Source organism: Bacillus sp. GC_Bacil_1 (assembly GCF_026540675.1).
Classification (GTDB): Bacteria; Bacillota; Bacilli; order Bacillales; family Bacillaceae_G; genus Bacillus_A; species Bacillus_A cereus.
The window spans coordinates 1-115,343 of record NZ_JALNUG010000002.1; the positions used below are offsets into that span (position 1 = coordinate 1).

Genomic DNA, 115,343 nt, shown 5'->3' on the forward strand with positions numbered 1-115,343 from the left:
TATCAAGAATATAATCATCCAGATATTCCTTTACTTTTAAGACGAAAACGAGGCATGATATTGATTTCTACCTCAGAGTTTGCGTCAAATAATAAAAAAATACGGTTTGTAAAACTAAAAATACAACAAGCTACAACCGGCATGAAATGGATTAAGATATTTAGAAATTTAAAAGATGATTTTCAAATAGGGGGAGAGGTGGATTTAGACCATATTCTCCAATATCCGAAAGATTATATTGTAGGAGAAAATAAAAGGGTGTTATTTCCATACAATGAGAGAATTTATAAAGTTCAAGGTACTAAAATAGAACCGGGTATAACAGTAAAGGAAAGAGAGTATTTATTTAAAGAATTTCAGCGTAAATTCTCTTATTTCACAATACTTCCAGAATGTAAAAAGGTAGCTACAAATAACAAAAATGAATTATTTCCTTTATTTGCACCAAAAGGATTAGAGACATTAATATTAGAAGTTTGGTCTGAAAATATAGCGCTGGAAATAGAACAAGCATTACTTGATAGCGAAATTGTTTTGACTAAAGTTGGTGAAAATTCTTATGTATTGAATACAGATTTTCCAGTGTTATTAAAGATTGTGAGATACAATATTGAAAAGGTGTTACAAAATCCATATAAAATGCAATATTGCCAAAAATATAAAACAAATCTTGTAGATGATGTTAAGAAAGCTGTCTATGCTACCGCGGGTAAGCGCAGTGATGCGACATTAGCATTAATCGCGATGAAAAATTGTGATGGACGCGAAAAAATTGATCCAAAACAAATCATTAGAGAGGGATTTGCACGAACAAACCGTATTTCAACATTTATTAATTTATTTATAGGACAAAATGTATCTCGTAAAACAATTGTAAATAGTATTTTTAGTCTATTAGAACAAAAAGGATTTTTGAGGCGTAGTTGGAATAAGATAAATTTACCTTGTACATATGTTAGTTTATCAATTGAACGAATATCGAAATTCGATTTCTTACCTATTTTTTCAAAAATAAAAGGAAAAGAAATTTTTTATAAATTATATGGGAGTACAGAGTGGCAAACGATTGATTACGTATTATTAAATATAAATAAACATAATGCATTTTTACCACAACCATCAAAGAGAAATGATATGGGAGCTCTTTTTAAACAATATGTTTTCGAAACATTAATGGAAATTGTACAATATGCAAAAGAAAAAAATAAACAAGTTTACTTCATTGTAGATGCAAATTTGAGAAAATATTGGATAAAAGAGTTACAAAATAAAGAAATTAATATAGATATTTTACCTGATATTGTTCCAGAGGTGTTAAAGGTTCCAAATTTAAATATTATTAGAATAAATACAGGTTTTGATGTACCAAGTTACGGTGTAATAGAATCTGATGATGCTCTAGATAGCATTGGCTTATATGCAGATCAAAAAGGGATGTATTATAGCACTGGTGAATATTCACTTAATTGTAGTGGGATTTTTCAGCGATATATACTTGAAATTCTACCATTAGGTGTAAAACCTGTAGAAAGGGATTATATCGCTAAAATGATACATTACATGTGCTGTAATTCTAGTATGCTTTCGAAAAAGAATGTACACATGACATATTCCATGCATATGGAAAAGATAATAAAGAGTTATATTACTGACATAGATGCAAGAGAGTTTAAAGAATTTAATGATGAATTGGATGTAGATGTAGTAAAAGTAGAAAAGAAAGATTCAATTATTCTACTTTAAATACTTGTAAACAAATCCTGCTCGTTATATCGATCAGGATTTGTCATTTTTTTATGTAAATAAGGATATTCTTTGTCAAGTATCTTTTCGTTTACATATTTACTTTATGTGCAGACAGGATTAATATGTTTTTTAGAAATACAAAAACTATTTCATATGGAAAAACGATTTTTATTAATTGAAAAAATTTGAAAGGAATGGGGAATTGTGAAGAAATTAGATGTGCTCTTAATGCTACTGAGCGGCCTCTTTCCAATTGCAGGACTTACAAAGCAAATCCCTCTAGAACAATCTATATATATTGGAGGGCTTTTATTTTTTACTAGTTTCGGTAGTTATTTTGCTAAAAAGATGTATTCACGTATATGCAGCTGGATAGCGTATGCGCCATTTATAACATTACTGTTAGTTATTTGGCATCAGGATATTGCAACAAGCTCAATCATAGCAAATGCGAAAATTGCTGCATGTGTCGCGTTAATTCCATGTTTATTCCGTTTTCGTACATATGGACTTACTTTGGGCTTATTCTCATTATGGGCCGCTTTACTATGGGATATAAAAGAAGTACAGTCGTTAGTCATACTTGAACGCATAACGAGTTTAATGACAAGCCATTATGTATATATATTACTATTAATTGGAGGACTTGTAATAGGAGGATTACTCGCGATGTTCATTCACCGCAAAGAGAAAGATAATAATAAAGAAAATATAAATCTACTTGGACCAAAAAAGAAACACAAAAGATTATCATTTAAGATTCGTCTTCCAAGATTACCGAAATTAAGGATAAAACTATTTAAGTTTGGTGGAAAAGAATCTAAAAGTAAAATGCCAGAAAAAATCCATGAGTATAAGTACGAAGAACCAGTTGCAACATATGAAATGACAGAGCAAATAGATCCATACAAAGAAAATGCAGTTCAAGGTCAAACAAGGATGGAACGCCGAAGAAATAGGTATAATGCATAATGAAGTTTAATAACCCCGTAATGACTTATCTTAATATTGATGAATCATTACGGTTTTTTTATGTAATGAAATGAAGGTTGCTATTGCGGAGGGGAATAGCATATTTTATAGATAGGAACTAAAATAAGGGGAGGATAAAATGCTTATCATTACATATATATCTGTTTGTATATTATTCTTAGTTAGCTTTTTACATGTATATTGGGCTTTCGGAGGTAATTGGGGGACAAATAGTGTTATTCCAACTAAATCAGGGGAAAAGGCGTTTACACCTCGCGCCGGAATGACATTGTTCATTGCATTATTATTAAGTATGGCAGCAATAATTTTGTTGCAACAAGCAAAAATTTTTCATTTTGCAGTTCCTAATGTTATTATTCAAGTCGGTTCCTGGATTTGTATGATCGTCTTTTCTATTAGAGTAATTGGTGAGTTTAATTATTTTGGTATCTTTAAACGACAAAAAGATACACACTTTGCTAGAATGGATACCGGTTTATATATTCCACTTTGTGCATTTTTATCTTTATCTTTCTTATTAGCAATAATTTTGTGAGTAAATAATAGTAGCTGCTTTTCTCAAAATACATGTAAACGTGAGAAATCTAAGGGTAAATAAAAAGGATGTAAGCGCCTTCTTGTCGAAATGTAAATTATTATGAAAGGCGGTGACACTATGAAGTATGTAAAAGTTAGTATGAATGGTGGAAGTGAACATAAATTCTCAATGACTTTAGATCGGTTTGAAGAACTTATTACTGCAGAGAATGGGATATTAGAAAATAAATTAGTATGTATTGAAAATGTAATGATTAATCCTACTAATATATCTTCTGTAGTTGAAAAAATTGGTGTACCGGCTAAGTTTATGGAAGCTTAAAATGTTAGATAAAAAACATCCATTGGGGATGTTTTTTAATTTATAAATATGATAATCGTACAGTAAATATTTGAGTAGATTTTATAGCAATGATTATGCATATATTAAGTACCTGAACATGGTGCTTAATACATGCACGAAATAATAAGTACAAGCATATATTATGTAGTAGGACAAGATCTTCGTGTCCTACTTAATACTCAGAAAAAACCTCTAATCACATAAGAGCGGCCAATTGCAGGGTGCTCTTATTTTTTATGAAAATCTACTACGAGCCTTATTTTATAGTAGGATGCAATAATAAAGGGCTATTTTGAAATAGTGTTTTTAGCCTTTAATTTTAAATTTATCTTTAACGTTAATAAATATTAAAAATAATATGATAGCAGAAATTAAGTTAGATAAGTAGAAATCTTGATGAAACAGTAGTTCGAAGATGACATAGAAAGTAACGAATAAGGCGATAGTAGGTAGTATGCAAATAAATATAAATCTCCAATTTTTTAAGTAATGTTTATAATTTGTAAGTACTTTATCCATAAATATAGCTCCTATATTTTTGTTTTTATATAATTATACATTTAGATACAAAGATTTTCAAAGTAAAATATTTAGCAATTCAAAAATATAAGGAAAGCTTTTGTTGAAAATCCAGATTGCTGTAGCAATCTGGATTTGACTTTAAAGAACTATACTAAAATGATACACTATAATCTACGTTATTTTTGAAATGAATAGAGGGATTTGTGTGATAGATAAAATTAAAAATGCTGTAGAGGATATGTACGAAGATGAGGCTAAAGATTTACTTCAAAGTATTCTCATACAGTTAAACTTATTAGAAGAAAACTACAGTGAAGATACAATTAAAAATTTGATGGATATTCCGAAACAATTAACAAGTAATCCTACTTATAAAAGGAATGTAAAAGAAAGTACGCACATACATATTGCTTTTGATGATTCAACGGCTGGTTGCTTAAAATATATGTTAAGTCAAGAAGAATTATTTGAAGAGAGTGTTGTTGCTTTTTCGGAATTCTTTTCAATTGGACCGATATATAGGTTGCATACGAATGAGGGGCAACTAGCAAGACAGAAGTGGTTAATAAATAACTTAACTGCTTATGATAGTTATTTTGAAGAAGAATATTTATCAAGATTTATAGCAACTATAGAAGAACTACATACTATTCCTGTTGAAACGCCTATTACAATTTGGAAGGCTGATAATGCACATGAACATGTAGGCTTAAGTTTTGTAATGGCACAATTAAAGGATAAGAAAAACATTCGAGTTATTAATACGTCTGAAGCAAGTAGAGAAATATTAAAACAAGAGTATGATATTCGTGGAACGGGAGAATTACCACCTGAAAGTTTAGCTCTATTCCAAAAAAGTTTTATAAAGCTACCTTATTTAACTGAAGAGAAGCGCATGAAGTTTGAAAATGAGTGGGATAGATTATCGGAAAGCATAGAATGTTTAAGAGTTTGGAAAGAAAATGAAGTGCATTCTGTACAGGAAGATTATTTTGATCAATTTATAATTGAATGCGCCAAAAGTGTGGGTGCTGATCGAGAGTTCCTTAAAGCTCCTAGAGTAATTGGTGAAGCACTTGGTCTTGTTGAACAATTAGTTGGAGATACATTCTTAGAATATCGCTTGAAACAATTAATTAAACAAGAAGTATTTGAATTTGAAGGTTCGTTAGATGAAATGCGTTTTTATAGTGTGAAGTTAAGGAAATGATAAACACATTCTATTTTTGAAAAGCTCGTATTTTTAATAATACGAGCTTTTTAAGTTGAATTTGGGCTATACATAAGCTTCGCAGAGAGGGCATATCACATATGAATGGTAAAGGTAATGAATGAAAAGAAGGTGATTTGTTAATATGTATAACCAACAAAATTATCCATATGATCAAGCGATGTATTACAATCCACAAAACTACGGGTATGAACCTACAAATGAAGTGAGAGATATTGAACAAGAAGACTACAGACCAGATGATGCGGAGGATGCTCCAACGTCACCACCACCGTCACAAGCGCCATCGTTACCGTCTACATTTGCTTCTCCAGCACAACCAGGCAATATGAAATCATGGATGTGTAACTGTTTAGGAAGATGGGGCTATTTACGTTTACATCGTCCTGGACCTTTTGGAAGGGATTTATGGTTCTTTCCGACTGAAGTGAGAAGAAACGGAGTATCAGGTTACACTTGGCAAGGTGGTCGTCGTCGTAAAGTAAGTTATCGCTATCAACAAATTAGTAATTTTATGTGCTTCGCATAAAGAGAGGTGGGAGAGTAAAACGATTGTACTCTCTCACTTTTTTATTTTTCAATATACGAAGTAAGATTTTGATTAAAAATTTACAATTTTCACGTTTTTATTAGAGTATAATGCATATGTTGGTTGGTTTTCAAAAACAAATGAGAGTGAGGGAATACAATGTCAATGAAAAACAAAGTTGGGTTAAGCATAGAGGATGGCATTAATTTAGCTTCAGCTCAGTTTAAAGAAGATGCATATGAAATTTATAAAGAATCGCGAAAAAAACAACCTATATTATTTGTAAACCAAGTTGAAATCGGTAAAGAATGGCTCATTACTAGATATGAAGATGCTCTGCCACTTTTAAAAGATAATCGTTTAAAAAAAGATTGGACAAATGTGTTTTCTCAAGATATAAAGAACATGTATCTTTCCGTTGATGATAGTGACCACTTAACAACACATATGCTAAATTCAGATCCACCTAACCACAGTCGTTTACGATCTTTAGTTCAAAAAGCTTTTACACCGAAGATGATTGCACAATTAGACGGAAGAATTCAGAGAATAGCAGATGATTTGATAAGTGATATAGAGCGAAAAGGTACATTAAATCTTGTGGATGATTATTCATTTCCATTACCAATTATTGTAATAAGCGAGATGCTCGGTATTCCAAAAGAAGATCAAGCGAAATTTAGGATTTGGTCTCATGCTGTTATTGCATCACCAGAAACACCTGAAGAAATAAAAGAGACCGAAAAACAACTATCTGAGTTTATTACATATCTTCAATATTTAGTTGATATTAAAAGAAAAGAGCCAAAAGAAGACTTGGTGAGTGCTTTAATACTTGCAGAGAGTGAAGGGCGTAAACTTAGCGCTCGGGAACTATATTCAATGATAATGCTATTAATTGTCGCAGGACATGAGACGACAGTGAATTTAATTACAAATACGGTATTAGCACTTCTTGAAAATCCAAATCAATTACAGTTATTAAAAGATAATCCAAAACTAATTGATTCGGCTATTGAGGAAGGATTGCGTTATTATTCTCCAGTTGAGGTTACAACTGCAAGATGGGCAGCGGAACCTTTTCAAATTCACGACCGAACAATCGAAAAAGGAGATATGGTTGTCATTGCCTTAGCTTCTGCAAACCGTGATGAAACTGTATTTGAAAACCCAGAAGTATTCGATATTACTCGGGAAAATAATCGTCATATTGCCTTTGGTCATGGTAGCCATTTCTGTTTAGGCGCTCCACTTGCGAGGTTAGAAGCAAAGATTGCTATTACTACTTTGTTTAATCGAATGCCTGAACTACAAATAAAAGGGAATCGTGAAGAAATTAAATGGCAAGGTAACTATTTAATGCGTTCTTTAGAGGAATTACCTTTAACTTTCTAGAATAGTTAAAAGGAGACATGCATACATCGAAAATGATTTACATAGAGTATGTATGTGTTATTTAAATTCGAAACGGAAGGGTGAAGACATCCCAATGATCAACTAATTCTATTTGTAAGAGATCTTCGTTAAAAAACGAAATATTCTTCTGAATAGGGTTAGTCTGTACATTTATAGAAAAGGGATGTATTTCGCTCTGCGAATATATAGTCTTTTTATATGATTTGTGCTGCCTCCTGTTCAGAACATGAAATAGGAGGCTTTTTTATGTCGACAAATGTAGTAACGAAACAAAACAATGGGGTATCACAAGTATTAAAAAATCGGTTTGTACAAGGGATTTTAGCATCAGCATTATTTTTACAAATAGGAATATGGGTTCGAAACTTTGCGGTATTACTATATGTAATGGAAATGACAAAAGGTGATGCTTTTGCTATTTCCATGATTTCAGTTGCTGAATTCGCTCCAATTTTTATTTTTTCATTTATTGGCGGTACCTTTGCTGATAGGTGGAAGCCAAAGAAGACAATGATATGGTGTGAAACGTTAAGTTCCATTTCAGTATTCGCTGTCTTAATTACGCTTATGTTTGGAACGTGGAAAATTGTGTTTTTTGTGACACTCATCTCTGCAATCCTTTCACAGTTTTCACAACCATCTGGAATGAAGTTGTTTAAACAACATTTATCAACGGAACAAATTCAATTAGCGATGTCTATATATCAAACGATATTTGCAATATTTATGGTATTAGGACCAATTCTAGGGACATTTATCTTTCATAGTTTTGGAATTTATATTTCAATCATCATAACAGGTATCTCGTTTTTACTTGCGGCAGTTGTATTGTTATTTCTTCCGAAAGATCTTGAAAACGACGTAGAAAAGAAAGATATCACTCTGCTGCAGGAGATGAAGGATGGTATTAAGTATGTCAAAAAGAAAAAAGCATTAACTTTGCTAGGGCTTTGCTTTATGGCTGCAGGACTAGGTATAGGATTAATTCAACCATTAGGTATATTTATTGTGACTGAGCAGCTAGGATTATCAAAAGAGAGTTTACAGTGGCTACTAACAGTAAATGGTGCGGGAATGATTGTTGGCGGAGCATTAGCAATGGTATTTGCGAAAAACGTTGCTCCGCAAAAGATGTTAATTATCGGTATGCTTGGTCAAGCAATTGGTATTGGCATTATAGGATATTCTACAAATTTATGGGTGACACTTACAGCTCAGCTTTTTAGTGGCTTAGCTCTTCCTTGTATCCAAATTGGTATTAATACGCTTATTATTCAAAATAGCGATACCGATTTTATAGGTCGTGTAAATGGTATTTTAAGTCCGCTATTTACCGGTTCAATGGTAGTAACGATGAGTATAGCTGGCTCATTAAAAGAGATGTTTTCATTAAGTATGATGTATGAAGGGACGGCTTTACTTTTTATAATTGGATTATTGTTTATTTTACCTATATACAATTTAAAGCCAGTAATAGCGGTAGAAAGTGAAATAAGTGGTAAAGGAAGCGCTGTACAAAATGAATCCTAATCCAAATATTAAATACCCTATTGAAGGAAATCAAAACGTTCAATTTATAAAAAATACAATAACAAAACCTAATATACTTGTTGGTGACTATTCTTATTATGATGCGAAAGATGGAGAAACATTTGAAAATCGAGTATTACATCATTATGAATTTCTTGGGGATCGCCTTACTATTGGAAAGTTTTGTTGTATTGCATCTGGAGTTAACTTTATTATGAACGGAGCGAATCATCGGATGGATGGATTTTCGGCATATCCATTTAATATCTTTGGAAATGGGTGGGAGAAGTATACACCTAGTTTGTCTGATTTACCTTACAAAGGCGATACAGTTATAGGAAATGACGTTTGGATTGGTATGGACACAACTATTATGCCCGGAATAAAAATAGGAGATGGTGCAATCATTGCAGCTAAATCTGTTGTGACTAGAGACGTCGCACCATATACAATTGTTGGTGGAAATCCAGCAAATAAAATAAAAGAGAGATTTTCAAATGAAATAATAGAAGAATTATTACAAATTCAATGGTGGCATTTTGACATTGAAAAAATAACTGAAAATATAGATGTGATTGTACGAGGAGATATTGAACCATTAAGAAAGCTAAAAAGGGAATAAAAAATGCATGACAAAGAGTATCATACCTCCGAATTTTGTTAATGATAATAGAAAAAGGAGGTGTGATACTATGGCACAAGACGTTTTATGTGAAGTAAATAACTGTAAATTTTGGGCGAACGGTAATAAATGTAGTGCAGAGGCAATTTACGTAGTAAGTCATAAAGGTAAACATGCATCTACAACGGAAGAAACAGATTGCAAAACTTTCGATCCAGAAGTGTAAATGTTTGAAGGGTAGCCAAATCGTGGTTGCCCTTTTATTAATTATAGTATTGATAATAAATATCATTTTCATTCATTATTTTTAACTTTTCTTGTTATTTTTTCATATTTTTTTCATAAGTGATGTAATCCAACTCAATTCATGTTCAATTCGTGATTTACTAAATTCAATGACTTCAGTAATAAAAGATGAGGTAACATCTAGAGACTGAATAGCAGTAAGCTGATTATATAGTACGTTTTGACGTACAGTCAAAATCTCTTTTCTATCCTCATAGTCAAGTTTTTCAAATAGCGCAATACGAACAAGAAATTCTGTATTGTTTGTCGCAAGTTTTTCGGGAAACTCTCGTAACATTTCAGAAAAAATTTCTTCTCCTGTTTCTGTTATATCGTACATATTTCGGTTTGGTTTTCCGACTTGTTTATGTATTTTTTTCGTTATAGCACCCATATTTTCAAAGCGCCGAAGGGCAGGATAAAGCATGTTGTGATTTAATTCGAAATTTTCACCTAAACGATTTTGAACATTTTTTTTAATTTCATATCCATGTTTTGGTCCTGTCGTTAATTCTGCTAGTAGTAAAATGTCAACGTACATAAAAATCCCCCTTATATATTTCTCAAGTTCTCTAATGAAAAATCCCCTTTGGTATATGTTAAAATAACATATTATAGTTTATACAACTTTGGACTGCCGACCTATCACTTTTATTGTAAAAGAAAAGGGAGGAAAGAACTATGGCTTCACCTGAAAATGTTATTTTAGTTCATGAAATTTCAAAGCTGAAAACAAAAGAAGAATTATGGAATCCATATGAATGGTATCGTTTGATGAGGGATAATCACCCAGTTCATTATGATGAAGAGCAGGATGTATGGAATGTTTTTTTATATGATGATGTAAATCGTGTTTTATCAGATTATCGCTTATTTTCAAGTAGAAGGGAGCGCAGACAATTCTCAATCCCTCCTTTAGAAACTAGAATAAATATAAACTCTACAGATCCACCAGAACATCGCAATGTACGTTCCATTGTTTCTAAGGCATTTACTCCAAGAAGTTTAGAACAGTGGAAACCTCGAATACAGGCTATCGCAGATGAACTTGTACAACATATCGAAAAATGTAGTGAAGTTAATATCGTTGAACAGTTTGCTGCACCTTTACCTGTTACCGTTATTTCCGATTTATTAGGAGTCCCAACAACAGATCGTAAAAAAATTAAAGAATGGTCTGATATTTTATTTATGCCGTATAGTAAAGAAAAGTTTAATGATCTGGATGCTGAGAAAGGGATAGCATTACATGAATTCAAAGCATACCTTCTACCGATTGTTCAGGAAAAGAGATATCATTTAACCGATGATATCATTTCTGATTTAATTCGAGCTGAATATGAAGGGGAAAGATTAACCGATGAAGAAATTGTAACCTTTTCATTAGGTTTACTAGCGGCTGGGAATGAAACCACTACAAATTTAATTATTAATAGCTTTTATTGCTTTTTAGTAGATTCACCTGGAATTTATGAAGAGTTAAGAAAAGAACCTAGCTTAATTTTAAAAGCGATTGAGGAAGTATTACGCTATCGCTTTCCTGTTACATTGGCCCGGAGGATTACAGAGGATACAAATATATTTGGTCCTTTCATGAAAAAGAATCAGATGATTGTTGCGTGGGTTAGTGCAGCGAATTTAGATGAGAAAAAATTTTCACAAGCCTCTCAATTTAATGTACATCGAACAGGAAATGAAAAGCATTTAACCTTTGGGAAAGGTCCTCACTTTTGCTTAGGAGCACCACTTGCACGTTTAGAAGCTGAGATTGCATTAACTACCTTTATAAATGCTTTTGAAAAAATAGAGCTATCTCCATCTTTCTGTTTAGAAAAATGTATATTGGAAAATGAACAAACATTAAAATACTTACCTATTCGATTGAAAGCTAAATAAAAATCTTAACAAGGTGCATACATTTGCATCTTGTTTTTTTGTTTCTCAATTGTGAGTTTTCGGCAATTACCTTAATATGGAATTGTATAAAACGTAGAGGAGGATTCTTATGTTGACTTGTAATGGAAGTAAATCATTTCAAAAGTTTATTAAAGGTGTTACAGATCTTATGGAAAACGGTTTATTTGAAGAAGAAATAGTGTGTGGCATTGAAAAATTACTAGAAGAACTTTTAGAAAAGAAAACATGGCTTCCGTTAGAAAAACAGAAGGCCAATTTGACCCAATATGCAAGACATTTATTGTATGAAGATCCGCTCAAACGTTTTGAAGTACTAGCTCTCGTATGGAAAGATGGACAATCTACACCTTTACATGATCATGACGGCACATGGGGAGTAGAAGGCGTTTTTTCAGGAAGGATAATGGTGCAGAACTTTATACAAACGAAACAACTTGGAAATTCACTTGTTTATTTAACACATACAGGAAATCTTTATTTGGGAGAAGGAGAAACTGATAAAGTAATTCCACCAGCAGATTGTCATATTCTTGAAATTAGCAAAAATGAAAGCGTTATTACGATTCATGTCTATGGAAAACGATTAGAAAAGTTTAAAGTATATATCCCAACTGAAGAAAAAAACGTGTACATGTGTGAGACAAAATACATTAGTTATAATTCATAGTTTAAAATCCAAAGCTTTTTTAAAAAGAAAAGCTTTGGATTTTATTTTTAATTATTTCTTGACCTGAAACGCTTTTCATAAATTATAAATAAGAAGTACCTCACGAGGATTGTATGGAAACGATACCTAATAATTAATTAGAACTCGTGTATTTATAGAAAGTGGTGAAGAAATAATGAAATTAATCGCAATTGATTTAGATGGAACTCTTCTTTCGGGGAATAAAATGATAAGTAAAGAAAATGCAGAAGCAATTCGAACATGTCAAGAAGCTGGCCATGTTGTAGCAATTTGTACAGGACGTTCTATTGTTGACATTGAGCGATTATTGTTAGAAGTTAATTTAGAGTGTCCAATCATTGCGGAAAATGGGGCTCTTATATATAAAGATAAAAAAATGATGAAGAGATATCCAATTCAAAATATGCAGGCACTTGAAATTGTAGAATATCTTGAAGAGAATGGTTTATATTATCAGCTTTATACTGATAAAGGTGTGTACGTACCAGATTATGGAGTAGAGAGTGTACGTAATGAAATTGAGTATGTGAAGAATTCAAAAGAAAATTTCGACTTGAAAGAGTTAGAAACAATCGCAGCATTATATCTTGAGCATACAGCGTTTCATAGTACGGAAAGTTGTAAACCAATTGTAGAAACAGATATACATGTGCATAAACTATTACCATTTTCTTATGATATTGAGAAATTAAAAAAACTAAAAGAAACATTTCTTCATAATACAGATTTAGCAATTACATCTTCATATTGGCACAATTTAGAGATTAATCATCGAGATGCTCAAAAAGGGAATGGATTATATACTTTAGCAGAACATCTTAATATTCCGGTTGAAAACACTGTAGCGATAGGTGATGGACTAAACGATGTTTCTATGATGGAAAAAGCGAACATATCAATTGCAATGGGGAATGCAGTTGAAGAAATAAAAGCAATGTGTAAATACGAAACGTTATCAAATGAAGAACATGGTGTGGCACATGCTTTATATAAATATGTAATGTAATTAAAAAAAGAAAAAAGAATCCAAATGGATTCTTTTTTCTTTTTATTAGGGGTAAGGTATTCTATGAGATTCATAGAAGCCTTATTACATTTCATTATATAGAATATATTGGAATAAATGTGTATATTTTTCATAAAAATGTGAATATTTTATGAACTTTATACTTATTGCATGTTTATACCGCTATTAGTGACGCATATGACTCTCAAGTGAAAATTAAGTGAATGTAAGGAGGAATTCAAGTTACCTAGACAATAAATGAGGAATGAACGAAATATATTCTTTTCTTGTTTTAATTGAAAAATAAAATTTGATCGAATAATTATTCTACAGCTATATACCTACACTAGCTTTCTTCGTATAATGGAGAAGTATGAATTTTAGATTTGTATTAATTTTACATATTGAGGTGAACAAAGAATGAATTCGCGGCTAATGGAACTTATTGATGTGAGTACAATAGAAACCATGGCAGAACAATTTTATAAATTAACTAACATATCACATCAACTTCTTGATGCTGAAAAAGAGTGTGTTTTTTCATTCGGAATGAATGAGATAAAAAAGAGTAAACTTCCAAAGATTGAAATCCCCATTTTCTTATACAATCAACATTTAGGATCTTTTGTTGTATGGTCCAAAAAAAGTGAAATTTTCAGTTGTCAAAAATACTTTGAAATGCTCTCAAGTTTAATTTTAGATGGTGCAATAAAGGTATTTCAAAGTAAAAATACAACGTTGCTTTCTCGGAAAGAGGAGGAACTACATACGATTTTACAAAATATGCCTGTTATGGTCGATGCGCTTGATTATAATGGAGATTTTGTTTTGTGGAACCGAGAATGTGAAATCGTAACAGGTTATACCGCTGAAGAAATAATTGGAAATCCAAATGCACTGCAATTGTTGTATCCTGATCATAATTATCGCCAGCAAATACAAAAGAAATTTTTAACTTGTGGAAAAAATTTCAGAGATTGGGAAATGCACTTAACATGTAAAAATGGTGAAATCAAAACAATAATGTGGTCGAATATATCAGAACAGTTTCCTGTAACAGGATATAGTTATTGGGCTGTTGGTGTAGATATTACGCATTTAAAAGCGATAGAAGAGCAGTTAAAACAACAAACATCTGAACTTGAATTAATTTTTAAAGCTTTACCAGATTTATGTTTCTTAACAGAAGATGATGGCACGATTATTGATTACAAGGCAGGATCCCCTACAAAGTTTTACGTACCCGCAGAAGCTTTTATGGGAAAAAAGTTTTACGAAGTATTACCATCTTCAGTAGCGCAGCAGTTTCAGGAAGCCATTAATCAAGTGAAGGAAAAAGGAACGAATGTAATTGTAGAATATCCACTCACACTTAATGGAAGTATTGATTTCTTTGAAGCTAGGTGTTTACCATTATTACGTGATAAAATTATGATTATTATACGCGACATTACAGAGCGAAAAAAGACAGAAGAATTGTTAAACAAATCAGATACGCTTGCAGCAATTGGTCAATTAGCAGCTGGCGTAGCTCATGAAGTAAGAAATCCTTTAACTGTAATTAAAGGTTTTATACAGTTATTCCAAATTAATAAAGAAGATCAAGAAAGATATTTTGATCTTATGCTTTCTGAAATTGAAAGGATAGAAGCGATCCTGCAAGAATTTCTGTCAATTGCTAAAACAGATGAAATAAATACAGAAAAGAAAAATATTTATCAAATTTTTAAAAATGTCGTATCGTTAATGAATACAAAAGCAATTATGACAAATATTCAAGTTGAACTATTTACGGATGACAAAGATATAATTATTGAATGCTCAGAAAATCAATTGAAACAAGTATTTATTAATATTTTGCAAAATTCAATCGAAGCTATGCCAAATGGTGGGGAAATTTCAATTCACATAAAAGAAATAAATGATGATGGTGTCATTATTCATGTAATAGATGAAGGAATAGGAATACCTGAAGAAAGAATTAAGAGATTAGGTGAACCTTTTTATAGTACGAAAGAAAAAGGGACTGGTATTGGATTAATGTTAAGTTATAAAATTATTGAAAGTCATCAAGGGACAATTAGTATCATGAGTGAGGTTGGTGTCGGGACAACAGTAACTATTTACTTACCGAAAGTACTAAGTAAACAATCTCTTTCTAATTGTGACGACAAATGTATACCAATACGCACTAGTAGTAATTCTTAAATCAATTAATACCCAATAACAAAGCGATTAGTGAAAACTAAGCTTTTTGTTATTGGGTATTTTTTATATTTAATTTAGTAAACTTTACCTTTTCTTTACCTTTGTTTTAATTTCTATTAAGTTTTAAACATTATATTAATATTTGTACAAAGCAATGTATAGAAATTGTACATTACTTTTAATATAGAAATGTGATTATTATTTGAAATATTGTAAGGAGGAGATTATGACAAAGTGAAAAAGCAAGAGAAGAAAAGTGGTAGAGTAGTACCTCTCCGGTTAAATATTTTATTCCTTTGTGTATTTTTATTATTTTCTGGCATTATTATTCAGTTAGGGAAAGTGCAAATTTTTGATGGAGAAACATATAAAAATGAAGTAGAGAAGAGAGAAAATGCAACCGTGGGCCTTTCTGTACCACGTGGAAAAATATTTGATCGTGAAGGAAATCCAGTAGTTGATAATAAGTCTTTACGTACGATTACATATACAAAGGTGAAAGGTGTAAAACAAGAAGAAATATTAAAATCAGCAAGACAACTTGCAGATATTATTGAAATGCCACAAGAAGATATAGATAAGTTAACTGAGACTGATAAGAAAGACTTTTGGATGCAATTAAATCCAGAACTTGCTCAAGACTTAGTATCAAAAAAAGAAATAGATAAGTTCCGAGATAAGGATATTACCGGAAAAGAGCTAGACAAAAAAATAGAAGATTTAAAAAGGAAACGCGTTACAGATAAAAATCTTCAAGAACTAACGGCTAAAGATATAGAAGTGTTAGCTATTAAAAGTAAAATGACCTCAGGTTTTCAAATGGCACCTCAAATTATTAAAAAGGACGTTAGTGAACAGGAATATGCGGTGATTAGTGAAAATTTAGCGAACCTTCCAGGAGTAGACGCATCAGTTGATTGGGAGAGAATCTATGTAAATGATGGATTATTCCGTTCTGTCCTTGGTAACGTTTCAAATGCTGATGAAGGATTGCCACGTGAACGATTAGATTATTATTTAGTGCGTGATTATAGCCGAAATGATAGGGTCGGCAAAAGTTATATCGAACAGCAATACGAAGATGTACTTCATGGTACAAAAAAAGAAGTAAGAAGCATTGCTGATAAACAAGGAAATACTATTAGAACGGAAACGGTTTCGGAAGGAAAAAGCGGTAAAAATTTAACTTTAACAATAGATATGGAATTGCAAAAAAAAGTAGAGGAGAGCATAGAAAAAATATTAAAACAATATAAAGGATCAGAATCAATGTTAGACCGTGCTTTCGTAGTGATGATGAATCCTAAAAATGGCCAAGTATTATCAATGGCTGGGAAAAGGCTTGTAGAAAAAGATGGGAAAATGGAAGTAGAAGATTATGCTTTAGGCACGCTGACAAGTTCATATGAGCTTGGATCAACGGTTAAAGGTGCGACAGTGTTAACAGGGTTTGAAACAAATGCAATAACTCCTGGGACACATTTTTATGATGCACCTATGAAGTTTAAAGGAACTAAGGAAAAGAAGTCTTGGAAAAATTTTGGTGATATAGACGATCTAAGAGCGTTACAAGTTTCTTCAAACGTTTATATGTTTAATATAGCATTAAAAATTGCTGGTGTGGATTATGTGAAAAATAGTTCACTAGATATTAAACAAGAATATTTTGATAAAATGAGATATTATTTCAGGCAATTTGGACTAGGTGTACAAACTGGTATTGATTTACCGAATGAAACTGCAGGACAAATTGGAAGAAAAGATAATCAGCCTGGTTTCTTATTAGATTATTCTATTGGACAATATGATACATATACACCACTTCAGCTTGCACAATATATTTCGACTATCGCAAATGGAGGGTATCGAATGAAACCACAAATTGTTCAAGAGATTAGAGAACAAACCGTTCAAAAAGATGAGGTTGGTAAAGTAGTACAATCAATAGAACCCGTTGTTTTAAATAGAATCGATATGAAACAAGAATATATTAATCAAGTAAAAGAAGGATTTAGAAAAGTATTTCAAGAAGGAGATGGAACGGGAGTAAGAGCGTTCCAAAAAGCACCATATAAACCAGCTGGTAAAACAGGGACTGCACAAACTGTATATGGTGGAGAAAATGAAATTGGGCGAAATGCGAAAGGCGATCGTAGAGAATGTTATAACTTAACATTAGCTGGATATGCGCCATATGATGATCCAGAAGTAGCATTTTCTGTTGTAGTACCGTGGGTTGAAAATGATAAATCGGGCATTAACTCCGATATTGGAAAAGAAGTTTTAGATGCTTATTTTGATTTGAAAAATAAGCGATTAACTGGTGAAGCGCCAAAAACAGATGCCTCTAAAGAGAATTAAAATGGAAGAAACGTCTCTAGCATTCATGTGAACTAGAGGCGTTTTTATCTGGGAATAGATTAGAAATGAGGTATATATGAAGCTGTTTATTCTAAAATATTGGAGGAACATATGTAGCTACATCTTAATTATAATAGGGGTTATTTTTATTAATAAGTCCTTTTTATTTTGTATGGTAGAAGGAATTTCGATGCAACCTACTTTGAATGAAAAAGATTATATACTTGTTAATAAGGTAAACGTCTGTTTATCGTCTTTTCATCATGGAGATGTTGTCATTATAAAAAAATAAGACGAGCCTACTTACTATGTGAAACGAATTATTGGATTATCGGGGGATAATATACAACTAAAAAAGGATGAGGTATTTATTAACGGTAAAAAGCGTGATGAGTCGTATATAAATTTAGATATGTCACAAGTATCCAATCGTTTTTCAAATTTTAGAGAAATAAAAGTTCCTACGCATAAATTATTTGTGTTAGGTGATAATCGTAATCATAGTAAAGATAGTAGGAATACACTTGGACTTATTGATGAGTCAAATATAATAGGTAAAGTAGAAATGGTATTTTATCCATTTGATCATATAAAATGGATAAAATAATTCTATTAACTATTCACGTTTTATAAAATCAATCATATATTAATAGCATAGGACAAGCAGAAAAGCTTGTTCTAACCTCACAGAACACTCCTTATCACGGTTAGGCATCTACATAGGTAGATGCTTTTTTTATGGTGATGACTGAAAATTATTTATCAATATAATGTAGCAAGCATATTAGGACTATTAGGGGAAGATTACTTGTACAAATAACAGTATGCTTAATTAAAACAATGAAATGTAAGGAGTGAGGAATAAGTGCTAAATATTTTAGTGGTTAATTTTACAGCAGAGGGACATGTAAACCCTACATTAAATTTAGTAAAAGCTTTTACTAAACGAGGGGATAACGTACATTATATTACAACGGCAAACTTTAAGGATAGAATTGAAGATTTAGGAGCTACTGTACATATTCATCCGGATCTATTAAAAGAGATTTCTATTGATGCTGAAACCTCATCTGGGTTAAATGCTTTCTTTCATGTGCATGTTCAAACTTCTTTATATATATTAGAAATTACGAAACAATTATGTGAAAGTATAAATTTTGATTTCGTAATTTATGATATATTTGGCGCAGGAGAGTTAGTAAAGGAGTATTTACAAGTTCCAGGTGTAGTGTCCTCACCTATATTTTTAATTCCGCCAGAATTTTTGAAGACATTACCTTTTCATCCAAATGCAGATATGCCATTCCAACCAGAGGAAATCTCTGAAAAATTACTAAATCAGATGGAACATAAATTTGGAGTAAAACCAAAGAATAATCTTCAATTTATGAATAATAAGGGTGATGTTTGTCTCGTATACACAAGTCGTTATTTCCAACCTAATAACGAATCGTTCGGAGAAAATAACATTTTTATTGGACCGAGTATTTCAAAGCGTAAAACAAATATAAAGTTTCCACTGGAATCACTTAAAGAAAAGAAAGTTATTTATATTTCAATGGGAACACTGCTTGAAGGACTCGAACCATTCTTTAATACTTGTATTGATACTTTTTCAGATTTTGATGGGATAGTTGTAATGGCAATTGGTGATAGAAATGATATTTCTAAAATTAAGAAAGCACCAGATAATTTTATAATTGCTCCATACGTACCTCAATCAGAAATATTAAATGAAGCAGATGTTTTTATTACACATGGCGGTATGAATAGCGTACACGATGCCATTCATTATAATGTCCCATTTGTAATAATACCGCATGATAAAGACCAGCCTATGATAGCGCAAAGACTAACTGAGCTTGAAGCGGCACATAGACTATTGAAGGAACATGTTAATGTGCACACTTTAAAAGAGGCCGTAACAGATGTTCTTTCAAATGAAAAGTATAAACATGGTATAAGAAAACTTAATGATAGCTTTTTAGAATGTGGTGGTTCAAAAGAAGCAATTGCAGTTATTGAATCTCTTTTAAATAAAGTAAAACTTTAATCGGTAGGGATTTTACTACCCATAAATAGCGGGATAAATAGTCGTAACTGTATACAAGCATAGAGGTTCTCACCTTTATGCTTGTATATTCTTATCCAGCAAATTGCACAGCAGTATTTGCATGTAAAAAAGCAGTATCAAAAACGGGAACAGTAAGATCATTTTGGGAGATGAGTAAAGGTATTTCAGTACAGCCTAATAATATACCTTCAGCGCCGTTTTGAATTAATGATTTTGTAATTTGTAATAACTTTTCTTTAGATGTTTCTGAAATGATCCCTCTACTTAATTCATCTAATATGACATGGTGGATAAAGGTTCTTTCCTCTTCATTTGGGATAATTGTCTTAATGTTATATTTCGCTAATCGTGATTTATAGAAATCTTGCTCCATCGTTTGTTTTGTTCCTAATAGTCCGATACGTTTTATATTCTGTTCTACCATTTCTTTAGCACTTACATCACCAATGTGAAGAAGCGGGATAGATATTGCTTGTTCTACTTCCTCGGCAAATAGATGTACGGTATTTGAACACATTAATAAACATTCAGCCCCAGATTTTTCAACTTTCTTTGCAACTGTAACTAGTTCATTTTTCACTTCTTCATATTGATGGTTTTGTAATAAAGTAGTTACTTCACCAAAATCCATACTATATAAAACTAACTTTGCATTTTGATCGTATTGAGAGAGTGTAAGTGTATTAATATGTTTATAGTATAAGGATGTAGATTCCCAACTTAATCCTCCAATCAAACCAATAACTTTCATAATGCATTCCTCCCGAAACGATTTTGAATTTATTATTTCATAATTCCGATAAGAATACAATGATTTAAATGATCTATTTAACAAAAAATAAAAATAGTAAGAAAAGTGTTGAAATTTACATTCTTTAGTGCCATAATACGAATTACAAATTAATACTTATCCAGAGAGGTGGAGGGAACGGCCCTAAGAAACCTCAGCAACCCCTATGTAATTTTATAGGAAGGTGCTAATTCCGCAGAGGACACGATGTGTTTTTTGAAAGATAAGAGGATTCTTGAACGTGAAAGAAAATGACCTCTTATGTAAGAGGTCATTTTTTTGTTGTATAGAAAGGGAGTGTCGATGCATAATTCATTTTTAAATTAAATATAGAGTAATAAAAGTTGACTAATATGAGAGGGGAATTGTCATGAACAAATTATCAACAAAGTTAGTAGTAGCAATCGGTATTGGAGCAGCATTATACGGGATATTAGGACTTTGGGGATTTTCTATTGCACCGAATACATTTATTAAACCAGCATTAGCTATATTAACTGTTTTTGGAGCATTATTTGGTCCAGTGGCAGGACTGTTAATCGGACTTATCGGTCATACCGTAACAGATACGATTGCTGGATGGGGGATTTGGTGGGGCTGGGTTACTAGTTCAGGGATTATTGGTTTTTCGATGGGTCTTATTCAAAAAAGAGTTGGTTTTAGTGTGAAAAACGGGTCGTTTAACAAGGGGCATATTTCTTATTTAGCAATTACTGGGCTAGTTGGTATTGTCATTGCTATTATATTTGCTGGGGCATTCGATATTATTGTGATGGGAGAACCATTTGACAAAATTGTTATCCAAGTATTAGGAGCAACAATTTCCGATGTTATCGTTTTCTTAGTAGTTGGATTGCCACTTACAATTGGCTTGGCAAAATCTAATATGAAACATACACATTTAAAAATTGAAAAGTAGGGATGTTAACATGAAACCAATTATTTCGTTTGAACAATTCACCTTTCAATATGGGCATGCTGCGCAGCCTACTTTAAGTGATATTACCTTTCATATATACCCTGGGGAAAAAGTACTAATTGCTGGACGAAGTGGTTCAGGAAAGTCGACATTAGCTCATTGTATAAATGGGCTAATCCCATTTTCTTACGAAGGGACTAGTACAGGTAACGTTTTAATTGCCGGTAAAGACCCGAGGGAAGGAAGTATTTTTGAACAAAGTAAGCAGGTAGGAACAATTTTGCAAGATCAAGATGCTCAATTTATTGGTCTGACAGTAGAAGAAGATGTAGCTTTTTATTTAGAAAATGAATGTGTAAAGCAAGATGACATGAAAAAGATTGTTTCGGACTCATTAAGAAAGGTGAAGATGCATACGTTTCATAAACAAAGTCCACATGAATTATCAGGAGGTCAAAAGCAAACAGTTTCTCTAGCGGGTTTATTAACAACAAATGCGGATATATTATTGTTCGATGAACCGTTAGCTAATTTAGATCCACTAAGTGCCTTACATACGATAAAACTTATGAAAGATATACATGAACAATATAATAAAACGATTGTTATTATTGAACATAGAATAGAAGAAATTTTAAACCTGGATTTAGACAAAGTTATATTAATTGATGAAGGTAAAGTCATTGCGATAGGAACACCAAAAGAAATCTTAGCGTCAAATATATTACCACGTATCGGCTTAAGAGAGCCTATTTACATCGAAGCATTAAAGAGATTACATTTTGATAGTAATAATGACGTAATATATCCAATGGAAAACCTTCAAAAAGAAAAGGTAAGCAACGTTATAAAAGAGTGGATGGAGAAACAAGTCATATTAAAAGGGAATACTAAAAACAAGGAATTACTTAAAGTGGAGAATTTATCATTTTCATACTCTAATAAACAAAAAGTATTAGAAAATGTAAACCTTTCAATATATGAAGGAGAAATTGTGGCACTGTTAGGGCATAATGGAGCAGGGAAATCAACATTAGCTCATAGTCTTATAGGCATAAATAAAATGAAAAATGGGAAAATCTTGTTAAAAGGTGAAGATATTAGTTCTTGGTCTATTCGTAAACGTGGGGAAATCATATCTTACGTGATGCAAAATCCAAATCATATGATTACACAGCCTACTGTTTTTGAAGAAGTTTCATTTACATTAACATTACATAATTTTTCTAAGGAAGAAATTAAGAATAGAGTAGAAGGAACTTTAAAAATTTGTGGTTTATATCCATTTCGTAATTGGCCAATTCAAGCACTAAGCTATGGGCAAAAAAAGAGATTAACAATCGCATCTGTATTAACAACAAATCCTAAACTTATCATATTAGATGAACCAACAGCGGGACAAGATTATTATCACTATAAACAATTTATGTCTTTTATTAAAAACCTAGCTAAAAAGGGAATTTCATTTGTTTTTATCACTCACGATATGAATCTCGCGCTAGAATATACAGACCGTGCAGTAGTTCTACATGAAGGGAAAATTATTGCGGATAATACAGTGTCTAATGTATTTGGTGATCAAGAAACGTTACAAATAGCTAACTTAAGAGAGAGTTCTTTAACCAAGCTTGTTAAATTTAGTGGGATTGCATGTCCGGAAAAATTTATGGAACTTTATTTAGATAGTAATAGGAGGGAGGAAGGTGCATAGTACATATTTTCATCGTATGGATGGGGTAGTGAAATTGTTTTTATTTATTTTTTGTATGACGCTTACTTTTTTGTTTTTTGATTTTCGGGTGTTGCTAATATTATTTATTATTGGGTGTATCGGGCTCAGCATTGCTAAAATTCCATTTCGTAAAATTTTAATTGTTTTTAGTGTCATATTTACATTTAGTTTATTAAACTCTGTCATGATTTTATTGATTACACCAACTCATGGATCTGAATTAACTGAATCATATACCGCGTTTTTACATGTTGGATATGTAACGATTACATATGAAACATTATTTTATGCAGCTACACTTTCATTAAAGTATTTTACGTTGTTACCATTTACACTTCTTTTTATTTACACGACAGATCCAAGTGAATTTGTAAGTAACTTAAGTAAACTTGGTATTCATTATAAGATTACTTATGCAATAAATATTGCACTACGTTATATTCCTGACATCCAGTCTGAGTATAAAATTATTAAACACGCGCAAGAAGCGAGAGGAGTGGCTTTTGAAAAAGGAGAAGCAAGTTTATGGGTTCGTATGAAGAACCGTGTTTTAATTTTCTGGCCACTAATCATTCATTCTCTAGAAAGAATAGATACGGTTTCAAATGCAATGGATTTAAGAGGATTTGGAAAGAAGGATAAACGTACATGGTTTTATACAAGTAAGGCGAAACGTGAAGATTTCATCGCTTTATTTGCCGGTATTTTCATATTTATTGTTGCGGTATATTTAAAATTAAACGTATTTCAAAACTTTTGGTATCCATTTTAAAGCACTCTTTAAACGAGTGCTTTTACTTATTTTTATGTAGACATGCTCAAAAAAGGGATATACACATAATGTATAATACGAACCAGTTAAAATGATCAACTACCTATTAGTTTTCAAACCAAAAGGAGGAGAAAATATGAGTTACGGTGGTTCTTGTGGTTTTGGTGGAGGTTTCGCTTTATTAGTTGTGTTATTCATTCTATTAATAATTGTAGGATGCAGCTGCTGGGGCGGAGGATACTAATTTTTAATTAGTCTTCACAAATGTAAACTAAAAAAACATTGAAGATACTTATGTATCGAAACAAATAAAAAAGGAGCAACTATGCTCCTTTTTTATTTGTTTAAATGCGTATTCTTACTATATTTCGGGAACGTAATCGTTAAAGTCGTTCCTTTACTAATGATACTTCGGATTTTTAAACTTCCATGCATCGTCTCAATAATCTTAACAGCAACCATCGTACCTAAACCAGTTCCTTTTGTTTTTGTACTAAAATACGGTTCACCGAATCGATGTATTTGCTCCTGTGACATTCCAACTCCGCTATCTTCAATTCGTATTTCAACTTTACTATTATTGATAGATGAGGAAATATTTAAGGTACCACCATTAGGCATTGCTTCAATACTGTTTTTTATTAAGTTTAAAAAACATTGTTGAAAGTGCTGTTTATTACCAACAATGGTTGCCTCAGAAAAATCCTGTGTAATATGTATCGTATTCATATTACATAATGGCAATATCATATTAATAACTCGATTTAACTCTTGCTTTACTGAAATTTGATCTAATTTTTCTGGAGCAGGTTTGGCAAACGTTAAGTAATCATCGATAATTTCTTGGGCACGATTTAACTCTTCAAGTATATGTTTAATATATTCGTCTCTTGATTCAGGAGTTAAATTTGGTGTTTTTAAAAGCTGTGTAAATCCTTTTACAACCGTTAAAGGATTCCTTACTTCGTGCGATATACTTGCAGCGAGTTGGCTAACAATCTCCATTTTTTCCATTTTAATTAATTTTGAGCGCATTAATACAGCATCTTTTATAACTTCATTTATATAAACAATAAATAACATTAAAGTAGTCGGTAATATCATGAAATAAATAATATACAAATTATTCACTTCAAAATCTGATAAAGTTAATACAATTACAGTTGTAAATATTGCTAGGAAAAAGGTTAAAAACATGGAAAAAGCTACTTTAAGTTTTCTATTATATGTATTAAATTTTGAAGATGCGAGTGCTGTAACGATGAACATTATTCCGTAAACAACGACTGTCAGCATATTAAAGCCATAAAATATAAATCTTGTAATTAATAAAATTGTAAACAATATGATACCGACAGGGAATCCACCATAAAGCGTACCTATTATGACCGGAATTTGTCTTAAATCATGAATACAACTTTCATCCATATAGATAGGGTATCGCATACATAAAATAAGCGGGATACTAGAACAAAGGGTAATCAGTAATATTTTGTATTTTTTCAAATAATGCCTGCTATCATATATGAAATAAAAAACAAATATACTACATAAAATGTATAGAAGATTATTTAATACGTTTTGATTAATATAAACAAAGTCCATAATATTTGCCTCGTTATTCTGAATTTACTTAACATATGTATTATACATGATAACATATGTTAAAGTGAATAAACCTTGTTAATACAAGATTTGTTTGGCTTTTTGTTATAAAATACAAACAGTTTGCAAACGTTAACTATCCAATGATACTTTTACCAAAATTTTTTACTCCTTCTTCCTGTATGTTCGATAAAACATGAGAATAAATACTAAGAGTTAATGAAATGTCAGTATGACCTAATCTCTCACTGATAATTTTAGGGTTAACTCCTTGTTTCAATAGTATAGTTGCGTGTGTATGTCTTAAATTATGAGTTTTAATTTTTTTCACTGCTGCATTTTTTATTTCTTTATAAAAATTTCCCTGAAAGCATTTCTGTATAAACCCCCAACCGATTTATTACAATTAATTAAATCTAAATCTTGATAAGCAGAAACCATTCGTAATTAGAAACGTTTGGATGAGATTCTAAATAAATATAAAAATACTAAAGGAGAGTAAGCTATGAAAAAACAGGTGTTGCAAGAAAAGTGGACGAGCTAGGTCGTGTAGTAATTCCAGTAAGGGTTTATTTGGGAAGTGGCTTTAAAACTGATGTTGTTGAGTACATGCGGTAGTAAAAGGGAGATGGATATTTGAAAAAAGTAGAAATTGATGTTGGTAGCAACAAACTTTTAATAGTGAAGGGCGGAAATGTAACAGTAGTCAATCCACCAATGAGTGGATTTGGTGAGCAAGTCGCGGTTTGGATAAACGGTAAAGTTGATCGTGTAGATGTGAAGTGAAAATCGTAATAAAAAAGAGCCATGAGTGGAAAGGCTCATAGCTCTTTGTATAAGGGTAATGATTTTATAGGTAAATATTATCATGTAATTCCAAAAAAATCAATTTCAGTAAATTGATTGGTATTTGATTTGGATTTTATAGAAAGAGAGCAGCTAACAACAGCTAGCGGCTCGGCAGGTTCTGTAAGACAAAACAGAAAAGAATATTAACAGAATATAGAGGTTTATCCTGGTTGTTTGAACGTAGTTAAAGAAAGAATATCACATACTATCAATGTTAATAAAAACTATCTGTGGCTTTCATTTCTTTATTTTATTCACAAATAGTTCCAGTAGCTATTCCGGTTGGAGCGACACCTACTGGGATATTAGTGATAACAGTATTCGTAGCAATATCAATAACGGAAACAGTATTACTAGCTTGATTTGTAACATATGCTCGAGTGCCATCAGGTATGATAGTTACTTGATCAGGGGATAAACCAACAGAAATTGTATCAATCACAGTATTTGTCGCCACATTTATTACAGATACATTATTGCTAACTTTATTTACAACGTAAATAAGATTTCCACCCGGTGTAATATCTATACCAACAGGTTCGGTACTTACGTTAATTGTATTAATAACTGCATTGGTAGCGGTGTTAATAACAGAAACAGTATTGCTGTTTTGATTTGTGACATAAGCACGAGTACCATCTAGTGTGAAGACGATTATTCTAGGACGAATACCGACAGGAATGGTAGCGATAACTGCATTGGTAGCAGTATTAATAACAGAAATTGTGTTGCTTAATTCGTTTGCAACATATGCAAAGGTCCCATTTGGTGAAACAGTGATTCCTTGTGGAGCGAGGCCAACAGGAATGGTAGTGATAACTGCATTGGTAGCTGCATTAATAACAGAAACAGTATTATTACCATGATTTCCAACATAAACAGTTGTGTTATCTGGAGAAACAGCTACACCGATTGGATCAGTTCCAACGGGAATGGTAGCGATAACAGTATTCGTAGCAGTATCAATAACGGAAACGGTATCAGAAAAAATATTAGTAACATAGGCACGAGCTCCATTTGGTGAAACCGTTACTTCAAGTGGTGCATTACCTACAGTAATTGTATCAACTACTATATTTGTTCCGGTGTTAATTACAGATACTGTATCATTTGTAGGGTCATCTATGAGTCCTGCATTTGTAGCATATACTAGGAAATTACATGCAGGTCCGGTTGGCCCAGTAGGTCCGGTCGGTCCAGTAGGTCCCGGTGGACAATCACAATCTCCGGTAGGTCCCGGTGGTCCTTCCGGCCCTTGGATTCCTTGCACACCTTGAGGTCCAGTGGCTCCTGGTGGTCCTTCCGGCCCTTGAATTCCTGGCACACCCTGAAGTCCAGTGGCTCCTTCCGGTCCTTCCGGCCCTTGAATTCCTTGTACACCCTGAGGTCCAGTGGGCCCTTCCGGTCCTTCCGGTCCTTGAATCCCTTGGATACCCTGAGGCCCAGTAGGTCCCGGTGGTCCAGGAATTCCCATTCCGGTCCCTGAACCAGTAGGCCCAGGTGGTCCTGGTGGTCCTTGAATCCCTTGTACACCTTGAGGTCCTTCAGGTCCTTCTGGTCCTTCAGGCCCCTGAATTCCTTCTACACCTTGAGGTCCTTGAGGCCCTTCAGGCCCTTCCGGTCCCTGAATCCCTTGCACACCTTGAGGTCCTTCCGGTCCTTCTGGTCCTTCAGGCCCCTGAATTCCTTGCACACCTTGAGAACCCTGAGCGCCTCTAGGTCCAGGAAATCCTCTAGGTCCAGTGGCTCCAGTCGGCCCCGGTGTTCCGATGTTACTTAATAGCGAACTATTTAAGATTCCTTGTAAAATTAAGTTGAATGTTTGCTGTAATAAGGGGTCCGATATATTTGAACAACTTATAAGTGAAGACAAGCTTTGGAATAGAAATTGGAATAATGCTGAGATTTGAGTGAGAGATGCGGTAGGTAAAGAATTAATTAATTGATTTATAGTTCTTATAACTAAATTTCTATTTGGTGTATTTGGTTGTACTGCTATTAATAAATCATTTAATGCCTGTAATGCTGATTGGAGTATTTGTATAGTTGTTGGATTTGGTGTTGTGAAAAAAGAAAGGATGGCTTGATTTAATTGATTTATTATTTGCAATAATTCTTGTTGTTGAGCATTCGAGAAAAAAACAGGTGTACAGCAATTACTTTGATCACAAGGGGATATAGAAACAAAGCAGGGTTGCTGAAATTTATCACACGAATTTGATTTTCGATTATATCTCATAAATACCTCCTTTAAAAAATTAAATGTTAAGTAATTTTTGGTAAATTATTAGCAACTGAATTTGTAGGTATATGTTTAATTGAAATGTTTTTTCCTTCAAAGTATATGCCAATAAAATTGAGGTGTTCATATGGGGGGGATAGCCAATACTTGGTTGCTAGTAGGAAATTGTAATCATAGGAAAGGAAATGAAGGTTACAAAGTTTATAGAAAAACGATTGTATTTTAAAAAAGCGTTATTGTAATAAAAGTTGAAGTTTATTAAAAAGAAGGAATGAAGGAAGATGTAAAAGATTTTAAAAGATCCATAAAAAAAGAATTCAGTGAAACTCTGAATTCTTCTACACGTATTTTTATTTGTTAATCCATTTAGAAATAATAGGATAATGAAAGTCTTTTTCTTGTAGCACATATAAAATTCCTTTTATAGGTCCAAAAATTAACAAGAGAAACAGTATTAGATATAAAGAAGCTACCCCGAAAATAATCAAAGCGTTATTTGAAGCCAAGTCTAAATTAGACCAAAATAGCATTAAGATTCTTATTATGAAAAGATTCCAAATCACTGTAATTATCCAAATGAATAGTTGAAAAAAAACAGCTTCAAGAATATTTTTCCGAATGTTTTGTGATTTACATACAAAATAGAAAACCAAAGGTATATAAAAAATTGTGACACTAAAGAAAATAAGAATAAAAAAAGATAATAATGTAAGAAAATGCATAATTAATTTTATGTTCTTTTCTTGAGTTAGGATCATTAAGGTCCTCCTATATTTATGAGATTTGTTGTGCCTATTAAAATATGTACTGTTGGTAATTATAACATGAAAATGAATTGTAATAGAATAATGCATTAAAAAGAACAAGTAATAAATTAAACAAATGCTTTATTTTGTTATAGATAAATAGGTGACTCAGCAATTGTGCTAGCCGAGTCACCTAGTACTATCGAACCAAATAATGTTCTTTTTCTATATGTAGTTATGTTGAGTTCCTAGAGGCTAGCCCAAAAAACAGTTAAAGGACAAAGAAAATCATAGTAGAGAGTTTTACATTTCATTATGTCAATGCTACAACAGCAAGAGTTAAGCCCAACGTATTTAATGTATTAGAATATGGTCCTACATTAACAGTAAGAGTACTTGTTATACCTGGAGGTGTAGTGAAAATTGCGGGGGCTGATACAGAAGTGAATCCGGCTGTATATCCTAGAGAAGTACCTGATCCAATGATTGGATTATTATTCAGATACATAGTGATACCTGCCGAATTACCTCCTGGTTGAATGATAACTTGCACTTCATAGATTGCCAAATAGGTTCTTCCACCTTCAAGTAAAACAGTTGTTGGTGGTGTGAATGAGATTGCCGTGCCATTAGAATTTACCACAGTATCTAGTGGAATCGCAGAGTTTACAGAAACTATTGATGGGGTAGTTTGAACAACATTTAAACTGTTAGCCGTGGGAGATGGACAAGAACAAGGTTTGTGAATGTTAGAGTTGTTATCATTTTGATAATTCACAAATAATCAAGCTCCTTTACTTAAGATAATTTTTTATCCTATATAAAACGTAGCTTTTTTGTATCTAAGTTATTTTTAATAAGTTTTTAAAGATAATTCGAATATTATTGGTCAGTCAACTCTTAAAAGTATTTGATACTCTGGGATTTAAAAGTGCATCTGATAAATATATATGAATGTTTTTTAAGGACATTACTGTAAGTTAGGAAACATAATAAAATCGTTATTTTAATAAAAAACGGGAAAATGAGGGGAGTAAAAGGAAAAGAACCCTTTATATAAAGGGTTTTTCTGGTGATTTAATCTATCAATTACATTCTTGGTAATATTCATCACATGAATCGTTATTATCGTTACAGCATATACAAAATGTTTTTTGAACAAATAAACTAACTACACTAGTAGAACCTTCCTGCTTTGTAAGAGTAAGACTTTGAAAATCTTCAACTTGAAATATTTTTGTTTGAACAGGTTGTAATGTAGTAGTAATTGGTACGCTAGATCTTCTTGTTAGAATAGTTACTTGAACGGGTGCACTCATACCGACAACGAATAACTGAATTAATGTTTTGTTATGATTGTTTGTAAAATCCTCAAATACAGTTTGTGGAGCGGTGGTTTCAAGGAAAACTGACACAGGTATATTTCCATTTTCATTTTCTTCAGAACCAGCTATCGTATGAGTTTCAATAAAACAGTTATTTTTTTGATTGTTGGAATGTGATTGGTTTTTATAATATTTTTTACCATCTTTATAAAAGTAATCAGCCATATGAATTTAAAGCTCCCTTCTTTTAAATATCTATATAGTCTATTTAATAAAGTGAAGTAGTGCTTGTACAACATAATAAAATCCGCTCTCGTAATTATCTAAAAATGTTATTTGGAAATTAAAGAGCGCCATTCAAGGCGCTCTCGGATAATCATTAATATTGAAAAAGAATACCGCATTATATTTTATGCATGTTCTTAATAAATGTGTAGTTTTTTAGCAAAATCCTTATTTGAAAACAAGAAGCCCTAGAGTTAGGGCTCTAGGGCTTCTTATTTTGGTATTCTCACATGGTTTTTCAAAAAGAATAGAACATATTGAAGATAACATGTGAATGTTTCATAAATGTATCAAAAAAGTGAACAAAATTGCTAGTGGAGAAGAAGCAGAAATGAAGTTTCTAATACGTAAGTACGTGAAAGGTATTATTTCCAATGAATAAAATGCGCATGGGACACCTAATCATTATTTTATCGGGGGAAAAGAATATGTTATGAACTTGGTTGAATGAAAAAATGAAAATTTTACTTTTAGAGTGAAACTAAACAAAAACGCTATTTTATTAGAAAAGGAGGATGAAAATGGAGGTCCAGTTAATTCACGAACAAACATATAAAAGTCAGTATGATTTAGAAAATGCAGTAGAAAAATTCTACGATAGTCTCCCAGAAGAATTCGGAATGTTAGAGGACGAGGATATCAAGAAATTTGATCATATAAGCGGAGTATTTGAGGCGACGGCCGTAATGAAGAATGGTTTGAAATTGAAGGTAGAAATATTCTTTGCGGATTGATGCAGACGAAGATGAATCATGAGTTTGTAAAGCTTATCAAGTAGCTTAATAAAAACTTCATTTGAAAGGAAAGTGATCAAGGTGGAAGTTCAATATGATGCGCAGGGCCGAATGAAGTATCATCCCGATTACCATCCGAATCATAAGAAGCCGTATACAACGAAAGGATTAGCCTACATATATAAGTATTATGGATTCGGAAAGGTGAAGGAAATTGCTTTAGCATTAGGAAGAACGGAATTAATGATAAGGCAGCTAGTAAATACTCTCCGGAAGGGATGTTTGAAAAATATAAAACTATAGGTGAGTAATTACAATAAAAATTTCATTTTATAAAAATAAAAACCCTAGTTTCCTAGGGTAATGGTATAACAGCCAAATATATTTTATTCGTTTATATCGTAACTTAATATTACGTTAAATACATCAGGTAAATGAAACCAATTGTAGAAAATAAGAGTAGTTAACAAAAACTAACTGCTCATCTCCAAGGGGGAACAAGGAGAAAATCTAATGTCATATATAGTATTGACGTAATATTTAGTTTTATTCGTGAAGAATTACATTTAACTTAATGCATAAGCAATGATTAAAGTTAGTGTTAAAAACACTGATAATAACAATGTTAGCAGAACTGTTACTATGCTTCTAAGCATTGTTATCCAATTACCTGCTTTAGAGAATCCTTTAATACCAGCAAAAAAAGTTCCTATTGAAAAAATGAGTACAAAAAATAAAGGGTGAAAATAAACGATTTTTATAAACGACGCATTCATTTCAGGTGTGCATACTTCAAGATATAAAAGAAAAAAAGCAATGCAAACGAATGAAAAAATAAAAGACCATAGATTTATATTATGCTTCATAGGTTGCTCCTTTGTTATCAAAATATTGCTATTAAATTTTAATGGAAAATATAAGAAAAATATAGTGGTTATAAATTGGAATGAATTTTTAAACAAAATAATCCTTTTGTTTAAAGAAAAACAAGCTACCACGTTACAATGATTGGAGATATTTTCCGATATATCCTTAAGAGGGTGGGAATAGAAAGAGTATCTTCTAGAGGAAAGGAATTAATTTATGTTAGGAAATTGGTTGGGTAAATTAAAATAACCTAAATGTATACAAAGATATAAACTTATTAATAGTCATGACAATGAAGATTTTAAAACTGGTAAGATGGGAATATTTAGTTATTGTAAATGTGAAAAGTGCTGGAATTGTTCTAAAGGAAGGAATATCTGAAATATAAATATAATTGAGGGGAGTGAAATAATAATGGAAACTAGTACTTTTTTAGGGCTGTTCTGGGGATGGATGACGGTTATCGTATCGGGAATACTTTTCGTCCGTCCATCGGTGCTACGTGACTTAAAAAAATTAGTGGTTGAAGACAGAGGGTTTGGTATTATGTATGGTTTTCTATCAATTTTCCTAGGATTAGGTACTGTAATTCTACATAATGTATGGGTATTCAACTGGCAGGGATTCCTAACGGTTATTGCATGGCTTGCATTATTAAAGGGAATTTACATAATTGCATATCCTGAACCCTCCAAGAAAACAGACTTTGAAGTAAGGATACTATCTACACGTATAGTACTCGCTATCATTGGTGCTTTGGCTTTATGGATGCTTATAGTAATCTATATAAAATAATCTTTTTTTAATAAATAAAAGAGCCTAATGTGAGAGAAAAGGCCTTTTCAAAAATTGCATATGGGGAAAATCAATGTCAATAGTTTAATGCCAATAAATTAGAATTAATTCTAGGTATTAAGTATTGAGAAATAAAAAATATTTAAGGCAACAAATTGGTTAACTTTATGAGCTAACCAATTGTTACACAAAAGAAAATTAGGCCCTACAAGTAATAGATGTGTAACTTAAATTTACAGTTATAGTGTAAGCGAGATTGAAAATGTTATACGAAAGTAATTCTGTTTAAAAGTTTTATTTTGTCATAAATAAGAGAGCATTTAGCCCAGCCTAACTGCTCGATACAGAGGTAATAGTCTAGCTACATAGATATTATATGCTGAGTTATTGATTTTATTTGTGTAAAACACAAAAGAGCAGCTAACAAAACCTAGCCGCTCTAAACAGTGATGTGTCTCTAGATGTAGTTGTAGTATAAACAGAACGTTGAGTTTTATTCATGGGGAGATAGAAATGGGCTTGAAAATAGAATATAGTCCGGCTAGAAAACTAGAGGACACCAATTTTTAGAACTGCGATAAAATTGTTTTAAGAAATGGTGTTCTCTTTATTTTGAAAGGGGATTTAGGAAATGAAGGTATTAGAATAGAAATGGTTAATAAACGCATAGATTGATAAAAAGTAAAGGGCAAATCCCTTATGAGAATAAGGAATATTATCATTTTTGTTACTATTTTCTTCTATCTTTATATATAATTAATTTGTATTTTATATATAAATTAGGAGGGAATTTATGACTACAAATAAGGACTACATTCGTTATATCCGGGGAAAAGTAGGACATGATTTAATATTTCTTAATTTTGCTGGAGGTATTGTTTATAACGAACGAAATGAAATTCTTTTACAAAAACGGGGAGATAGAAATGAATGGGGTCTTCCAGGTGGTACTATGGAACTTGGAGAATCTCTTGAAGAAACCGCTAAACGAGAAATATTTGAGGAGACAGGATTAAATGTTGAAGTTGAACATCTTATAGGTGTCTACTCTAAATATTCTGGTGAGTTTCCGAACGGAGATAAAGCTCAGACTATCACTCATTGTTTTCAATGTAAGCCAATTGGTGGAGAACTTACTGTAGATGGTATTGAGACTTTGGATTTAAAATACTTCCCAATAGACCAAATACCAAAATTATTTACAAAACTACACGAAGATGCCTTAGAAGATTGGCTTTCCAAAAGAAAAGGTGTATTTAGATAAAAAACTTTCAAATTAATTATCCATAATCTTTAACTAACAGGTGCTTTAATTGAGCAAGAAAATAAAAACCTTTAACTTCCGCTAAAGATAATTATGTTAATGATCTAGTGATGGCAGTTCTCGTAAGGACAAAAAGAGGAACGTATATAAATAGAGTTGTAGAAATAGAAAGAGTGGATTCCTTGTGAGAGAGTAGGGATCCACTCTTTTCTTACCACTGATAAAGAGACACTATATCTGACTTACATGAATATCCTATTTATTCAAATTTGTCTTTGCTAATGGTACAATTAGATTCATGGAGGGATATTATGGTAAGTTTTTATGTAACACTGTTTCTTATATTTGGTACTGCGATATTTTTATTTTTCTTGTCTGGTTCATCAAAAATTTAGGCTAAAAATCTATCATTGATAATGATCTGTTTAGGGATAAATCTACTCACAAGTCCAATGGCTTTATTTATAGGTGTGATGGCAACAGACTCTCCATATAGCACTACGCTTGATTTTTTTGGAGGATTTCTCTTTATTCAGGGAATACCGATCCTCCTCCTACTTGCAGCTTTTTTGAAGTTTGCAATAGCAAAGAAAACAAAACAAGTATAGTATAAACTCTATATTTCTTTTAATAATTTAGGGTTATATCTTTTCTGCGTTAGCTGCTTTTAACCACGCTTCGTAGAATTCTGTAACTGATGCATACCGTTCTGCGCGATCTTTATTTACAGCACGATACGCTACCTCATATAATTCCTTACTTGCTTCCCATTTTATAAAAGAACGATCTTTTTCACCGCCTAAAAGTGAGAAAGCCATTGCTCCCATATTAAATACATTTGTTTTTTCATCGATTGTTGCGTTTAGTTCAAATTCCTCTGGTGACATAAAACGGGAGGAACCCCATAGCCGGCCCATTTTATTTATGTAAGGTTTCTTACTGTATAAATCTATATCACAAATTTTTGTTTCGTTTGTATTAAAATTATATAAAATACTACCGTCATAAAAATCTATTGCTACATAGTTTTTCTTTTCTACATAAGTATGGAAAGAAAAAATGGAATATAAGGAATGAATTCGTTCTATAGCAGATAAATGCCTAAATTTATAAAATGGTGAGTTTGGATTTTTATATTTTTCAGGAGGTGGGAAACTCCAATGCGAATGAAGACATTCACCATCAAACCAATCGAAAATTAATACATATCCAGATTGGACTGGAAAATGATCAATTAGTCTTATGAGCGATTCATGCTTTAAATCTTCATAGATAGTAACTGAATTTTTTAGCCTTTTAATAGCGTGACCCGTTGTTCCTTCAAATGCAATTGTTTGTGCTCCTGCGTATTTGATAAATTTCTTATGCCCATCTTTTTCTACACCAAAACTTATATTACCTGAGTCTTGCTGGTCAAAAACTGCAAATACGGTCCCTAATTTAATAAGCCAATCAAAATTATGATATTCTTTTAATTGGAATGTTACGTTATTTAACTGAATTTCCACGGAATTATCTTTCATAGATTACCTCACATTTAATATAATTATGTTGTATATTCCACTATTCGACATATTTTATGGAAATCCTATACTTATAATATAAAATTTTATAAATATAATGATAAACACTTATAAAGCGGTGAATACAATGGATCAACAAATTGTTATTAAAGCATATCAAAAAGACTGGGTTGAAGAGTATATAAAAGAAAAAGAGAAATTCTGTTCCTTGTTAGGACAAGAAATAATTGCTGTTGAACATATAGGAAGCACAGCAGTAGAAGGATTAGGAGCTAAACCTCTTATTGATATGATGATTGGCGTAACAGACTTACAAATTACTGAAAACTGGATTGAAGTTCTATCGGAAATTGGATATGAGTATGTTCCAAAAGATGCAACCAATTGGCGTTTTTTTAGAAAGGGAAAATGGAGAGCGGGTACTCATCATTTGCATATTTATATTTATAATAGTGATGAGTGGAGAAACAATATTTTATTTCGTGACTTTCTAATAAGCCATGAATGGGCACGTAAAGAATATAGAGAATTAAAAGAGAGGCTTGCTATTACATATGCTTTTGATCGTGTTTCATATACAAAGGCAAAAGCGCCATTTATTCGAAAAATATTAGAATTGGCTAGAATTCAATAAATTTATAGATTCTTATCTAACTAGTTTTGAAACCTCTTCCTATACTTTTTATAGGGAGAGGATTTTTTGTTTTTTTCATGACAAAATATATAATTTCTAATTATTGGAGGCAAACTATTTTATTTATTTTGATATTTCTAGTACATTGGAAATATTAAGGGGGAATTAAGCAATGAAAGCTATTGTACATCAATATGAAAAAGGATTAGAGGGGTTAGAATATAAATTTTCACCTGAGATAAGTCCTAATGCAGGTGAAGTAAAAATAAAGTTAAAAGCTGCAGGGTTAAATCATAGGGATTTATTTATTATAAACAATAGAAAAGAAATGAATCTACCATTAGTAATAGGGTCAGATGGCTCAGGAATTGTTACAGAAATAGGAGAAGGAGTTTCAAATATTACACTACATACAGAAGTTATTATTAATCCTAGTATTGGATGGGAACATGCTACTGAAGTACCAGAGTTACCGGAAGTGCTAGGTGGACCGAAAGGTGGAACGTTTGCTGAATATGTAATTGTACCGGCTGAAAATGTAGTAGAAAAGCCGGCATATCTTACTTGGGAAGAATCAGGTGTTTTATCTTTATCCGCATTAACAGCATATAGAGCACTTTTTACAAAGGGTAGATTGAAGTGCGGTGAACATGTTTTAATTCCGGGAATAGGCGGTGGTGTAGCTACATTTGCCATGTTATTCGTGAAAGCAATCGGCGCAAAAGTGAGTGTTACTTCAAGGGTAGAGAATAAAAGGGAACTTGCTGAAAAATATGGTGCAGATATTTCTTTTAATAGTACCGGAAATTGGGAAGAGAGCTTACAAGGTGAAAAAGTAGATTTAATAATAGATAGTATAGGCCCGGCAACTTTCTTGAAATATTTTGATGTATTAAAGCCAAATGGAAGAATCGTGAATTTTGGTGCAAGCTCAGGAGATAAAATTGAATTACCATTACGCGCATTATTTTATAATCAAATTGATATTATGGGAACATCCATGGGTAGCCGTGAGGAATTTAATGAGATGATAAAGTTTATTGAAAAATATCAAATTAAACCAATTATTGATAAGGTTTACTCGTTAGAAGAAGCAATTCGAGCACTAAGCCGTATGGAACATGGGGAACAATTCGGAAATATTGTACTTCAAATGAATTAAAAAATATGATTTTGCAATTAGTATATTTAAATGAATATGTTATGTATTTCAAACATGAAAAAAATACGAACCGCCTTATTATAAATGCTTACCGGCTTTATACATAAATAGCTTATAAAATTTGTTTAATAATTGTCACATGAGTAATAGTAAAATGAGAATTAGATGAAAAAAGTTTAAGCCTATTTTCATAATGGTATTGTATACTGTGTAAATCAAGAACACTTGTATGTAAGGAGAGAGTTTAATGAATTACACAGTATTTCAGTGGTTTAATAATTTTGCTGATTCATCCAAACTATTAGATACGTTAATGATTGCTATTACAAATAGCGCTGCATACGTAGCCGTTCTATTTATGTTTATCTTATGGTTTAATAATGGAAAGAAAGAAAAGGCAATTAGAAAACAATATACAGTTTTATATACGACGCTTTCGGTTATTATTGCATTATTAGTAAATGTTCTTATACACGCGGTATATTACCATCCGCGTCCGTTCGTATCACATGATGTACATCAATTAGTACCACATGCAGCAGATTCATCATTCGTTAGTGATCATTCTGTACTTGTATTTTCAATCGCCTTCGTATTTATTCTTAGAGGAGAAAAACTGAAATATATCGCGCTATTATGGGCAGTACTAGTCGGTATATCACGTATGTACGTAGGTGTTCATTATCCTTTAGATATACTTGGTGCAGCATTCTTAACACTTATTACGAGTGCTTTAGTAATGCAAAGTACACGTATGTTTGAACCAATAGCGAAACTTGTATTCAAAATGTATGCATTAGTAGCGAGACGAATTCCTTTCTTAGCGAAATATAACCATATCGCATAATTTTCCTATAAAAAGTTCCGCTTTGGACATCCAGAGGGGAATTTTTTTATAGGAAATACGAAAAGAGTTTAGAGTGCTCTGTAATCAAGTTGTACTAATTAATATTCTGAAATTTCACGCACCGTATTTTAAATATATAAAATAATAACACAAAATAACAACAGTTAGTTTTGCATTGTTTTAAAGGAATTAAAAAGAAAACTTCGAAACATATAGTATCGTAAACAAAAACTACAAATTTTAAAACGGATCTTCGTACGAATCCATTCCAAAAGAGAGGAGATAAGTATGCAAAAACTCCAAACGAATAAAGGCGCTCGATATATGATGATTGCTTTTATTGTTTTGTTTCTTATTATGATTTTGCGTATATTCTATATTCAGGCAGTAGGAGTCGTGCATAATGTGAATGTAAAGGATCTCGCGAATGAACAACATAATAAAAAAGGTGTTTTAGAAGCGAATCGTGGCACTATCTATGATCAAACCGGAAAGGTGTTAGTACAAGATTCTACAACGTATCGAGTTGTTGTGAATTTAAAAGGAAAAGATAAAGTGAAAAATAAAGATGAAACCGCACAACAATTAGCCGATGCGCTTGAAATTGATAAAGAAGAAGTATTAAAAAACTTTCATGAAGGGCGTACGCAAGTTGAAATTGGGAAAATTGGTCGGAACTTATCTAGGGAAAAGAAGGAAAAAATTAATGATTTAAAAATACCAGGTGTATCTTTTATGTCGGAAAAAGCAAGAGTGTATCCGAATGAAGACTTTGCATCCTATATACTTGGTTTTGCTAGACCAGATGATAAAGGGAATACGGAAGGGAAGTTTGGGCTTGAAAAGAGTTTGGATAAATATTTGCGCTCTACAAACGGAAATATAGAATATGTGGGTACACGAAGGGGAATTCCGCTTACAAATGATATAGGTAAAGTAGAACCAGCTAAAAATGGGAATAACGTATATTTAACGCTTGATAAACAAATTAATAGTTTTTTAGAAGAAGCGATGAACAAAGCGCAAGAACATTATGATCCTTCTATGTTAATTGGCATTATTGCTGATCCAAAAACAGGAAAGGTTTTAGCGATGTCTAGTAAACCTAGTTACAATCCTAATGTAGGTGATATCGAATACTTTTTAAATGACCCGATTGCAAATGCATATGAACCAGGTTCAACAATGAAAGTTTTTACATTAGCAGCTGCCATTAATGAAGGTGTATATAACGGAAAAGAATATTTTCAATCTGGAAAATATTCCGTTGGTTCATCTGATATAAAAGACCATAATGGTGGATTTGGATGGGGATCAATTACATTTGATGAAGGATTTGAAAGGTCATCAAACGTAGCTTTTTCTATTTTAGAAGATCAGTTACTGAAACCAAATAAATTTAAGCAATATATGAATAAATTTGGATTCAATCAAAAAACAGGGATAGATTTACCTGGAGAAAGGAAAAATACTTTATTATTAAATACACAAATTCAACAGGTTACAACTTCTTTCGGTCAAGGTTCTACAGTAACTCCGATTCAATTAATCCAAGCGGCTACTGCTATAGCAAATGACGGGAAAATGATGCAACCATATATCGTTGATAAAGTTGTAAATCCAACAAACAAAGAAGTTATTATGGAAAATCAACCGAAAGAAATTGGGAATCCGATAAAAAAAGAAACAGCGGACAAGGTTAGAAGCTTAATGGAGCGTGTTATAACATCTTCAAAAGGAACTGGTACAATGTATAAAGTGGATGGTTATCCAATTGGAGGTAAGACAGGAACAGCACAAATCCCGAATCCTGAAAATGGCCGATATATGGAAGGGAAAGAGAATTACATTTTCTCCTTTTTAGGAATGGCTCCAATTGACGATCCGGAGTTAATCGTATACTTAGCTATTAAGCAGCCAAAGTTAAAAGGAGATGAGTATGGAGCTCAGCCTCTTGCTGAAATATTTAAACCTGTTATAAAAAACAGCCTTGAATATTTAAAGGTGAAACCGTATACAGAAAAACAAATAGCTGATGCAGCAAAACAATCTCAATTAAAAGTACAAAATTATGTAAATCAATCGATGGATACAATAGAGAAAAGTGTAGAAAAAGAGAAGCTACAGCCGGTAATTTTAGGAGAAGGAAAAATAATAAAACAATATCCACAGTCTGGCGAGGTAATGAGTGAAGGTGATCGTATATTTTTATTAGGGAATAACGCACAAATGCCAAATGTAAAAGGGTGGTCCATGCGTGATGTTATGTATTTCTCTAAACTTTTGAAATTAGATTTGAAAACTTCTGGTACGGGTTATGTAACGAGTCAAAGTATTGAAAAAGGACAAGATTTACAAGAAGGAGATACACTAGAACTAGAATTAGAACCGCCGTTACAACCGTTAACAGAGGCGAATACGAATTAATCCAGGCATTTGGAAGGAGCTATATGCAAATAGCTCTTTCTTTAGAGTTGCGAGTAATTTCACGCACCGTAATTTTTAGAAAAAATAATAAATAAAAGAACTAAAAGTGACACGTTGTTAAATATCTGATTATTGTTTATTTACAGTTAAATGCATATGTGATAATATGGAAAAAATAAATGCAGTGAAGAGAAGAGTAAATAAAATGAATTTTTCACAGAGAGCTCCATGTAGCTGAAAAGGAGTAAAAATTCTTTATTGAACCAAGCCTCTGAGCAGCATATCGGAACCTATTATTAGGGGATGGTGTGACGGGAGCTCCCGTTATAGAGCTATGGTATAGGCATGAATTAGAATGCAGTACCTGATAAGGTTAGTATGGTGACATATTAACAAACTAGGGTGGCACCGCGATGATAAATCTCGTCCCTAAGATTAAAAGTCTTGGGGGTGGGATTTTTTTATTGTTGTAAAACAATTTTGAAAGCGGGGGCCAAAAATGAAAAATTTACTTAAAGATTGGAAATATCCTTTATTACTATTGTCCGGAGTTGGTATTGCGAATTTAGGGACATGGATTTACTTAATAGCACTGAATGTACTTGTCTATAATATGGGTGGCTCAGCCTTAGCTGTTGCTACTTTATATGTAATAAAACCATTAGCCACTTTATTTACAAACGCTTGGTCTGGGAGTATGATTGATCGTTTAAATAAACGGAAATTAATGATTCACCTCGATATATATCGTGCGTTATTTATCGCTATTTTACCTTTACTTCCGTCACTTTGGATTGTTTATGTATTCGTATTCTTTATAAGTATGGCCAGTGCAATTTATGAGCCAACTGCTATGACGTATATGACGAAATTAATTCCAGTAGAGCAAAGACAACGTTTCAACTCATTACGTACTTTAATAGGATCTGGTGCATCATTAATTGGACCAGCAGTAGCGGGGGGATTATTAATTGCAGGTACACCAGAGTTTGCTATATATATGAATGCTATAGCATTTCTCTTATCAGGATTCATTACATTACTTTTACCTAATCTTGATAAGAAAGAAGCTTCGGATACAACAAGTAATACATTATCTCTTACAGTATTAAAAAAAGATTGGAACACTGTTATAAATTTTAGTAGAAAACATGTGTATGTCGTATGTGTGTATTTCTTATTTCAAAGTATGTTCGTATTAGCAACTGCTACTGATTCACTTGAACTATCGTTTGCGAAAGAGGTATTACTACTAACAGATAGTGAATATGGTTTTCTAGTTAGTATAGCTGGTGCAGGATTTATTTTAGGTGCCATAACAAATACAATTTTGTCAAAGAAATTAGCACATTCATTTCTAATTGGAATAGGATCATTATTCATCCCAATTGGTTATTTAATTTATGCTTTTTCAAATATATTTTTAATAGCTGCTATTGGATTCTTTATTTTATCTTTCTCTATGGCATATGCAAATACAGGATTTTATACGTTTTACCAAAATAACGTTCCCGTTCATATAATGGGACGGATCGGAAGTATATATGGACTTGTTATTGCGTTAGTAACAATCTTTATTACAATATTATCTGGTGTTGCGACTCAGTTCATTTCTATACAACTTGTAGTTATTGTAGGTTCATTGATCATGTTATTTATTACTATCGTCTTGTGTGTGTTTACTTTATTCCCATCACAATCTAAGTTGTATTCTACTGAATCAATAAAGTGAAACTTTTAATCAGGGGGCATCCCCCACTGATTATCAGCCCCCACCAATCGGGCTTTTACGGGCAGCAGGGTCCCCACTTAACTTCTTTGCTTTCGCTGAATTTTGAGATGGGGGTCCTACTGCCCGCAAATAGCGGAATACATTCGAAATGAACTTTGTGTTCTCATTAACAATTTATCGTATTTAATAAGGGGAAAGAACAATACCGAAAGATAAGGGTGGTTGTTGTGATAAAAACAAAAGATGAAATTAATAAAATTGTAAAAGAAATACAAAAGAAAATAGATTTCTCTGGGGTAGTTTTAGTAAAAAAAGAAAAAGACATAATCTATGAAAAAGCAATGGGTTACGCAAACAAAAGTGAATGTATAAACAATACGATACAAACAAGATTCGGCATTGCCTCAGGATGTAAAATTTTTACTGCAATTGGAATCTGTCAACTTGTTGAAAAAGGTGTTATTTCTTTTCATACAAAATTAAAGGATTGTCTAGAGATAAAACTTCCAAACTTCGATGAAGATATTACAATACATCAACTACTAACGCATAGCTCTGGTATACCAGATTATTTTGATGAAAGTATTATGGATAACTTCGAGGATCTTTGGAAACAAACACCTATGTATCTATTAAAGAGCTTAAAAGACTTTTTACCATTATTCCAAAACAGTAATATGATGTTTGCACCTGGGAGTAAGTTTCACTACAACAACGCAGGTTTTATCATACTTGGATTAATAATAGAAGAACAGACGGGACTTAAATTTACGGAGTATATAGAAACAAACATTTTTAATTCGATTGGCATGAATGATTCTGGCTATTTTTCGTTAGATAAATTACCAAGACATACAGCTCTAGGATATATAAAGGACGAAACCAACCAAAATTGGAGAACAAACGCTTACGCTATACCAATAAAAGGAGGGGCTGATGGAGGTGCATATGTTACTGCACCAGACATGTTGAAATTTTGGGCGGCACTATTTAATAATGAAATTTTAGGAAAGGAATATACAAAGTTACTTTTAACTCCCCACATTCATGTAAATGATAAACAGTCTTACGGATATGGAATATGGATTGAAACACGAGAAAACAAGGTATTCAAATATCATGTAATGGGATATGATCCAGGCGTCAGTTTTCGCTCGGCCATATATCCAGAATTAGGAATCACTTTAGTTATTCCATCGAATAAAGAGGCAGGACCTGAAAAATTAATGACAGAAATAGAAAGAGCTTTTTAATTATATGGATATAAAAGAAGAGATACGAAAATAATTTAAACGGGTTTATGATTGTTTCTGTTCTGAAAAATATTTTAGTTAACGAGGAACCCTTTATTTAGTAAATAAAGGGTTTTATAATTTCATAAAAATATATACGATTATATAGATTTTAGAATTCAAAAACATTACTATATAGTTGTAAATTTTAATTATTCATTCATATGAAAGGGCGTGTTGACAATTTGTATATGATCAACGGTAGTTTGTTTATTATTTTAGGGGTTATTTGTTATTTAATTGCACGTGGAATATTAATTGGTACAAAAAATAAAAAACATATGATTTGGTGGAAAGAAATAATAAGTTTTTTATTTGTGGTCTATATTTGTATGGTTGTTGCAGTAACTTTATTTCCTTTACCAATCGGTTTTCCTTCTAATATTGAAAATCTGAATCGCTCGGTCAATATAATTCCATTTGCATCAATTATTAAAGACATCAATCAAATTGGTAGTGCTTATGATGGGGATGCCCTATTTATGATTGGTCTAATTGTAAGAAATGTAGGCGGGAATATTTTATTATTAATGCCTTTAGGATTTTTAGCACCAATTTTATGGGATAAATATAAAAAGTTCAAAAATACTATTTTATTGGGATTTACTATATCAGTTAGTATTGAATTGCTACAATTAATTCAGTCTTTATTTAGTGGAGTGGGACGTATTACTGATATTGATGATGTGATCTGTAATGTTATAGGTTCTATTATTGGATATTCTATTTATAATATCTTTTTAAAAGCCATTAATAAATTTAACATTCGAGTGTTGGGTAAAGCTAATTCTAAAGGTGTGGAATTAGTTGATAAATAGGAGTTTAAACGAGTTATTAAAGGCGTACGAGTAAAAAGTACGTCTTTTTATTTTTATAAATAATGCTTAAGGCTGATGAGAAATCACATTTTCCATCTTACACTTGAAAGTAGCTATCGTATTTCAAGTATGGAATGAAAAGAGGAGAATATAAATTTTAAAGATAAACAAGTTTATAGGAGGATTCTAAATGGATATTTTACTTGTTGTTCTTATTATTGTTTTGATGCAAAGTAAAGAACGAAAAGTGAAAATAAACCGTATTTGGCTCATTCCGGCTTTGTTGTGCTTTGTAACAATCCAGTCCATTATTCATATGGGACAAATAACTTTGCTGCAAGGACTACTGTTTGTTGTAATGCTTGGAATCGGCTTAGGTCTTGGAATTATACGAGGAAGAGCTTTAACATTTCGAGTAGATAGTGAAACAGGTCATGTACTACGAAAAGGAAATTGGGTAAGTACAATAATCCTTCTTATTATTTTAGGAGCAAAAATTATAATTAAACAAAGTATGTTTTCTGGTAGTACACACCAGACATTAATGGTTGTAACAAACGCCTTTTTATGTATTACATTAGGCACCGTGATTAGTAGACGTTATTATATTTGGAAAAAATATAATGAATTAACACAAAAAGCGTAAATACATTCATCCCTTGTTTAACATTGCTAAGAACGGTAATACTAATTAACATTGAACTTTTACAACAAGGGATGATAATATGATATACATTTACACAGACTTCGGCGGTACTCATACAACTTCACTTGCTGCAGCGTATCATTTAAATAAATTACCAACGGATCGTAAGTTAACGAAAGAAGAAATTTTGAATGTAGATTACTTTAATAAATTGAAAACAGAAGATATGGGAAAAATTATTTTTCATGGAATTGATGAACATGGTCATCCTGTATATACGATTGGATGTGGCGCATCAAAAGTTGTTGTACCTGCGATGAAGCATTTAGGAGAAATCTTGCAAAAACATTATCAAAGTCATGAAAAAATTATTTTTTCTAATACATCACCAACTGTACCTTTACCAATGACTTTTGGTGGTCTGTTTTCTAGAAGGTTCCATATCGATTTTATTGGCGTACCGTTACTCGTATGGGGAGCAAAAATTTGCTGTGATAATATACAAAGGCTTGTTAGTTATACAAAAGAAGCTGGAAGATTAACGAATGATTATGTTGTAATTTTAGATAATGAAACTTTTAAATAGTATATGATAAGAAGAAAATCGAGCAAATTCCTTGATTTTCTTTTTTATTTGTGAAATAGACAAGAAATAGTCACATTTAATATACATCTACTATAGCCAAAACAATAAAGTCCTGTTACTATTACAGGGATATTCTCTTTTTATAACATAAATATATAGAAAAATTAGAAAAGAGGAATTGAATTAAGGGAGGAACAACATGAAGCGTGTTGCTTGGATTACTGATAGTACAACTGCGAGTTTTAAAACAGAAGGAGATAACTTTGTTATCCCAATTGAAGTTATTATTGATGGTGTGTCGTACAAAGATTGTGAAGAAGGTGTGCGTGAGCGCGTTTATAATGCTTTGAATGAAGGTAAAACTGTCACTACATCACAGCCTAACATAGGGGAAATGGTAGATTTATTTTCGAAATGCAAAGAAGAATATGAAGAGGGATTTGCAGTTGCTATTAGCGGAAAAGTAAGTGGAACTTATCAAAACATGAAGTTAGCTGCAGAAATGGCAGGTTTCCCATTAACGGTATTGGATAGTGAAACAACAAGTTATCCAATGGATGAACTAATTAGAAAAGCGAAATCGTTATACAATGATGGTATGACGTTACAAGATATACACAAAACATTAGTAGATGAAAAAAGAAAACCTTTCCACGTATTCCCGAAAAGTTTAAAAGGCCTTTACGCAAGTGGGCGTGTAAAAGGAGTTCAATTTTTACTTGGAAGTTTATTAAGTGTTAACTTAATATTAGAAGTAAAAGGTGGAGAGCTTTTACTTGAAAAGAAAGTTCGTAAAATCCAAAAATGTCGAGAATATATTAAAAATGAACTTGAAAAAGAATTACCAAAAGTACTTCATATGTTCCATGCTAATGATAAAGATGGAGCCGAAGAATGGATTGCAGATATTAGACAAGCATTCCCTGAAATGGATTTCAAATTATATCCATTACCAATTTCATTTGCGGTTCATGCAGGTGAAGGTACAATAGCAATTAGTTATTAAAGTAAAACCCGTGAATTATTCACGGGTTTTTTATTTAATTAAAATGAAATGTGATCTCGACATATCTCCATCGAGGTTAGAAATCGATGGTCGAGTTACCTTCTCATATATAACTGTGGAATGCCTTTTTTATGACTTATCCAATTATTTCTTACAAGATTTAAGGAGGATTGAGTTGAAAATGAATTGATTAAAGTGTAAAATTACACTAAATAACACATTAGTTACTTTTGAGGGGGAAGTAAAGTGAATAAGGAGCATGCAATTGAACTTATTTCAATGAAAATAAAGTTAATACGCACTGAAAAAAGATATACACAAGATAAAATGGCTGAAGTTCTCGGCATATCAAAAAAAACGCTTGTTCAAATTGAGAAAGGGAGAACGAATGCAGGTTGGACCAACACTGTTGCTATTTGTGCATTGTTTAGAGATAGTGAAGTTTTACAGAATACTCTTGGGGATGATCCATTAGTAGTAATCGAAACAATGGCCCACAATAGCACTAACAACTTCAAAGAAAAAACATTGGGAGGAAAAGTCTGGTGGAAGCAGATTCAAGAAAAAGGGAACTTTCGCTTACAACAAAATCTAATTAGTCAGCATTATCGTATTCTAGACAGACAGGATTACCGCTGGTTTAATTCGTTTGATTTAGAAGAAACGCTAAATCAACTTAATAAATTAGCAACGAATTCAGAACATCAAATAACCAGAACTACAATGAGCGAAAATAAATAGGAGGAAATTACATATGATCATCTTGCATTTTCTTTGGATTTACTTTATGCCAATTTACTGGTTATGTGGATTTATAGGTGGAATCTATTTAATTATTGCAGGTATCAAATATCTTAAATTACTTGTAAGTGTAATGGGATTACTTTGTCTTACCCTTGTCGTGTTACCTATTGTTTGTTGGGGGACAGGGATTAATGCGGAATTTCTTCTTACACCCGTTTCCAACTTTTCACTATTCTCTTTAAGTGGGTTAATAGCAGGATTTATTGGATTGTGGTCAAAAATTAAAGGCATAAGAAATATGGGATTTACTATTTTTACTTGTGGAGTAATAGGTGCCCTATTCTATTATTTAATGTCTATACCCGATTCATACTATATAGGATAGTTTTTCAAAACTCAGTTCATTTACAAACAAAAGGATAGTGAAACAGGAAAAACATTATTTCTATTCTTTCTGTCTAACTTATTAAATAAAAAGGAGGTGCTATAGAACTGGTAGCGTTTCCTTTTTCACATGAATCATTCACCTATCAGATAGGTTGCGCTCCAGTACGTAGTAGGTAGCATATCAATAGCTAGCTATAATTTCTACATTCTCTGACTTTAAATGATAAAGGAGATGTTATCACAGTTGTTCCTGCAAAGAAAAAATGAATAGTTGTAGTAAAAACATTCTAGAATACAGAAGCTTAGGAATATTGGATATAAAATATGATAAATACGAGGCATAAGCCAGTTTACAATTTTTATGTCAACACTACAAACTTGACATGTGTGTATTTCGTTTTGCACTGTAAATCATTCATATTGAGTAATAGAATTGTAGAAATATATAATAGAATATTCGCACTAATATTTATACAGCTACAATCTATTTACATATAAGGTTATTAGGATTATATTGAAAATGAAAGAGAAAACAATAGATGGAAGGGGATGTTTTTTATGTTTAAAAAAGCAGCACTAGGGATTTCATCGTTAGCAATTACAGCGTTCGTCGGATTAGGAATGGCAACAGAAGCTTCAGCTGGACCAGCAGCACCACTTACTTCACTAAACGTCGTACAAGTAGAGTCTGAGCTAGGCGGGGTAGAAACAATTAATCAGAACAGCTTCAGCACATCGCGTAACCACGGGGGAAAATATTTATATATTACAACGAAAGAAATGGGCTATGGCCAAAACCCATTTGCTAAAATGAATGGTTCTAATGTAAAAAGTATTGATTCCACTATAATTGGCGGAAGACCAATCGTTGGCTGGTATTATAAATGGGATGCTTCTGGACACCAACAAGGAACGTTTGAGTACCAAAAGACATCTATAAATTCACCATTTAATACAATGCGTACATCAATTTATATCCAATAATCTTGAAAGCGTTCGCACATATAGAATAGTAAAAAAGGTACTTCTAGGAGTACCTTTTTTTGATTTGAATCACGTTCATCTATATTTACAATCCTGATTTCACAGCAAAAATACTTACCATAAAACAAAATCCTTAAACGTCTATAAAATTAATATGAACGCGTAGTACAAGTCCGCTACAGTTAAAGTACGTAACTTTACATATTTCAACTCAATGAAGAAGGAAGAAACTGTAGTACTTACGCCGCAGTTTTTAATTTATCCATGAACTCATAGTTTAATTTTAAGTTTTTTAGATATATAGACATAACCGTACTACCTGCTACTCTTTTTTAAAATTCAAGATTAAAAAGAGTAGCTAAACTTAAATAAGCTTAGCTTGATGGATATGTGGCGGAACTCTAAAATTAATTACATCTTTTTCATAATATAAACAATTTTATATAGGGAGATGAAAGGATTTTTTAAAATAATAAAGAAGTATGTATAAACAAATATATAAATGGTAGTGATTAGGATGAAAATCAGTAAGTTTGCAGAAGTAAATAATGTAAGTGTAGATACGATTAGACATTATATGGATCTCGGACTCGTTATTCCTGAGAAAAAAGGAAGTCACTATTTTTTTGACGAGTATTGTCAAAAGGATATAGAACTTATATTAGAGTACAAATGGATAGGGTTTAGCTTGAATGAAATTAAAGAACTGTTTCTTTATAAAAATTTAGGGAAATCCTTAGACTATGAAAAGGATATTTTTTATCAATCTTTATTTAAAGTAAAATATGAAAAGATTGAACAAGAGATAAAAACCTTAAAGGAACGAAAAGATAAATTAAAGAAAACGTTAAATAATTTATCTATAGAAACTGAAATTTCGAGTTCAATTTTAGGGGTAGATTTAAAAGTACTTCATTTATTTAAATGTGTTAAGTGTAACGGAAATTTAATTCTTGAAGATGGCATTATTAATAAAAATCAAATTGTTGAGGGGAAATTAATTTGTAATTGTGGTGAAGAATACGCGATTACTTCCGGAGTTTTAACAGCTGGAAAATTATTTGAGGTGTATAAGAGGAAATCACTTGAAGATTCTATTTCAGATTATATCCATGAAACGGATACTGCTTTTTTGGAAAATGTTCAAAGAGGAGGAGAATGGGCGAAAAAGAAACTAATGCAATTAGATTTAAATGAAAAAATACTACTTGATTTAGGGTCTGGTATTGGGTTCTTTTTACGAAATATTTATGAAGAACTACCGGAAGAGTGTTTATATATTGCTGTTGATCGAGATTTGAATAAACTTTTACTTTTAAAAGATGTAATTGAGAGAAGAAATGTGAAAAGAAATATTGTATTTATTTGTGCCGACTTTCTAAACATACCTATTCAGAATAATTCTGTTGATATTGTAATCGATCAATCAGGTACAAGTAATTATAGTTTTGAATATGAGGAGTTCTTATTGTGTGAATTAAATTCCCTTTTTAAACACAATTGTTATTTATTAAGTTCATTTATTTTATTTAATAAATTCAGCATAAATAGCCAAATTGCACCTAGACTCAGAGAGAATTTTACATCTGCAAAAGTAACAAAAGAAATCGAAAATTTACAGTTTCAATCTATTGATGAAAGTACTTCAAATTATTTGATACGAGGGGGAAGGTACGAGGATTTCTTTGTTCAAGGAGAAGAAATTTATACATATTCATTTTTCGGAAAAAGATGGGGTTAACCCCATCTTTTATTTATTTCCCCTTAAAACTTTTCAAATAGTACATATTGCTATTGGGTTGACCCAAGAACTTACAATGTACGTAACACAAAGTTAGGTAGGGGGAAAAGTGATGGGAAGTTTACGATTACATATAGAAAATAAAAAAAGAAACCAAGAACTAAGAAATATGTGTCTCTATTCATTCGGGAAAACAGTATCAATATTTGGTAGCTCTATTTATAGTTTTGCATTAGGATTATATGTTTTACATATAACCGGATCAGCATTAAATTTTGCCATTGCGCTTATTTTAGGAACTATTCCGATGATTGTTATGAATCCATTTGCTGGTGTAATTGCAGATAAAGTTGATAAAAAGAAATTGGTCATTTGTATGGATTTACTAAGCGGAAGCTTATTAATTACTGTTTATATATTTAGCAGTAATTATGGATTAGACTTATTCACCATTTATGCTACTACCTTTCTTATAACGGTATTTACAACATTTTTTGGAATAGGATTAGAAGCTGCAAAACCAAATATCGTCTCCAAAGAGAGGCTAATGAGTATTAACTCTATAAGTAAAATTATCGATTCTATATCTTTAATTCTAGGTCCTATGTTAGGTGGTATTGTTTTTGCAGTCTTTGATATTAAAATTTTTATAATTATAAACGGTATTTCATTTATCCTTTCGGCTATTTCCATATTATTTATTAACTTTAAATTGTTTGAGCAAAACATAAATGAGGAATGTTCAATTAGAAAAATTAATTTTATTGAAGATATAAAGGAGGGATACTCTTACTTAATGGAGCGGAAAAGCTTAAAAAATACGTTCAGTATTTTAATTTCACTTAATTTCTTCTTAGGGTTTGCTGTAACTGTTCCATTGCCATACATTATTAATACAGTTCTCGATCTTGGTTCTAAACAATTTGGTATGATTCAAGGGACTTTTCCAGTAGGCATGATAATTGGTGCGATTTTAGTAAAAAAGATAACCGATCGTTTTTCTTACGCTTATCTTTTGAAAAAGTTAAGCTTTATGTTGGCGGTTTTTATGATTATTTCAGGAATTCCAGTTTTATTCAAAAGTTTTGAGGTAAATGATTTTGTATACGTTATTACCTATTGTGTTGTTATGTTCTTTTTAGGACTAATTATAGTGCTTATTGATATACCTATAGCTTATTTCATGCAAAAAGAGATTCCTGATGAATATAGAGGGAGGGTTCTCAGCATTGGATTAAGTATAAGTAAAATGATGCTTCCTATAGCAATGGCGCTATCCGGTCTATTATTAAATTATATTCCAGCCTACATGATTACAATTGTAGGGGGAATCTTATATTTAATAGTAATTAAAGTTTCATCGAATTGTTTCATATTAGAAGTTCATTCGAAAGATTATAGCGCTTAGTAGATCTTAGATTATTTATATAATGGATACTGCTACATTTTTCAAGATAAGAAATGCAAATACTATAAAATGAAAAAATCGGCTGATTTCCCATGAACAATTTTGAAAAGATTACATATTCGTTTTGGAGACTACTTTAAAATTGTAGGTTGAGGGGGATGAATATCGTTCTAAATACAATAAGAAAATTTAACTTTGTTGATTGACTTTCCCCTTACAGGAAGCAGTATATTTAAAATAATTAATTACAGGAGGTGAGTGTTATGCTTTCAATTGGAGAGTTTTCAAAAATATCTCATCTTACAATGAAGACGCTGCGCTATTATGATGAAATTGGGCTTTTAAAACCAGCTTTCATAGATCCTAAGAATGGATATCGCTACTATGATATTTTCCAATTAGAAATAGCTTTATTGATTACACGATTAAAAACTTATTTATTTTCGCTGGAAGAAATTAAGGATATTTTAGAAAATCGGGAGAAAACTGAATTGCTTAACTCTAAAATGAAAACCAAACAAGAAAATCTAACACAGCAGATAACATATTATTCTTCTTTATTAAAAAAATTAAAGCGTGATATTCAACAATTAGATGAAGAGGAAAGTATCATAGGTTACTTAAATCATATTGAGATTAATCTTGTAAATCACTTAACCTATAATATATCATCTCAGCGAAAACAAATTAATACCGTTGATTTCCTAACACACTTTAATGAGTTGTTTAGTAAAATTTCATTTGAAAATTTATTACCTATTGCAAAACCACTTGCTATTTTCCATAGTTCAGAATATGTACCTGAAAATTATGATGTGGAAATTGCGATTCCCCTTGCAGAAGCCACAAATAAAACAAAAGTGTTTAATCCCGGTCTTTGCGCAATGGCTACGCTTATTGGTTCTTACGAAGAATTACCTTTTATTCATACAAAGCTACACGTTTGGATTGAAGAAAATAACTATAAACTGAATGGAGCTCCGTTTGAAGTTTATAAAACGAATCCTTATAGCACACAGGAGGAGAATAATATCATAGAAGTTTATTTTCCTATACAATGAATAAAGGAAGGAGCGTATCACAATGTATGGTATAAACCGGCCAACAATAAAAGAAAAAATATTAATTTTAGTTACTGAGATTATCTATCTAATCATTGCGTATTACTTACTTTTCATTACTTATTTCAAACCAGGCATTTCAATAGGGCTGTTTATAGCTTTAATTATCACCGCTTTACGATTAACGGCTATGATGTTTATATGGTTGCCTAGAGGGATTTCATGGCAAGAAGCCATTATGAACAGTATTGCTTTTGGAATTTATTATTTAGGTTTTCCAATCTTAATGATTACTAGTAATCAGGATCCTAATTTAATATTACTTACAATAGGTTGGATATTGTTTTTAGGAGGAAGTATGTTAAACACAGTTTCAGAGCTACTTAGAAAATCCTTTAAAGACAATCCTGTAAATCAAGGTAAGCTATATACAGGTGGTTTATTTAAATATGCGATTCATATTAATTATCTGGGGGATTGCCTTTGGGTGTTAGGTTTAGCATTTATCGCTAGCAATATTTATAGTTTATTTATACCTCTAGGCCTGTTCTTTGTATTCGTTTTTGAATATATTCCAAAATCTGATGGTTACTTACAGAAAAAGTATGAAGAACAATTTACAGTCTATAAACAGAAAACAAAAAAATTAATACCGTTTATTTGGTAAATCAGTTTCATAAATTATAAAAAGCGCAGGATCAGCATCCTGCGCTTTTCTATCGTAATTCAGCGGTTTTTCTAATGACAATCTTATCAATATCATCTTCTTCATCACCAATAAATAATCCGCGTTCTTTTAAATATGCTTCAAAATATAAATCTGCTTCAGCGCGTTCGTCATATGGCTTTACAGAGAGAACGAAACCTAATTTGTTTTGTTCTTCTAAGTGAGAAGTGGAGATGTAAGCCGGTACATTATGGCGTAAAAAGAGTTCTTTAACTGGAATAATCATATCGTTCATTAATTTCGTTAGCATACCCATTTCAAACTCGAAATTAAAGCGATCTATACTAGATAAATCAGCGAATACTACACCGATAAAACCTGTATTAAATACTTCTTGATATTCTACATCTTCATCATGGCCGCCATAAAAATTCTTTTCGATTAAATAATTTACAAAATAAGCAACGCCATCACTTTGTTCAAATGGTTTCGTTGAAAGAACAAAACCAATTTTCTTTTGTTTATGTAAATACACACATGACATGTATGCTGAAATGTTATGTTCTTTAAATAAAGCACTTGTTGCTCCAGAGAGACCATCTAGTACGTGATGAACAATTTGAAGTTTTTTACGAGCGAAATAATAGGATTTCTTTTGTAACTCCAATGTATCAATAAAGACAGAGCCGATAAAGCCTGTATTTGAAATAATAGGTGCTTGCTTTTTTCTTCCTCTGCGCTTTAATGGAGCCATTGTTAAAATCATCCCTTCATGTACGTTTAAAATAAAAAGAACGTTTGTTCGTATATTTATATTTTACTATTAAAACGCTATAAAGTAAAGGGTTTTTGATGAAAATATAACAAAAAAGACACCTTATAAAAGGTGCCTTAAACGCTGTAAGGGATAGGGTTTACCCTAACTATTTATATTATGATACAGAAACAATCTCTTCTGTATCTTCTACATCTAAATGACAGTCCATAGTACGAACATCTTGATCTTCATGACTTCCGAAATAAATAGTAATTTTCATATGTATCGCTCCTTTATTCTAGGAATACCTAAAATAATTACTAGTAATGTTAATATTTATTATATACCACTTTTTTCATTCCGACAACGTTATATCATTTTTAATTATTTTAAACTATAGAGCACAATTTAAAGAGGTACTTTTTATAGAAAATGGTAAATTTCTAATATATTATATTTAATATAGAAAAATTCGAGTGTTACTTTTTATGAAAAGGAGAACTATTGATGAATTATAAACAACTACTACTAGATAACTTTGCATTTAAAACTTCATATGTTGCACAATTTGTGCCCGGAATGAGTATAAAAAAAACGAAAGATTATATTGCTGTTGATTGTGGATTACCTGCCGATACATTTAATATCATCACTCTACTAAACAATAATTTAACGGAAGGGATCGAGAAATTATATAAAGAGGTAGAATACTATTATCAAAGAAATTTTCCAATGAGTGTTTGGTTATGGGATGAGGAGCAAGAGCGGGATATAAAAAGTGAGTTAATTAAAATCGGTTTAAAAGAAGTGGAACAGAATATTGCGATGGTAGCAGACTTAAAAACAATTTCCCCAACAATAAACATGCCAGTAAGTTTTACTATTCAACAAGCATCTTCACCTGGACAAATAAATAAATTTGGAGAAACGTTAGCTGATCTATTCGGCACATCAGAAGAAGGTATACATGTACAAGCATTCTATAATCAAATTTCTAATCTTGATATATGTAACAGTGAGAATATGAAATTATTTTTAGGGTTATATGAAGGTGAAGTCGTAACTGTTGGTTCATTGATATGTTCAAAAGATAGTATTGGTATTTATGACATAGCAACTAAAGAAGGAATGAGAGGACGAGGGTTCGGATCTGCTATGTTCAATTTCCTGCTGCAAGAAGTACATAAATTTAAAAATACGTATTGTGTATTACAAGCTTCACCCGATGGAATCAATATTTATAAAAAATCGGGATTTCAAGCTATCGGCAAAATGACTGTATTGGAAAATCGACATTTAATTGAGTAAATCATTCAAGTTAAATCGTCTTTATATAGGAGCTTATAAATCGTTATGAAAAAGATATATCTCGTTACAATAATTTGTGCCTTTATAGTAATAAGTATCTTTGTTTTTCAGAAAATAAATGAACATAAGTATACTAAAGCTATTAATCAATCAAATCATATAAAAAATATCGCACATAGAGGTGCTTCTGCATATGCGCCTGAACATACAATAGCAGCATATAAATTAGGACAAAAAATGAATGGAGATTATATAGAAATTGATCTCCAAATGACAAAAGATGGGCATTTAGTGGCAATGCATGACGAAACCTTAAATCGTACAACAAATGGTACTGGGCTAGTGAAAGAGCATACATTAGAAGAAATAAAGCAACTAAATGCAGATTCTTTTTTCAACGAAAAATATCCGAACTTAGCAAAGAAAGAATTTGAAAATGCTAAAGTCCCAACATTAACAGAAATTGTTGAAACGTTTGGGCAAAATGCGAACTATTATATTGAAACAAAATCACCTAATGAATATCCAGGAATGGAAGAAAAATTATTAGAAATTATTAATCACTACGAAATACAGGATAAAGTTATTATTCAATCGTTTAGTGAAGAAAGTCTACAAAAGATTCATAGCTTAAATAGTAATATATCCTTAGTACAATTATTACCTTATAAAAAAGCAGTTCAATTAAAAGAATTAGAGATAGAAAAGTATAAAACGTACTGTATAGGTCTTGGTATGAATTACAAATATATTGATTCAGATTATGTAAATAAAATAAAGAAAAACGGATTAGAAGTTCATTCATTTACAGTAAATAATGAAAAAGATATGAAAAAGTTACTTTCATGGGGAGTCGACGGGATGTTTACTAATTATCCGGATCGTTTACATTCAATATTGGATTTGAAAAGTCATGAATAAGAAGTGTTATTCATAAAAGGGAAATTTACACAACCTATATATTAGGGTTATCAATGTAAGATGGCATGTTGCATATAAAAAGAAAATACCAAAAACCGCAACTGGAAGACCTGGCTTGCGGTTTTTTTATTGCTTCGATTTCAGTTTACAAAGTTTGAAGCTAGAAATGTAAATCTATTTAGATGAATTAGCTTCTTATGTATTTGTACTTCGTATCGTTCTAGGTATATGTACAACCCATTAGACGAGTTTTGCATATGATAATAGAAAAGGAGATGTTGCATATTGAAATACCAAACTAGAAACGTAAATAATCTGAATAAATTAGCGGATAATACGAAAGCTGCAGCTTTTAAGTGGTATCAGTACTGTATCGACAATGGAATTGAAGTATTAATTTATGAAACAATCCGTACAGTCGAGCAACAACGTGAATATGTTCGTAAAGGAGCATCACAAACGATGCGCTCATATCACTTAGTAGGACAGGCATTAGATTTTGTTCCAATTCAGTCGAATGGTACAGAAGATTGGAATGGCTATAATAAAGAACCGTGGGCTTCAGCAATTCGTTATGCTAAACAAATTGGTTTTGAATGGGGCGGTGACTGGAAAGGATTTGTGGATAGCCCGCATTTGCAATATAACTACAAAGGGTATGGAACGGATACTTTTGGAAAAGGTGCTCAAAACGTAGTGACTCCTCCCACGTCGAATGATAATGTAGGGGTTGCTTATATTAATGGTAGTAATGTAAATTTACGAAAAGGACCTGGTACTGGATATGGCGTTATTCGTCAATTAGGGAAAGGAGAGTCCTACAAAGTATTTGGACAATCAAATGGCTGGTTAAATCTAGGTGGCGATCAGTGGATTTATAACAATCCATCATACATTCGTTATACGGGAGGAAATGTACCAGCAACTTCACAATCATCAAATGATGGTGTAGGTGTAGTTACTATAATCGCGGATGTATTGCGTGTTCGTACCGGCCCTGGAACAAATTACGGCATTGTGAAAAACGTGTATCAAGGTGAAAAATATCAATCGTTTGGATATAAAGATGGTTGGTATAATGTTGGTGGAAATCAATGGGTTTCTGGTGAATATGTTACGTTTGTAAAGTGAAAATAAGAGCCGTCCAGTTGGGCGGCTCTTTATTTTAAATATTCATAGGGCGAACACTCATAATATCATTCGTGATACATAGAGTATAATTTTTCATTCTAATAATCAGAAAGTAATCAAAATGTAATTAATTTCAACTACGCTTTTTATATTTTTTTGATACACTGGCTACGAGGGGGATACCAATTAAGGTCGGTAAAAACCAAAACCATATTGGCGGAAGTAAATTTATAATGGGAATATGGATGCCGACATTTACTAAAAGTGCGGTGACTGCACCAATATAAGAACCTAACATGCCTCTAATGTGGTGATGGAGCCAATTTTTCCAACGTTTTTTTCGTGCAAGGTATCCATAAATCGCAAATGAATAAGAGAAGATTGCTACATAAAATAAATATGCGATTTTATCCCAGTTGATAATGGATAATATTATTGCCGTAAGGGTAATGACAACATAGGATGCATGATATATTTCGCCCCATTCGGCATGTTTTCCTTTCTTCTTTTGGGCAACCATCGCTACAATACCAGTGATTAAGCATATTGTTCCAAATAGGATGTGTATGGTTAAAAGAATGTTAAAAATGCTCATAATAATTCCTCCTTTTTTATTTTTATAGTATTGCAGTATAGGAGAAAAGTTGAAAAATATAGTTAGTTCGGCTTAATATATTGAAATAAAGGTACTCCTAGAACAAAACCCAATGATTTAAATATTTAGTGAGATGATTATTATGTTAAATGAAGGAGAGACTTCTATGTTTACATCTATTACATATTTACAATCGGGCAATGAGAAACAACAAAAAATATATGATGTTTTGAATAGCCTAAACATAATGGAGGATTTAGCTTTATATAATCCCGTTCTTTGCGGGACAATCCCTATAAGAATTGATACTCCTCAATCTGACTTAGATATTGTAATGGAAGTATATAACTTTGATGTTTTTGAGCAGGAAATGAGATCTTTATATGGTTCTTATGGAGGGTTCAACATAAAAAAGAAAAAAATTAAAGGTACTGAATCGATAAAGGTGAATTTTGAATTCGAAGGTTTTGAATTTGAATTATTTGCTCAACCGAAGCCAGTGCGTAATCAAAATGCATATAGACACATGATAGTGGAACACATGCTATTAATGCAGCATCCCCATATAAGGGAAGAAGTTATTCGCTTAAAGGAACAAGGTTTAAAAACAGAACCTGCTTTTGCTCAAGTATTAAATATTGACGGAGATCCTTATGAAGAACTTATTTTATTAGGGCAGGAAATGAAATTGTGGTAAATAAGATACATAAAAAAAATCCTCCAAAAACAAAAGAGGATTTTTTTTATGCCGTTAACTTCCGAATTAATTCACTGAGCAATTTAATTCCGTTAGTCATTTGTTCTGGAGTAGCATATCCATATGATAAACGAATGTACTGATCTGATTCTTCTTCATAAATACGTCCCGGATTTAAAAGAATTCCTTTTGATAGTGCCTCTGAAAATAGTTTTTTCATCGGAATGTTATGTACAACCTTTAGCCATATAAAAAATCCACCACTAGGAATATCCCATGATGCAATATCTGCACAATATTTATTTAAAGCTCGTATCATTATTTGTCTTCGTTCTTTCAGGTGCTTTCTTACGTTTGCTACATGTTCTTCATAAAAACCTTCATTTATCCATTCAGCAGCTACTCTTTGAGATAAAGAGCTGGATCCATAGTCTGTTTGCATTTTTATATCTGACAATCTATCAATAACAGGTTCTGGTCCGATTATCCATCCAATTCTAAGTCCTGGGCTAAGTGTTTTAGAGAGACTACCAATATATAATACATGTCCATGTTTATCCATCGACTTTAAAGGAGCTGGAGGTGATTCATCAAGCCATAACTCTCGGTAAATATCATCCTCGATGATAGGCAATTGCTCTTTTTCACATATTTTTAATATTTCTTTTCTTCGCTCTTTGGACATCAATATCCCCGTTGGATTTTGAAAACAAGGGATTGAATATAAAATATTATTCTTTTGACTATATTTAATTCGTTTTAATAAGTCGTTAGGTAAAATACCGTGATGATCCATTGATATACCGGATAAATTTATATTTGCTGATTGAAAAACATGAAGTGAATATAAGTAAGAAGGTTGTTCAAGTAAAACAGTTGATTTTCTATGTAAAAGACCAATCGATATTAATTGTAATGCTTGGAGTGCACCAGAGACTATTAATATAGAATCCGGTGATGCATGTATTCCAAATGATTTTACATATTTGCTTATTGCTTCACGTAACGGATAAAAACCTTTTTGTTCTTCGTATCCGAAATAATCTAATTCCTCACTGACGTTTTTTATTATAGATTGCATAGTTTCGAGCGGGAAAAGATGAGGTGCAAGTTCACCTTTACTAAGATGGATAAGCGTTTTATTTGCTTCTGCTTCATTTATTTCTCGCACCATTAACTTACTTGGTTTATAAATACCGGCCTTTACATATTCACTCCAATCGGGCGGGGGATTAGTTGCTAATAATGACCATGTATTATTTGTTACAATTGTTCCTGCTCCGATTTGTCCTTGAATTAAACCATCTGCCATAAGTTCATCTAGCGCATTTATTACAGTACTTCGATTTACATGAAATAATTGTGCTAACTGCCGCTGACTAGGGATTTTACTTCCAATTGGCCATTCTCCGTTTTCAATTTTTTCTTTCATATAGTCTATTATCTGCCGATATTTGGGCACTTTTTTATCGGTTGTCATATAAAAAACTCCTTCGTTAATTTAAAAGATTCAAAGTGGTTGGTTTTTCCGATAAATAACTGGTTGAAGACATTGTATCAACTATTAAATATGATGAAAAGAAATAATTGGTAATTTAAAAATGGTTGGTTTATTAAGGAGGGAGAGAAAACATGCATAATAAAAAATGGGATTTACGCATTATATGTGCTCATGCTTTTACAATTCTTATATGGGGAACTGCTTTTCCAGCAATTCGTCTGGGGCTTGAATCTTATACGCCTGAACACCTTACTTTACTACGCTTATTAATCGCCTCATTTATACTTTTGTTATTTTCATTTATATACAAACTACGACTACCGGATTTAAAGGATATCCCAGCAATTTTTATATTTGGTGCTTTAGGGTTTACTATTTATCACATCGCATTAAATTACGGCGAAAAAACAGTAAATGCTGGATCTGCAAGTTTAATTATTTCAGTCACCCCAATAGTGACGGCAATTCTTGCTTCTGTTTTTTTGAATGACAAAATGAAATTAAATGGTTGGCTTGGTGGTGTAATTAGTTTTGCAGGAATTGCCTTAATTTCATTTAGCCAGGGCGATGCTATTCAATTGAATAGCGGGGGATTATTTATATTATTAGCGGCGATTTCAGAAAGTCTATTTTTCGTTTTCCAAACATCTTACTTAAAAAAATACGGCTTCTTACCATTTACCATATATACAATTTTGTCTAGTACTGTATGTATGCTTATTTTCTTACCCGGAGTTTATCAAGAAATACTAGCAGCTCCTCTTGAAGTTAACTTGAGCGTTATATATTTAGGTGTCTTTCCAACAGTACTCCCGTATATTGCATTGGCCTATATTATATCTCGTGCTGGTGCTTCTGAAGCAACAAGTTCTCTATATTTAACGCCAATAACTGCGTGTTTCATTGCTTGGATATGGTTAGGAGAAGTGCCAACTTTAGTTTCGATAATTGGCGGAGGAATTACTATACTTGGAATTGTGATTGCTCATATACCGGTATTAAGAAAAGAAAAACATAGGAATTTAGCAAATAATCAATCCGTATAATGTAATTCAATAATAATTTTATGATACTTTTTTATATAGTTTCTTTCTTATGTTGATAAATATAATATTTTGTATTTCAGTTAAATATTGTATGTTACATTTTATGTAGTAAGCATTTTAAAAGGAGCTGACAACATAATGAATGGAAAAAGAAAAATTTTCACATGTATTTCTATTGTAGGAATCGGACTAGCTAGTTTTTCTAATTCTAGTTTCGCAGCAAGTGTAACGGACAATTCAATACAAAATTCTATTCCCGTAGTTAATCAACAAGTAGCTGCTGCAAAGGAAATGAAACCATTTCCCCAGCAAGTTAATTATGCAGGTGTTATAAAACCGAATCATGTTACACAGGAAAGTTTAAATGCTTCTGTAAGAAGTTACTACGATAATTGGAAAAAGAAATATTTGAAAAATGATTTATCTTCTTTACCTGGTGGTTATTACGTAAAAGGAGAGATTACAGGTGATGCGGATGGGTTTAAGCCACTTGGAACTTCAGAAGGTCAAGGGTATGGGATGATAATTACAGTATTAATGGCTGGTTATGATTCGAATGCTCAAAAAATCTATGACGGTTTATTTAAAACAGCAAGAACTTTTAAAAGCTCTCAAAATCCTAATTTAATGGGATGGGTTGTCGCAGATAGTAAAAAAGCACAAGGTCATTTTGATTCTGCTACTGATGGGGATTTAGATATTGCGTATTCTCTTCTTCTTGCTCATAAGCAGTGGGGATCTAATGGAACAGTTAATTATTTGAAAGAAGCACAAGACATGATTACAAAAGGTATTAAAGCTAGTAATGTTACAAATAATAACCGACTAAATTTAGGAGATTGGGATTCTAAAAGTTCACTTGATACGAGACCATCTGATTGGATGATGTCACACCTTAGAGCATTTTATGAATTTACAGGTGATAAAACTTGGCTTACTGTTATTAATAATTTGTACGATGTTTATACGCAATTTAGTAATAAATACTCTCCAAATACAGGACTTATTTCAGATTTCGTTGTAAAAAACCCACCACAACCCGCACCTAAAGACTTCTTAGATGAGTCAGAATATACAAATGCATATTATTATAATGCTAGTCGAGTACCTTTAAGAATTGTAATGGACTATGCGATGTACGGCGAGAAGCGAAGTAAAGTCATTTCTGATAAAGTCTCTTCATGGATTCAAAATAAAACGAATGGAAATCCTTCTAAAATTGTGGATGGTTATCAATTAAATGGATCCAATATTGGTAGTTATCCAACTGCTGTATTTGTTTCACCGTTTATTGCTGCAAGTATAACGAGTAGCAATAATCAAAAGTGGGTAAATAGTGGTTGGGATTGGATGAAGAATAAGAGAGAAAGTTATTTTAGTGATAGTTATAATTTATTAACTATGTTATTTATTACAGGAAATTGGTGGAAGCCTGTACCTGATGATAAAAAAACACAAAATCTAATAAATGATGCAATTTATGAAGGATACGATAATTAATTAAATTTGAGAATGGTTACTGAAGAAAGGAATTAGCATTCGCTAGTTCCTTTTTAATGTTTTGTAAAACATTATCCATTCTAAAATTCGCATAGATATACTTGCTTTTTTCATATACATAGTTATTGATGACTCTATGTTTTTATGAAGGGAGAGTATTTCTTGGAAAAAGTATTATTTTTCGGAGACCCAGGTATTGATGACTCATTTGCCATTATGTATGGTTTACTGCATCCCGAAATTGAAATTGTCGGTATTGTAACCGGATACGGAAATGTTGAGCATATACATGCTGCACATAATGCAGCGTATATTTTACAGTTAGCAAATAGACAAGACATTCCTGTCATTAGTGGTGCAACAAAACCACTTACAGAAGAAATCACTACGTACTATCCTGAAATTCACGGAGCAGAAGGATTAGGGCCCATCCATGTTCCAGAAAATATATTATCTATTCCAATATATAATTTCGGCAGTATTGCTGCGATTCTTATAAAGTACGGAAAAGATTTAACGATTGTTGATGTAGGAAGATCTACCTCGTTAGCAATTGCTTTTAATTTATGGAGTGACTTAATGCTGAATGTAAAAGGAATCTATTTCATGGGTGGTGTCTTTTTAGAAGTAGGAAATGTAACACCATTAGCGGAGGCAAACGTGTATGGAGATCCTATAGCAAGTAAAATTGTTTTCCATCAAGCAAAGAATTTATTAATATTCCCTTTAAATGTAACAAACAAAGCTGTGTTAACACCAAATGTATTTAACTATATTCAAGCTAATACAAAGAATCCATTTCATATGATAATGAAACCCATGTATGATTACTATCTATCCGCATACCAAAAGCTTAATCCATCTATCGAAGGACCTTTGCTACATGATGTGGTTGCAATAAGTGGATTAGTAAATCCAAGTTTTTTTGAATTTGTGCATCGTACAGTAAATGTAGATACATACGGAGATACGAAAGGACAAACATTTGCTGATTTTCGCCCTAGCTCTATATCTGATGGAGCACATATAGCACTAGAAATAGATGAACAAAAATTCATTCAAGATTTTATAAAAATCATGTTATAAGTTGCTGTCGAAAAAGGGAATTATTTCACTACGTTGAATATAAACATACATCCTCTATATAAGGGAGCTTACAATATTGAATGTCCAGTTAAAGGTTGTTACGAGAGAAAATTGGGAAGAGGCATTAAAGCTACAAGTTAAAGGAAATCAGTTGAAATTTGTTCCATCCGTAGCAGTTTCGCTTGCTAAAGTATATATAAAACCAGATGGTGACAATGTAGAGTACATACCATTCGCTATATACGATGGTGACCTTATGGTTGGTTTTGTTATGCATGCTGTTGTAATAGAGACATCGGATATGTATTGGATTAACGGATTTATTATTGATCAATCGCAGCAAGGTAATGGTTATGGAAAAGCAGCATTACAAGAAAGTATTGATATAATAAAAAATACTTTTAAATCGTGTAAAGAAATAAGATTAACCGTACATAAAGATAATATCTCTGCAAAGAAATTATATGAACGATATGGTTTCATATCATTAGGGCAGGAGTATGATGGTGAGCAAGTATATCGTTTATTTGTTTAACTATTAGGAAGTAAAGGTGTGAAATGAACACTTCAATTTACTGAAGCGAAAATTGAAGTGTTCATTCCTAAAGAATATATTGAAACATTAAGGGATGAATTAAATAAAATTGGAGCATGTAAAACGGGCGAATATGACCATTGTCTTTCCTATAGTTCAGTGAAAGGATATTGGAGACCTTTAGAAGAGGCATCTCCTTTTAATGGAGAAATTGGTCAAATATGCGAAGGACAAGAATGTAAAGTTGAAATAAAGTGTAAACGAGAACTTGTAAAAGATGCTCTTGAAGTTATTAATGATATTCATCCGTATGAAACACCTATGATTTATATTATACCAATACTAAATGACTATTTTGAGAAACTATACATTAAATAACTAGGAGGAATATCAATTGAAAAGTAAATTTCATCATATTGTACGAGCAGTCATGATAAAAGATGAAAAATTATTAGTTGCTGAATATATCGGCCATCATTATTTTTTACCTGGTGGCCATGTTGAAATTGGAGAATCAGCAGAGAATGCATTAAAAAGAGAGTTAAGAGAAGAACTTGGAGTAAACTGTAGTATACAACAATTTTTAGGCGTCATAGAAAATCAATGGCAAGATAAAGAAGTTCTTCATCATGAAATTAACCACATTTTTGAAGTAGAGTCACAAGATTTACATACGGATTTAACACCGAAATCTAGCGAGTCTCATTTAGCATTTCACTGGATAGCTTATAATAAAGAAGCCTTAAATCATTATGAAATCATGCCAATGCCTTTAGTAAAGGAATTACTAGAAAGTAAGTTAAATGATGAACTCCTAAATTGTTGGATTAGTAATTTTTAAATCACTTTATTTATAGTAAATACGTCCATCGAATGAATATAAAGAAAATAGGCTGAAAAACAAGGTACATCACCTAGTGTAAGTTCATATTTTGTTGATGTACGCATTTAGTCTATAGTCTTGTTTCTACTTTGTTTAAAAGAATTTATTAACTTTAATATTTGGACGGAATTTACATTTATAAATGGAGGGTTTCATAATGAATCAGTTTCAACAAGAACTACAATCATTAAACCTTAATGATTATCAAACTGGCAATGTTGTGTATTGGGATCAACAACAAAGTCAATATCCATACTATTACATTCAAGACGATGCACGTCGTTGCGGCGGATGTGGCGGTTGTGGTGGACGTTGCGGTGGATGTGGCGGTAGATGTGGTGGTTGTGCAGGTCGTTGCGGCGGATGTATAGGATGCGCAGGATGTTTCAGTTGCTTTAATTGCTGGAACTGGTGGATTATTTAAGTATAGAAAATCCAAGTTATTTTATATGAAAGAAAGGTGTAAAAACTATTTTGCACTTTTCTTTCATGCTGTAATTTTGATGTGTATTAAGGGGGATTTATTTGTATATATATGATAAGTTGATTTCTTGGGTAGAGGATATAAAAGAAAAAAATCATAGTTCTGCTACAGCACTTTGTATTATAAAAGATAATAAAATCGTACTAGAGCATTATAGTGGTTATCACTCAAATACATCTACAAGCAAGAAAGTAACAGCATCTTCACAATTTAACGTTACTTCTGCTAGAAAATAGCGTATGCGCTTTATGAGGGGAAAATAAACTCTATTGATGATGAAGCGATAAAATATTTTAAAGACTTTGATCCTGCATTGCTTAGTAAAACGACGATAAGACATTTAGTAACACATTCGCACGGATTAGAAGAAACGAATGACAGGACAATTTTTCGTGAATTTGCACCGGGACAATCATGGGCGTAACGTCTTATTTATCAGCTATATAACAAAAGTTTTCCTGAATTGTTAAAGGAGCATGTGTTTAAACCTGCTAATTTTCAAGAAACAGGTTGGAGAGTTCAGCGAGATGAAAATTTAGTTGACGTTGTTAATGATCCAAATGAAGACGCAATTAGTGAAATTGGTACGGTAGATGACGGTATTGAAAAAAAATTATTTGTCTCAACTAGAGAATTTGCGCAGTGGGGCAATCTTCATTTAAATCAAGGTATGATAGATGATAAACAAATTGTTCCAAAAGAAGTTATAAAAATCGCTACATAAACAAAGAGCTACCACAAAATGGGGTGTTTTGGTTCATCCAAAATGAGCCTGCACAATTAAGCGAACTTGGTGAACGTATTCCAAAAGGGTCGTATCAAATATTAGGGATTACTGGACCGACTATTTTAGTAATACCTGAATATAATGTAGTTGTTGCAAAAATGTATAATAAAAGATATAACTACGGTGGTGATAATTACTTATATTATTTACGTGAATTTAGTAATTTAGTCGCTGATACATTTAGTAACGGTAATAGGGCATAATTACTCCTATAACAAAAAGGAGTGATTGAAAATGAAAGATAAAGTGAACAAAAATAAAAAGCAAAATATAAAAGATGTAAATACAGAGCAAAATGCAATTTATAGCGATCCTAAAGATGCAGCTAATATGCAAACTGTACCGCAGCCGAAAGATTTTGATGAAATCGAATATTAATTTTTCATCCGACTATATGATGAATGAAAAATACGTCTTAAGTCTCATAACATTTAAGAAATTATTTGATAACATATATACATAAGCATTTGAAAATGTCTTATCTTAACAAAGCTTTCTTTAGAAATATCTGATATAACCTGCAAAAGGCACTTCTTTATGAAGTGTCTTTTTGTGTATATGAACTTAATTACCATTTTCCGTACAGTATCTTGCAATTTATGATGGATATACTAACTGTGAAAATTCATGTCAAGATAAAAGAAGGGGACAGTTAGTATGAAACAAACTTCTATAAATCCGTTACTAATTGTTCTAGGTACAATCATCGTTCAAATTGGCCTTGGAACAATTTATACATGGAGTTTATTTAATCAACCCCTTGTAAGTAAGTTTGGATGGAATCTTAATTCAGTAGCGATAACTTTCTCCATAACTAGTTTTTCTTTATCATTCTCAACTTTATTTGCAGCCAAGTTGCAGAAAAAATTAGGACTTCGAAAACTTATTGCTACTGCAGGAATTGTTTTAGGACTCGGCTTAATACTTAGTTCACAAGTTTCTTCTTTACCACTATTATATTTATTAGCTGGTGTCGTTGTTGGTTATGCGGATGGAACAGCTTATATTACATCACTATCTAATTTAATTAAATGGTTTCCAAATCGGAAAGGGCTTATTTCAGGTATATCTGTATCAGCGTATGGAATGGGCAGCTTAATCTTTAGATATATAAACGGAAATCTTATCGATAACCTTGGTGTATCACAAGCATTCTTATATTGGGGTATTATCGTGTTACTTTTAGTGTTAATCGGATCGTTCTTCTTACGTGAGGCAATTGTAAGTAATGCTGTAACTGAAACATTACACAATGACTATACTCCGCGTGAAATGATGCGAACGAAACAAGTATATCTGCTATTTTTTATGTTATTCACCTCGTGTATGGGTGGTTTGTATTTAATCAGTATGGTAAAAGATATCGGCGTACAACTTGTTGGACTTAGCGCAGCAACCGCTGCAAACGCCGTTGCTATGATTGCAATCTTTAATACAGTAGGTAGAATCATTCTTGGGACGTTATCAGATAAAATCGGGCGAATGAAAATTGTCTCTGCAACGTTTATTATTATAGGTTTGTCAGTCTTTACTTTAAGTTTTATTCCGCTAAATTACGGGATCTATTTTGCTTGTGTAGCAAGTGTCGCCTTTTGCTTCGGCGGTAATATAACTATATTCCCAGCTATTGTCGGAGATTTCTTTGGATTAAAAAACCATAGTACAAATTACGGGATTGTCTACCAAGGTTTCGGATTTGGTGCGCTTGCAGGATCATTCATTGGAGCGATACTTGGAGGATTTCAACCAACTTTCATTATAATTGGTGTTTTAAGTGTTATTTCCTTCATTATTTCAATATTAATCCGTCCACCAACTGCAGAGAAGACAAAGGAACTAAAACATCTACATCGGAAAGTGGCGTAATACTAAAAAGAGTCCTAATATAGGGCTCTTTTTAGTACAAAACATTTTTTGTGTAGAGAGAATAGAGTTATTTAATTTAAAATGAAATGAGTAGCAGATACTTAGAATATTCATATTGTTTTATAAAGGAACTAACATGTTGCTAAAAACATTTAGAAAATTACAGTTAACCAACTTTGTGATGGAACGTGCACTTCATTCATAGACCATTATTTTCTTATAAGTTTACAATGAAAGTAGTTGGCTTTTATTGATTACAACCATAATTTCTTCTGTTGTGGCATTCGCTACAACAAATATTGATGACATTTTTATACTGCTTGTTTTATTTTCACAAGTAAGAACAGAAGTAATTAGGAAAGAAGGAAGAGCTGTCCGCGAAAAAGCTACGAGAAAAAAACTTTATATTGTTATTGGACAATATTTAGGATTTAGTATGATTATTTTTCTAAGTATCATTGGGTCTTTAAGCTCTTTTTTCATTCCTGTTTCGTGGATTGGGTTATTAGGATTAGTGCCAATTTATATGGGGGTTAAAGGACTATTGTCACTTCGTTCTTATAAAAGTAATGAAGTTATCGATAACGTTACTGTTTCATTATTTAAAGTAGCTTCAATTACATTAGCTAATGGAGCTGACAATATTTCGATTTATATACCAATGTTTGCTAGTCAAACTCTTGAAACAAATATCGTTACATTAGTTATCTTTTTTTCCATGATAGCGATATGGTGTTTTATTAGCTACAAATTGATAAAAGCTCCTATACTAGCTAAAGTACTTGAGGAAGACTGTCATATTATTGTTCCAATTGTTCTAATTGGTTTAGGAATGTTCATTCTTTTTCGTAGTGGTACAATTGGACTATTCTCCTAAGGTGTTGAAATAACGGAAGTTTTCATAAAAAAGAATTGAACAATTTTAATATTTTTTGAGCAATTACATTCATTGAGATTAATTAGATTCTACACAACGTATATAAGTCTTATTACAGATGAAATGTAATAGGGCTTTTTTTATTTTAGTGAAATGAAACAATTGTATTAGTGATCTACGACTATTATTTAAACAGGACATTAGAATTTTGAAGTTGAATAGCTATCGTAAAAGGAGTGTGATACTTAAAATGAAAATAGTACAGCAGTGGGTACAAGAAGATAGTGATTACATAAGAGAGAAAGTAATTGAATATAATCAAAAATATCTCGCAGATGAAGAAAAAACACCTTCAGAAAAGGTTAGTTTCATAGTAAGAGATGAAAAAGAAGAAATCGTAGGCGGGGTAACAGCGATAACTTTTTGGCACCATATACACGTTGACTTTCTATGGGTTTCTGAAGAATATAGGCATGAAGGTTACGGAACCAAGTTAATAAAACTTATTGAAGAATTTGCAATTGAAAAAGAGTGCAGGTTAATCAATTTAGATACTTTTAGTTTCCAAGCTCCTGATTTTTATAAGAAGCATGGATATAAAGTAATCGGAGTAAGTGAAGATCATCCGAAAGGACACAATCGATACTATTTAGAAAAACGCCTAAAAAGTATATAGAATTTGTTAACATTAGTATTTGGAATACACATGCAATAAGGGCGAGGTTATTATTAATTTCAGTATTAATTGAATCAATTTTTATTCTAAAACTGCAAGAACGTACTTTGGATAATCTTCCTAAGGTACGTTCTTTTTTTATATCAGTAGCCTATTCTTATTAACTCCAACAATAGCGGTAAAGGCAAGACTTAACTAACTTATATATATTAAAAGGAGTTAATGGTAAAATGAATAGAAGACAGAAAATTCCTTTTATTAAAAATAGAGGAGGTACATATGAAAAAAGTAAATGTTACATATGCACTTTTATACGATAAAACAAACGAAAAGATCTTAATGGTAAAAAATAAAGGGGAAAATGGTTCTTATTATACATTACCAGGTGGCGCAGTTAAATTAGGAGAAACGTTAGAAGAAGCAGTAATTCGAGAAGTAAAAGAAGAAACAGGGTTACATATAAATGTAAACGGGATTTGTTCTATCAGCGAAGCCTTTTTTGAGGAAAGAGATCATCATGCAATTTTCTTTAATTTTCTAGGCGAAATAATCGGCGGGGAGACATATATATCAAGGCCAAAAGAAATCGAAGAGATTACTTGGATGGAATTACATATAGCAGCACCGTATTTACGCATACCAGAACATTTACTAGATTTATTACAAAGGAAAGAAACAGTACCGTACTTTTTTAACGGAACAATCGTTCATCAATCTTCATAAAAATATTATCTCATGTAAGGTGGGGAAAATATGGAGTTCATCGTTAATCACAAACAATTTACTCAAGCACTTTCAGAAGTTAACAAAGCGATATCAACAAAATCTTTAATTCCTATATTAACTGGTATAAAAATAACTGCAGATCAATCTGGAATTACTTTAATTGCAAGTAACTCGAATATTTTTATCGAAAAATTCATTCCTGTTTCAATTGAAGACGAAAAGATTGCAACTATTTTAAAGGCAGGAACTATTGTTGTACCTGCAAAGTATTTCATTGAAATAATAAAGAAAATGCCAAGTGATATAGCAATAAAAAGTAAGAATGAGCAATTAATTACGATACAATCAGAAGAAATCACATTAAGTTTAAATGGATTTCCTGCAGATGAGTTTCCGAATGTACCGCTTATAGACAACCATGCAGAAATCAAGATAGAAACAGAGCAATTGATTGAAGTATTTAAACAAACAGTCTTTGCGGTAGCGAAAAATGAATCTAGACCTGTTCTTACTGGGGTGCATATAGAGTTATCTAATAATAAGTTAATTTGTGCTGCAACTGACTCACATAGACTAGCGATACGTGAAACATTGCTTTCCTCAGATGTAAAAGCAAATTGTATTGTACCAAGCGCAACCATTAGTGAACTTCTAAAATTAATGAACAGCAATTCGGAATTCGTATATATCTACCTTTCAGAGAGTCATATTATATTTACGTTTGGAACAACTACATTATATTCAAGACTAATTGAAGGGAAATATCCTAATATTTCTAACCTTATTCCAAATGACTTTAAAACGATTATTAACATAGATAGAAAAAAGATATTACAAGGTGTAGACCGATCAAGTTTATTAGCAAGTGAATGGGCCAATAACAATGTTAACTTAGAAATCATAAACGAATCTACAATTAAAATTTCTTCAAACGCTTCTCAAATTGGGCAAATATCCGAAACGCAACAAATAGATGCGATTCAAGGTGAAAAACAATTAAATATATCTTTCGATGGGCGTTTTATGGTTGATGCTTTAAGAGCAATAAAAGAAGAAACGATTACTTTAAGCTTTGGCGGTTCTATGAGACCGATATTGATTGAAGCAGGAGAGCAATCTGCAGCAGTACATCTTATATCACCAGTAAGAGCTTATTAGGGATAGAGGAAGGGATTACATTATGTACAAGCAGACTTTTGTTTTATGAAATCATAAATTAATACATTATAAGAATGATGTATTAGTAAAGCAAACAGTTTACTAAATCCTACATAATATAATTCAATCATAGACAAAGCAGCAATGGTAATCTGAAATACAAAGCAAAATAATAATAACCTAAATATAAAAGCATAGATTAATCGATATGGGGTGAGTACGATGAAGAAAGTAATTGTTTTACTCATTGGTATAGTTTTAATTATTTTTGCTTTTTATCAATACAACAAAAAAGACTATGCAGCTAAAAGTACTAACTTGTATGTAGAAGACTTTAAAGGGGCAAATGATTCAATAAAAATACAATCTGCTATTAATAAAGCAGCGTCTAGTAAAATAAAAACCGTATTGCTTGATGATAAAAAGTATAAAATCACGTCACCAATCACTGTTAAAAAAGGTGTGAAATTATTATTTGGTTATGGATCACAATTTGTGGTTGAGGGAAACTTTAGAGTTCTAGAACTAGAGAAAAACGCATCCATTGAAGGAGCGTATATAGCTATTGACGATCCTAAATTTAACTCTGAAGTTATTTATTTAGACGGTAAAAATAAATATTATAACACTTGGAACAAAACACAAATAAAAGATATAAATATTATTAATTGGACGGAAACGAATAAAGGTACCGGAATTTCTTTATACTCTGCTGGAAAAGAAAATGAAATTTCGTTTGTTAACTTCGAAAACATTAAAATTGTAGGAATGGAAACCGGACTAAAATTAGTAGCAAAAAAACCGAGCACCGGACAAGCTTGGATAAATGCCAATCGTTTTATGAACTTTTCTTTAGAAGACTGTGTAAATATGATTTATATGGATAGTCAAGTAACTACGCCAAATGAAATTAGTGGGAATCAATTTACAAATCTTCAAATACAGCCTTCAAATAAAACAAAAAGCATTATACAGGTAAGTGGTCAGCATAATGAATTTCATGGGATGGTGTGGGATTTAAATAAAATAAAACATGAAAACGAACTCATTGAACTGACTGAAAAGAGTATGAATACAGTGGTTGAAATGTCCAGTGTACCAACAAATAGAGTTTTAGATAGTGGGAAATCCAATATAATAAAGTAATATTTTTATTTATGAATTCACTTCTAAAAGCAGATAGAAATAAAAATTTTAGACAGGAGATTCAATATGTGGAAAACAAATATTATCAAAACTACTAGAGGGAAATTTGAGTATTTTGTGAAGGGAGAAGGGCCACCTTTATGCGTTACACATATGTATAGTGAATATAACAATAATGGAAATACTTTTGCAAACCCATTCACTGATTTTTATAGCGTATATTTAGTTAATTTAAAGGGTTGTGGGAATTCAGATTTAGCAAATAGCGATTCCGAATTTAGTATGACGGAAACGGTTAAAGATTTAGAAGCGATTCGGGAAGCTTTATATATTAATAAGTGGGGATTTGCTGGTCATTCAACAGGAGGGATGTTAGCTCTTGTATATGCGACTGAAGCACAAGAAAGTTTAACGAAAATAATTGTTGGTGGCGCAGCGGCGAGTATGGAATATGCATCCCATAAAGATAGTATATACTGTAGTAAAAATGAAAAATTTAATAGAATCGTATCAATTATGAATACATTAAATGATGATAGTATAGTACAAGAAGAAAGAAAAGCATTAAGTAGAGAGTGGGCACTTATGTCTTTTTATTCTGAAGAAAAGCTTGAAGAGGCATTAAAATTGCCGAATAGCGGAAAGACAGTTGGCAATCGGTTAAATTATTTTAGACAAGTTGAATATAAAGATTATGATGTTCGTCAGAAACTTAAATTCGTAAAAATCCCAAGTTTTATATACTGTGGTAAGCATGATGCGCAATGTCCCTACATATTTTCTCGTGAAATAGCAAATTTAATCCCGAACGCAGCATTAACTAAATTTGAAGAAAGTAATCATAATCCATTCGTTGAAGAAATAGACAAGTTTAATCAGTTTGTAAACGATACATTATAATCAATAAGTAAAAAGCGAATCTTCTATATAAGACAGATTCGCTTTTTACTATAATTAGACTTTTCGCCACCAAGCATACCTAGGATAGTCTGTAGATTTCAACGTAATAGATTCGCCAATTTGAGGCGTTGTAATTTTAACACCTAAACGGTTGGCTTCTTTCGTAACACGTTCTATCGGGTCACTCCATTCGTGTAATGCTAACGTAAAAGCACCCCAATGAATCGGAAGAAGTATTTCTCCTTTAACATCAATATGAGCTTGTACCGTTTCTTCAGGCAACATATGAATAGCAGACCACCTCGGATCATATTGCCCGCATTCCATTAATGTAAGATCGAATGGACCGTATTTATCACCAATTTCCTTAAAGTGAGGGGCATAACCGCTATCACCACTAAAGAAAATTTTAGTCTCTTGACCAAGAATAAGCCATGAACACCATAATGAACGATCTCTATCTGTCATACCACGTCCCGAGAAATGCCTTGCAGGCGCACATACTAACTTAATATTATCAAACGTAATTTCGTCCCACCAATTATGCTCACTAATTTTACTAGGCGAAACACCCCATTTAATAAGATATTGTGCAACTCCAGTTGGAACATAAAAGTGCTTTGCGCGATCTTTTAACTGCATAATACTTTTGTAATTCAAATGATCATAGTGATTATGAGAAATGATAATCGCATCAATTTCTTGAAGGTCATCACGTTCTAAAGAAAAAGCACCACTATAGCGTTTACTATTAAACAAAGGAAATGGGGAAGAGGCATCTCCAAACATCGGGTCTAATAACAGTTTTTTACCTTCTATTTTCAAAAGAGAAGCAGAATGGCCAAACCATGTAACACTCTCTAACGGTTCATTATCTTTATTTGATAAAACGATAGGTAAACCCTTTATAGGACGCAGCTTTGATTTTATTTTAAAGTAATCCGTCATTAAACTTATAATATCTTTCGGTTTAAAACTCATATCAGTATGAATTTGATTTGTATATTTCTTATTCATTCGTTCTCCTTTTTACGATTAACAATTTACGTATGTTGTTATTGTAGCTATTTGTAGTTTAAACTATATTATTTTACCTTTCATCTAAAATGCCTTGTATTTCATAAATCCGTCAAATTCATTATTTGTATTTATAAAGTACAAATCGCACAGCAGCAGCTAAGACAAATATTAAGTACATGTAAATTGTTTTTATTTAGTAAATTCCTTCTTATACGCAACGAAGAACGTATGTTTCGTTGTATGTTATAGAAGAAAATATGTCTCTAATAAAAGAAAGGAAGGAGAGGATGTAAGTGCACATAGAGCGAAAAAAGAAATCAAAATGTAAACTATCAAAATCTGAAATAACGCAGCTATATGCAGAGGGGAAGAGTACCTCAGAGATCGCTACACTTGCTAATGTGTCTGCAAGGTATATTCGTATGGTTTTATCAGACAATAACGTACCAAGGCGCGCTATAGGGAGTTGGAAGAGAAAGTATGACATAACAGAAGATTATTTTAAAACGTGGTCAAACAATATGGCTTATATTTTAGGGTTTATAGCAGCAGATGGTGTTATACAGAAAGAAAATCAATGTGTCAGTATATCTCAAAAAGAAAATTATATTTTAGAAGATATAAAAAAAGAACTAAAAACAAACCAGCCACTTTATCAAAACAAAAAAACAGGCGTATATATGCTAAATATTAATAGTAAAACAATAAAAGACGACCTTATGAACATACACGGAATTATGCCATGTAAATCATTTAACATCGAATTTCCTTTTGTACCAGAAGAATATTTGCATCATTTTGTTCGTGGGTATTTTGATGGGGATGGTTACGTCAAGTATGAAACTTATACAGTTAATTTCGTAGGTGGATCATATAACTTTATGAATTCTTTACATGAAATTCTTCAAAATCGCAATTTACGAGCCGATTTACTAAATCAAAACAAACATTATCGCGTTATTTTATCTGGAAGAAAATCAATACAACTATTTTCAAATTGGATTTATAAAGACAAAGATATTTATTTGCATAGAAAATATGAAGTGTTTCAGAAAGAAAGTCTGAGTTTAGATCAATTACAAGATCGAAAATTAAAACAAACTCAAACTGCCGTTAAACAAAGAAAACAAAATTTCCTTGAAGAATATATGAAAAATAAATGTAATACTACAACTTGTTCAAATTTAGAAATAAGCGAATCGGCTTTCAAACGTTGGCTAAAAAATGATAATCAATTTAAAAGAGATTATGAAAAGATTAATTTAACAATGTCCACTAGCGATAACTAAATATAAAATCTTAAAAAACCTTAGAATAGGTATGAAGATAGCTATTCTAAGGTTTTTTATTTTTAAATCATAAAGGATTCTTAATTTTATTGATTGAATATAGTAAATACATAGATTTTACAATTGTCTTGATAAAAAAGGAGAGATACACCTTGCAAAAGAAATTTATCAATCCAGAAACGATGCCACCAACTTTTGGATATTCACATGTAGTGGAAGTTAGTAACGCTAAACGAACAATTTACATATCTGGACAAGTAGCGATTAACACTGATGGTCAAATAGTTGGCATTGGTGATTTAGCTACACAAACGCGACAAGTTTTCGAAAATATTAAAAGTGCATTAGAAACTTCGGAATTAAGATTTAATGATGTAGTAAAATTAACATTTTTCCTAACAGATATTTCTCAAATGGCCACTGTTAGAGATATACGAGATCAATACATTGATACTAAAAATCCACCAGCAAGTTCAGCTGTAGAAGTTAGAAAGTTAATTAACGATAACTTTTTAATTGAAATCGAAGCAATTGCTGTAGCAAACTAATTTTAAAAACTTATTATGAATCATATCCATGCAATTCGGTTAATGCGTTCAGTTAAAACGAATTGCATTTTTTATTGTCTTAAATGTAATTCATATCTGGAGACATTTTCATCAACAACTTATAAAACAAACAACTAAACAATCCATCACACAGAATGATTAAAAAGAACGAGGGGAGGCTAATCACAAAATAAACTTACATATAATAAGTTTATTATTTAAAGTTAGTTAACATAATATATATTATAGGCAGTTATAGAAACAAAGTAATATCAGGTATCAAAAACCAAGTAAACTATACTTAATGAGACGAAACAGAGATTTTTAGTGAAATTCACATGAAATCTTATCTAAACAAATTTCTTCAGCTTTTATCGTTTTTATTTGTTATAAATTCATCACAGCAAATCTTAATCAATAATCACTTAAGATTTAACGAATTAAAAACATTTTTGATTGGTAAGAAATTTTTATACAGAAAAATTATTTCTATACAAAATATAAATTAGTAATTTTATTTTATGTTTTACTTAATGAATTTATTGCTATTTGCACATGTTTTACAACTTTACATTATTTGTTGTTATTTCTGTTATTTAGGCTTGACTTTCATTACACTCATTGTTTTTTATTCTAGTTAACATAACGCTTATTTTTAACATAAAAAAATCCTCCTCACCTTCAGGAAGATTTTTTGTTTGCTATTATTTTATTTATATCTTCTAGTAACAATCCCAATTGTAAATGACGTTGGAAAAATCTAGATTTAACAGCTCTTCCTTACGTATAAAGAAATTAGCAACCCCAGAATCGCCCCACATAATATTTAATGAATCGTCTGTATCGATTTGCAACAATAATATATCATGTTGCTGGTATTTTTCTTCCCATTCTCTCGGATCTGTCTGTGTGAAAAATGGATATCCACCAATTTTATGTCCTTGATCTTTACATAAATCATCATACAGTTCGCCTAATTCTGTATTATTTTCTTCATCAACAATTTCTTCCCAATCAATGTTATCACTAAAAATCATTTCAAATCGATAATCTCTTGGTGTTACTGGTTGATATGCCAACTCAAACTTTAGTTTTGCTGCTTTGGGTATGATAAAATTCTCTAAATCTAAAGTGTTTAAATAACTAAAATCAGTAATCACCTTAGTTAAATCCGCTGTGATTGTAGAATGATAAACAATTCGAAAGTCTTTTTGGCTTGTGGGATGATCAAAATCTGCTCCAAAAAGATCTTCTTCAGCACTTATGAAAAACTGTAACATTCCATGTTGAGGCATATGTTCAATGTTTGGTATTTCTTCAAGGTTTAACTGCGCAAGTAGCATCATAGGTTGTCCGTTTGAGTCTTTAGGATGCTCTTGATCTATAGGTAAATACGGATATCCACCAAACTTACTTTCAAAAAGCGTTGTCTCTGCTAATGTTCCAGACACTTTAACATACGGTTTCACACTTTCTTCTAAAATACTACGATACTGTTCTAGTTCTTTCGGAATTTGAAGTTGATACGTATTCTTCACTACATTTGCCTCCTTTTAGTAATGAATTGAAAATGCCTAACTTAATTATATAGTAAGCGATAGCTTAATTGAAAATCGTTAAAAATCCATTTTCACCCTCATTTTTTGCGCGCTTGGTGGACAAAGTAGATTATGTTCTAAAACCTTTTTATTAATAGTTCGAATTAAATCCGCTGCTTCTGCAGTATTTGTATTTTCTTTTAGCTTTTCTTTTAAATCATCAATTTCTTTTGAAAGCTCAATCCACCTAGGTAAAACATGATTATTTGCTAAAGTTCTATAAAGTTGCTTTTCAGGATTGTAAGAAAGATCTTTATCAAGATTAAGAGGTTTCCCTTTACCAGGTAAATTATCAAAAGCTCCTTTTTGTTCTGCTTGTTTAACGATAGAACTAATATGATCCTCATACGTATAGGACCAAACTTTCTCATCTTTTACTAAAATCTCTTGTTTTTTTAGTTTTTTATCTAGTTCTTCTTGATTCATAGATTTTCTCTCCTTTTTATTTTATAGTGTGGTTTTTATCTATTTCAAAGCTTTCAATCCATCTAACAACTTTTTTCACCCTCACACGCTATCATGACCGTCTCGAAACTCTTCATAAGTGGTTTTTGTACCCTTTATCTTTTAAAGCTCTATACAAGTGGTTATTGGCCGTTAAAAGAGGTTTGTTTTCAAGTTGTCCTGCTACCATATAAAAGTGAAGTTGAGTTGCAATAGAATTTATAGATGAAATTTGATTTTCAATCCAAGGAATATCGTTTTCAAAAGTTAGTTCTTCTAGCTGATTAACATGATCTACAGCAATACATGGCGGTATTCCATTTTCGTAAATTAAATAATTGAGTGTTTTTGCGATTGAAGATTACTTAATGCATGGATTTTTATTAAAGACAATGAAATGTTCTTGAAGATGTGAAGTTTGAGAATAATTATGAGGTAGATCAAGATGTTTTGCCCTTGCTGCAATGTGGCAGTAAGGATATTTAATTTTTAAGAGCCTTGCTACACTTTTGTAATAAGACTCTTTAAATGAGTTATTTACTAGAATAATTGTCTATTGCTTGAATAGAAAGTTCCAACGATTTTATTCTTCTTTCTAAAAGCGTTCTTTGAGGACTCCCAAGCTTTGACTTAACGTAAATCTTTTCAATTGATGGAAGCAAACCAATTAGAACATTACGAGCTTCTGCTAAATCTTCCTGAGTATAATGATGAGTTTCTTGCTTCCAAACACTTTCTAACATAGCTAAGCCGATACTAGCTGCTTTGAGTCTTTTTTTCACTAAAGTAGTATTTGATCCTTTTTGAGTCATCTGTGACAAGGCATTTTCAAGTTTACTAATTGTTGACTGTAAAGATTTTATTGATTCTACTTTATCTATATTTGATACGTTTTTCATGTTAATGTTATCCCTTCTACGTTGCTAACTTGTTTTGTTTAATGTTTAATGAAATCCTTAAAAGCTTGATTTCACTCGAAATATTTTAACATAAATAACTAACTGTATTCGAGTTGGACAATAACTTAAAGCAAAACAGCTATTCCTCTCTCCTCCCCTGTAGCATTCTATTATATGTACTTCTTTCTTCTCATTAGAATTCCTATATAAACTAGTTGTTAATATTGAATGTTTTATGAACAAAAAAACGTACAAGTAATGTAACCTGTACGTTTTCGCTTTTATTCAGTAAGGTAATAAAGTAATAGCTTCCTGGTCTTCTCATAATTCATGAAATCTCTATACAAAATAGGATACTTCACAATTTCTGTTTCTATAAAACGATATTGCGGAAACCACTCAAAAAACGATTTTTTTAACCACTTGATTTGCTGAAACGTAATGTTCTGTTCGTTTCCGTTTAGTACAGAACTTAAAGTAGCTGCTGTATGCATCCAATAATGATTAAAATCAGCGTTTATACAGTCATCTTCGGTAAACTCACTTTTTAAGTTTAGCTGCATTTTTGCTGTAGCACGATAAGGAAACGATTTGTACAGTGGACTATGCATTCTCTGCAATTCATTAAAAATCACCTTTTTACCTAATAGCAACTTTCCACCCCTTTATTTCTCTATCCAATTTAATAAGTTTTCATAATGATATTGAGCATCGATATACCCAAGATTATATAGGTTAACGAGCTTTTCCTTATTTCTTTCTATTCCGCTTATAGGAAGCTGTACACTTGGTTGAATTACATAAAAATTATCTTTTTGTTCTTCTCGATTCATATAAGATATCGTCTCATTATAAAAACGATAATGGTTTACTAAATTCTCTGCGATTTTCGGATATTTTCTATATAAAATTTTAGCCAGGCCTGAAAATTTATTTCGCTGCTTCTCATATCCTTCTGGCTTTGTCATAATGACAACGTTCTTTTCATAACCATCCTTTTGGGCTTTCAAAACTGGTATAGGGTCTATAATCCCTCCATCTAATAATTTTCGATTATTATATTCTACAGCAGGTGCTATAAACGGTACAGAGCTTGAGGCGCGAATGATTTTTAAAATATCATTTCCGTGTTCTGCTTTATTATAATAAATGGCTTGTCCTGATTCGCAATCAGTCGTCCCTATGACAAACTGTTCATTACATTTTAAGAAAGTTTGAAAATCAAATGGTACAATTTTATTAGGTACTTCATCAAATAAAAAATCCATTCCGAATAATTCACGTTTTCGAATTAAGTTTCGATAAGATATATACCTGTAATCTGATACTAGCTCTGTATTTACTTTCTTATTTCTACCTTTTTGACGTGACAAATAGGTTGCTCCCATACAGGCTCCAGCTGATACGCCGACTACATACGGAAAGAATAAGTTCTTTTCCATGAAATATTCGAGTGCACCTGCAGTATATAAACCTTTCATTCCTCCGCCCTCTAATACTAAACCAATATTCTTCATGCTATATCCCTCTGCTTCTTTTTTCTTAATTTCATATTAGCATAAGATTTTAAGATGAGGTTATATAAACTAATTACAACAATAACCAGAAACTACTAAAGTAATGTCATAATATCTTTGTGAGTAACATGTTACAATATAAGTAATTCATTCCACATATATTAAAGGAGGAATTTAATATGGGTTTATTTAGCGGTATTTTAGGAAATGCATCAAATACGAGTTCTGAAAGTGTAGAACGTGATTTAGAGAAGATTATGCTAGACGATGAAAAAGTAGAGCATGCTTATAAATTAATTCGTGATCTAATCGTATTTACAAATCGTCGTCTTATTTTAGTAGATAAACAAGGAGTAACTGGCAAAAAAACAGAATACCATTCTATTCCTTATAAAAGTATTACACAATATAGCATCGAAACGGCTGGGCATTTTGATTTAGATGCAGAACTTAAAATTTGGGTGTCTAGTATGGAGGAGCCAATTACGAAAGAATTTAAAGGTGACGATAGTATTTTAAGCATTCAAAAAGCGTTAGTAACCTTTACGACTAAGTAGTGGTTTTTGTATTTTTATTCATTTTTAAAATTACTAACCCGAGTATTTTGGAAGAACATACATTATTTTTGTATATTTAATCTAAAATAACATAAAAAGGTAAAGCGTATTTTATATGCTTTACCTTTCTTTTTTGTAATAAATAAGTGTAGTTTCATCATTTAATTTCTTTATAACTTCTGTTCTTTTATAACCCATCTTTTCGTATAAAAAGCAATTTTTCTCTTCTTCTAAAATAGTAGCAAGTTCCCAGCTCGTTGCTTCAGGAAACATTTCCTCAATTAATGTAAGTACCTTTTGGGCAATTCCTTTTCCTTGATAACTCGGGTGAATAAACATTGGACTGATCCAAAATTTATAGGGTGTTTCTTTTGGTGAAATGCATATCGCTCCAACAAGATTCATTGCCACTATTATTTTATAGAAGCCACCGTCTACATGATTTATTCTACAAATAGTTTTTTCGATAGTTTCATTTGCTGGATTTGTTTCATAGTCTTTATATTTATGTAATAAAGGGCTAAATGAGTCTATTTGCATTTGAAATATAACTTCTGCATCACTTTCTGTCGCCTTCTCTAATGTAATCTCCATGTTACCAATTAAGTCGCTTTCTTAACGAGGTAATATGAGCGGTATGATGACGACCATGCCATGCGTATAGTCCTATTGCAACAGCAAGTTTTGTTTCACCAGTTTCAGGATGGTTAAATGTCTTTTCTAAATCTTCAATTTCTAGAGAATATAAAAGGTTAACCCATCTTTTATGTAATGAATCTAGCATTACTAGTGAAACATCTACCGGTAATTTTGAATCGGGTAACTCTGCCCACTTCTCTTCTTTATACGGCTTAATAGTGGGATTCTTTTCTGTCAGTGCTAATTTAAAGCGTATGTAGCTATTCATATGACTATCAACGACGTGATGAACTACTTGACGTACAGTCCAACCTCCAACGCGATATGGTGTATCTAACTGCTTCTGATCTAAATCTTTAATTGCCTTTGTTAGTTCATTTGGTAAATCTTCAATTTCTTGAATCCATGTATCAATCATTTCTTCAGTTATAGGACGTTTGTATGTAAATTGGCCAATTGGATAACGTAAATCATTCATGAATAAGTCCTCCTTATTATAAGCGTGAAGTATTTCTCCAAATATAGTGTACAAACTTCACATGTTCTCCATTTAATTCTACAGAAGTTGTATCTGATTCGTTTTGATAAGAAGAAAATCCGCTTTTTTCTAGTACAATTTGTGATGCGAGATTATTAGTAGTTGTTTTAGCATGAACTTCAGTAATTTCATTATTTTTCGCTACATCTAAAATTAATTTTACGGCTGCTGTAGCAACTCCTTTTTTAGTAAATTTTTCTCCGACCCGATACCCTAGCGAACTAATTTGAGTTTCCGTATCTATATCTACTAAATTAATTCGCCCTACAATTTCTTTTTCTTCATTACGAATTAAATAAAAATAAGAATCTCCATCTGCTTGTTCTATTAATAAATCGTCTAGTAGTTTTTGGAAATATTCAAATTCAAAATATTTTGAGCCACGATTTGGCACCATTGTTTCAAAAAAAGATTTATTCGTAAGTTCAAACGTAAATAAATCCTTAGCATCTTGTTTCTTTAGTTGCTCTATGTATATTTTCATCCCGTATTCTCCTTCTAGATTTACTAACTGTTATACATTCTTTTTTAATCAATTATATTCCTGCTATTACTTTCGATTAAGTAATACAGATAGTAGCACTTTCGGATGAAAAAGATGAAATGGACTACGAATTAAATTCATCACTCGTACTAACCGAATATAAACATCAGAATTACTTGCGGATAGTCGATATATTTGTTTCGTATACCATAGCTGAAATTTTTGTTTTGTAGTTAATTCTCTCTTTAGTTGCGGATGACGTGATATTTCCGTTGTTGTCATATCCCATGGGGTTTCTATTATATTAGCTGCCTTTTTATAAAATTGTTGTGTAAATGTTTTATCAAGTTGTTTTCTACCTTGCAGAAGTAATTGCAACTGGTGAGCCTCCATAGCAGCAACTGATACGCCTTGGCCGAAAACGGGATCAAAACGACATTGCGCATCTCCAACAACTAATAAGCCTTCTGGTACATTATTCACTAAATCAAATCGCCGGCGTACTTGATAGGGAATTTTATATGTCTTTATATCAGTAATTCCCTCAGCTTTGTTTAGGAAGTCTGTAACATTAGAAATTGATAGGTTTTCAGCAAAATCATAAAACTCATCATCTGTTTGTGGTGCTTTCTCGTTTGCGTATCCACTGAAAGTAACAAAATAACGATTATCTTCTATCGTTTGAATAAGAACGCCATAAGGGCTATCAGGGAAACTCGGAGACATTAGCACATTGCAACAGTCTAATTTCTCATTTTCTTTAAGTTTGAACATTTTCGTTGCGTAAAATAAATCAATACGAACTTTCTCTTCTTGTACTTCAATTTCATATTCTCGTAACCACTCTATACTTTTTGAGCCAAATCCACTCGCATCAACTACAAGGTCTGCATGAACTTCTTCTTGTATGTCTGTCTCTAAATATTTAACTTTTACTCCACACACTTTGTTAAGCTTTTCATCTACCAATAACCCTTTAACCAATGTTTCATATTTAATAGTAATATTTGAAATCTGATGTATTCGTTTTTGAATATGCCATTCTAGTAAAGGACGACTTTGTTGAATCATATGTACTTCCCCTATGAACGGTTGTTTCCATAGACCGAATTGATGCCATTTTAAATCACGTGTAAAGTTGTTTATAATACTACCCGCTTCTATTAATTCATTCGTAATAGTAGGAAACAATTCTTCAATTGCTTTTTCTCCACCTTTTAATAACACGTGAGGATGATTACTTTGTGGAACTCTTTTTCTTGAAGCTTTTCCATCCCATTTTTCACCGACTTCTAAAATGATTACTTCTTTAAAAAAAGTTGATAATGCTTTTGCTGCAAACTTTCCTGCCATACTTCCACCAATAACGATAGCCTTATTAAACATATTTTCCCCCTTAATAAAAAGAGATCCTGCCTTGTATGAATGAAACAGGATCTTAAACTAATTAACTTCTTTATCATTATACTTAAAATACATCAGTAAATTGCAACGTTAAAATTAAAATACCTAATCCCCATACGTAATACGCGAATACTTTTAAGGAGTGACGTTTTAAATATTGAATCATCCATGAAACGGCTATGTATCCAAAAAACGCTGCTGATAACGTTCCGACAATTAAAGATGTACTAGAAATAGATTCTGCTTTCCCTTGAAAAACGTCTGCAAATTGCAAAGTGATAGCTCCAACAATAGCTGGTGTCGACAGTAAAAAAGAAAAGTAAGCAGCAGTTTCACGGTCTAATTTTCTCCATAATGCAGCGACAATTGTCATTCCAGAACGGGAAATGGCTGGAAAAATAGCAGCAGCTTGAAATGAACCGATAATTAATGCGTCTTTATATGTTATGTCATCCATTTTTTTACGACCATTCTTTTGTTTATCTGCCATGTAGAGAAAGAATCCGGTCACTAAAAACTCCCAACCGATCGTGATTCCTGTTTTTGAAATATCTTCAAAGAAGTCTTTAAACAATAAACCAATAACAACTGCAGGTATCGTCCCAACAATAAGTAATAACATGAGCTTTGAAAATGGGTTTTTAATTAAATATATAAATTCTTTTTTGTAATAAATAAACACTGCAAGTAAAGTCCCAATATGCAACATCGTATCTAAAAATAAGCCTGCTTCATCTAATTGAAATAAATGCCTTCCTAAATAAAGATGTCCGGTACTACTGATTGGTAAAAATTCTGTTAAACCTTGAATTATACCTAATATGAAAGCTTCTAACCAATTCATGATGGTCTCCTTTCTCTTTTGCTTGTACCAATATATGAGGGTTAAATTTTCGATATGAAAAAAACTATATTTCTCTATGAATTTACTTTTAGTTTATGGATATATATGTAAAGAGAATTAAGGAGGGTTATTATGTGGAAGCACACAAAATTCGGTAATGTATTACTTTGGATGGGCCCTATCCTTGTATTTTTAGGACTATGTATGACAAATGTTATTTCAGATATTCCTTTCTTTGAAGGAAACCATAAAACGCTTGGTATTGTACTTATATTTATAGGGATATTCTGTTTTATTGTGGCTAATCATTTGAAAAAAGGAGAAAGATATGAAGAATAAATCTAAATAAAAAACAATCCTGGCATATTAGCTAGGATTGTTTTTTATTAATGTTGATTATTTGTAGAATACTTTATCAACGTTATATTTCGCTTTGTATTCATTAATGATATATGTTTCGTAAATTTCTCTTTCTGTTGGATCTTCTACGATACATGCATCAATGCGGTATACTTCATCACGGTGATTTTTAATTGGTGAAACATTATCTTCAAAATGCTTCTTAATACGTTGTCTAATTTTACGAGCTTTACCTACGAAAAGTAGTTCGTCATTAATATTGTAAAACATAAAAATGCCGCCTTTATCTCTAGGGAACAAGTGGAAATCGATAAATCCATTAATTGGAGTAATGATTGGCTCGTCTCCTTTAATAACTTGTTTACGTTCAGTAATTGTAACATCAACTTCAGGGATACTAATTTTAATCAAGTTCATTCACGTCCTCTTTTATTATAAAGATAAATAATAGCATACATATGTAAGAAAAGCTACGTTCATAGTTATATTTCATTTTATAATTCAAATATTATAGGTGTATCATGTAAACTCTTCTTCCAAATCATATGATCACTTGATTCTCCCCAATAATCTTTCAGTACATAACTAGGCTCTCCAAACTTCTTTGTCCATATACTTTGCGCTTTTCTGTATCCACTATCTAAACAGAATTCTGTTATTCCTCTGCTAAGTAACGTAAGAAACATTGTATGTAGCAGTAAACTCCCGATACCCTTTCTTTGATACTCTGGAAGTATAAATACAGTTCCTATTTCATACAAATCCTTAAGTACACCACCTGTACAACTATTAATCAATGTACTTGCTGGACCAACTTCAATTGTTCCAATGATTTTATTGTTATTTGTATCAATTGCTAATAAAAAGTAACGTTTTTCTCCATTACTATCAAAATCTGTTTTCAAATATTGCTTTTTCATGTTAATTTCATTTTCTATGTCATCCAATAGTTGTGATAATCCTTCATTTTTGTATGTATTCGTAATAACGATACGGAAAAATAAATATAGTTCATCTACATCATTCAAATTCGGTCTTCTAACTGCAACGTTAGTCATGAATACATTCTCCAATCTTCATTATGCCATTGTCAATACAACACTTTACATAATATATTCATCATTATTCTGCAAAAACCTGCATAAATCCAGCAATATAGAAAGCTCAGTATAAATATTAATAAAATAATTTTCATGTCCATAGTTGTATGAACAGTAGGACCAAGTACCGGAAAACGGAAAACATCGAGAACGATCATAATACCTATAAGTAGACACGTTGCTGAAAAAGAAACTATCCAAATTCTCCTCTTAAATTTTAAAAAGGCTAGTCCTAAGGCTAGACCTAATAAGCCTGTAGTAAAAGGAAAGATAATTAGTTCACTTGGCTCAATAATAAATAATAGAAAAATAGTAAGAATATAAGAAAGTATTCCCTCACGAATAGAATAGAAAATAGCAAAAAAAATCGGTAATGTCGAAAATGGACTAATGAGCAAACCTATACCAGGAACTAAGTTACCCGCTGCTTGAAACATGGTGGCTAATGCACTCATCAAAGCTGTAAGTACTAACTTATTCGCAAGGGACAATTTTCTTTTATGAACAAAGCTTATATCATGCTCTATCATCAGTTGATACCAATAACGTACAAACCGATTCATTAAAATCCCCCCTAAAGACACCTCATTCATTACTTTCTATATTATTCGTACACATACGGTTTATGAGTTACTTTCTGCAAGTTAATAGATGCTCATACATTGAAGATTTTTAGGGGGATAAGTTAAGTCGTGCGTTTTGGGAACAGAATGAATTCCTTATATTATATTTTTAGACTGATAATTTGTATCGTATTAAGGGATAATTTCAAAAATGGTACCTTTGTTAAAATCAGTTACTTTCATAGAACCGTAAACTCCTAAATATAATCTAGTTTGATTCAAATTTGTTCCTAAACTCATATAATAAGCTGCTTGCGTACCAAAATCATAATTGGTTTCAATAGCATGAAAGTCAGCATGTTTACCGTCTGTACCTGCTCTAGTATAAGCTAAAACACCCTTAACTGGCGGTCGAGAATCTTCTTTCTTAGCAAGGTCAGTAAACACTAAGCTACCTGTTAAATTTGGAATTGCATTTCCCATATATGGCTGAACTCCTGTAAGTGAAGTTCCTCCAAACTTATCTGTTCTAGAATCTTTATGAAAATAACTAAGTAGAGGTAGAATGCGCTTCACTGAAGTTTGTATTGTTTCATCATAATAAGTCATTGTTCTTTCATCCAAAGTCTGATTTTCGGAACAATGCCGTATAAAAGAAGTAGGTAAATCCCCTTCCCATCCTCTCCAACCAAAATTGATAAACCCATCTTGATTGGGAGTGAGCCTCATAAAATGCATTTGAACAAGTTCTGTAACCGGTATAGGTTTATATTGAACAAATGAAAAAATAGACTCTACAATATCTTGTCCGACATTTCCGGCGTATTTGATATATTGATTATAAAACCTTTGAAATGAAATGCCAGTTATATTACGTACTCCTTTTGCAATTACTGTAAGTGTTTCTTGTATAGATAAAGGAAGTTCATCGAAGCGTGTAACTACAGGAGGGTTATTTATAAATGTATTTTTACTTACATCGATTTCAATTATTTTACCTGCTATTTCTAAATCATCTTGGCTTAAGTTAAATGGATCATAACCTGATCCGCCATCTCCATTTGTAAAAACAAGTTTTCCAGTCTCAGGTGAAAAGTTTAAACTATTGACTCCGTTATGATTAAAAAATGGTCTTCTTACATTCAGTAATGTTCGTCGCTTTTGAGCTTGACCATTAGGTTGTAAAGTCCATTCTTCCACAGTATCAATGTGATCATATTGCGTATTTCTATTAACCCACTTTAAATTTAATGTTTTAGGGTCACAAGGATTAGGTTTAAATTGTTCAGAAAGTGCACCTGGCCCTTGAGTTCCGGCTACTGAATAATGTAGATAAAATAACCTATTTTGATAAAATTGTGGATGGAACGCAAGTCCTAGCAATCCGCGTTCATCATAACCGCTACTAGAAACACCTTCTTCAAATGTACCTAATTTAATAATTAGGTGACGAATATCTAAAAATGTCTTTATAACTCCGTCCCCTATGTAAAAAATCTCTCCTAATTGGGTTGCGATAAATAGTCTTTCGGTCGATCCGCCTGGAAGTATTGTTGTTTTCAATACGGTTGGTAAATTTATATTATGAACAATGGGTCGTAAACTAACTTTAACTTTTGTCAATTAACTGCACACCCCTTTTTCTTCTTTTTATAGAAGAATATGATTAGAGTAGTTCTGTTAGTATCAAACAAGTCGTATTCCTTTTTATTACAATTTTGTATATAATATAATTATAAATAATCTGGGGGACGAACTATGATAATCGTACTACAAATCATCTTACCACTAATTTTCGCAGTCTATTTATTTACCCTCTATCATAACGGGACGTATGGATCAGCTTCATTCATTTTAGCAGTCATGATAGGAATTTTCGGTTTAGAGAATATTTTTCAATATGCTAGTCTAACAGATCATGCTATTTATCCATATTGGGGAAGTTTGAAGGCTGTTGTTATCGTTTTATCAGTCGTATTTCTATTTAAAAAAGGTGGTTTAACAGGAAAATATTGATTTGTAATGCGTTACATATTTTCTTGTTAAATTGCTTTTATTTTATAAAAGCAGAAATATTTATGTGAAAACAAGAAGGGATGTGTTACATATGTCTATAAATATTATTTCAATAATCTCTATCATAATATGGATTGTGTTAATTACAGAACTTATAAAACCTTCAAAAGAACAGAATGGACGAAAAATAGTAACTTTAGTAACTGCTGGTTCCGTATCAACACTTATTTTAACGGTTTCTTTTATTCAAAATATCCCGTTTTGGAATTGATAGTGATATAACTAACAAAAATATGTATAAATAAAAAGATTAGGATTCACTCCTAATCTTTTTATATTTTGAGGTAGCACCATATGCCCAGCAAGCTAAGGTCTTGAAGTAGCCCCTAAACAAAATTTTAAATTTTTCTAAAGTTATTTATGTGAATTCAAATCGTTTTCAGGAACATATGTGGTCCTTTTACAATTTGAAGTTCTTTTTAAGCTTCTTATATTTTCTGTACGAACGTCTAACAATGTTTAACATAAAATACGGTATTTTAACGGGGAAAGGCAATTTATAAATGAAAGGAAAATAAAAGGTGAAATATGCCTTTTCTAGGTCTCTCCACTTACTATCTTCTTTTGTTTTTAAGAAATCAGATACATCGACTACATATCCCCTTCCTTTTTCCATCATCACATTTTTCCCGTGAACATCACAAGGAGTTAACCCTTGTTCCCTCGCATACTCTAAAGCCTCATTAATATCAAGTATTACTTGCTTAGGAATTTTAATTCCCTTATGAATAGCATCGTATAAGGTAATTTCTTTTAAACGTTTCAATACTATGAAATTTTCTCCTTTATATATAAGCTTTGAATAAGAAGGATGATCTCCAATTCTTCGGTATACTTCTGACTCTTTTTCAATTCCTTCTCCTTCTCGCACGTAAACTTTCACTACCCAATCTTTGTATTCTTTGTGCATGAATACTGCGGCATAATTACCTGTTCCTAAACACTTCCAAAGTCTAGGAATATCTTTAACTACTACAGGCTCGAATTCATCCTCACTTCTTATACTTACCTCTTTTAATAATTCGTCCTTTATCAATCCCACAAAACTATTTATACTCATCATTCCCACTCCGGTTTTGCTAAAAGGGGGCCCACCCACATTTTAACGAAAATATACACTAAGCGAATTTTAGCATAAAACGAGTCATCTTTCTTCTTAAAATAAAAAGCTAACTCGTTTTATTTAAACTGTTGAATACTTAATATCTATTCCGTTATTCATAGCCAAAAACCGTACGATATAAAAATATTTCTAACTATTTTCATTTTTTCAGAGTCAACTGTATAGGGCTTTTCTTAGTACAAGTTCTCTTAGTAAATTACCTATACAAAATCTATATTACTCTATTTTATAATCTAAAACATTGTTTAGAAGTGTAGCAAAGGTTTGTTAATGGTTCCATTCTTGTTCCAATACTATCTTTGTTAGCTAAAACTTTTATTGTTTTAATAGTCTTTTGTTTAATTCCCACAATGCTGTTTTGTTGCTATCCCATTTCAAAAACGTTACTGCTTCCTCAAAGCATAACCATTTATAATTGAAGTGTTCTTTAGATAATGATATGTTTTTTGTAGGGACTTTAACTCCAAAAGAAAATTCTTTTATTACATAAACCTCTTCTCCCCAAAGGAATCCTCCAACTACATCTTCTACTGATAGTGAAGACACAGAATCTAATTGTATATATGGACATTCTCTTGTAATACCAGCCTCTTCAAATGCTTCCCGTTTTGCTGATTCAATAGGAATCTCACCGTCTTCTCCGCCACCAGCTATTCCTTGCCAATAACCATAATCACTTCGGTTAAAAATGGCATATTGAATAGAATCGACAGTTTTTATATAAGGAAATATCAATACTTGATATGGCGCTCTCATTACTTAACCTCCTCTCGAAAATAAGTTTTAAAGCAATATGAATAAAGAGCCGACATCACAATTCTACATTATTAATGCAGGTCTATAATGTCGGCCCTCTATTTTTAAATAATTTTATTTTTCATAAACAGGCTTACTCTTAACAGAGGAAAAACTACTTATTCTCTGTCGAATTTGTTTAGCATGGTTTTTCATAAATGTTAGCAGTACTCCATATTATTCAATTGCGCCAGCAACGTCATAATCATTTAAATCTAATTCAATCGGTTGTCCGAGCGCTAGTTTAGCAAGTTCCGCTCCTAAGTATGGACCAGCTGTTAAACCCGAAGCCCCTAATCCATTCGCAACGAGAATTCCTTCAAAGTTAGGTAGTGGCCCGATAACAGGTAAGAATCCTGGTGTGAATGGTCTGAATCCAACTCTCGTTTCAAGCATTGTAGCATTTTCTAAGCCAGGTGCAACTGTTAATGCCTTATGGAATACTTCATGTAAACCACCTGCTGTTACACGATGATCGAAACCAGTATCATTCTCATGTGTTGCACCAATTACGACATGACCATTGTCAAACGTTAAAATATATTGATCGTTCGGTGGCATAACAACTGGCATATTTTCTGTTGCTGTATTTTCAATTTGCAGATGAACAATTTGTCCTTTTTGGAATGTAACTAAGAAATTAACCCCTAATGGGTTCAAGATTTCATTCGCCCATGCGCCTGCAGTTACAATAACCTTTTCTGCTAAAATTGTTTCATCGTTTACTGTAACTCCAGTAATATGATTTCCTTCACGGACTAATACTGCATCGCCTTTTATAAAAGTTGCACCATGTTTTTTCGCAGCACTTATTAATGCATTGCGTAATAATCTTCCATTCACTCGTGCAGCACCACTAATATGAACAGAACTATATTCGTCTGATAATGCTGGGAATAATTTTTTTGTTTCTTCAGCTGATAAGCGAGTTATTTCACCAATCTCTGGGGCATCTTCACGTCGTTTATAAGCTCGCTCTTCCATTTGATCTAACTTTTTCTCGTCAGTATGTAAACTAATTGCACCTACACGATTATATCCTGTGTCAGTTTCGCCGTCTTCTTCTAATTGCTGAATTAACGAAGAATAGTAACGTGCACCGCCTTTAACGATTTTATACCATGCTTTATTACGACGCTGTGATAGCCATGGACATACAATACCTGCTCCTGCATCAGTTGCTTGCCCTAATTGTTGGCGATCCACGATAGTAACATTCGCACCTGCCTTAGCAAGATGATAAGCAGTAGACGCTCCTAAAATTCCAGATCCAACTACAATATACGATTTCATTTCAAACACCTTTTCTCTTTTGCTAATTATATAAATATAAGAACATTCCTTAGTATAATGGAAGGAATGCTTTTTTCAATGCACTCATCACAATTAATTGTTGCAGCATTGTGACTTTCTTAATCATTATTTTTTCTTCTTACGGAATAATTCAATTGTTTTATAGCCTTGTGAAAGGATCTCTATCATTTTCTCTAGACGTTTTTCACGTGTTTTTTCTTGTTTTACAGAAAAAAGATTACGTGCCCAATCTTTCTGATATCCAGGCGTTAAACTTTGATAAAACTTAAGTTCATTCGGATGATTAGCTAATAATGCTTCAACATCTTTAATTCGATCTACATAATCGGCAACACATTGACTCATAGCAGATGTTTTTGTTGTTTTTTTCTTTTCACGTTTTAAACCAACAACAGTAAAGACTTCATCCATACTTACCATTCGTGCAAATTTAATATCGCTTTCTCCCACATAACCATCTTCTCCAACGTTTAATGCCGGAAACATCTCATCACGGTGAATAAACGTACTATAACGAGCATTACCTTTTTTCGGATATGCGAAGAATACGTAACCTTTTTCAATTAGTAATTCTTCATTACTAATAATAAAATTCGTTTGTTTCACCATTTCATCAAGCGTTTCTACAAATATAAAGATAGCATCGTGTTCTTTTGAGAATGCAGTTTCTTTACCTGTAAAAATGTCATAATCACTTGGTTCGTTAATAACGACCATATTTGTATACTTATTAAGTTTCAATTTATCAATAACTGACATAATAATCTTCCTTTACATTCAAAATTCATTGTACATACTTTTTCGTACTGTTCTAGTGTATTATATGTATTAAGAAAATCAAACTTTAAATCATATTATTCTGCTGCAAAAGAACACAATTCTTTACTAGATGGGGTGGTTTTATGCCATATGTAATCCGAGATGAAGGGCTAGTTTTACAAGGGGATGATGGAAAAGAACCAATTTTTCATACATATGAAGAAGCTGAGGAAACATTAAAAACATTAACTATACCGCAGTTTCCGAAACATATTAGAAGAAAACCATTTACACCAAAAATAATAAAGATAGCCGCTTCTGAATAAGAACCGGCTATCTTTATTATTCATAACTTAATAGCAAATAAAGTATATAAAAACTCTTTATATTGATCTTCTGTAATTTCACGCTTAGTTTTTTCCCCATGAATAATTTCGGTTAAACTTGTATTCGTTAATGAAATATGGCCAGAGTTCGTCAACTTTACTGCAATTGGTCCCTTATTAAAAATAGACTTCTCATCTTCTATCACTCTTCTTTGAACATCATTTACTACTATCTCATCAATAATATGTTTATAAAAAGCATGACAAACTTTCCATTCTCCAGCAGCATCTTTTCTTTCTAAAACATAATTTCCTCTACTCGTAGCTTTTTGTCTCACCCGGTACGAACCATTTTTTGAAGAAACAGATTCACCAATAAAAGGTACAGGAACAAGAGGTACTAACGAAGCTATACCTACATCAATTAAATACTGTACATTATTATAAGTTAAAATAATTGTTATATGGCCATCCTCAAGTGCCCATGCATTTATATCGTTTTTATAAACCGTACCTAATGCCAGTTGTACATCATAGCCACAGTCTCTTAAAAAATAGTAAAAAAGAGTGTTTAATTCGTAGCAAAGTCCACCACGGGAACTAGTTAAAATTTTCTCTCGTAAGTTTTCCAGAGAGATTTGATTCGTATTTCGTGCTATAACATCTAAATTCTCAAATGGTATAGTATGCGCAAACGAAAAGAGTATGGTAGGTAATTCTTCAAACGTTACATCATTACGTTTTTTAAGATTTAATCTTGTGAAAAGCTGATCTTGTAAACTTGTCATATTTAGCACCCCTTAAAAATTTATAAGTTAAAATAATATATGCTGATTGTAAATTTTAAGGGGCACTGTAACAATGTACATTTTACTTAACTGTACCGGTACAAAAATTACGATTCACGAGGTAAATTAATAGAAGGCGTCATTACAAATGTCTTTTCTGTAATTACTTCTTTTTGGGGCAAATCAAAAGCTACGAATATAAATTTAATAGTTTATCTATAGGCAAATTATTAATATCACTTAAATCAACAAAATATTGAAGTTGCCACGTTTGGCTCTTTTTAGCTTGATTGCTAACAGTGGTATCCCAAACAGGATAAATTCTCATTGCCATTTTCCCTGTTTGACTTGGTGTTCTCAATATTTTTTCTTTAAGAAGAATCTCTTTAGGGAAAATAAATTGCCCTAGTTTATTATCAGCAATACAAGTGATTACTAATAAATCAGGAGCAGCTTCATAAGAGAAAGCTCTATTTCGCATATTTTCATCTTTCTCCCAAAAAGAAACAAATTGCCCAATTTTATTAGGAGTAACTTTTGATTTTCTAAAACGAATGGTTTTGTTATTTAAGTGGAATAAACATCCGGCATATTCTGCGTTTTGCTTTTCTTCTTTTAGATTCGTAATCATTAAGTTGTTAGGTTTGTAAACTATATTATTTAAATTTTGGATTATATTATTAAAATTGTTCAAAAAAACTCCCCCTTTATTCATCTCTTAGTTTACCACAAACATCAGTTCTTCTATATCGTATATAATTATGAACTAAGTGAAATGGGGGAATTTAGCAGGATATAATTATTATTTTAATGTACTTAGTTTTTCAATTGCTTGTTGTTCAGTTGCTAAGTAAAAAATGTCATTCCCTTTATTACATTCATAAATAAAATCCTTTAAGCTTTTACTAGTATACATAGAGAAATCTCCAACAATAGCAATCTTTACCTTGTAGTTTATAAACTTTTGAAGGATATCACCCGCAAGCCGTGTTTTTAGGTCAAAGAAATCTTCACTTATTAAAGATTTATGGATAATAATATGTTTCGCATCTACCTCATATTGAACTGTTGCCATAGTATCTAATGCAGACTGAACATCCGATATTAATACCTTATCGTTTCTAATGAGCGCAATATTGATTCCATCGATTACTACTTTCTTTATTTCCATAGTCCCACCCCTTTATAATTTACACAGTATGAGTAAAATTGTTTTACAAAACTTTGTATTAATCATAGATTAAATTAGCCAAAGCTATTAAAATCGCTCCTATTTTTTGTTGTAAGTATATATTTTTTATTGCTAATACGGTCAATGAAATTAATGATAGTTTCTCTTTTTTATATTTTTGAATATATATATGGAATTGCCTTTACTTGTTATAAAAATATTGTGGAGTAACATAACTTAACAAACTATTCAAAGTGTTAATCTCGGCATATGGTTGTATTTTGGTAGTATTCTTGATTTTCTGAGGGTTAAACCACACACCTTTTATATTTGCATTTTGAGGACCAGCAATATCCTTTTCTAAGTCATCACCAACAAATAAAGTATTTTCCGGCTGTAAATTTAGCTTATTTAATGCTAGTTCGAATATACGTTTATCAGGTTTACTAAATCCCACTTCTTCAGAAATAATGATTGTTTCAAAATACCTATTTAAATTCGTGTTAAATATTTTAGCTTTTTGCCTCTGAGTTGAGCCATTTGTTATAATTCCAACTTTAAAGTGCTTCTTTATTTGATTTAAGAAATGAATAGTATTTTGGTCTATTGAAAAACATCTAGGGAAATTATTATTCCAAAAATCTTGGATGTAATTGCGTGGCAATCTATACTTCGGCGTGAATTCATCAAACAATGATTCTAAAACTGTCGTTTTATTACTTATGCCATATTCTCTTTTATCGTATTCTTTGAATTTCTGTAACATGTTGCTTTTAGCCGCACCATCTACATTTTCATAACACTTTTCTAAAACAATTAAAAATAATGCCTCTACTGCTTTATCCCTATCAAGTAATGTATCATCTAAATCAAACAGCATCGCTTTATAACCCATCAAATCATTTCACAACCTTTCTAGCATTATATAAATCTTTCCAAGTTTGTACCTTTAAACTTTTGGTTTAGCAAGAACATTGTTATGTAGTGATTAACGATTAAATAAAAACTAGATGAAAGAAATCCATAGTTCTTGGCACACACTCTAGTATTACAGTAGCTTCTTCTATATTGAAATTCCTTTTCCTCTTTTGGTAAAGAAGCAAAAGTATATTTTCGAGAATTTTAAGAAACTACATACAATTCACGTTATTATACATTAGTTTTTCGTAAATATTAATCGTACATCAATTCATACGATAAGTTTTTTTAAGCAATTATTTCTCCATAAAAAAGGAATATAGCTAATAATACTTTTTGGTAGTAAACGTCCTATGAAGTTTACTACTGTATCTCCACATAAACTCCAGATTGTACGGCTATAATGACTACCAGAGGTGATATTATGAAAAATTATCATATCCTCGTGGTTGAGGACGATCAAGAAATTCAGGAATTAATTAAACAATTTTTAATGACACAGCAGTATACAGTGGTAGTCGCTTCAGATGGACTAGAGGGTATGACACAATTTAATAAGCAATCATTTGATTTAATTCTTCTAGATGTTATGATGCCCAATCTTAATGGGTTTGAAGTTTCTAAAATGATTCGAAGTCAGTCAAACGTACCAATTATTATGCTAACTGCGTTGGAAGAAGAGGAAGATCAAATGAAAGGATTCGATCTTGGGATCGATGATTATATAACAAAACCCTTTTCATTTCATGTTTTGATTAGACGAGTCGAAGCTGTACTTAGAAGAAGTTATGATAAAAATGTAAATAATCATTTAATATTTAAAGAAGTTCGTATCGATGTGGATGCATATAGAGTGTATGTAAATGACGTTGAAATTATATTAACGACAAAAGAGTTTGAAATTCTACAACTACTATTTCAAAATGAGAGAAAAGTACTTACAAGAGAAAATATCGTAGAGAAGGTTTGGGGGTACGATTATTTTGGAGAAACACGAATTATTGATACACATATTAAAAATCTACGTAAAAAATTAGCTATCCCTTATATTAAAACAATAAAGGGTATTGGTTATAAAATTGATGAATAGTATTGTGAAACTCATGAAAATGAAGCAAATTACTTATAAACTCTTTATGACTACATCTCTCATTTTGTTATCCTTTGCAGTATTGATTTATTTAACTTTATACTTCTTTCTCCCTACATTTTATGAGCAATACAAAACAGATCAACTTCAAACAGGAATAAAAGAAATCATTGATAAGTCTAAAGATCTTACGTTTCAAGATGCGATACCACTTTTTGATGAATATGCAAAAAAAAATAATGCGATGCTTTATCTTCAAAATAATGAGGGAATAATTAAATACTCTCCTTCATTTTCTTTTACTCAAAGTGGTTCGCAAACAACAGTAGTTACTAGAGCAACACGGTTCGAGAATGTAGGTACCCTTAGCAATTCATATAACGTTACGAAACCAATTCAATTTCAAGATGGTAGTTTAACACTTGTAGTGTTTGCTACATTTCAACCGATTGATGAAGCTTCACAAGTTTTAGTACGCTTTCTCCCCTATATTAGTATCATTGTACTCGTAATTGGTATAGGGAGTGCTTATTTTTATTCCAGGTTTATTACAAAGCCACTTATTTATATTAATGAAGGTGCACAAAAGATGGCAAATTTAGATTTCTCCGAAAAAATTGAGGTTCGCTCTACAGATGAGTTAGGAGAATTGTCTAATAGTTTGAATGACATGTCTATTAACTTACAACAAGCTATGTTTGATTTAAAAAAAGCAAATGAACAATTAAAAAATGATATTGAAAAAGAAAGAGAAATAGAAACAAAACGCAGAGAGTTTTTTGCGATTGTAGCACATGAATTAAAGTCCCCTCTTACTGTAATGAAAGGATACTTAGAAGGGATGATATACAATATTGGCCCTTATCAAAATCGCGATCAATATTTAAAGAAAAATCATCAAATTATTGAAAGTATGGAACAATTAGTTCGTGAAATTTTAAGCGTATCGAAATTAGAACAACACACCTTCAAACTAAAAGTAGAGGAAGTTAATCCTTCAAAGTTAATAGGTACAATCACAAAAGATCTCGAATTTTTTGCTTCTCAAAAAAGTATCGAAATAATAAAAGAATTTGATTCTGACCTTTCTATTTATACAGATTGTGCTCTTTTAGAAAAAGCATGCAAAAATATTATCCACAATGCGGTTATGTATTCACCACATAATGAAAAAGTCTATATAAAGTTAAGAGAGAATTCTAAACAAGATCAAATCGAAATGAAAATTATAAATACAGGTATCAATATTAAAGATGAAGATATTCAACAAATTTTCAAACCATTTTATCGAATTGAAAAATCAAGGAATCGAAATACTGGAGGAAGTGGTTTGGGGCTATATATTGTTAAACAAATTCTTGAAACGTTAGATATAAAGTATTCAATAAAAAATATGGAACATAGTGTGCAATTTTGCATGAGTATTCCGCTATCTAAACATAAAAACAAATAAACTCTCCTTTAAATAGGACGAGTTTATTTGTTTTTGTAGTAAGTATAAACTTATTAACAGGCTTTTCGTTTAATGACGTATGCTACTTTTTAAATGGCGATTGTCATAAGTAGTGACAAACTGTATTCAACTTAAATGTTTACCTATAACAGCAAAAAAAGCGAAATTACGCTTAGCAGCAAATTAGATTCTCTTATTTGAGATACATTTCATCTATGAAACTGAAAAGGAGGATGAAAAATGTTTATTCACCTCCATTTTTCAGATTAATTTGGAATTCTTTTATGATAAGCTATATGTAAAGATTAAACATAAAGGATGATTCGTATGGAAATAAGACCAAAGGTAAGTGAATATAACTCCTATTATGCAACGTATACCAACTTGGTATCAGACGGAAATATCATACATATTCTAGAACAACAAATGAAGGAAACGAATCTTTTATTAAAGGGAATTTCTAATAGTAAGGGACTTTTCCGGTATGCTCCTACTAAATGGAGTATAAAAGAAGTAATCGGTCATATAGCAGATACAGAACGTATTATGGCGTATCGATTGCTATCTATCGCTCGAGGCGAGACAGCAGAACTTCCAGGCTATAATGATGATATGTATGTTCTTAGAGCTGCTTTTGATAAGCAATCTATGCAAGATCTTCTTGAGAATTTAATAGTTGTTCGCCAATCTACCCTGTATTTACTTAGAAGCTTAGATAAAGAAGCCTGGTCACAAAGAGGAAATGCGAATAATTCTGAAGTTACAGTTCGTGCATTAGCATACATCATTGCCGGTCATGAGCTTCATCATCTTCAAATTATAAAAGAACGTTATCTTGGTTCTGATGCATATCCAGCAAGTTAATATTTGAAGAACAAGAGTCCTATTTATGTAGGGCTCTTGTTCAGTATTTATAACGTATTAGCACTTAGAATCATGGCAATTAAATGCATTTATTTATAAAATTCACCACATAATATATATGCTATCCTCTTTTATTCTGTACATAATTTTCTTTAGGTTGATATACTATAAACACAATAGTTCTGGAAAGGTGATGATATTATGTATGAACAACAAAATAATAGAGATAGAGATCAAAAAATGATGTTTTCGATGCAAGGAGTTCCCACAAATAAAATTAACATGAATCAATTACCTAAATGGATTAAAATTTTTGGATATTGCGCGTTTGGTTGGATGATAGTATTTAGTTTAATTATGATTGTAGGTTTAATTCTGCAATAACTATACAGATACATAGATAGGTAAACGGGACGATATTTAGATTATACATCTAGGTAATGTTCCGTTTTTTATGTATGATTATCCCATGATATAGGTAACCAATTATACTAAAAAGAACTTGTAGAATATCCTACAAGTTCTTTTTCAAATATTATTAAAACGGGAACAACAAACTATTTTAACATTCAGTACAGGGAGACCATTTTGATTATGGCTTGATTTTATTATAAAACAAATATAAGCTTTTGAAAGGTCTAGATTTTGAAAATTATGTGAATTGAACAGCTACGATGTTTATATTAGATTTCATTTACAACCAACTTCTTCTTACTTAAATACACTGCACGATCTGATTTTTTAGCAACCTCCTGTGAGTGCGTCACAACAATAATACATTTATTCTCTTTATGTGCAAGTTCTTGAAACAGTTCTATAATATCCATTGCGGTTTGCTCATCAAGGTTTCCTGTTGGCTCATCCGCAATCAATAAATCAACATTACAAGATAGTGCTCGAGCAATTGCTACACGCTGTTGTTGCCCACCGCTTAGTTGCAGGACGTTTCGTTTCGCTTCAGCTTCTGAGAGTCCTACCCTCTCTAATAACTGTAATGCTCTTGCTGTTTTATTTTGCACTTTAACACCTGTAATTTCCATTGCTGTTAAGACATTTTGAAGAGCTGTCATATAGGTTATTAAGTTATAAGATTGGAAAATTACAGATACATTTTGATTACGGTATCGATCCAAACCAATTTTTCTAATATCTTTGCCATTATACAGTACATAACCATTTTTAGGGACATCTAGTCCACAACCTAAGCTTAGAGTTGTGGTTTTACCAGATCCAGATGGTCCTAAAATCGTGTAGAAATGTCCTTTTTGAAAAGAAAAGTTAACATTTTCTAGTATCGCTACATTTTTTCCATTACTTTCATAATAATAATCTAAATTTTTAAACTGTAAAATTGTCTCCATATCGAGCCTCCTCATTCATCTTTTAAAAGAATTTGTTTTGGGTTTAAACGTAGAATAGATAATGCCGGAAGAAGCGTTGCTATTATAGCAATAGCTAGTCCAATTCCACCCATTTTTCCTACATCTTCTCCTGTTACACTTACATCAATTTTATCAATTGGATCTTCTTTTTGATTTTGTAGAGTACCACCGGGTCCAGCCATCATTACAGTACCATGTTGCGAGGTATCTGTTTCTTCGCTTGCAGTAGCAATTTCATTCGAAAGTAAATTATCCCCGATATATTGAGAAACTTTAGCTCCTGTTGTTATGGATAATCCAAATGCTAAAATAGCGACACACACTACTTCTACTACGAATTGCGCCATCAGTTTCCACTTTTTCTCTCCAATAGACAATAGAATTCCCATTTCTTTACGACGCCCTTTAATTGATAGCATAATGATTAATCCTAAAATAATCGCACCTGCAATCGATACAATATAAATAATCATTTGAGAAGTCGAAGAGATATTTTCGATAGGACCAATCATTTGCTTGTACAATGAATCATGCGCATCTAATTTATAATAATTAAAATCAATATTAGATTTTTTTGCTTCTTTTTTAAATGCATCAATATATTGTGGATCATTCAAGAAATACACGACTTGAACACTACTTATACCTTGGTCTACTTCTAATTTTTTCATAGTTGAATGCGGCATATATAGTTTATTAGCCGGATCCATAATAGAAGGAGCCTGTTGACCCATTGCTTGCTCATTTGTTTCGTAAATACCGATAATTTCAACCTCAAGGGTTTCCTTCTTATCCCCTGATTGCACTTTAACTTTGTCTCCTACTTTCAAATTGTTTAATTCCGCTAATCGTTTTTCCATTAAAGCTACATTCTGATTCTTCATTTGCTCTGTAATTGGTTTTCCATCAATGATTTTACTTTTTCCGTTTTTAAAGCTTTCTTGTAATGCAGTCTTGCGGACTCCCTCAATCATAAAAGAAGCATTCATATCTATTTCTGTACTAGAGCTTGAACCGCCTCGCACAGCCGCTATTCCCGCTTTACCTTTACCTTCTTCTCCTTCTGAAGCTCCTACTAGTTTAAGTCCATCAGAAATACCGAAAGTGTTAGCTATGTAATTATAGTCTTTTACATACTTGGACTTCGCTAATTGTTCTGTTTCTTTTGTATCGAGCTGCGGCGGACTTGGCATTTCTCCAGTTTCCTTAGCTTTTTGACCTAATTTGTCGAAATCAAGACCTAAAGTAACATCTGCACCAAGTTTTTTTCTCGCAGCATCCGCTGCTTTTTTTGACGCATTTTGGATTGTAAAACCTGAAAGAACCAAATTTGTAACAATCAGAAAAACTGCCATCAAAATTAATGATGTTCCTATCCTTTTTTTCATACTGAGAATTGCTCGTTTCATAAAATTCATTTTTTCTTACCTCCTTGATATCTTGTATTCTATATAGGTTATCTAGAGTTTATATGGAGCTAATCGGTAGTTTAACTAGAGATATAAGGAGTTTATGTGTAGTTATTTACCTGTTTCAGAAAAGCTAGAACACAAATTCAAAAACGCAGCCGTTTTTGAATATTGGTAAGGAGTTATTCCGTTTAATAAATTTATATAAAAGGTTAAGATTAATTTAATGTATGTAGCACAAAAAACATTTACTGTGTAATTTCTATACAATAAATATAGAGAAACCTATTTGGATATCTATAATAGGGATTTTAATACTGTATCTCATACAAATCACGTCACTTTAAAAGGTGCATCTTTTAATACGAAAATAAGCAAGTTAATATTCTCTTATATGAATAAGAATATTAACTTGCTTTTTAGATTTTAGTATAATTTATTTATAGTTTTATTTTATTGCAAGCTTTATAATATGATATACAAATTTATCACCTACTATTAGGAAAAGAGAATATTTTATAATTAATTTACAACATAAATTTTGTCCATGTTTTAAACAATATGTATTTTGGAGGAGGTTAATTTGATTTTTTCAAAACTCATTGATCGGTACGCCTTATATGATTTACACAAAAAAAGAAGTGTAGCGTTTCAGTATACTTCCCTTTCTAACACTTCATTAAATATAAAGGACATAGAATCTTTTTATAAAGTAAAACCATCACATATTCATTTTGACATTAAGCATTCAAAACAGGAAAAGGAATACATGGCTGGGCAATTCAAATATAAAAGCTCAGTTCAATCCGGTGATTCACGCAACGACTCTGTAACTGGGGAATTATTCTTACATAAAAATGAAAATGCACCTCATGTTATCTTTGTTCACGGTTGGAGAATGGATTCTAACGAACGTGTGAAAAAAATATTCCACGATCATATGACCAGTCTGAAGTGGAATATGTATTATTTCACTCTACCCTATCATTTTGAAAGAAAACCCGATCAATCCTTTTTCAGTGGAGAGTATATGGTAAGTGCAAATATTGAACGAACAGTACAAGCAACTAGACAAGCGGTAACTGATTTACGAGCTTTGATCAAATGGATTAAAGCAAATAAAAATGGTCCCCTGATTCTAATAGGAATTAGTTTAGGTGGATTTATTACTAACTTAACCTCTCTTGTTGAAGAAGAAATTGATGTGTTAGCATCCATTTTCTATGCAAATCGACTCTCTTATTCAATTTGGAATACAACTCCAGGTAAGTTTATTAGAGAAGACTTGGAACATCATGGTGTTACGTATGATGATTTAATAGATTATTGGAAAATCACTGAACCGAGTCAAGCATTACCAAAAGTACAAAAAGAAAATATTTTATTAATTTCAGGTAAGCACGATCTATATGTGCATTCTGAGGATACAGACTACTTGTGGGAAGCTTGGGAAAGGCCTACACGATATATTTATACATGTGGGCATGCCGGGATCGTTCTTAAACGTAAAAAAATTGCAACTGATACTATTGATTTTATTCAAAATCGATTGAACTCCCCGCACTTATCCAATGTCATGCCTTAAATCGCGAGATTACTAAGTACAAAATCTTATACTTATATTGTTATATTTTTTACTAGTCACCTTTGTAAATCTTCGCCCCTAGCCTTACACGATTGAAAATGAAATAAAATAAATAACTAAGGAACTAATTTACCATATGGAAAAACATTGCTCAACATTTTCACTAGTAGTCCCTGTATATGCAATATTACATATAAAAATCTTTATGTATTCCGTTATTAATTTAAAAGGAAATTATTCATCCATTAATCTATACCATCCGTATTTGCAGTTAAGGATACCCTAATTACATATGAAAAAGAGAGAAGAACATTGGTTAGTTCTTCTCTCTTTGTTTATTTTTAAGATAACTATCTATAAAATTTTGCTTTTCATAATTCTTCATGAGTCTAGAAAAGAATCTAATCCTTTTCTAGACTCAAAAAGAAATTTTTCTAATGTACATAATTACAACGACATTAAACCACTTTGCTCTTAAATCCAATACTTGTATTATTAATTGCATGAAAGTCCTTCTTGAGAAAGGTTTTAATTTCCGAATATTCTGTTGACCGTTATAACATATCCAATTTACAATTTAATTGTGGTGTTCTTTCACAATTAAACTACTTAGAATATACACTTCATTTATTTGAAAACAATTACAAATAGAGGTGCTAAAATGAAAACTAGAGTAAATCCAGAATTATTACAAGGGTTAGAGATGTTTCCGGATCTCGATTTACGCCCGGAAAACTTGCAATCAATCAGAGAAGGAATAGCTCAAATGAGACCACCTACCGTTGTTGATGACTCTCTTTCTTTAACAGATAAAGTCATTGTTGGGCCTGATGATAATCCGTTACCATTACGAATTTATTGTCCAAAATTAAATCATGAATCTTTACCTGTCTTATTATGGATACATGGTGGTGGTTATATCTTAGGTTCTATAGATGATAACGATGATACTTGTATGAGGTTTGCAAAAGAAGCTGGCTGTGTGGTTGTATCTGTAGACTACCGCTTAGCACCTGAACACCCTTACCCAGCACCAATTGAGGATTGTTATTCAGCTTTAAAATGGATTGCTGATAATGCAAAGTCATTACACATTGATTCAAATCGTATTGGGGTTGCAGGAGTAAGTGCCGGCGGTGGACTAACAGCAGCATTATCATTATTAGCCCGAGATCGAAAATATCCTTCAATTTGTTTACAAATGCCACTATATCCAATGATTGATGACAGAAATGATACACCTTCAGCGAATGAAATTAAAGAGGGATTTGTTTGGAATCAAAAGGCAAATGAAGCTGGCTGGAAAATGTATTTAGGAGAAATGTATGGAACGGATCAAATCCCTGCCTATGCAGCACCTTCTCGAGCTGAGGATTATAGTGACTTACCGTATACTTACACATTTGTTGGTCAATTAGATCCATTCCGCAGCGAAACATTAACCTATGTAAGCAAACTAGCGCAAGCTGGTGTTGATGTGGAGTTTCATTTATATCCAAATGCCTATCACTGGTTTGAAGGGTTAAATCCAAATGCCGATGTATCTATTTATGCTGTGAACGAAATAGTACAAGCAATAAAGACTGGTTTCAAACGAGTATCCAAGGTTGAGGCTTAATCCCATTACAAGATAAATACTTATAAATAGTATATATGTTATCATTTAAACATAATAGCCGATTCTAAATAAGAATCGGCTATTAATATGTAAAATCCGCCTAATATATTAAGGTTGAGAAACAGATATAAGATGTTTAGGCGATGTGTTTATTTCCTCTGCTAACGCTTTTATGTTCATCATGATTTGAAGTATTTCTTCTTTTGTGGTTCTTGGGTTGATAGAGCAAAGTCGAATTACTACTTTTTCTTTTAATTTAGTCGTACTTAGCATAGCAAAACCTCTTTGATTAATTTCTTCCACCAATTTTTTGTTTATTTCATGAATTGTATCTGTAGATGTTAGCTCACATGGAATATAACGAAAAGTAACAATTCCTAATTGGGCAGGTGTTACTACTTCCCAATCTTTTTCTTTCCTTAAAAACTCTTCAACTTGTTCAGCTAGCATAATGCCATGATCAATTGCCTCACGAAAAGCTGTAACTCCGAATGCTTTAAAAGAAAGCCATACCTTTAATGCTCTAAATCTACGAGAAAGTTCAATTCCACGCTCCCCAAAATTCACTTTTTCTTCTATATTAGTTTCTGTATCCTTAATATACTCTGGGATCATACGGAATGTTTCACTTAAATATTGGCTATTTCGAATAAGTACACAACCAACATCATAAGGCTGAAAAAGCCATTTATGCGGGTCTAACGTTAAAGAATCGGCACGATGAATTCCACTTAATAACTCCCTTCCTTTTTCACTGAGAATTGCTGCAGCCCCATAAGCCCCATCCACGTGTAGCCATATATCTTCATCACCACATACATCAGCCAATTCATCGAGGGAGTCCACCGCTCCGCAATTCGTTGTCCCTGCATTAGCAATAACACAGAATGGTTTTTTCCCTTTTAATCGATCTTCTTTTATTTGTTTTCTTAAAGTACTAACTGAAATTTTTAAGTCTTCATCTGTCTCAATTCGGCAAATTTGATGCTGTTTAAAACCTAATACTTTAAGTGCTCGATCTACAGAAAAATGAGTTTGGTTAGAAAAATAAACAATCGCATTTTCTATGTCATTATTCAGCTTGACCTGTCTCGCTACAGTAAGTGCAGTCAAATTAGCCATGGAACCACCACTGACAAATAGTCCTTCAGCTGAATCAGGGAATCCTAGCATTGATTTTAACCAGTTAATTGTCGTTAATTCAATTTGTTCGGCACCTGCACCTACTATCCAAGCTGTAGGAAATACATTAAACCCACTTGCTAAAAAATCTGCTAATACACCAACATAATTATTAGGACCTGGCACAAAAGCCATAAAATGAGGATGATCCACATGAGTAATTTGATTAAACACATTGTTATTAAGAAAATGAAGTAATTCTTTTGGATTAGATCCGTTTTCTGGAATCGTTTCAATTAGCTTGTCTCTAAAAATATTACTATCAATCGTTTCTGAAACTGGTTTACTTTTTAAATGATTCATATGATCAACAATCAAGTCAACCGCTTGATATCCTAACTGACGCATTTCTTCGGCTGATAACTGTAATTTTTTTGTCATTTGATTTACTCCTATTCTATTTAAAAAGGCGAGTTCTTGCTCGCCTTTTCATTTTTTATAATTTGTAATCACAAATTGTTTGTATTGGATTTTGAAGAATCGTGTTGATTAACCCATGGATCTGATTTAATATTTCCTGTATTTTCTCTGCTTCATATACCGTTTGATCATATCCAAACTTTATTGTAAGTCTTTCTTCAGGGAAGCACATAATTCCATACTTTACATGTGGCTCATCAACAACTTCGTAATCCGTGATAGCAAAATGTCTGTTTTCATTTGAAGAAAAGATTGCTGGATTAGTTGGATAGTTTTCAAAAACCCAAAGATGGTCAGTCAACTCAGTTTTTAATTCACTTTGCTTTTGTATATCAACAAATGAATAGTATGCATACTCATTACATTTCAATGTCTCTAGTTGTACCTTTTGCAAGAAGTCCACAAAAGATTGCGTTTCTGTCCATGCTAATCGGATAGGCAAAACATTTGTGAACAGACCGAACATATTTTCAATTCCTTCTACTTCGGGAGGTCTGACTGATACTAGATTAGGCAATACTACTTCTCTCGTTCCGTTAAATTTGCCAAGCAATATTCCCCATACAGCTAGTAATGCTGTATTCATAGTTATATTATTTTTAGTTACAAATGTCTGTAACTGATCAGTCAAATCCTTGTCTAATGTTAAATCCATAAAAGTGAAGTTTAACCCTTCACTTTTAGATGGGACTTTCTTTTTAGGAATACTAATTTTCTGATTGTATCCTGATAAATAATCTCGCCAAAAATGACGTGCTTTCTCATGATCTTGTGCCAAAGTCCAATCTATAAATGTTTCAAAAGGTTTTACCATAGGTAACCCCGCCGTAGTTCCGGCATTTGTAGTTTCGTAGAGCTGGAATAATTCGTCTATCAAAATGCTGACGCTCCAACCATCACATAATAGATGATGGGAACTCCAAATTACTTTATGCTCGTTATTACCTAGTTGGAATATACAGAGACGTGTCATAAGTTCATCATTTTTAAATCCTCGACTTAAATTTTCATTCATCCACTGTTTTAGGAATTCTTGCTGTTCTTGTTTCGTCATCTCAATCAAGTTTTTTATTTCTGAATTTATTTGAACATCATATAGAACAGCTTGCCAAGGTTTTGCTTGTTCATCTTGCACAATTATTGTTCTTAAAGAATCATGACGATCAACTAATTGTTGGAAACACTGAATAAAGAGTTTAATATCCAGCTCCCCCTCAAGTGCCCAAATTGTTTGTTCAAAATATGCATTTGTATCAGGTTCATTCGTAGCATGCTCATAAATAACTTCCTGGAAAGGTGCTAACGGGTAAATACGTTCTATTTTCATATCCGGCATTTTTTCTTGTATTTTGTTAAGTGTATGTTGATTAAGTTGTTTATCTTTAACATTTAGTAATGTAGCTTTATTATCGTTCATTATGTTTACATCATTTGTTTGTGAACTTGAAAACTGGTCTAGCTTTTTAACAAATTGAACCATGTCCCTTAATATAGGAAATGAAAATATATTTTTTGGTTCAAGCTCGAATCCTTGTCGATACAGTCTGACGGACACTTGAATCGCTTTTATCGAATCTCCACCTAAGGCGAAGAAATGATCATTTACTCCAACTTGATCTATTTTGAGTACTTCTTGCCAAATACTAGTTAATATTTTTTCCATTTCAGTTTTTGGGGCAATAAATACTTCATTTTTTTGTTTCTCCGGAGTAGGGAGCGCTTTTCTATCTAATTTCCCGTTTGGAGTCAGGGGTAATTGGTCCAAATAAACAAAATAAGAAGGAATCATATAATCTGGCAAGTGATCTCGCAAATGCTTTCGTAGTTCTGTTGTACTAATATTTTGCTCAGTTACCACATATGCAACTAAAAATTTCATTCCGTTCTCATCTGTTTGATCAATTACGACAGCATGTTCGACTTGTTTATAAGTTAGAAGACAATGAGAGATTTCTTCTAACTCTACTCGATATCCTTGAATTTTCACTTGGTAATCTTGGCGGCCTAAAAATTCAATATATCCCTCAGAATGCATTTTTCCACAATCTCCTGTTTTGTATATAAGACCAAAATCAGGATGTGACACAAACGCTTCATTTGTTTTCTTTTCATCATTTACATATCCTTTAGCAAGGCCCACTCCCCCGATATATAAATCTCCAATTACACCAACAGGGCACATTTTCTTTTCATAGTTCAACACATAATACGTTTGGTTTGCCAAGGGCATCCCGTATGGAATACTATTCCAATGTGATTCCACCTGTTTGACCGGATAATAAATTGACCAAATCGATGCTTCTGTTGCCCCTCCTAGTGAAATTACTTCTGCAATCGGAAAATGTCGTTTTATTTTTTCTGGTAAAGAAAGCGGAATCCAATCTCCACTATGTAAAACTAAACGTAAAGAAGAATGTTCAAAATGAGAACCTACTTGATCCAATGCCAAATCCATGATTGCAGGCACTGTATTCCAAATTGTAATCCCTCTACGTTCGACAGTGCGGATTAATTCTTGCATGTCTCTCGGATCACGAATCATTACTAACATTGCACCTGTGCTTAAAGCTCCGAAAATATCGTATACAGATAGGTCAAAACACATGGAAGAGATACCAATAATACGATCATCTTCATTCACCTCATATTTTTGATTTATGTCTTGAATAGTATTTGTAACCGCTTGGTGAGTAATAATTACTCCTTTTGGTTTTCCTGTACTTCCTGAAGTGTATATAATATAGGCAATATCTTCTGGACCAGCAATAGCGGGCATATCTTCTGTTGTATAAAATGACAAATGATTTTCTTCATAAAGACTAGGTTCTAATAAAAGCTTGCATGAGCTATTTTTTAAAATATATGTTTGGCGATCTAAAGGATGATCGGGATCAATCGGAACATAAGCGGCACCTGCTTTTAAAATACCTAACATATTAACAATTGTGTCAACTCGCCTTTTTGCTAAAAGACCCACTTTGTCACCTAGACCAATGCCTTGCTCTTTTAAGAAGTGGGCAATTTGATTGGAGCGTTTATGAAGTTCCGTGTATGTTAACCATTCTTGTTCAAATACCACTGCTACTTCATCCGGTGTACGTTTTACTTGGTCTGTAAATAATTGATACAGAGTAGTTGAAGGTATTTTTTCTGTTGTTTCATTGTATTGCTTAATTAAAATTTGATCCGATTCTTTCATCTGCAAAGATGTTATATCGCTTTGTTTCACCAATTGTTCCAATAAGTCAACAAATTGGGAAAACATTGCTTCTATTACATCAACATCAAACAACTCTTCAACATAGTTCCAGCTAATTAGTAACTCTCCATTTTTTTCAATTACTACATTATCCAAATACACTTGTGGAGTCCGAGCATGAATATAGCGAAGAGAACCAAGTTGTTCCCAAGAGAAAGCACCTGCACCTGCTAACATCGAGGTGAAAACGATTGGCATAACTGCTTTTGGCGTCATTTGATGATATCGAGTAAAATCTCGAATAAAGTTAACTCCATCGTAATGACGATGTTCAAGGCCATCTAATAAAGTAGCTTGCGTTTCTTTTACTCTAGTAAAGAAAGTTTGCTCTGGTTTTACATCAACATCCAATAAAATAAGTGATGTGAAATCTCCAACAATCTGTTCTACTTCATCATGAACAGGATAACGGTTAAATACAGTCAAGTTAATTGCTAATCGACGTTGATTACTCCAATATGCCAACACATCACCATATATTGTACAAAGTAGAGCGGAAGGCGTTACCTCTTTCTCTTGTGCTAACTTTCGTAGCTTTGTCCATTTTTTATTATCCAGGATTTTTGTAAGTGATTGGAATTTAGGAGTAGCAATCTCTGCTGGATCCTTTTTTAACAGCAAAGAAGGTGCAAACGGAAAGTCAGGAAGCTTACTTGTCCAATAATCTTTTGCTGTTTTATATTCTTCGCTTTGTTCCATTTCATCATAGATAAACATATAATCTTGAAAATCAAAAGATAAAGATTCTAATTTTTGATTTGGTTTATAATAATAATGCAACAAATCCTGTCCAACAATGTTCATGCTTGCTCCGTCCATTAATAAAGCATCGTATCGAAAACATAATAAATACGTGTCTTCTTTTAAAAGAAAAGCTTTCAATTCAAACAAAGGCCATTGCCCCAAAGGGAATACATGGTTAGTCATTCGAGAACGCTCTTCTTGTAAGCGAGCATGTTGATTCCTATCATCTAAATCTATGAGACTCTCTATTTCAATCTCGTAATCAGGAACGCTTTGTAATATTTGCTGTTTTCCCTCTGGTAAAATTACAGCTCGCAACATTGGATGACGATGGATCACCTTTTGAAAACTTTTTGAAAGACGATTGATATCCAATGCTGTTTCATATTCAAAATATGTTTGAGGGGAAATACCACTTAATTCAAACTGTGAATTCCTTCCTAACATATACGCTGTCTGAACTTCTGTTAAGGAGAATGGATTAGACAAATCTTTAACATGAGTTGGTTTACTTTCAAAGTTTTCTTCTTTATGCTCTAACTTTACACAAGAACTCAGTTGAGCGATTGTAGGGTGCTTAAAAAAATCTGTTGTACTTATTTTTAAGCAGTCTTTTCTTAATAAATTAATTACCTGAAGTGCTTTAATGGATTCTCCTTTTAATGCAAAAAAATTATCATGAATACCGATTCCCTCAATCTCCATAACTTTTTCCCACGCACGCACCAATTTTTGTTCAATTTCATTGCGCGGGGCAACGTATGGAATTGATACATAATCCGTTTGGGTTATATCCAATAACCTTTTTCTATCCACTTTTCCATTTGGATTCAATGGAATCTCTTCTACCTGAATCATTTTTTCAGGAATCATAAACTCAGGTAATTTATCACTTAAATATTTTCTGATTTCACCAAAAGACACCTTGTTATCCGATACATAGTAGGCAGCTAATAATTTCCTATTTCCATACACTTGATCAACAACGATAGCCTGGTTTATTTCTGGATATTCCCTTAATTGAGTTTCGATTTCTCTTAATTCAATCCGATACCCTCGAATTTTCACTTGATGATCCATTCGACCTAAATACTCAAGTTCTCCATTAGGCAACCAACGAACGAGATCACCTGTATGATACATCATTTCCCCTGCCGCAAAAGGACTCTGTACAAATTTTTCATCTGTCAGTTTACTTTTACCAAGATACCCTCGTGCTACCGCTACTCCAGCAATGCAGAGTTCACCGGGAATTCCAAATGGTTTTAATTGGCCATACTTATTCAATATATAGGAATGATAATTCGGATTTGGTTTGCCGATCGTAACTTCTTTGGAAGTGCTCAAGTCTTTTACTGTTGCGCAAATGGTTGTTTCTGTGGGACCATAAATATTTAAAATTGTTGCTTCACTGATACAACGAATTTTTTCAACCAAATCAATGGAAAATGCTTCTCCTGCTAATAAAATAGATTTTAAATCTTTTAGAAAATTTGCCCCTTCTGGATCACTCAAAATCACTTCCATTCGCGATGGCGTTGATTCCCATAAATCCACCTTATGTTTTTTGACCAAATGAGCCAATTCTTTTGTTGCAAACTGTTCCTCTGTAGCAATTACTACTTTTGAACCTTGCGTTAAAGGAAGACATATTTCTAACAAGGAAATATCAAAAGATACACTAGCAAGAAACAAGAATGATTGATTAGCTTTTACTTTTTCTCTCATTACATTTAAAAAATGAACTAGCGATTTTTGTTCTATCATTACCCCTTTTGGATTTCCTGTCGATCCTGATGTGTAAATAACATAAGCCAAATCATTAGGATTATGTTCTCGTACTAAATTACTTTCTTCACCTTGGAAAAGATATTCTTTATCAAGATACAGTACTTCACCCGCAAATTGCGGCAATACTTCCTCTGTTCGCTTACTAAGTAAATATTTTGCTTGACTATCTTGTAACATATATTCAATTCGTTCAGTTGGGTAGTTAGGGTCGATTGGTAAATACGCTGCTCCTGCTTTTAAAATCCCCATCATACCAATAATCATTTCTAATGACCGATCTACCATAACGCCAAT

The 115,343-nt window shown here is 32.1% G+C and carries 112 protein-coding genes, 7 pseudogenes, 1 riboswitch and 1 other annotated feature (1 of these 121 running past the window's edge); of the genes and pseudogenes, 77 read left to right on the forward strand and 42 right to left on the reverse strand.

Annotated elements, in window-relative coordinates; all coding sequences use genetic code 11:
- The 4 genes from OXT04_RS03025 to OXT04_RS03040 all read left to right on the forward strand — a co-directional run.
- Positions 1-1,743 (forward strand): RNaseH domain-containing protein (locus OXT04_RS03025; protein ID WP_267412862.1); only part of this gene is annotated, 1,743 nt, incomplete at its 5' end.
- 207 nt (positions 1,744-1,950) lie between these two features.
- Positions 1,951-2,718 carry a DUF3959 family protein gene (locus tag OXT04_RS03030; protein ID WP_000732179.1) on the forward strand — a complete coding sequence of 256 codons (768 nt, stop codon included), beginning with the start codon at positions 1,951-1,953 and terminating at the stop codon, positions 2,716-2,718.
- 139 nt (positions 2,719-2,857) lie between these two features.
- Positions 2,858-3,274, forward strand: a complete 417-nt coding sequence (locus OXT04_RS03035) for a DUF3995 domain-containing protein (protein WP_000905591.1) — start codon at positions 2,858-2,860, stop codon at positions 3,272-3,274.
- A gap of 120 nt (positions 3,275-3,394) precedes the next feature.
- Positions 3,395-3,598 carry a hypothetical protein gene (locus tag OXT04_RS03040; RefSeq protein ID WP_000878368.1) on the forward strand — a complete coding sequence of 68 codons (204 nt, stop codon included), beginning with the start codon at positions 3,395-3,397 and terminating at the stop codon, positions 3,596-3,598.
- 327 nt (positions 3,599-3,925) lie between these two features.
- On the opposite strand, the gene OXT04_RS03045 is transcribed toward OXT04_RS03040, so the two are convergent.
- Positions 3,926-4,138, reverse strand: a complete 213-nt coding sequence (locus OXT04_RS03045) for a hypothetical protein (protein ID WP_000362073.1) — start codon at positions 4,136-4,138, stop codon at positions 3,926-3,928.
- A gap of 208 nt (positions 4,139-4,346) precedes the next feature.
- Here OXT04_RS03045 and OXT04_RS03050 point away from each other — a divergent pair, with 208 nt between their 5' ends.
- From OXT04_RS03050 to OXT04_RS03075, 6 genes are all read left to right on the forward strand, one after another.
- Positions 4,347-5,351, forward strand: coding sequence for a DUF1835 domain-containing protein (locus OXT04_RS03050; RefSeq protein WP_000565684.1), 1,005 nt, complete (start codon positions 4,347-4,349; stop codon positions 5,349-5,351).
- A gap of 145 nt (positions 5,352-5,496) precedes the next feature.
- Entirely contained in the window at positions 5,497-5,901 is a 405-nt protein-coding gene (locus OXT04_RS03055) for a hypothetical protein (RefSeq protein WP_000282687.1), read from the forward strand.
- Positions 5,902-6,060: 159 nt separating this feature from the next.
- A complete protein-coding gene (locus OXT04_RS03060; RefSeq protein ID WP_267412870.1) occupies positions 6,061-7,296 on the forward strand; it encodes a cytochrome P450 family protein in 1,236 nt (411 codons plus the stop codon).
- A 267-nt stretch (positions 7,297-7,563) separates the two neighbouring features.
- Entirely contained in the window at positions 7,564-8,847 is a 1,284-nt protein-coding gene (locus OXT04_RS03065) for an MFS transporter (protein ID WP_000106396.1), read from the forward strand.
- Positions 8,837-9,469 carry a Vat family streptogramin A O-acetyltransferase gene (locus OXT04_RS03070; RefSeq protein WP_001069204.1) on the forward strand — a complete coding sequence of 211 codons (633 nt, stop codon included), beginning with the start codon at positions 8,837-8,839 and terminating at the stop codon, positions 9,467-9,469. The genes OXT04_RS03065 and OXT04_RS03070 overlap by 11 nt, the downstream gene beginning before the upstream one ends.
- 70 nt (positions 9,470-9,539) lie before the next feature.
- The gene (locus tag OXT04_RS03075) at positions 9,540-9,695 is read left to right on the forward strand and encodes a DUF1540 domain-containing protein (RefSeq protein ID WP_000046095.1); all 156 of its coding nucleotides are present in this window, start codon (positions 9,540-9,542) and stop codon (positions 9,693-9,695) included.
- A gap of 102 nt (positions 9,696-9,797) precedes the next feature.
- Here the strand turns inward: OXT04_RS03075 and OXT04_RS03080 are convergent, their stop codons facing one another.
- Positions 9,798-10,295, reverse strand: a complete 498-nt coding sequence (locus OXT04_RS03080) for a PadR family transcriptional regulator (RefSeq protein WP_000289127.1) — start codon at positions 10,293-10,295, stop codon at positions 9,798-9,800.
- Between the two features lie 140 nt (positions 10,296-10,435).
- On the opposite strand from OXT04_RS03080, the gene OXT04_RS03085 reads away from it, so the two are divergent.
- The 7 genes and pseudogenes from OXT04_RS03085 to OXT04_RS03115 all read left to right on the forward strand — a co-directional run bounded on the left by OXT04_RS03085 (position 10,436) and on the right by OXT04_RS03115 (position 19,987).
- The gene (locus OXT04_RS03085) at positions 10,436-11,650 is read left to right on the forward strand and encodes a cytochrome P450 (RefSeq protein WP_265938116.1); all 1,215 of its coding nucleotides are present in this window, start codon (positions 10,436-10,438) and stop codon (positions 11,648-11,650) included.
- A gap of 109 nt (positions 11,651-11,759) precedes the next feature.
- Positions 11,760-12,338: a cysteine dioxygenase family protein gene (locus OXT04_RS03090; protein WP_071730408.1), complete on the forward strand. Its 579-nt coding sequence runs from the start codon at positions 11,760-11,762 to the stop codon at positions 12,336-12,338.
- Positions 12,339-12,513: 175 nt separating this feature from the next.
- Positions 12,514-13,365, forward strand: a complete 852-nt coding sequence (locus OXT04_RS03095; protein WP_071730406.1) for a Cof-type HAD-IIB family hydrolase — start codon at positions 12,514-12,516, stop codon at positions 13,363-13,365.
- Between the two features lie 420 nt (positions 13,366-13,785).
- The gene (locus OXT04_RS03100) at positions 13,786-15,573 is read left to right on the forward strand and encodes an ATP-binding protein (RefSeq protein ID WP_141541677.1); all 1,788 of its coding nucleotides are present in this window, start codon (positions 13,786-13,788) and stop codon (positions 15,571-15,573) included.
- A 234-nt stretch (positions 15,574-15,807) separates the two neighbouring features.
- Positions 15,808-17,934 (forward strand): peptidoglycan D,D-transpeptidase FtsI family protein, encoded by a 2,127-nt coding sequence (locus OXT04_RS03105; protein ID WP_098251513.1) that lies wholly within the window; start codon positions 15,808-15,810, stop codon positions 17,932-17,934.
- Between the two features lie 76 nt (positions 17,935-18,010).
- A pseudogene (gene lepB, locus OXT04_RS03110) lies at positions 18,011-18,541 on the forward strand (signal peptidase I).
- Positions 18,542-18,799: 258 nt separating this feature from the next.
- Positions 18,800-19,987 carry a macrolide family glycosyltransferase gene (locus OXT04_RS03115; protein WP_267412894.1) on the forward strand — a complete coding sequence of 396 codons (1,188 nt, stop codon included), beginning with the start codon at positions 18,800-18,802 and terminating at the stop codon, positions 19,985-19,987.
- Between the two features lie 91 nt (positions 19,988-20,078).
- On the opposite strand, the gene OXT04_RS03120 is transcribed toward OXT04_RS03115, so the two are convergent.
- Complete coding sequence (locus OXT04_RS03120) at positions 20,079-20,759, reverse strand: aspartate/glutamate racemase family protein (RefSeq protein ID WP_000864396.1); 681 nt, start codon at positions 20,757-20,759, stop codon at positions 20,079-20,081.
- 153 nt (positions 20,760-20,912) lie between these two features.
- Positions 20,913-21,028, forward strand: a riboswitch (SAM riboswitch).
- A 140-nt stretch (positions 21,029-21,168) separates the two neighbouring features.
- Here OXT04_RS03120 and OXT04_RS03125 point away from each other — a divergent pair.
- From OXT04_RS03125 to OXT04_RS03140, 4 genes are all read left to right on the forward strand, one after another.
- A complete protein-coding gene (locus OXT04_RS03125) occupies positions 21,169-21,717 on the forward strand; it encodes an ECF-type riboflavin transporter substrate-binding protein (RefSeq protein ID WP_267412896.1) in 549 nt (182 codons plus the stop codon).
- A gap of 10 nt (positions 21,718-21,727) precedes the next feature.
- Positions 21,728-23,428, forward strand: coding sequence for an ABC transporter ATP-binding protein (locus tag OXT04_RS03130; protein ID WP_098251512.1), 1,701 nt, complete (start codon positions 21,728-21,730; stop codon positions 23,426-23,428).
- On the forward strand, positions 23,421-24,221 hold the full coding sequence (locus OXT04_RS03135; RefSeq protein WP_097996896.1) for an energy-coupling factor transporter transmembrane component T family protein: 801 nt from the start codon (positions 23,421-23,423) through the stop codon (positions 24,219-24,221). Before OXT04_RS03130 ends, OXT04_RS03135 begins: the two co-directional genes overlap by 8 nt.
- 136 nt (positions 24,222-24,357) lie before the next feature.
- A complete protein-coding gene (locus OXT04_RS03140; protein ID WP_000120182.1) occupies positions 24,358-24,465 on the forward strand; it encodes a YjcZ family sporulation protein in 108 nt (35 codons plus the stop codon).
- A gap of 92 nt (positions 24,466-24,557) precedes the next feature.
- Here OXT04_RS03140 and OXT04_RS03145 read toward each other — a convergent pair whose 3' ends face one another.
- Both OXT04_RS03145 and OXT04_RS29750 read right to left on the reverse strand, forming a co-directional pair.
- A complete protein-coding gene (locus OXT04_RS03145; protein WP_098251511.1) occupies positions 24,558-25,826 on the reverse strand; it encodes a sensor histidine kinase in 1,269 nt (422 codons plus the stop codon).
- A 136-nt stretch (positions 25,827-25,962) separates the two neighbouring features.
- Positions 25,963-26,273, reverse strand: a pseudogene (locus OXT04_RS29750) (tyrosine-type recombinase/integrase); the annotation flags it as partial.
- Positions 26,274-26,462: 189 nt separating this feature from the next.
- Between OXT04_RS29750 and OXT04_RS03155 the strand changes: the two are divergent.
- Positions 26,463-26,612: a DUF3954 domain-containing protein gene (locus OXT04_RS03155; protein ID WP_000754941.1), complete on the forward strand. Its 150-nt coding sequence runs from the start codon at positions 26,463-26,465 to the stop codon at positions 26,610-26,612.
- Between the two features lie 313 nt (positions 26,613-26,925).
- On the opposite strand, the gene OXT04_RS03160 is transcribed toward OXT04_RS03155, so the two are convergent.
- The 4 genes from OXT04_RS03160 to OXT04_RS03175 all read right to left on the reverse strand — a co-directional run bounded on the left by OXT04_RS03160 (position 26,926) and on the right by OXT04_RS03175 (position 31,213).
- Positions 26,926-28,914 (reverse strand): YVTN family beta-propeller repeat protein, encoded by a 1,989-nt coding sequence (locus tag OXT04_RS03160; protein ID WP_098250678.1) that lies wholly within the window; start codon positions 28,912-28,914, stop codon positions 26,926-26,928.
- Positions 28,915-29,267: 353 nt separating this feature from the next.
- A complete protein-coding gene (locus OXT04_RS03165; RefSeq protein WP_065228914.1) occupies positions 29,268-29,675 on the reverse strand; it encodes a magnetosome magnetite crystal formation protein family in 408 nt (135 codons plus the stop codon).
- Between the two features lie 301 nt (positions 29,676-29,976).
- Entirely contained in the window at positions 29,977-30,441 is a 465-nt protein-coding gene (locus OXT04_RS03170) for a hypothetical protein (protein ID WP_001109242.1), read from the reverse strand.
- Between the two features lie 307 nt (positions 30,442-30,748).
- Positions 30,749-31,213 carry an exosporium protein D gene (locus OXT04_RS03175; RefSeq protein WP_097822178.1) on the reverse strand — a complete coding sequence of 155 codons (465 nt, stop codon included), beginning with the start codon at positions 31,211-31,213 and terminating at the stop codon, positions 30,749-30,751.
- A 581-nt stretch (positions 31,214-31,794) separates the two neighbouring features.
- Between OXT04_RS03175 and OXT04_RS03180 the strand changes: the two are divergent.
- A pseudogene (locus OXT04_RS03180) lies at positions 31,795-32,029 on the forward strand (hypothetical protein).
- Between the two features lie 59 nt (positions 32,030-32,088).
- Positions 32,089-32,318 (forward strand): annotated as a pseudogene (locus tag OXT04_RS03185) (DNA-entry nuclease).
- A gap of 255 nt (positions 32,319-32,573) precedes the next feature.
- Here OXT04_RS03185 and OXT04_RS03190 read toward each other — a convergent pair.
- Positions 32,574-32,873, reverse strand: coding sequence for a hypothetical protein (locus tag OXT04_RS03190; protein ID WP_267412927.1), 300 nt, complete (start codon positions 32,871-32,873; stop codon positions 32,574-32,576).
- A 415-nt stretch (positions 32,874-33,288) separates the two neighbouring features.
- On the opposite strand from OXT04_RS03190, the gene OXT04_RS03195 reads away from it, so the two are divergent.
- The 3 genes and pseudogenes from OXT04_RS03195 to OXT04_RS29755 all read left to right on the forward strand — a co-directional run bounded on the left by OXT04_RS03195 (position 33,289) and on the right by OXT04_RS29755 (position 35,541).
- Complete coding sequence (locus tag OXT04_RS03195; RefSeq protein ID WP_000450247.1) at positions 33,289-33,669, forward strand: hypothetical protein; 381 nt, start codon at positions 33,289-33,291, stop codon at positions 33,667-33,669.
- Positions 33,670-34,462: 793 nt separating this feature from the next.
- Positions 34,463-34,933, forward strand: coding sequence for an NUDIX hydrolase (locus tag OXT04_RS03200; protein WP_267412932.1), 471 nt, complete (start codon positions 34,463-34,465; stop codon positions 34,931-34,933).
- Between the two features lie 311 nt (positions 34,934-35,244).
- A pseudogene (locus OXT04_RS29755) lies at positions 35,245-35,541 on the forward strand (hypothetical protein).
- 33 nt (positions 35,542-35,574) lie between these two features.
- Here OXT04_RS29755 and OXT04_RS03205 read toward each other — a convergent pair.
- A complete protein-coding gene (locus OXT04_RS03205; RefSeq protein WP_098250677.1) occupies positions 35,575-36,456 on the reverse strand; it encodes a protein kinase domain-containing protein in 882 nt (293 codons plus the stop codon).
- Between the two features lie 127 nt (positions 36,457-36,583).
- Between OXT04_RS03205 and OXT04_RS03210 the strand changes: the two genes are divergently transcribed.
- The 17 genes from OXT04_RS03210 (at position 36,584) to OXT04_RS03290 (ending at position 54,598) form a co-directional block, all read left to right on the forward strand.
- Positions 36,584-37,090, forward strand: coding sequence for a GrpB family protein (locus OXT04_RS03210; RefSeq protein ID WP_000372679.1), 507 nt, complete (start codon positions 36,584-36,586; stop codon positions 37,088-37,090).
- Between the two features lie 172 nt (positions 37,091-37,262).
- Positions 37,263-38,252 carry a zinc-binding dehydrogenase gene (locus tag OXT04_RS03215; RefSeq protein ID WP_098250676.1) on the forward strand — a complete coding sequence of 330 codons (990 nt, stop codon included), beginning with the start codon at positions 37,263-37,265 and terminating at the stop codon, positions 38,250-38,252.
- Positions 38,253-38,499: 247 nt separating this feature from the next.
- Entirely contained in the window at positions 38,500-39,099 is a 600-nt protein-coding gene (locus tag OXT04_RS03220) for an undecaprenyl-diphosphatase (protein ID WP_001110124.1), read from the forward strand.
- Positions 39,100-39,387: 288 nt separating this feature from the next.
- Positions 39,388-41,526 (forward strand): penicillin-binding protein, encoded by a 2,139-nt coding sequence (locus OXT04_RS03225; protein WP_071732186.1) that lies wholly within the window; start codon positions 39,388-39,390, stop codon positions 41,524-41,526.
- A gap of 175 nt (positions 41,527-41,701) precedes the next feature.
- Positions 41,702-41,960 (forward strand) — a binding site (T-box leader).
- A gap of 65 nt (positions 41,961-42,025) precedes the next feature.
- Positions 42,026-43,258 carry an MFS transporter gene (locus tag OXT04_RS03230; RefSeq protein WP_267412936.1) on the forward strand — a complete coding sequence of 411 codons (1,233 nt, stop codon included), beginning with the start codon at positions 42,026-42,028 and terminating at the stop codon, positions 43,256-43,258.
- A 227-nt stretch (positions 43,259-43,485) separates the two neighbouring features.
- A complete protein-coding gene (locus OXT04_RS03235) occupies positions 43,486-44,511 on the forward strand; it encodes a serine hydrolase domain-containing protein (protein WP_141541678.1) in 1,026 nt (341 codons plus the stop codon).
- Positions 44,512-44,735: 224 nt separating this feature from the next.
- Positions 44,736-45,368: a VanZ family protein gene (locus OXT04_RS03240; RefSeq protein ID WP_267412939.1), complete on the forward strand. Its 633-nt coding sequence runs from the start codon at positions 44,736-44,738 to the stop codon at positions 45,366-45,368.
- Between the two features lie 190 nt (positions 45,369-45,558).
- Entirely contained in the window at positions 45,559-46,014 is a 456-nt protein-coding gene (locus tag OXT04_RS03245; protein ID WP_061660853.1) for a CcdC protein domain-containing protein, read from the forward strand.
- Positions 46,015-46,093: 79 nt separating this feature from the next.
- The gene (locus OXT04_RS03250; protein WP_000639421.1) at positions 46,094-46,600 is read left to right on the forward strand and encodes a DUF3189 family protein; all 507 of its coding nucleotides are present in this window, start codon (positions 46,094-46,096) and stop codon (positions 46,598-46,600) included.
- 199 nt (positions 46,601-46,799) lie between these two features.
- The gene (locus OXT04_RS03255; protein ID WP_061660854.1) at positions 46,800-47,606 is read left to right on the forward strand and encodes a DegV family protein; all 807 of its coding nucleotides are present in this window, start codon (positions 46,800-46,802) and stop codon (positions 47,604-47,606) included.
- 246 nt (positions 47,607-47,852) lie between these two features.
- Positions 47,853-48,347 (forward strand): helix-turn-helix transcriptional regulator, encoded by a 495-nt coding sequence (locus tag OXT04_RS03260; RefSeq protein WP_001031006.1) that lies wholly within the window; start codon positions 47,853-47,855, stop codon positions 48,345-48,347.
- Positions 48,348-48,360: 13 nt separating this feature from the next.
- The gene (locus OXT04_RS03265; protein ID WP_000584709.1) at positions 48,361-48,735 is read left to right on the forward strand and encodes a hypothetical protein; all 375 of its coding nucleotides are present in this window, start codon (positions 48,361-48,363) and stop codon (positions 48,733-48,735) included.
- 560 nt (positions 48,736-49,295) lie between these two features.
- A complete protein-coding gene (locus tag OXT04_RS03270; protein ID WP_000472917.1) occupies positions 49,296-49,721 on the forward strand; it encodes a DUF4879 domain-containing protein in 426 nt (141 codons plus the stop codon).
- Positions 49,722-50,238: 517 nt separating this feature from the next.
- Entirely contained in the window at positions 50,239-51,462 is a 1,224-nt protein-coding gene (locus tag OXT04_RS03275; protein ID WP_000703280.1) for a MerR family transcriptional regulator, read from the forward strand.
- A gap of 112 nt (positions 51,463-51,574) precedes the next feature.
- Entirely contained in the window at positions 51,575-52,870 is a 1,296-nt protein-coding gene (locus OXT04_RS03280) for an MFS transporter (protein WP_267412960.1), read from the forward strand.
- A 263-nt stretch (positions 52,871-53,133) separates the two neighbouring features.
- On the forward strand, positions 53,134-53,931 hold the full coding sequence (locus tag OXT04_RS03285; protein WP_267412962.1) for a MerR family transcriptional regulator: 798 nt from the start codon (positions 53,134-53,136) through the stop codon (positions 53,929-53,931).
- Between the two features lie 22 nt (positions 53,932-53,953).
- The gene (locus OXT04_RS03290) at positions 53,954-54,598 is read left to right on the forward strand and encodes a methyltransferase family protein (protein ID WP_000274257.1); all 645 of its coding nucleotides are present in this window, start codon (positions 53,954-53,956) and stop codon (positions 54,596-54,598) included.
- A gap of 49 nt (positions 54,599-54,647) precedes the next feature.
- On the opposite strand, the gene OXT04_RS03295 is transcribed toward OXT04_RS03290, so the two are convergent.
- The gene (locus tag OXT04_RS03295) at positions 54,648-55,352 is read right to left on the reverse strand and encodes a hypothetical protein (protein ID WP_267412964.1); all 705 of its coding nucleotides are present in this window, start codon (positions 55,350-55,352) and stop codon (positions 54,648-54,650) included.
- A gap of 510 nt (positions 55,353-55,862) precedes the next feature.
- On the opposite strand from OXT04_RS03295, the gene OXT04_RS03300 reads away from it, so the two are divergent.
- From OXT04_RS03300 to OXT04_RS03310, 3 genes are all read left to right on the forward strand, one after another.
- Positions 55,863-56,663, forward strand: a complete 801-nt coding sequence (locus OXT04_RS03300; RefSeq protein ID WP_141533122.1) for a GNAT family N-acetyltransferase — start codon at positions 55,863-55,865, stop codon at positions 56,661-56,663.
- A 45-nt stretch (positions 56,664-56,708) separates the two neighbouring features.
- Positions 56,709-57,584: a glycerophosphodiester phosphodiesterase gene (locus OXT04_RS03305; protein ID WP_098289739.1), complete on the forward strand. Its 876-nt coding sequence runs from the start codon at positions 56,709-56,711 to the stop codon at positions 57,582-57,584.
- A gap of 285 nt (positions 57,585-57,869) precedes the next feature.
- Complete coding sequence (locus OXT04_RS03310; RefSeq protein WP_267412982.1) at positions 57,870-58,715, forward strand: SH3 domain-containing protein; 846 nt, start codon at positions 57,870-57,872, stop codon at positions 58,713-58,715.
- Positions 58,716-58,848: 133 nt separating this feature from the next.
- Here OXT04_RS03310 and OXT04_RS03315 read toward each other — a convergent pair whose 3' ends face one another.
- Positions 58,849-59,310 carry a DUF2306 domain-containing protein gene (locus OXT04_RS03315; protein WP_098361093.1) on the reverse strand — a complete coding sequence of 154 codons (462 nt, stop codon included), beginning with the start codon at positions 59,308-59,310 and terminating at the stop codon, positions 58,849-58,851.
- 166 nt (positions 59,311-59,476) lie between these two features.
- Here OXT04_RS03315 and OXT04_RS03320 point away from each other — a divergent pair, with 166 nt between their 5' ends.
- Positions 59,477-60,007 carry a DUF4269 domain-containing protein gene (locus OXT04_RS03320; protein ID WP_000495197.1) on the forward strand — a complete coding sequence of 177 codons (531 nt, stop codon included), beginning with the start codon at positions 59,477-59,479 and terminating at the stop codon, positions 60,005-60,007.
- 46 nt (positions 60,008-60,053) lie between these two features.
- Here OXT04_RS03320 and norG read toward each other — a convergent pair whose 3' ends face one another.
- Entirely contained in the window at positions 60,054-61,487 is a 1,434-nt protein-coding gene (norG, locus tag OXT04_RS03325) for an efflux pump transcription regulator NorG (RefSeq protein ID WP_267412986.1), read from the reverse strand.
- A 152-nt stretch (positions 61,488-61,639) separates the two neighbouring features.
- On the opposite strand from norG, the gene OXT04_RS03330 reads away from it, so the two are divergent.
- The 16 genes and pseudogenes from OXT04_RS03330 (at position 61,640) to OXT04_RS03405 (ending at position 75,178) form a co-directional block, all read left to right on the forward strand.
- Positions 61,640-62,554, forward strand: a complete 915-nt coding sequence (locus OXT04_RS03330; protein WP_072938617.1) for a DMT family transporter — start codon at positions 61,640-61,642, stop codon at positions 62,552-62,554.
- A gap of 138 nt (positions 62,555-62,692) precedes the next feature.
- Positions 62,693-64,054, forward strand: coding sequence for a family 8 glycosyl hydrolase (locus tag OXT04_RS03335; protein ID WP_016122599.1), 1,362 nt, complete (start codon positions 62,693-62,695; stop codon positions 64,052-64,054).
- Between the two features lie 162 nt (positions 64,055-64,216).
- The gene (locus tag OXT04_RS03340) at positions 64,217-65,140 is read left to right on the forward strand and encodes a nucleoside hydrolase (RefSeq protein WP_000416776.1); all 924 of its coding nucleotides are present in this window, start codon (positions 64,217-64,219) and stop codon (positions 65,138-65,140) included.
- Between the two features lie 76 nt (positions 65,141-65,216).
- Positions 65,217-65,675: a GNAT family N-acetyltransferase gene (locus OXT04_RS03345; RefSeq protein WP_001102684.1), complete on the forward strand. Its 459-nt coding sequence runs from the start codon at positions 65,217-65,219 to the stop codon at positions 65,673-65,675.
- Between the two features lie 57 nt (positions 65,676-65,732).
- Positions 65,733-66,053: a divalent cation tolerance protein CutA gene (gene cutA / locus OXT04_RS03350; RefSeq protein WP_000470501.1), complete on the forward strand. Its 321-nt coding sequence runs from the start codon at positions 65,733-65,735 to the stop codon at positions 66,051-66,053.
- A 16-nt stretch (positions 66,054-66,069) separates the two neighbouring features.
- On the forward strand, positions 66,070-66,516 hold the full coding sequence (locus OXT04_RS03355; protein WP_000836831.1) for an NUDIX domain-containing protein: 447 nt from the start codon (positions 66,070-66,072) through the stop codon (positions 66,514-66,516).
- Between the two features lie 199 nt (positions 66,517-66,715).
- Positions 66,716-66,982 carry a heterocycloanthracin/sonorensin family bacteriocin gene (locus OXT04_RS03360; protein ID WP_001071389.1) on the forward strand — a complete coding sequence of 89 codons (267 nt, stop codon included), beginning with the start codon at positions 66,716-66,718 and terminating at the stop codon, positions 66,980-66,982.
- 101 nt (positions 66,983-67,083) lie between these two features.
- Positions 67,084-68,032: pseudogene (locus tag OXT04_RS03365) on the forward strand (serine hydrolase domain-containing protein).
- Positions 68,033-68,063: 31 nt separating this feature from the next.
- A complete protein-coding gene (locus OXT04_RS03370) occupies positions 68,064-68,207 on the forward strand; it encodes a hypothetical protein (protein ID WP_000653680.1) in 144 nt (47 codons plus the stop codon).
- Between the two features lie 279 nt (positions 68,208-68,486).
- Positions 68,487-69,695: an L-lactate MFS transporter gene (locus OXT04_RS03375; protein WP_000815137.1), complete on the forward strand. Its 1,209-nt coding sequence runs from the start codon at positions 68,487-68,489 to the stop codon at positions 69,693-69,695.
- Positions 69,696-69,945: 250 nt separating this feature from the next.
- Entirely contained in the window at positions 69,946-70,572 is a 627-nt protein-coding gene (locus OXT04_RS03380; RefSeq protein WP_098648346.1) for a cadmium resistance transporter, read from the forward strand.
- Between the two features lie 250 nt (positions 70,573-70,822).
- On the forward strand, positions 70,823-71,248 hold the full coding sequence (locus tag OXT04_RS03385; protein ID WP_267413013.1) for a GNAT family N-acetyltransferase: 426 nt from the start codon (positions 70,823-70,825) through the stop codon (positions 71,246-71,248).
- Between the two features lie 279 nt (positions 71,249-71,527).
- On the forward strand, positions 71,528-71,971 hold the full coding sequence (locus OXT04_RS03390) for an NUDIX hydrolase (RefSeq protein WP_029442479.1): 444 nt from the start codon (positions 71,528-71,530) through the stop codon (positions 71,969-71,971).
- Between the two features lie 30 nt (positions 71,972-72,001).
- A complete protein-coding gene (gene dnaN / locus OXT04_RS03395) occupies positions 72,002-73,132 on the forward strand; it encodes a DNA polymerase III subunit beta (protein WP_267413015.1) in 1,131 nt (376 codons plus the stop codon).
- Positions 73,133-73,354: 222 nt separating this feature from the next.
- The gene (locus OXT04_RS03400) at positions 73,355-74,278 is read left to right on the forward strand and encodes a hypothetical protein (protein WP_061660868.1); all 924 of its coding nucleotides are present in this window, start codon (positions 73,355-73,357) and stop codon (positions 74,276-74,278) included.
- 66 nt (positions 74,279-74,344) lie between these two features.
- Complete coding sequence (locus OXT04_RS03405) at positions 74,345-75,178, forward strand: alpha/beta fold hydrolase (RefSeq protein WP_000266020.1); 834 nt, start codon at positions 74,345-74,347, stop codon at positions 75,176-75,178.
- Between the two features lie 54 nt (positions 75,179-75,232).
- On the opposite strand, the gene OXT04_RS03410 is transcribed toward OXT04_RS03405, so the two are convergent.
- Positions 75,233-76,195, reverse strand: coding sequence for an MBL fold metallo-hydrolase (locus OXT04_RS03410; RefSeq protein ID WP_097822167.1), 963 nt, complete (start codon positions 76,193-76,195; stop codon positions 75,233-75,235).
- Between the two features lie 296 nt (positions 76,196-76,491).
- On the opposite strand from OXT04_RS03410, the gene OXT04_RS03415 reads away from it, so the two are divergent.
- Both OXT04_RS03415 and OXT04_RS03420 read left to right on the forward strand, forming a co-directional pair.
- Positions 76,492-77,487 (forward strand): LAGLIDADG family homing endonuclease, encoded by a 996-nt coding sequence (locus tag OXT04_RS03415; protein WP_097822166.1) that lies wholly within the window; start codon positions 76,492-76,494, stop codon positions 77,485-77,487.
- Between the two features lie 152 nt (positions 77,488-77,639).
- Positions 77,640-78,035 (forward strand): RidA family protein, encoded by a 396-nt coding sequence (locus OXT04_RS03420; protein WP_001169707.1) that lies wholly within the window; start codon positions 77,640-77,642, stop codon positions 78,033-78,035.
- A 722-nt stretch (positions 78,036-78,757) separates the two neighbouring features.
- On the opposite strand, the gene OXT04_RS03425 is transcribed toward OXT04_RS03420, so the two are convergent.
- The 6 genes and pseudogenes from OXT04_RS03425 to OXT04_RS03450 form a co-directional block, all read right to left on the reverse strand.
- Positions 78,758-79,573, reverse strand: a complete 816-nt coding sequence (locus OXT04_RS03425) for a YwqG family protein (protein ID WP_053564295.1) — start codon at positions 79,571-79,573, stop codon at positions 78,758-78,760.
- Positions 79,574-79,651: 78 nt separating this feature from the next.
- Complete coding sequence (locus OXT04_RS03430; RefSeq protein WP_001987779.1) at positions 79,652-80,059, reverse strand: DnaJ family domain-containing protein; 408 nt, start codon at positions 80,057-80,059, stop codon at positions 79,652-79,654.
- Positions 80,060-80,140: 81 nt separating this feature from the next.
- Positions 80,141-80,534 (reverse strand): annotated as a pseudogene (locus OXT04_RS03435) (hypothetical protein); the annotation flags it as partial.
- 76 nt (positions 80,535-80,610) lie between these two features.
- Positions 80,611-80,976: a hypothetical protein gene (locus OXT04_RS03440; RefSeq protein ID WP_029442483.1), complete on the reverse strand. Its 366-nt coding sequence runs from the start codon at positions 80,974-80,976 to the stop codon at positions 80,611-80,613.
- A gap of 281 nt (positions 80,977-81,257) precedes the next feature.
- A complete protein-coding gene (locus tag OXT04_RS03445; RefSeq protein WP_097822165.1) occupies positions 81,258-81,629 on the reverse strand; it encodes a YxiJ-like family protein in 372 nt (123 codons plus the stop codon).
- Between the two features lie 12 nt (positions 81,630-81,641).
- Positions 81,642-82,493: a patatin-like phospholipase family protein gene (locus OXT04_RS03450; protein ID WP_053564293.1), complete on the reverse strand. Its 852-nt coding sequence runs from the start codon at positions 82,491-82,493 to the stop codon at positions 81,642-81,644.
- A 179-nt stretch (positions 82,494-82,672) separates the two neighbouring features.
- Between OXT04_RS03450 and OXT04_RS03455 the strand changes: the two genes are divergently transcribed.
- Positions 82,673-83,050, forward strand: a complete 378-nt coding sequence (locus tag OXT04_RS03455; protein WP_000522476.1) for a PH domain-containing protein — start codon at positions 82,673-82,675, stop codon at positions 83,048-83,050.
- A 120-nt stretch (positions 83,051-83,170) separates the two neighbouring features.
- Here OXT04_RS03455 and OXT04_RS03460 read toward each other — a convergent pair whose 3' ends face one another.
- From OXT04_RS03460 to OXT04_RS03480, 5 genes are all read right to left on the reverse strand, one after another.
- On the reverse strand, positions 83,171-83,644 hold the full coding sequence (locus OXT04_RS03460) for a GNAT family N-acetyltransferase (RefSeq protein WP_090977900.1): 474 nt from the start codon (positions 83,642-83,644) through the stop codon (positions 83,171-83,173).
- Position 83,645: 1 nt separating this feature from the next.
- Positions 83,646-84,167 carry a YfiT family bacillithiol transferase gene (locus tag OXT04_RS03465; protein ID WP_000999070.1) on the reverse strand — a complete coding sequence of 174 codons (522 nt, stop codon included), beginning with the start codon at positions 84,165-84,167 and terminating at the stop codon, positions 83,646-83,648.
- A 16-nt stretch (positions 84,168-84,183) separates the two neighbouring features.
- The gene (locus OXT04_RS03470) at positions 84,184-84,711 is read right to left on the reverse strand and encodes a GNAT family N-acetyltransferase (RefSeq protein ID WP_078401728.1); all 528 of its coding nucleotides are present in this window, start codon (positions 84,709-84,711) and stop codon (positions 84,184-84,186) included.
- Positions 84,712-84,777: 66 nt separating this feature from the next.
- Positions 84,778-86,097, reverse strand: a complete 1,320-nt coding sequence (locus tag OXT04_RS03475) for an FAD-dependent monooxygenase (protein ID WP_267413040.1) — start codon at positions 86,095-86,097, stop codon at positions 84,778-84,780.
- Positions 86,098-86,179: 82 nt separating this feature from the next.
- Positions 86,180-86,959, reverse strand: a complete 780-nt coding sequence (locus OXT04_RS03480; RefSeq protein WP_267413042.1) for an undecaprenyl-diphosphate phosphatase — start codon at positions 86,957-86,959, stop codon at positions 86,180-86,182.
- 132 nt (positions 86,960-87,091) lie between these two features.
- Here OXT04_RS03480 and OXT04_RS03485 point away from each other — a divergent pair, with 132 nt between their 5' ends.
- Complete coding sequence (locus OXT04_RS03485) at positions 87,092-87,298, forward strand: hypothetical protein (protein ID WP_025709423.1); 207 nt, start codon at positions 87,092-87,094, stop codon at positions 87,296-87,298.
- Between the two features lie 57 nt (positions 87,299-87,355).
- On the opposite strand, the gene OXT04_RS03490 is transcribed toward OXT04_RS03485, so the two are convergent.
- The 4 genes from OXT04_RS03490 to OXT04_RS03505 form a co-directional block, all read right to left on the reverse strand.
- The gene (locus tag OXT04_RS03490; RefSeq protein ID WP_001048947.1) at positions 87,356-87,736 is read right to left on the reverse strand and encodes a nucleotide excision repair endonuclease; all 381 of its coding nucleotides are present in this window, start codon (positions 87,734-87,736) and stop codon (positions 87,356-87,358) included.
- A 77-nt stretch (positions 87,737-87,813) separates the two neighbouring features.
- Positions 87,814-88,377, reverse strand: a complete 564-nt coding sequence (locus OXT04_RS03495) for a GNAT family N-acetyltransferase (protein WP_000185959.1) — start codon at positions 88,375-88,377, stop codon at positions 87,814-87,816.
- A gap of 32 nt (positions 88,378-88,409) precedes the next feature.
- The gene (locus OXT04_RS03500) at positions 88,410-88,982 is read right to left on the reverse strand and encodes a hypothetical protein (protein WP_267413054.1); all 573 of its coding nucleotides are present in this window, start codon (positions 88,980-88,982) and stop codon (positions 88,410-88,412) included.
- 192 nt (positions 88,983-89,174) lie between these two features.
- Positions 89,175-90,605 (reverse strand): PQQ-dependent sugar dehydrogenase, encoded by a 1,431-nt coding sequence (locus OXT04_RS03505; RefSeq protein ID WP_267413056.1) that lies wholly within the window; start codon positions 90,603-90,605, stop codon positions 89,175-89,177.
- 135 nt (positions 90,606-90,740) lie between these two features.
- Between OXT04_RS03505 and OXT04_RS03510 the strand changes: the two genes are divergently transcribed.
- Both OXT04_RS03510 and OXT04_RS03515 read left to right on the forward strand, forming a co-directional pair.
- Positions 90,741-90,998, forward strand: a complete 258-nt coding sequence (locus OXT04_RS03510; protein ID WP_000587696.1) for a hypothetical protein — start codon at positions 90,741-90,743, stop codon at positions 90,996-90,998.
- Between the two features lie 91 nt (positions 90,999-91,089).
- Positions 91,090-91,269 carry a hypothetical protein gene (locus tag OXT04_RS03515; RefSeq protein WP_000026312.1) on the forward strand — a complete coding sequence of 60 codons (180 nt, stop codon included), beginning with the start codon at positions 91,090-91,092 and terminating at the stop codon, positions 91,267-91,269.
- A gap of 189 nt (positions 91,270-91,458) precedes the next feature.
- On the opposite strand, the gene OXT04_RS03520 is transcribed toward OXT04_RS03515, so the two are convergent.
- The 4 genes from OXT04_RS03520 to OXT04_RS03535 all read right to left on the reverse strand — a co-directional run bounded on the left by OXT04_RS03520 (position 91,459) and on the right by OXT04_RS03535 (position 95,049).
- Entirely contained in the window at positions 91,459-92,118 is a 660-nt protein-coding gene (locus tag OXT04_RS03520) for a protein kinase family protein (RefSeq protein ID WP_000026522.1), read from the reverse strand.
- Positions 92,119-92,496: 378 nt separating this feature from the next.
- Positions 92,497-92,937, reverse strand: coding sequence for an NUDIX hydrolase (locus OXT04_RS03525; protein ID WP_001202619.1), 441 nt, complete (start codon positions 92,935-92,937; stop codon positions 92,497-92,499).
- 216 nt (positions 92,938-93,153) lie between these two features.
- Positions 93,154-94,269 carry an NAD(P)/FAD-dependent oxidoreductase gene (locus tag OXT04_RS03530; protein WP_098250684.1) on the reverse strand — a complete coding sequence of 372 codons (1,116 nt, stop codon included), beginning with the start codon at positions 94,267-94,269 and terminating at the stop codon, positions 93,154-93,156.
- Positions 94,270-94,395: 126 nt separating this feature from the next.
- Complete coding sequence (locus OXT04_RS03535; RefSeq protein ID WP_070757832.1) at positions 94,396-95,049, reverse strand: YdeI/OmpD-associated family protein; 654 nt, start codon at positions 95,047-95,049, stop codon at positions 94,396-94,398.
- Between the two features lie 143 nt (positions 95,050-95,192).
- On the opposite strand from OXT04_RS03535, the gene OXT04_RS03540 reads away from it, so the two are divergent.
- Positions 95,193-95,375: a hypothetical protein gene (locus OXT04_RS03540; RefSeq protein ID WP_001147158.1), complete on the forward strand. Its 183-nt coding sequence runs from the start codon at positions 95,193-95,195 to the stop codon at positions 95,373-95,375.
- Positions 95,376-95,395: 20 nt separating this feature from the next.
- Here OXT04_RS03540 and OXT04_RS03545 read toward each other — a convergent pair whose 3' ends face one another.
- From OXT04_RS03545 to OXT04_RS03560, 4 genes are all read right to left on the reverse strand, one after another.
- Entirely contained in the window at positions 95,396-96,163 is a 768-nt protein-coding gene (locus OXT04_RS03545; RefSeq protein WP_098211303.1) for an arylamine N-acetyltransferase family protein, read from the reverse strand.
- Positions 96,164-96,353: 190 nt separating this feature from the next.
- The gene (locus OXT04_RS03550) at positions 96,354-96,878 is read right to left on the reverse strand and encodes a MepB family protein (RefSeq protein WP_080451150.1); all 525 of its coding nucleotides are present in this window, start codon (positions 96,876-96,878) and stop codon (positions 96,354-96,356) included.
- 87 nt (positions 96,879-96,965) lie between these two features.
- On the reverse strand, positions 96,966-97,334 hold the full coding sequence (locus tag OXT04_RS03555) for a DUF4180 domain-containing protein (RefSeq protein WP_061660937.1): 369 nt from the start codon (positions 97,332-97,334) through the stop codon (positions 96,966-96,968).
- Positions 97,335-97,536: 202 nt separating this feature from the next.
- Positions 97,537-98,229, reverse strand: coding sequence for an HAD family hydrolase (locus tag OXT04_RS03560; protein ID WP_061660936.1), 693 nt, complete (start codon positions 98,227-98,229; stop codon positions 97,537-97,539).
- A 447-nt stretch (positions 98,230-98,676) separates the two neighbouring features.
- Here OXT04_RS03560 and OXT04_RS03565 point away from each other — a divergent pair, with 447 nt between their 5' ends.
- The 4 genes from OXT04_RS03565 to OXT04_RS03580 all read left to right on the forward strand — a co-directional run bounded on the left by OXT04_RS03565 (position 98,677) and on the right by OXT04_RS03580 (position 102,043).
- Positions 98,677-99,342: a response regulator transcription factor gene (locus tag OXT04_RS03565; protein WP_000800739.1), complete on the forward strand. Its 666-nt coding sequence runs from the start codon at positions 98,677-98,679 to the stop codon at positions 99,340-99,342.
- Positions 99,335-100,795: a sensor histidine kinase gene (locus tag OXT04_RS03570; RefSeq protein ID WP_267413099.1), complete on the forward strand. Its 1,461-nt coding sequence runs from the start codon at positions 99,335-99,337 to the stop codon at positions 100,793-100,795. The genes OXT04_RS03565 and OXT04_RS03570 overlap by 8 nt, the downstream gene beginning before the upstream one ends.
- A gap of 327 nt (positions 100,796-101,122) precedes the next feature.
- Positions 101,123-101,659, forward strand: a complete 537-nt coding sequence (locus OXT04_RS03575; RefSeq protein WP_000405918.1) for a DinB family protein — start codon at positions 101,123-101,125, stop codon at positions 101,657-101,659.
- 201 nt (positions 101,660-101,860) lie between these two features.
- A complete protein-coding gene (locus OXT04_RS03580) occupies positions 101,861-102,043 on the forward strand; it encodes a hypothetical protein (RefSeq protein ID WP_000273237.1) in 183 nt (60 codons plus the stop codon).
- 299 nt (positions 102,044-102,342) lie between these two features.
- Here OXT04_RS03580 and OXT04_RS03585 read toward each other — a convergent pair whose 3' ends face one another.
- Positions 102,343-103,020 (reverse strand): ABC transporter ATP-binding protein, encoded by a 678-nt coding sequence (locus tag OXT04_RS03585; protein ID WP_000447865.1) that lies wholly within the window; start codon positions 103,018-103,020, stop codon positions 102,343-102,345.
- A gap of 11 nt (positions 103,021-103,031) precedes the next feature.
- Complete coding sequence (locus tag OXT04_RS03590) at positions 103,032-104,459, reverse strand: ABC transporter permease (RefSeq protein ID WP_267413110.1); 1,428 nt, start codon at positions 104,457-104,459, stop codon at positions 103,032-103,034.
- Between the two features lie 574 nt (positions 104,460-105,033).
- Here OXT04_RS03590 and OXT04_RS03595 point away from each other — a divergent pair.
- Together OXT04_RS03595 and OXT04_RS03600 are read left to right on the forward strand one after the other, a co-directional pair.
- Positions 105,034-106,035 carry an alpha/beta hydrolase gene (locus tag OXT04_RS03595; RefSeq protein ID WP_267413112.1) on the forward strand — a complete coding sequence of 334 codons (1,002 nt, stop codon included), beginning with the start codon at positions 105,034-105,036 and terminating at the stop codon, positions 106,033-106,035.
- Positions 106,036-106,696: 661 nt separating this feature from the next.
- Positions 106,697-107,653, forward strand: coding sequence for an alpha/beta hydrolase (locus OXT04_RS03600; protein WP_267413115.1), 957 nt, complete (start codon positions 106,697-106,699; stop codon positions 107,651-107,653).
- Between the two features lie 108 nt (positions 107,654-107,761).
- Here the strand turns inward: OXT04_RS03600 and OXT04_RS03605 are convergent, their stop codons facing one another.
- Together OXT04_RS03605 and OXT04_RS03610 are read right to left on the reverse strand one after the other, a co-directional pair.
- The gene (locus tag OXT04_RS03605; RefSeq protein WP_000162820.1) at positions 107,762-109,216 is read right to left on the reverse strand and encodes a pyridoxal phosphate-dependent decarboxylase family protein; all 1,455 of its coding nucleotides are present in this window, start codon (positions 109,214-109,216) and stop codon (positions 107,762-107,764) included.
- Positions 109,217-109,271: 55 nt separating this feature from the next.
- Positions 109,272-115,343, reverse strand: the 3' portion of a protein-coding gene (locus tag OXT04_RS03610; RefSeq protein ID WP_267413126.1) for a non-ribosomal peptide synthetase. 945 nt of this gene lie beyond the right edge of the window; only the last 6,072 of its 7,017 coding nucleotides appear in the window; its start codon lies beyond the right edge, outside the window; the stop codon is at positions 109,272-109,274.

Coding starts and splice junctions, on each gene's coding strand:
- OXT04_RS03035 (WP_000905591.1), top strand. CDS start 2,858: ATGCTTATCATTACATATATATCTGTTTGTATATTATTCTTAGTTAGC.
- OXT04_RS03040 (WP_000878368.1), top strand. CDS start 3,395: ATGAAGTATGTAAAAGTTAGTATGAATGGTGGAAGTGAACATAAATTC.
- OXT04_RS03045 (WP_000362073.1), bottom strand. CDS start 4,138: ATGGATAAAGTACTTACAAATTATAAACATTACTTAAAAAATTGGAGA.
- OXT04_RS03055 (WP_000282687.1), top strand. CDS start 5,497: ATGTATAACCAACAAAATTATCCATATGATCAAGCGATGTATTACAAT.
- OXT04_RS03060 (WP_267412870.1), top strand. CDS start 6,061: ATGTCAATGAAAAACAAAGTTGGGTTAAGCATAGAGGATGGCATTAAT.
- OXT04_RS03065 (WP_000106396.1), top strand. CDS start 7,564: ATGTCGACAAATGTAGTAACGAAACAAAACAATGGGGTATCACAAGTA.
- OXT04_RS03070 (WP_001069204.1), top strand. CDS start 8,837: ATGAATCCTAATCCAAATATTAAATACCCTATTGAAGGAAATCAAAAC.
- OXT04_RS03075 (WP_000046095.1), top strand. CDS start 9,540: ATGGCACAAGACGTTTTATGTGAAGTAAATAACTGTAAATTTTGGGCG.
- OXT04_RS03080 (WP_000289127.1), bottom strand. CDS start 10,295: ATGTACGTTGACATTTTACTACTAGCAGAATTAACGACAGGACCAAAA.
- OXT04_RS03085 (WP_265938116.1), top strand. CDS start 10,436: ATGGCTTCACCTGAAAATGTTATTTTAGTTCATGAAATTTCAAAGCTG.
- OXT04_RS03090 (WP_071730408.1), top strand. CDS start 11,760: ATGTTGACTTGTAATGGAAGTAAATCATTTCAAAAGTTTATTAAAGGT.
- OXT04_RS03095 (WP_071730406.1), top strand. CDS start 12,514: ATGAAATTAATCGCAATTGATTTAGATGGAACTCTTCTTTCGGGGAAT.
- OXT04_RS03100 (WP_141541677.1), top strand. CDS start 13,786: ATGAATTCGCGGCTAATGGAACTTATTGATGTGAGTACAATAGAAACC.
- OXT04_RS03120 (WP_000864396.1), bottom strand. CDS start 20,759: ATGAAAGTTATTGGTTTGATTGGAGGATTAAGTTGGGAATCTACATCC.
- OXT04_RS03125 (WP_267412896.1), top strand. CDS start 21,169: ATGAACAAATTATCAACAAAGTTAGTAGTAGCAATCGGTATTGGAGCA.
- OXT04_RS03130 (WP_098251512.1), top strand. CDS start 21,728: ATGAAACCAATTATTTCGTTTGAACAATTCACCTTTCAATATGGGCAT.
- OXT04_RS03140 (WP_000120182.1), top strand. CDS start 24,358: ATGAGTTACGGTGGTTCTTGTGGTTTTGGTGGAGGTTTCGCTTTATTA.
- OXT04_RS03145 (WP_098251511.1), bottom strand. CDS start 25,826: ATGGACTTTGTTTATATTAATCAAAACGTATTAAATAATCTTCTATAC.
- OXT04_RS03160 (WP_098250678.1), bottom strand. CDS start 28,914: ATGAGATATAATCGAAAATCAAATTCGTGTGATAAATTTCAGCAACCC.
- OXT04_RS03165 (WP_065228914.1), bottom strand. CDS start 29,675: ATGATCCTAACTCAAGAAAAGAACATAAAATTAATTATGCATTTTCTT.
- OXT04_RS03175 (WP_097822178.1), bottom strand. CDS start 31,213: ATGGCTGATTACTTTTATAAAGATGGTAAAAAATATTATAAAAACCAA.
- OXT04_RS03190 (WP_267412927.1), bottom strand. CDS start 32,873: ATGAAGCATAATATAAATCTATGGTCTTTTATTTTTTCATTCGTTTGC.
- OXT04_RS03195 (WP_000450247.1), top strand. CDS start 33,289: ATGGAAACTAGTACTTTTTTAGGGCTGTTCTGGGGATGGATGACGGTT.
- OXT04_RS03200 (WP_267412932.1), top strand. CDS start 34,463: ATGACTACAAATAAGGACTACATTCGTTATATCCGGGGAAAAGTAGGA.
- OXT04_RS03205 (WP_098250677.1), bottom strand. CDS start 36,456: ATGAAAGATAATTCCGTGGAAATTCAGTTAAATAACGTAACATTCCAA.
- OXT04_RS03210 (WP_000372679.1), top strand. CDS start 36,584: ATGGATCAACAAATTGTTATTAAAGCATATCAAAAAGACTGGGTTGAA.
- OXT04_RS03215 (WP_098250676.1), top strand. CDS start 37,263: ATGAAAGCTATTGTACATCAATATGAAAAAGGATTAGAGGGGTTAGAA.
- OXT04_RS03220 (WP_001110124.1), top strand. CDS start 38,500: ATGAATTACACAGTATTTCAGTGGTTTAATAATTTTGCTGATTCATCC.
- OXT04_RS03225 (WP_071732186.1), top strand. CDS start 39,388: ATGCAAAAACTCCAAACGAATAAAGGCGCTCGATATATGATGATTGCT.
- OXT04_RS03230 (WP_267412936.1), top strand. CDS start 42,026: ATGAAAAATTTACTTAAAGATTGGAAATATCCTTTATTACTATTGTCC.
- OXT04_RS03245 (WP_061660853.1), top strand. CDS start 45,559: ATGGATATTTTACTTGTTGTTCTTATTATTGTTTTGATGCAAAGTAAA.
- OXT04_RS03250 (WP_000639421.1), top strand. CDS start 46,094: ATGATATACATTTACACAGACTTCGGCGGTACTCATACAACTTCACTT.
- OXT04_RS03255 (WP_061660854.1), top strand. CDS start 46,800: ATGAAGCGTGTTGCTTGGATTACTGATAGTACAACTGCGAGTTTTAAA.
- OXT04_RS03265 (WP_000584709.1), top strand. CDS start 48,361: ATGATCATCTTGCATTTTCTTTGGATTTACTTTATGCCAATTTACTGG.
- OXT04_RS03270 (WP_000472917.1), top strand. CDS start 49,296: ATGTTTAAAAAAGCAGCACTAGGGATTTCATCGTTAGCAATTACAGCG.
- OXT04_RS03275 (WP_000703280.1), top strand. CDS start 50,239: ATGAAAATCAGTAAGTTTGCAGAAGTAAATAATGTAAGTGTAGATACG.
- OXT04_RS03280 (WP_267412960.1), top strand. CDS start 51,575: ATGGGAAGTTTACGATTACATATAGAAAATAAAAAAAGAAACCAAGAA.
- OXT04_RS03285 (WP_267412962.1), top strand. CDS start 53,134: ATGCTTTCAATTGGAGAGTTTTCAAAAATATCTCATCTTACAATGAAG.
- OXT04_RS03290 (WP_000274257.1), top strand. CDS start 53,954: ATGTATGGTATAAACCGGCCAACAATAAAAGAAAAAATATTAATTTTA.
- OXT04_RS03295 (WP_267412964.1), bottom strand. CDS start 55,352: ATGGCTCCATTAAAGCGCAGAGGAAGAAAAAAGCAAGCACCTATTATT.
- OXT04_RS03300 (WP_141533122.1), top strand. CDS start 55,863: ATGAATTATAAACAACTACTACTAGATAACTTTGCATTTAAAACTTCA.
- OXT04_RS03305 (WP_098289739.1), top strand. CDS start 56,709: ATGAAAAAGATATATCTCGTTACAATAATTTGTGCCTTTATAGTAATA.
- OXT04_RS03315 (WP_098361093.1), bottom strand. CDS start 59,310: ATGAGCATTTTTAACATTCTTTTAACCATACACATCCTATTTGGAACA.
- OXT04_RS03320 (WP_000495197.1), top strand. CDS start 59,477: ATGTTTACATCTATTACATATTTACAATCGGGCAATGAGAAACAACAA.
- norG (WP_267412986.1), bottom strand. CDS start 61,487: ATGACAACCGATAAAAAAGTGCCCAAATATCGGCAGATAATAGACTAT.
- OXT04_RS03330 (WP_072938617.1), top strand. CDS start 61,640: ATGCATAATAAAAAATGGGATTTACGCATTATATGTGCTCATGCTTTT.
- OXT04_RS03335 (WP_016122599.1), top strand. CDS start 62,693: ATGAATGGAAAAAGAAAAATTTTCACATGTATTTCTATTGTAGGAATC.
- OXT04_RS03360 (WP_001071389.1), top strand. CDS start 66,716: ATGAATCAGTTTCAACAAGAACTACAATCATTAAACCTTAATGATTAT.
- OXT04_RS03370 (WP_000653680.1), top strand. CDS start 68,064: ATGAAAGATAAAGTGAACAAAAATAAAAAGCAAAATATAAAAGATGTA.
- OXT04_RS03375 (WP_000815137.1), top strand. CDS start 68,487: ATGAAACAAACTTCTATAAATCCGTTACTAATTGTTCTAGGTACAATC.
- OXT04_RS03385 (WP_267413013.1), top strand. CDS start 70,823: ATGAAAATAGTACAGCAGTGGGTACAAGAAGATAGTGATTACATAAGA.
- OXT04_RS03390 (WP_029442479.1), top strand. CDS start 71,528: ATGAAAAAAGTAAATGTTACATATGCACTTTTATACGATAAAACAAAC.
- dnaN (WP_267413015.1), top strand. CDS start 72,002: ATGGAGTTCATCGTTAATCACAAACAATTTACTCAAGCACTTTCAGAA.
- OXT04_RS03400 (WP_061660868.1), top strand. CDS start 73,355: ATGAAGAAAGTAATTGTTTTACTCATTGGTATAGTTTTAATTATTTTT.
- OXT04_RS03405 (WP_000266020.1), top strand. CDS start 74,345: ATGTGGAAAACAAATATTATCAAAACTACTAGAGGGAAATTTGAGTAT.
- OXT04_RS03410 (WP_097822167.1), bottom strand. CDS start 76,195: ATGAATAAGAAATATACAAATCAAATTCATACTGATATGAGTTTTAAA.
- OXT04_RS03430 (WP_001987779.1), bottom strand. CDS start 80,059: ATGAATCAAGAAGAACTAGATAAAAAACTAAAAAAACAAGAGATTTTA.
- OXT04_RS03440 (WP_029442483.1), bottom strand. CDS start 80,976: ATGAAAAACGTATCAAATATAGATAAAGTAGAATCAATAAAATCTTTA.
- OXT04_RS03450 (WP_053564293.1), bottom strand. CDS start 82,493: ATGAAGAATATTGGTTTAGTATTAGAGGGCGGAGGAATGAAAGGTTTA.
- OXT04_RS03455 (WP_000522476.1), top strand. CDS start 82,673: ATGGGTTTATTTAGCGGTATTTTAGGAAATGCATCAAATACGAGTTCT.
- OXT04_RS03460 (WP_090977900.1), bottom strand. CDS start 83,644: ATGGAGATTACATTAGAGAAGGCGACAGAAAGTGATGCAGAAGTTATA.
- OXT04_RS03465 (WP_000999070.1), bottom strand. CDS start 84,167: ATGAATGATTTACGTTATCCAATTGGCCAATTTACATACAAACGTCCT.
- OXT04_RS03470 (WP_078401728.1), bottom strand. CDS start 84,711: ATGAAAATATACATAGAGCAACTAAAGAAACAAGATGCTAAGGATTTA.
- OXT04_RS03475 (WP_267413040.1), bottom strand. CDS start 86,097: ATGTTTAATAAGGCTATCGTTATTGGTGGAAGTATGGCAGGAAAGTTT.
- OXT04_RS03480 (WP_267413042.1), bottom strand. CDS start 86,959: ATGAATTGGTTAGAAGCTTTCATATTAGGTATAATTCAAGGTTTAACA.
- OXT04_RS03485 (WP_025709423.1), top strand. CDS start 87,092: ATGTGGAAGCACACAAAATTCGGTAATGTATTACTTTGGATGGGCCCT.
- OXT04_RS03490 (WP_001048947.1), bottom strand. CDS start 87,736: ATGAACTTGATTAAAATTAGTATCCCTGAAGTTGATGTTACAATTACT.
- OXT04_RS03495 (WP_000185959.1), bottom strand. CDS start 88,377: ATGACTAACGTTGCAGTTAGAAGACCGAATTTGAATGATGTAGATGAA.
- OXT04_RS03500 (WP_267413054.1), bottom strand. CDS start 88,982: ATGAATCGGTTTGTACGTTATTGGTATCAACTGATGATAGAGCATGAT.
- OXT04_RS03510 (WP_000587696.1), top strand. CDS start 90,741: ATGATAATCGTACTACAAATCATCTTACCACTAATTTTCGCAGTCTAT.
- OXT04_RS03515 (WP_000026312.1), top strand. CDS start 91,090: ATGTCTATAAATATTATTTCAATAATCTCTATCATAATATGGATTGTG.
- OXT04_RS03520 (WP_000026522.1), bottom strand. CDS start 92,118: ATGAGTATAAATAGTTTTGTGGGATTGATAAAGGACGAATTATTAAAA.
- OXT04_RS03525 (WP_001202619.1), bottom strand. CDS start 92,937: ATGAGAGCGCCATATCAAGTATTGATATTTCCTTATATAAAAACTGTC.
- OXT04_RS03530 (WP_098250684.1), bottom strand. CDS start 94,269: ATGAAATCGTATATTGTAGTTGGATCTGGAATTTTAGGAGCGTCTACT.
- OXT04_RS03535 (WP_070757832.1), bottom strand. CDS start 95,049: ATGTCAGTTATTGATAAATTGAAACTTAATAAGTATACAAATATGGTC.
- OXT04_RS03540 (WP_001147158.1), top strand. CDS start 95,193: ATGCCATATGTAATCCGAGATGAAGGGCTAGTTTTACAAGGGGATGAT.
- OXT04_RS03545 (WP_098211303.1), bottom strand. CDS start 96,163: ATGACAAGTTTACAAGATCAGCTTTTCACAAGATTAAATCTTAAAAAA.
- OXT04_RS03550 (WP_080451150.1), bottom strand. CDS start 96,878: ATGAATAAAGGGGGAGTTTTTTTGAACAATTTTAATAATATAATCCAA.
- OXT04_RS03555 (WP_061660937.1), bottom strand. CDS start 97,334: ATGGAAATAAAGAAAGTAGTAATCGATGGAATCAATATTGCGCTCATT.
- OXT04_RS03560 (WP_061660936.1), bottom strand. CDS start 98,229: ATGGGTTATAAAGCGATGCTGTTTGATTTAGATGATACATTACTTGAT.
- OXT04_RS03565 (WP_000800739.1), top strand. CDS start 98,677: ATGAAAAATTATCATATCCTCGTGGTTGAGGACGATCAAGAAATTCAG.
- OXT04_RS03570 (WP_267413099.1), top strand. CDS start 99,335: ATGAATAGTATTGTGAAACTCATGAAAATGAAGCAAATTACTTATAAA.
- OXT04_RS03575 (WP_000405918.1), top strand. CDS start 101,123: ATGGAAATAAGACCAAAGGTAAGTGAATATAACTCCTATTATGCAACG.
- OXT04_RS03580 (WP_000273237.1), top strand. CDS start 101,861: ATGTATGAACAACAAAATAATAGAGATAGAGATCAAAAAATGATGTTT.
- OXT04_RS03585 (WP_000447865.1), bottom strand. CDS start 103,020: ATGGAGACAATTTTACAGTTTAAAAATTTAGATTATTATTATGAAAGT.
- OXT04_RS03590 (WP_267413110.1), bottom strand. CDS start 104,459: ATGAATTTTATGAAACGAGCAATTCTCAGTATGAAAAAAAGGATAGGA.
- OXT04_RS03600 (WP_267413115.1), top strand. CDS start 106,697: ATGAAAACTAGAGTAAATCCAGAATTATTACAAGGGTTAGAGATGTTT.
- OXT04_RS03605 (WP_000162820.1), bottom strand. CDS start 109,216: ATGACAAAAAAATTACAGTTATCAGCCGAAGAAATGCGTCAGTTAGGA.